Annotated in this window: 104 protein-coding genes and 4 pseudogenes (2 of these 108 only partly in view); 65 read left to right on the forward strand and 43 right to left on the reverse strand. The window is 58.7% G+C overall.

Annotated features, from left to right (window positions below; all coding sequences use genetic code 11):
• Positions 1 to 2,666: the 5' portion of a PAS domain S-box protein gene (locus DV709_RS10720; RefSeq protein ID WP_117594442.1), read on the reverse strand. It extends 277 nt beyond the left edge of the window; 2,666 of the gene's 2,943 nt are visible here — the first part of the coding sequence; its start codon is at positions 2,664 to 2,666; its stop codon lies beyond the left edge, outside the window.
• Between the two features lie 597 nt (positions 2,667 to 3,263).
• Here DV709_RS10720 and DV709_RS10725 point away from each other — a divergent pair.
• Complete coding sequence (locus tag DV709_RS10725; RefSeq protein ID WP_117594443.1) at positions 3,264 to 3,992, forward strand: hypothetical protein; 729 nt, start codon at positions 3,264 to 3,266, stop codon at positions 3,990 to 3,992.
• A 177-nt stretch (positions 3,993 to 4,169) separates the two neighbouring features.
• On the opposite strand, the gene DV709_RS10730 is transcribed toward DV709_RS10725, so the two are convergent.
• From DV709_RS10730 to DV709_RS10740, 3 genes are all read right to left on the reverse strand, one after another.
• Positions 4,170 to 5,402 (reverse strand): MFS transporter, encoded by a 1,233-nt coding sequence (locus DV709_RS10730; RefSeq protein ID WP_117594444.1) that lies wholly within the window; start codon positions 5,400 to 5,402, stop codon positions 4,170 to 4,172.
• A 179-nt stretch (positions 5,403 to 5,581) separates the two neighbouring features.
• Positions 5,582 to 6,913: a Cdc6/Cdc18 family protein gene (locus DV709_RS10735; RefSeq protein WP_117594445.1), complete on the reverse strand. Its 1,332-nt coding sequence runs from the start codon at positions 6,911 to 6,913 to the stop codon at positions 5,582 to 5,584.
• Between the two features lie 598 nt (positions 6,914 to 7,511).
• Positions 7,512 to 8,276: a YihY/virulence factor BrkB family protein gene (locus DV709_RS10740; protein ID WP_117594446.1), complete on the reverse strand. Its 765-nt coding sequence runs from the start codon at positions 8,274 to 8,276 to the stop codon at positions 7,512 to 7,514.
• Positions 8,277 to 8,417: 141 nt separating this feature from the next.
• On the opposite strand from DV709_RS10740, the gene DV709_RS10745 reads away from it, so the two are divergent.
• The 3 genes from DV709_RS10745 to DV709_RS18195 all read left to right on the forward strand — a co-directional run bounded on the left by DV709_RS10745 (position 8,418) and on the right by DV709_RS18195 (position 11,564).
• A complete protein-coding gene (locus DV709_RS10745; RefSeq protein ID WP_117594447.1) occupies positions 8,418 to 10,463 on the forward strand; it encodes an ATP-binding protein in 2,046 nt (681 codons plus the stop codon).
• On the forward strand, positions 10,453 to 10,914 hold the full coding sequence (locus DV709_RS10750; RefSeq protein ID WP_117594448.1) for a response regulator: 462 nt from the start codon (positions 10,453 to 10,455) through the stop codon (positions 10,912 to 10,914). Before DV709_RS10745 ends, DV709_RS10750 begins: the two co-directional genes overlap by 11 nt.
• A 434-nt stretch (positions 10,915 to 11,348) precedes the next feature.
• Positions 11,349 to 11,564: a hypothetical protein gene (locus DV709_RS18195; protein WP_232819725.1), complete on the forward strand. Its 216-nt coding sequence runs from the start codon at positions 11,349 to 11,351 to the stop codon at positions 11,562 to 11,564.
• Between the two features lie 1,239 nt (positions 11,565 to 12,803).
• Here DV709_RS18195 and DV709_RS10760 read toward each other — a convergent pair.
• Positions 12,804 to 13,085 carry a PadR family transcriptional regulator gene (locus tag DV709_RS10760; protein WP_117594450.1) on the reverse strand — a complete coding sequence of 94 codons (282 nt, stop codon included), beginning with the start codon at positions 13,083 to 13,085 and terminating at the stop codon, positions 12,804 to 12,806.
• 1,096 nt (positions 13,086 to 14,181) lie between these two features.
• Here DV709_RS10760 and solA point away from each other — a divergent pair.
• Positions 14,182 to 15,333: an N-methyl-L-tryptophan oxidase gene (gene solA / locus DV709_RS10765; RefSeq protein WP_117594451.1), complete on the forward strand. Its 1,152-nt coding sequence runs from the start codon at positions 14,182 to 14,184 to the stop codon at positions 15,331 to 15,333.
• Positions 15,334 to 15,617: 284 nt separating this feature from the next.
• On the opposite strand, the gene DV709_RS10770 is transcribed toward solA, so the two are convergent.
• Positions 15,618 to 19,268: an ATP-binding protein gene (locus DV709_RS10770; RefSeq protein ID WP_117594452.1), complete on the reverse strand. Its 3,651-nt coding sequence runs from the start codon at positions 19,266 to 19,268 to the stop codon at positions 15,618 to 15,620.
• Between the two features lie 262 nt (positions 19,269 to 19,530).
• Between DV709_RS10770 and DV709_RS10775 the strand changes: the two are divergent.
• From DV709_RS10775 to DV709_RS10795, 5 genes and pseudogenes are all read left to right on the forward strand, one after another.
• Positions 19,531 to 20,783 (forward strand): annotated as a pseudogene (locus tag DV709_RS10775) (RNA-guided endonuclease InsQ/TnpB family protein).
• Between the two features lie 625 nt (positions 20,784 to 21,408).
• Positions 21,409 to 22,332: a winged helix-turn-helix domain-containing protein gene (locus tag DV709_RS10780; protein ID WP_117594453.1), complete on the forward strand. Its 924-nt coding sequence runs from the start codon at positions 21,409 to 21,411 to the stop codon at positions 22,330 to 22,332.
• The gene (locus tag DV709_RS10785; RefSeq protein ID WP_117594454.1) at positions 22,329 to 23,141 is read left to right on the forward strand and encodes a DUF6036 family nucleotidyltransferase; all 813 of its coding nucleotides are present in this window, start codon (positions 22,329 to 22,331) and stop codon (positions 23,139 to 23,141) included. The genes DV709_RS10780 and DV709_RS10785 overlap by 4 nt, the downstream gene beginning before the upstream one ends.
• A gap of 389 nt (positions 23,142 to 23,530) precedes the next feature.
• Positions 23,531 to 23,767, forward strand: coding sequence for a hypothetical protein (locus DV709_RS10790; protein ID WP_117594455.1), 237 nt, complete (start codon positions 23,531 to 23,533; stop codon positions 23,765 to 23,767).
• Positions 23,764 to 24,114, forward strand: a complete 351-nt coding sequence (locus DV709_RS10795; protein WP_117594456.1) for a type II toxin-antitoxin system PemK/MazF family toxin — start codon at positions 23,764 to 23,766, stop codon at positions 24,112 to 24,114. Before DV709_RS10790 ends, DV709_RS10795 begins: the two co-directional genes overlap by 4 nt.
• Before the next feature lie 204 nt (positions 24,115 to 24,318).
• On the opposite strand, the gene DV709_RS10800 is transcribed toward DV709_RS10795, so the two are convergent.
• Complete coding sequence (locus tag DV709_RS10800; protein ID WP_117594457.1) at positions 24,319 to 24,750, reverse strand: HVO_A0114 family putative DNA-binding protein; 432 nt, start codon at positions 24,748 to 24,750, stop codon at positions 24,319 to 24,321.
• Positions 24,747 to 24,935, reverse strand: a pseudogene (locus tag DV709_RS18200) (toxin-antitoxin system TumE family protein); the annotation flags it as partial. The gene DV709_RS10800 and the pseudogene DV709_RS18200, both read right to left, overlap by 4 nt.
• A gap of 899 nt (positions 24,936 to 25,834) precedes the next feature.
• Between DV709_RS18200 and DV709_RS10810 the strand changes: the two are divergent.
• Positions 25,835 to 26,131 (forward strand): ribbon-helix-helix domain-containing protein, encoded by a 297-nt coding sequence (locus DV709_RS10810; protein WP_117594458.1) that lies wholly within the window; start codon positions 25,835 to 25,837, stop codon positions 26,129 to 26,131.
• Positions 26,132 to 26,141: 10 nt separating this feature from the next.
• A pseudogene (locus DV709_RS10815) lies at positions 26,142 to 26,405 on the forward strand (type II toxin-antitoxin system RelE family toxin); the annotation flags it as partial.
• A gap of 293 nt (positions 26,406 to 26,698) precedes the next feature.
• Here DV709_RS10815 and DV709_RS10820 read toward each other — a convergent pair.
• Both DV709_RS10820 and DV709_RS10825 read right to left on the reverse strand, forming a co-directional pair.
• The gene (locus DV709_RS10820; protein WP_117594459.1) at positions 26,699 to 27,130 is read right to left on the reverse strand and encodes an ArsR family transcriptional regulator; all 432 of its coding nucleotides are present in this window, start codon (positions 27,128 to 27,130) and stop codon (positions 26,699 to 26,701) included.
• 157 nt (positions 27,131 to 27,287) lie between these two features.
• On the reverse strand, positions 27,288 to 27,524 hold the full coding sequence (locus DV709_RS10825; protein WP_117595284.1) for an antitoxin VapB family protein: 237 nt from the start codon (positions 27,522 to 27,524) through the stop codon (positions 27,288 to 27,290).
• Positions 27,525 to 27,968: 444 nt separating this feature from the next.
• Here DV709_RS10825 and DV709_RS10830 point away from each other — a divergent pair, with 444 nt between their 5' ends.
• The 4 genes and pseudogenes from DV709_RS10830 (at position 27,969) to DV709_RS10845 (ending at position 30,698) form a co-directional block, all read left to right on the forward strand.
• Positions 27,969 to 28,862: a DNA-binding protein gene (locus DV709_RS10830; RefSeq protein ID WP_117594460.1), complete on the forward strand. Its 894-nt coding sequence runs from the start codon at positions 27,969 to 27,971 to the stop codon at positions 28,860 to 28,862.
• A gap of 462 nt (positions 28,863 to 29,324) precedes the next feature.
• Positions 29,325 to 29,756, forward strand: a complete 432-nt coding sequence (locus DV709_RS10835; protein ID WP_198665702.1) for a hypothetical protein — start codon at positions 29,325 to 29,327, stop codon at positions 29,754 to 29,756.
• A gap of 425 nt (positions 29,757 to 30,181) precedes the next feature.
• Positions 30,182 to 30,412 carry an AbrB/MazE/SpoVT family DNA-binding domain-containing protein gene (locus DV709_RS10840; RefSeq protein WP_117594461.1) on the forward strand — a complete coding sequence of 77 codons (231 nt, stop codon included), beginning with the start codon at positions 30,182 to 30,184 and terminating at the stop codon, positions 30,410 to 30,412.
• A pseudogene (locus DV709_RS10845) lies at positions 30,413 to 30,698 on the forward strand (hypothetical protein).
• On the opposite strand, the gene DV709_RS10850 reads toward DV709_RS10845, so the two are convergent.
• The gene (locus DV709_RS10850) at positions 30,695 to 31,906 is read right to left on the reverse strand and encodes an RNA-guided endonuclease InsQ/TnpB family protein (RefSeq protein ID WP_198665703.1); all 1,212 of its coding nucleotides are present in this window, start codon (positions 31,904 to 31,906) and stop codon (positions 30,695 to 30,697) included. The pseudogene DV709_RS10845 and the gene DV709_RS10850 overlap by 4 nt on opposite strands.
• A 335-nt stretch (positions 31,907 to 32,241) precedes the next feature.
• On the opposite strand from DV709_RS10850, the gene DV709_RS10855 reads away from it, so the two are divergent.
• Positions 32,242 to 32,760 (forward strand): monooxygenase family protein, encoded by a 519-nt coding sequence (locus DV709_RS10855; protein WP_198665704.1) that lies wholly within the window; start codon positions 32,242 to 32,244, stop codon positions 32,758 to 32,760.
• A 69-nt stretch (positions 32,761 to 32,829) separates the two neighbouring features.
• Entirely contained in the window at positions 32,830 to 33,246 is a 417-nt protein-coding gene (locus tag DV709_RS10860; RefSeq protein WP_117594462.1) for a DUF1428 domain-containing protein, read from the forward strand.
• A 211-nt stretch (positions 33,247 to 33,457) separates the two neighbouring features.
• Here the strand turns inward: DV709_RS10860 and DV709_RS10865 are convergent, their stop codons facing one another.
• Together DV709_RS10865 and DV709_RS10870 are read right to left on the reverse strand one after the other, a co-directional pair.
• The gene (locus DV709_RS10865) at positions 33,458 to 34,840 is read right to left on the reverse strand and encodes an ATP-binding protein (RefSeq protein ID WP_117594463.1); all 1,383 of its coding nucleotides are present in this window, start codon (positions 34,838 to 34,840) and stop codon (positions 33,458 to 33,460) included.
• A 178-nt stretch (positions 34,841 to 35,018) separates the two neighbouring features.
• Positions 35,019 to 36,659 (reverse strand): acyl-CoA synthetase, encoded by a 1,641-nt coding sequence (locus DV709_RS10870; protein WP_117594464.1) that lies wholly within the window; start codon positions 36,657 to 36,659, stop codon positions 35,019 to 35,021.
• Positions 36,660 to 36,770: 111 nt separating this feature from the next.
• On the opposite strand from DV709_RS10870, the gene DV709_RS10875 reads away from it, so the two are divergent.
• From DV709_RS10875 to DV709_RS10955, 20 genes are all read left to right on the forward strand, one after another.
• The gene (locus DV709_RS10875; RefSeq protein ID WP_117594465.1) at positions 36,771 to 37,190 is read left to right on the forward strand and encodes an SWIM zinc finger family protein; all 420 of its coding nucleotides are present in this window, start codon (positions 36,771 to 36,773) and stop codon (positions 37,188 to 37,190) included.
• Between the two features lie 106 nt (positions 37,191 to 37,296).
• Positions 37,297 to 38,271, forward strand: coding sequence for a transcription initiation factor IIB (locus DV709_RS10880; RefSeq protein WP_117594466.1), 975 nt, complete (start codon positions 37,297 to 37,299; stop codon positions 38,269 to 38,271).
• A 149-nt stretch (positions 38,272 to 38,420) separates the two neighbouring features.
• Entirely contained in the window at positions 38,421 to 38,954 is a 534-nt protein-coding gene (locus tag DV709_RS10885) for a DUF7342 family protein (RefSeq protein ID WP_117594467.1), read from the forward strand.
• An 8-nt stretch (positions 38,955 to 38,962) separates the two neighbouring features.
• Positions 38,963 to 39,397, forward strand: coding sequence for a hypothetical protein (locus tag DV709_RS18405; RefSeq protein ID WP_117594468.1), 435 nt, complete (start codon positions 38,963 to 38,965; stop codon positions 39,395 to 39,397).
• Positions 39,398 to 39,561: 164 nt separating this feature from the next.
• On the forward strand, positions 39,562 to 40,719 hold the full coding sequence (locus tag DV709_RS10895; protein ID WP_117595288.1) for a hypothetical protein: 1,158 nt from the start codon (positions 39,562 to 39,564) through the stop codon (positions 40,717 to 40,719).
• Positions 40,720 to 40,790: 71 nt separating this feature from the next.
• The gene (locus DV709_RS17740) at positions 40,791 to 41,969 is read left to right on the forward strand and encodes a transcriptional regulator FilR1 domain-containing protein (protein ID WP_157972713.1); all 1,179 of its coding nucleotides are present in this window, start codon (positions 40,791 to 40,793) and stop codon (positions 41,967 to 41,969) included.
• Between the two features lie 305 nt (positions 41,970 to 42,274).
• Complete coding sequence (locus DV709_RS10900; RefSeq protein ID WP_174786362.1) at positions 42,275 to 42,520, forward strand: hypothetical protein; 246 nt, start codon at positions 42,275 to 42,277, stop codon at positions 42,518 to 42,520.
• Positions 42,521 to 42,594: 74 nt separating this feature from the next.
• Complete coding sequence (locus DV709_RS10905; RefSeq protein WP_117594469.1) at positions 42,595 to 44,229, forward strand: hypothetical protein; 1,635 nt, start codon at positions 42,595 to 42,597, stop codon at positions 44,227 to 44,229.
• Positions 44,230 to 44,513: 284 nt separating this feature from the next.
• The gene (locus tag DV709_RS17745; RefSeq protein ID WP_157972714.1) at positions 44,514 to 45,077 is read left to right on the forward strand and encodes a hypothetical protein; all 564 of its coding nucleotides are present in this window, start codon (positions 44,514 to 44,516) and stop codon (positions 45,075 to 45,077) included.
• A complete protein-coding gene (locus DV709_RS10910) occupies positions 45,070 to 46,425 on the forward strand; it encodes a hypothetical protein (RefSeq protein WP_157972715.1) in 1,356 nt (451 codons plus the stop codon). The genes DV709_RS17745 and DV709_RS10910 overlap by 8 nt, the downstream gene beginning before the upstream one ends.
• A complete protein-coding gene (locus DV709_RS10915; RefSeq protein WP_117594471.1) occupies positions 46,422 to 47,435 on the forward strand; it encodes a hypothetical protein in 1,014 nt (337 codons plus the stop codon). The genes DV709_RS10910 and DV709_RS10915 overlap by 4 nt, the downstream gene beginning before the upstream one ends.
• Positions 47,432 to 49,507: a VirB4 family type IV secretion system protein gene (locus tag DV709_RS10920; RefSeq protein ID WP_198665705.1), complete on the forward strand. Its 2,076-nt coding sequence runs from the start codon at positions 47,432 to 47,434 to the stop codon at positions 49,505 to 49,507. The genes DV709_RS10915 and DV709_RS10920 overlap by 4 nt, the downstream gene beginning before the upstream one ends.
• Before the next feature lie 440 nt (positions 49,508 to 49,947).
• Entirely contained in the window at positions 49,948 to 50,400 is a 453-nt protein-coding gene (locus DV709_RS18410; RefSeq protein ID WP_394338694.1) for a phage NrS-1 polymerase family protein, read from the forward strand.
• 168 nt (positions 50,401 to 50,568) lie between these two features.
• Entirely contained in the window at positions 50,569 to 50,961 is a 393-nt protein-coding gene (locus DV709_RS10925; RefSeq protein WP_117594472.1) for a winged helix-turn-helix domain-containing protein, read from the forward strand.
• A 181-nt stretch (positions 50,962 to 51,142) separates the two neighbouring features.
• Positions 51,143 to 52,114: an aldo/keto reductase gene (locus DV709_RS10930; protein ID WP_117594473.1), complete on the forward strand. Its 972-nt coding sequence runs from the start codon at positions 51,143 to 51,145 to the stop codon at positions 52,112 to 52,114.
• A 110-nt stretch (positions 52,115 to 52,224) separates the two neighbouring features.
• On the forward strand, positions 52,225 to 52,959 hold the full coding sequence (locus DV709_RS10935; protein ID WP_117594474.1) for an MBL fold metallo-hydrolase: 735 nt from the start codon (positions 52,225 to 52,227) through the stop codon (positions 52,957 to 52,959).
• A gap of 103 nt (positions 52,960 to 53,062) precedes the next feature.
• Positions 53,063 to 53,506, forward strand: coding sequence for a MarR family transcriptional regulator (locus DV709_RS10940; RefSeq protein ID WP_232819729.1), 444 nt, complete (start codon positions 53,063 to 53,065; stop codon positions 53,504 to 53,506).
• A gap of 182 nt (positions 53,507 to 53,688) precedes the next feature.
• Positions 53,689 to 54,108 (forward strand): HVO_A0114 family putative DNA-binding protein, encoded by a 420-nt coding sequence (locus DV709_RS10945; RefSeq protein WP_117594475.1) that lies wholly within the window; start codon positions 53,689 to 53,691, stop codon positions 54,106 to 54,108.
• Between the two features lie 597 nt (positions 54,109 to 54,705).
• Positions 54,706 to 55,044: a hypothetical protein gene (locus DV709_RS17750; RefSeq protein ID WP_157972716.1), complete on the forward strand. Its 339-nt coding sequence runs from the start codon at positions 54,706 to 54,708 to the stop codon at positions 55,042 to 55,044.
• Positions 55,045 to 55,285: 241 nt separating this feature from the next.
• Positions 55,286 to 56,251 carry a hypothetical protein gene (locus DV709_RS10955; RefSeq protein WP_117594477.1) on the forward strand — a complete coding sequence of 322 codons (966 nt, stop codon included), beginning with the start codon at positions 55,286 to 55,288 and terminating at the stop codon, positions 56,249 to 56,251.
• Between the two features lie 245 nt (positions 56,252 to 56,496).
• On the opposite strand, the gene DV709_RS10960 is transcribed toward DV709_RS10955, so the two are convergent.
• Complete coding sequence (locus DV709_RS10960) at positions 56,497 to 56,778, reverse strand: PadR family transcriptional regulator (protein ID WP_117594478.1); 282 nt, start codon at positions 56,776 to 56,778, stop codon at positions 56,497 to 56,499.
• Positions 56,779 to 56,989: 211 nt separating this feature from the next.
• Here DV709_RS10960 and DV709_RS10965 point away from each other — a divergent pair, with 211 nt between their 5' ends.
• Together DV709_RS10965 and DV709_RS10970 are read left to right on the forward strand one after the other, a co-directional pair.
• On the forward strand, positions 56,990 to 58,432 hold the full coding sequence (locus DV709_RS10965) for a sugar transferase (protein WP_117594479.1): 1,443 nt from the start codon (positions 56,990 to 56,992) through the stop codon (positions 58,430 to 58,432).
• A 46-nt stretch (positions 58,433 to 58,478) separates the two neighbouring features.
• Positions 58,479 to 59,573: a glycosyltransferase family 4 protein gene (locus DV709_RS10970; RefSeq protein WP_117594480.1), complete on the forward strand. Its 1,095-nt coding sequence runs from the start codon at positions 58,479 to 58,481 to the stop codon at positions 59,571 to 59,573.
• An 11-nt stretch (positions 59,574 to 59,584) separates the two neighbouring features.
• On the opposite strand, the gene DV709_RS10975 is transcribed toward DV709_RS10970, so the two are convergent.
• On the reverse strand, positions 59,585 to 60,403 hold the full coding sequence (locus tag DV709_RS10975; protein WP_117594481.1) for an FkbM family methyltransferase: 819 nt from the start codon (positions 60,401 to 60,403) through the stop codon (positions 59,585 to 59,587).
• A gap of 174 nt (positions 60,404 to 60,577) precedes the next feature.
• Between DV709_RS10975 and DV709_RS10980 the strand changes: the two genes are divergently transcribed.
• Together DV709_RS10980 and DV709_RS10985 are read left to right on the forward strand one after the other, a co-directional pair.
• Positions 60,578 to 61,435, forward strand: a complete 858-nt coding sequence (locus tag DV709_RS10980) for a glycosyltransferase family 2 protein (RefSeq protein ID WP_157972718.1) — start codon at positions 60,578 to 60,580, stop codon at positions 61,433 to 61,435.
• Between the two features lie 164 nt (positions 61,436 to 61,599).
• Positions 61,600 to 62,721 carry a glycosyltransferase gene (locus DV709_RS10985; protein WP_117594483.1) on the forward strand — a complete coding sequence of 374 codons (1,122 nt, stop codon included), beginning with the start codon at positions 61,600 to 61,602 and terminating at the stop codon, positions 62,719 to 62,721.
• A 203-nt stretch (positions 62,722 to 62,924) separates the two neighbouring features.
• Here the strand turns inward: DV709_RS10985 and DV709_RS17760 are convergent, their stop codons facing one another.
• The 4 genes from DV709_RS17760 to DV709_RS11000 all read right to left on the reverse strand — a co-directional run bounded on the left by DV709_RS17760 (position 62,925) and on the right by DV709_RS11000 (position 68,523).
• Positions 62,925 to 64,043 (reverse strand): hypothetical protein, encoded by a 1,119-nt coding sequence (locus DV709_RS17760; RefSeq protein ID WP_157972719.1) that lies wholly within the window; start codon positions 64,041 to 64,043, stop codon positions 62,925 to 62,927.
• 237 nt (positions 64,044 to 64,280) lie between these two features.
• Positions 64,281 to 65,216 (reverse strand): glycosyltransferase family 2 protein, encoded by a 936-nt coding sequence (locus DV709_RS10990; protein ID WP_117594484.1) that lies wholly within the window; start codon positions 65,214 to 65,216, stop codon positions 64,281 to 64,283.
• Positions 65,217 to 65,351: 135 nt separating this feature from the next.
• Positions 65,352 to 66,881: an oligosaccharide flippase family protein gene (locus tag DV709_RS10995; protein WP_117594485.1), complete on the reverse strand. Its 1,530-nt coding sequence runs from the start codon at positions 66,879 to 66,881 to the stop codon at positions 65,352 to 65,354.
• A 4-nt stretch (positions 66,882 to 66,885) separates the two neighbouring features.
• A complete protein-coding gene (locus DV709_RS11000) occupies positions 66,886 to 68,523 on the reverse strand; it encodes an alkaline phosphatase family protein (RefSeq protein WP_117594486.1) in 1,638 nt (545 codons plus the stop codon).
• 83 nt (positions 68,524 to 68,606) lie between these two features.
• On the opposite strand from DV709_RS11000, the gene DV709_RS11005 reads away from it, so the two are divergent.
• From DV709_RS11005 to DV709_RS11015, 3 genes are read left to right on the forward strand one after another with little or no spacing between them, the layout of a single operon-like run.
• The gene (locus tag DV709_RS11005) at positions 68,607 to 69,071 is read left to right on the forward strand and encodes a dTDP-4-dehydrorhamnose 3,5-epimerase family protein (protein WP_117594487.1); all 465 of its coding nucleotides are present in this window, start codon (positions 68,607 to 68,609) and stop codon (positions 69,069 to 69,071) included.
• Positions 69,072 to 70,145: a glucose-1-phosphate thymidylyltransferase gene (locus tag DV709_RS11010; protein ID WP_117594488.1), complete on the forward strand. Its 1,074-nt coding sequence runs from the start codon at positions 69,072 to 69,074 to the stop codon at positions 70,143 to 70,145.
• A 1-nt stretch (position 70,146) separates the two neighbouring features.
• The gene (locus DV709_RS11015) at positions 70,147 to 70,329 is read left to right on the forward strand and encodes a hypothetical protein (RefSeq protein WP_117594489.1); all 183 of its coding nucleotides are present in this window, start codon (positions 70,147 to 70,149) and stop codon (positions 70,327 to 70,329) included.
• Positions 70,330 to 70,344: 15 nt separating this feature from the next.
• Here DV709_RS11015 and rfbD read toward each other — a convergent pair whose 3' ends face one another.
• Positions 70,345 to 71,223, reverse strand: coding sequence for a dTDP-4-dehydrorhamnose reductase (gene rfbD / locus DV709_RS11020; protein ID WP_117594490.1), 879 nt, complete (start codon positions 71,221 to 71,223; stop codon positions 70,345 to 70,347).
• Between the two features lie 57 nt (positions 71,224 to 71,280).
• On the opposite strand from rfbD, the gene rfbB reads away from it, so the two are divergent.
• The 5 genes from rfbB to DV709_RS18205 all read left to right on the forward strand — a co-directional run bounded on the left by rfbB (position 71,281) and on the right by DV709_RS18205 (position 75,088).
• Positions 71,281 to 72,201 carry a dTDP-glucose 4,6-dehydratase gene (gene rfbB / locus DV709_RS11025; RefSeq protein ID WP_117594491.1) on the forward strand — a complete coding sequence of 307 codons (921 nt, stop codon included), beginning with the start codon at positions 71,281 to 71,283 and terminating at the stop codon, positions 72,199 to 72,201.
• Between the two features lie 106 nt (positions 72,202 to 72,307).
• A complete protein-coding gene (locus DV709_RS11030; RefSeq protein ID WP_117594492.1) occupies positions 72,308 to 73,420 on the forward strand; it encodes a DUF4330 family protein in 1,113 nt (370 codons plus the stop codon).
• Positions 73,421 to 73,433: 13 nt separating this feature from the next.
• A complete protein-coding gene (locus tag DV709_RS11035; protein WP_117594493.1) occupies positions 73,434 to 73,931 on the forward strand; it encodes a hypothetical protein in 498 nt (165 codons plus the stop codon).
• A 173-nt stretch (positions 73,932 to 74,104) separates the two neighbouring features.
• On the forward strand, positions 74,105 to 74,626 hold the full coding sequence (locus tag DV709_RS11040; RefSeq protein ID WP_117594494.1) for a DUF7342 family protein: 522 nt from the start codon (positions 74,105 to 74,107) through the stop codon (positions 74,624 to 74,626).
• Between the two features lie 204 nt (positions 74,627 to 74,830).
• The gene (locus DV709_RS18205; RefSeq protein WP_232819731.1) at positions 74,831 to 75,088 is read left to right on the forward strand and encodes a hypothetical protein; all 258 of its coding nucleotides are present in this window, start codon (positions 74,831 to 74,833) and stop codon (positions 75,086 to 75,088) included.
• Between the two features lie 183 nt (positions 75,089 to 75,271).
• Here DV709_RS18205 and DV709_RS11050 read toward each other — a convergent pair whose 3' ends face one another.
• The 3 genes from DV709_RS11050 to aglF form a co-directional block, all read right to left on the reverse strand.
• The gene (locus DV709_RS11050; RefSeq protein WP_117594495.1) at positions 75,272 to 76,258 is read right to left on the reverse strand and encodes a GDP-mannose 4,6-dehydratase; all 987 of its coding nucleotides are present in this window, start codon (positions 76,256 to 76,258) and stop codon (positions 75,272 to 75,274) included.
• A gap of 55 nt (positions 76,259 to 76,313) precedes the next feature.
• Positions 76,314 to 79,328, reverse strand: coding sequence for a LamG-like jellyroll fold domain-containing protein (locus tag DV709_RS11055; protein WP_117594496.1), 3,015 nt, complete (start codon positions 79,326 to 79,328; stop codon positions 76,314 to 76,316).
• A gap of 62 nt (positions 79,329 to 79,390) precedes the next feature.
• On the reverse strand, positions 79,391 to 80,119 hold the full coding sequence (aglF, locus tag DV709_RS11060; RefSeq protein WP_117594497.1) for a UTP--glucose-1-phosphate uridylyltransferase AglF: 729 nt from the start codon (positions 80,117 to 80,119) through the stop codon (positions 79,391 to 79,393).
• A 301-nt stretch (positions 80,120 to 80,420) separates the two neighbouring features.
• Here aglF and DV709_RS11065 point away from each other — a divergent pair, with 301 nt between their 5' ends.
• Together DV709_RS11065 and DV709_RS11070 are read left to right on the forward strand one after the other, a co-directional pair.
• The gene (locus DV709_RS11065) at positions 80,421 to 81,029 is read left to right on the forward strand and encodes a hypothetical protein (RefSeq protein WP_117594498.1); all 609 of its coding nucleotides are present in this window, start codon (positions 80,421 to 80,423) and stop codon (positions 81,027 to 81,029) included.
• Between the two features lie 297 nt (positions 81,030 to 81,326).
• Entirely contained in the window at positions 81,327 to 81,659 is a 333-nt protein-coding gene (locus DV709_RS11070; RefSeq protein WP_117594499.1) for a DUF5789 family protein, read from the forward strand.
• A 247-nt stretch (positions 81,660 to 81,906) separates the two neighbouring features.
• On the opposite strand, the gene DV709_RS11075 is transcribed toward DV709_RS11070, so the two are convergent.
• Positions 81,907 to 83,865: a hypothetical protein gene (locus DV709_RS11075; protein ID WP_157972720.1), complete on the reverse strand. Its 1,959-nt coding sequence runs from the start codon at positions 83,863 to 83,865 to the stop codon at positions 81,907 to 81,909.
• Positions 83,866 to 83,885: 20 nt separating this feature from the next.
• Positions 83,886 to 84,410: a hypothetical protein gene (locus tag DV709_RS11080; RefSeq protein ID WP_117594501.1), complete on the reverse strand. Its 525-nt coding sequence runs from the start codon at positions 84,408 to 84,410 to the stop codon at positions 83,886 to 83,888.
• 286 nt (positions 84,411 to 84,696) lie between these two features.
• Between DV709_RS11080 and DV709_RS11085 the strand changes: the two genes are divergently transcribed.
• A complete protein-coding gene (locus tag DV709_RS11085; protein WP_117595291.1) occupies positions 84,697 to 86,772 on the forward strand; it encodes a hypothetical protein in 2,076 nt (691 codons plus the stop codon).
• Here the strand turns inward: DV709_RS11085 and DV709_RS18055 are convergent.
• Both DV709_RS18055 and DV709_RS11090 read right to left on the reverse strand, forming a co-directional pair.
• Positions 86,769 to 86,909 (reverse strand): DUF7503 family protein, encoded by a 141-nt coding sequence (locus DV709_RS18055; protein ID WP_198665707.1) that lies wholly within the window; start codon positions 86,907 to 86,909, stop codon positions 86,769 to 86,771. The two genes, DV709_RS11085 and DV709_RS18055, sit on opposite strands and share 4 nt — an antisense overlap.
• 234 nt (positions 86,910 to 87,143) lie before the next feature.
• The gene (locus tag DV709_RS11090; RefSeq protein WP_117594502.1) at positions 87,144 to 88,622 is read right to left on the reverse strand and encodes a carotenoid oxygenase family protein; all 1,479 of its coding nucleotides are present in this window, start codon (positions 88,620 to 88,622) and stop codon (positions 87,144 to 87,146) included.
• 180 nt (positions 88,623 to 88,802) lie between these two features.
• On the opposite strand from DV709_RS11090, the gene DV709_RS11095 reads away from it, so the two are divergent.
• Complete coding sequence (locus DV709_RS11095) at positions 88,803 to 90,188, forward strand: M28 family peptidase (protein WP_117594503.1); 1,386 nt, start codon at positions 88,803 to 88,805, stop codon at positions 90,186 to 90,188.
• A complete protein-coding gene (locus DV709_RS11100; RefSeq protein WP_117594504.1) occupies positions 90,185 to 90,826 on the forward strand; it encodes a pyroglutamyl-peptidase I family protein in 642 nt (213 codons plus the stop codon). The genes DV709_RS11095 and DV709_RS11100 overlap by 4 nt, the downstream gene beginning before the upstream one ends.
• A 327-nt stretch (positions 90,827 to 91,153) precedes the next feature.
• Here the strand turns inward: DV709_RS11100 and DV709_RS18210 are convergent, their stop codons facing one another.
• Positions 91,154 to 91,393, reverse strand: coding sequence for a type II toxin-antitoxin system VapC family toxin (locus DV709_RS18210; RefSeq protein ID WP_232819732.1), 240 nt, complete (start codon positions 91,391 to 91,393; stop codon positions 91,154 to 91,156).
• Positions 91,394 to 91,728: 335 nt separating this feature from the next.
• On the opposite strand from DV709_RS18210, the gene DV709_RS11110 reads away from it, so the two are divergent.
• Both DV709_RS11110 and DV709_RS11115 read left to right on the forward strand, forming a co-directional pair.
• On the forward strand, positions 91,729 to 92,205 hold the full coding sequence (locus DV709_RS11110; RefSeq protein WP_117594505.1) for a DUF6789 family protein: 477 nt from the start codon (positions 91,729 to 91,731) through the stop codon (positions 92,203 to 92,205).
• Positions 92,206 to 92,252: 47 nt separating this feature from the next.
• Positions 92,253 to 93,011, forward strand: coding sequence for a ZIP family metal transporter (locus DV709_RS11115; RefSeq protein ID WP_117594506.1), 759 nt, complete (start codon positions 92,253 to 92,255; stop codon positions 93,009 to 93,011).
• A 179-nt stretch (positions 93,012 to 93,190) separates the two neighbouring features.
• On the opposite strand, the gene DV709_RS11120 is transcribed toward DV709_RS11115, so the two are convergent.
• The 6 genes from DV709_RS11120 to DV709_RS11145 form a co-directional block, all read right to left on the reverse strand.
• Positions 93,191 to 94,240, reverse strand: a complete 1,050-nt coding sequence (locus DV709_RS11120; RefSeq protein ID WP_117594507.1) for an ABC transporter permease — start codon at positions 94,238 to 94,240, stop codon at positions 93,191 to 93,193.
• Positions 94,237 to 95,313: an ABC transporter permease gene (locus DV709_RS11125; RefSeq protein ID WP_117595292.1), complete on the reverse strand. Its 1,077-nt coding sequence runs from the start codon at positions 95,311 to 95,313 to the stop codon at positions 94,237 to 94,239. The genes DV709_RS11120 and DV709_RS11125 overlap by 4 nt, the downstream gene beginning before the upstream one ends.
• A gap of 53 nt (positions 95,314 to 95,366) precedes the next feature.
• On the reverse strand, positions 95,367 to 96,992 hold the full coding sequence (locus DV709_RS11130) for an ABC transporter ATP-binding protein (RefSeq protein ID WP_117594508.1): 1,626 nt from the start codon (positions 96,990 to 96,992) through the stop codon (positions 95,367 to 95,369).
• A gap of 74 nt (positions 96,993 to 97,066) precedes the next feature.
• Complete coding sequence (locus tag DV709_RS11135; RefSeq protein ID WP_232819734.1) at positions 97,067 to 98,065, reverse strand: BMP family lipoprotein; 999 nt, start codon at positions 98,063 to 98,065, stop codon at positions 97,067 to 97,069.
• A gap of 396 nt (positions 98,066 to 98,461) precedes the next feature.
• Positions 98,462 to 99,718 carry a Gfo/Idh/MocA family protein gene (locus tag DV709_RS11140; protein WP_117594510.1) on the reverse strand — a complete coding sequence of 419 codons (1,257 nt, stop codon included), beginning with the start codon at positions 99,716 to 99,718 and terminating at the stop codon, positions 98,462 to 98,464.
• A 180-nt stretch (positions 99,719 to 99,898) separates the two neighbouring features.
• Positions 99,899 to 101,857, reverse strand: a complete 1,959-nt coding sequence (locus DV709_RS11145) for an amylo-alpha-1,6-glucosidase (RefSeq protein WP_117594511.1) — start codon at positions 101,855 to 101,857, stop codon at positions 99,899 to 99,901.
• A gap of 104 nt (positions 101,858 to 101,961) precedes the next feature.
• On the opposite strand from DV709_RS11145, the gene DV709_RS11150 reads away from it, so the two are divergent.
• The 3 genes from DV709_RS11150 to DV709_RS11160 are packed head-to-tail and all read left to right on the forward strand — an operon-like array spanning position 101,962 to position 105,187.
• On the forward strand, positions 101,962 to 103,293 hold the full coding sequence (locus DV709_RS11150; protein ID WP_117594512.1) for an ABC transporter substrate-binding protein: 1,332 nt from the start codon (positions 101,962 to 101,964) through the stop codon (positions 103,291 to 103,293).
• Positions 103,294 to 103,295: 2 nt separating this feature from the next.
• Complete coding sequence (locus DV709_RS11155) at positions 103,296 to 104,321, forward strand: carbohydrate ABC transporter permease (RefSeq protein WP_117594513.1); 1,026 nt, start codon at positions 103,296 to 103,298, stop codon at positions 104,319 to 104,321.
• Entirely contained in the window at positions 104,321 to 105,187 is an 867-nt protein-coding gene (locus tag DV709_RS11160; protein WP_117594514.1) for a carbohydrate ABC transporter permease, read from the forward strand. The genes DV709_RS11155 and DV709_RS11160 overlap by 1 nt, the downstream gene beginning before the upstream one ends.
• Positions 105,188 to 105,682: 495 nt before the next feature.
• Here the strand turns inward: DV709_RS11160 and hepT are convergent, their stop codons facing one another.
• Both hepT and mntA read right to left on the reverse strand, forming a co-directional pair.
• The gene (hepT, locus tag DV709_RS11165; RefSeq protein ID WP_117594515.1) at positions 105,683 to 106,141 is read right to left on the reverse strand and encodes a type VII toxin-antitoxin system HepT family RNase toxin; all 459 of its coding nucleotides are present in this window, start codon (positions 106,139 to 106,141) and stop codon (positions 105,683 to 105,685) included.
• Complete coding sequence (mntA, locus tag DV709_RS11170; protein WP_117594516.1) at positions 106,138 to 106,626, reverse strand: type VII toxin-antitoxin system MntA family adenylyltransferase antitoxin; 489 nt, start codon at positions 106,624 to 106,626, stop codon at positions 106,138 to 106,140. The genes hepT and mntA overlap by 4 nt, the downstream gene beginning before the upstream one ends.
• Positions 106,627 to 106,797: 171 nt before the next feature.
• On the opposite strand from mntA, the gene DV709_RS11175 reads away from it, so the two are divergent.
• The 5 genes from DV709_RS11175 to DV709_RS11195 all read left to right on the forward strand — a co-directional run bounded on the left by DV709_RS11175 (position 106,798) and on the right by DV709_RS11195 (position 110,660).
• Positions 106,798 to 107,622 carry a helix-turn-helix transcriptional regulator gene (locus DV709_RS11175; RefSeq protein WP_117594517.1) on the forward strand — a complete coding sequence of 275 codons (825 nt, stop codon included), beginning with the start codon at positions 106,798 to 106,800 and terminating at the stop codon, positions 107,620 to 107,622.
• Between the two features lie 220 nt (positions 107,623 to 107,842).
• Positions 107,843 to 108,448 carry an OsmC family protein gene (locus DV709_RS11180; RefSeq protein WP_117594518.1) on the forward strand — a complete coding sequence of 202 codons (606 nt, stop codon included), beginning with the start codon at positions 107,843 to 107,845 and terminating at the stop codon, positions 108,446 to 108,448.
• Between the two features lie 208 nt (positions 108,449 to 108,656).
• Positions 108,657 to 109,352 carry a DUF2270 domain-containing protein gene (locus DV709_RS11185; RefSeq protein WP_117594519.1) on the forward strand — a complete coding sequence of 232 codons (696 nt, stop codon included), beginning with the start codon at positions 108,657 to 108,659 and terminating at the stop codon, positions 109,350 to 109,352.
• 108 nt (positions 109,353 to 109,460) lie between these two features.
• Positions 109,461 to 109,703, forward strand: a complete 243-nt coding sequence (locus DV709_RS11190) for a hypothetical protein (protein ID WP_137047124.1) — start codon at positions 109,461 to 109,463, stop codon at positions 109,701 to 109,703.
• Between the two features lie 135 nt (positions 109,704 to 109,838).
• Positions 109,839 to 110,660 carry a DUF7847 domain-containing protein gene (locus tag DV709_RS11195; protein ID WP_117594521.1) on the forward strand — a complete coding sequence of 274 codons (822 nt, stop codon included), beginning with the start codon at positions 109,839 to 109,841 and terminating at the stop codon, positions 110,658 to 110,660.
• A gap of 280 nt (positions 110,661 to 110,940) precedes the next feature.
• On the opposite strand, the gene DV709_RS11200 is transcribed toward DV709_RS11195, so the two are convergent.
• The 7 genes from DV709_RS11200 to DV709_RS11230 all read right to left on the reverse strand — a co-directional run.
• Complete coding sequence (locus DV709_RS11200) at positions 110,941 to 111,186, reverse strand: type II toxin-antitoxin system HicA family toxin (protein ID WP_117594522.1); 246 nt, start codon at positions 111,184 to 111,186, stop codon at positions 110,941 to 110,943.
• A gap of 1 nt (position 111,187) precedes the next feature.
• Positions 111,188 to 111,448 (reverse strand): type II toxin-antitoxin system HicB family antitoxin, encoded by a 261-nt coding sequence (locus DV709_RS11205; RefSeq protein ID WP_117594523.1) that lies wholly within the window; start codon positions 111,446 to 111,448, stop codon positions 111,188 to 111,190.
• Between the two features lie 82 nt (positions 111,449 to 111,530).
• Positions 111,531 to 112,610 carry a TrmB family transcriptional regulator gene (locus DV709_RS11210; RefSeq protein WP_117594524.1) on the reverse strand — a complete coding sequence of 360 codons (1,080 nt, stop codon included), beginning with the start codon at positions 112,608 to 112,610 and terminating at the stop codon, positions 111,531 to 111,533.
• Positions 112,611 to 112,670: 60 nt separating this feature from the next.
• A complete protein-coding gene (locus DV709_RS11215; RefSeq protein ID WP_117594525.1) occupies positions 112,671 to 113,552 on the reverse strand; it encodes a universal stress protein in 882 nt (293 codons plus the stop codon).
• A 29-nt stretch (positions 113,553 to 113,581) separates the two neighbouring features.
• Positions 113,582 to 113,869: an amphi-Trp domain-containing protein gene (locus DV709_RS11220; RefSeq protein ID WP_117594526.1), complete on the reverse strand. Its 288-nt coding sequence runs from the start codon at positions 113,867 to 113,869 to the stop codon at positions 113,582 to 113,584.
• A 168-nt stretch (positions 113,870 to 114,037) separates the two neighbouring features.
• Entirely contained in the window at positions 114,038 to 115,174 is a 1,137-nt protein-coding gene (locus tag DV709_RS11225; protein WP_117594527.1) for an ABC transporter ATP-binding protein, read from the reverse strand.
• Positions 115,175 to 115,256: 82 nt separating this feature from the next.
• Positions 115,257 to 115,343 carry the final stretch of a hypothetical protein gene (locus DV709_RS11230; RefSeq protein ID WP_117594528.1) on the reverse strand. Its footprint extends 363 nt past the window's final position, so 87 of the gene's 450 nt are visible here — the last part of the coding sequence; the start codon falls outside the window, past its right edge — the gene reads right to left on this strand; its stop codon occupies positions 115,257 to 115,259.

Below are 115,343 nucleotides of genomic sequence, written 5' to 3' on the forward strand. Positions count from 1 at the left end.
TATTCAATCGCGTTGTCGAGCAGGTTCTGGAACACCTGCCGGAGCTGGCTTGCGTCACCCTCGACTCGAGGGAGCGGGTCGGACGTCACGTCGGCGTCGCTTTCTTCGATCCGTAACTGCAGGTCTTCGAGGACCTCGTCGAGAACTGAATCGAGATCGGTCGGTTCGAGCGGGTCGCCCGACGTCTCGATGCGCGAGTACTGGAGCAACCCCTCGATCATCGCGCGCATGCGGTCGGCACCGTCGACGGCGAACGCGAGGAACTCCTCGGCGTCTTCGTCGAACGCGTCACCGTGGCGACGCTCGAGCAGTTGCAGGTAACTCGATACCATCCGGAGCGGTTCCTGGAGGTCGTGGGAGGCGGCGTAGGCGAACTGTTCGAGCCGCTCGTTGGACTCTTCGAGGTCGGCGACTAGCTGTTCGAGTTCCTGCTGGTACTGGCGGCGCTCGATCGCCTCCGCGAGAACGTTCGCGATACTCTGGACGAAGGTCACGTCCTCCTCGGAGTACTCCCGTTTCTCGGTGTCGTGGGTGCCGAGGATTCCCCACGGCTCGTCGAACGGGCCGATGACGGTGCTGAGACCGCTTCGGACGTCGTGGCTCCGCAGCAACTCGGGGCCGTCGAAGCGCGAGTCCGTCTCGAGGTCTTCGACGACTATCGGGTGATCGTTCGCCAGCGTGTACGCCGCCTGGGAGTCCGATTCGGTGGCTGATACCCTAGCCTCGCCGACGATGCCGTCGCGCCAGCCGACGCCTTGACGGAGCAACAGCTCTTCGGCGTGCGAGTCGAGGTCGAGCACCTTGCAGTACTCGTTGTCGAGAGCGTCCGCCACCTGGCGCGACGCTCGGTCCATGAGTTCGTCGAGGTCGTCGTTTTCGAGCGCGAACTGTCCGAGGTCGGCCACGGTCTGCTGCTGATTGGCGCGGCGTTCGAGTTCGCGTTCGCGCTCCTTGCGGTCGGTGACGTCGGTGATGACCCCCTCGATATCGACGAAGTTGCCGTTGTCGTCGAAGACGCCGCGCCCGAAGTCCCTGACCCACCGGCTCTCGCCGTTGGCTGTCTCGATTCGATAGGTCACGGAGAACGATTCGCCGTCGGCCGCGGCTTCGTGGATCTGCTCCCACAGATTCGGGTTCTCCGTCTGGTCCATGACGTCGTCCCCCCAGGAGACGGCATCGGATTCGAGCGTTTCGGCTTTGTACCCGGTTATCTCCCGACAGGCGTCGCTGACGAACTCCATCGGCCAACCCTGTTCGTTACGGCACCGATAGACCATCCCGGGGACGTTGTCGATCAACGTCGAGAACTGCCGTTCGCGCGTCTTCCGCTCCGTGATATCGTTCTGAACGGCGACGAATCGGTCGATCTCGCCGTGCTCGTCGGTCACGGGCGCGATCGTCTGCTCGGCGTAGTACAACGCTTCGTCCTTTCGCTGGTCGATAATCTCTTCTTCCCACACTTCGCCGGCCCGGACCGTCTTCCAGAGCCGTTCGTAGTAGTCGTCGGTGTGTTCGCCCGACTGGAGGATGCTCGGCGTCTCCCCCACCGCCTCCTCGGCCGCGTAGCCCGTGGTCTCTTCGAACGCCGGGTTGACGTACGTAATCTCGCCGCCGGGGCCGGTCATGTATATCGCGTGACCTGTAGCTTCGACCGCGCGCTCGAAGCGTGCGAGCTCCCGCTCGCGTTCTTTCTTCTGTGTGATGTCTCGGAAATAGACCGATAGGCCCGTATCCGATGGGTAGATGGCGTTGTAGAACCACCTGCCGGCCGGCTCGTAGTACTCCTCGAAAATCACGGAGTCCTGCGTTTCGAGGGCTTCGTACAGCGCGTCTTCGAGGGGGGCCGTGGAGACGGCTTCGTCGCGGATATCTGCACCGATGGCGGACTCGTCTACGCCCAGCGTCTCCATCGCCTGATCGTTCAGATACCTGAACCTCAACTCGTCGTCGAGCGCGTAGAACCCGTCCGAGATGCGCTCGAACACCTCGTCGAGTTCGGTTTCGAGTTCGTCGCGCTGGCGTTTGACACGCTCCGTCTGCGTCTCGAGGCGACGTTCGTACTCCCGTCGGTTGGTCATGTCCCGGGTGACTTTGGTGTACCCCTCGAGCGTGCCGTCGTCGTTTCGAATCGCGGAGATTGTCACGTTCGCCCAGAACGTCGACCCGTCGGCTCGGACCCGCCACCCCTCATCTTCTACCGAGCCGTCTCGTGCGGCCTTTTCGAGGTTCGCCTCCGGGACACCGGCCGCGCGCTCGTCGTCGGTGTAGAACGTCGAGAAGTGTTCGCCGACGATTTCGTCGGCCGTGTAGCCCTTGATCTGTTCGGCACCTGAGTTCCACGTCCGGACGCGTCCGTCCGGGTCGAGCATGAAGATAGCGTACTCCTCGGTCGCCTCGACGAGCGAGCGAAACTCGGCGTCCGATGTGTCCGATTCCGCCGTGGACGTTCGTTCGTCCGGGACCGGCTGCCACCAGACGCGTCCATTGCCGCCGACTTTCTTCGTTTCGAGTCGACCGCGATCGGCGAGGCGTTCGAGGCGCTCGTAGGCGCTCCGACGGCCGAGGCCGGTTCGGTCTGCGATCTCGGTCGTCGTCACGGGTGCCCCTCCCGCTTCGAAGAGAGCGAGGGTCTCTCGAAGTGCGTCGGTTAACTGTACGTCGCTCACTACTTTAGTTTCTCACGATACTGCCGGATAAATCCTCCGCAGTTGGAGGGTGTGTCGTCGGTCGAAGGGAGTGAACGGAATTCCATCGGACGATTTCGCGCGGCGTTCAGCAACCTCGCAGTAATGCACTCTCGGCCGCTAGCTCCTCAGCCGCCAACTCCCCGACCGACACTCCTCAACCGCCAGCTCTCCGACCGCCAACTTCCCGACCGATAGCTACGGGTGAGCGTACCCGAAAACGTGGCAAAGAGGAACACATTCGATCAGCTTTATATCGAACAGATGATTCCTCACGCACAGGAGGGTACAAACCCCCCCGAGAGAAGACGTAGGTTCTGACACACCACCGCGTTCTCTCTGATCTGACACACCACCTTTTGGGGTGCCTCATCGGCGAGCAGTTGCTGGGGGGCACTCGCCACTACTGCATAGTCGCTTTTCGAGTATCAGCGGTGTGGCTAATCTTTTAGGGACCATGAGTATCGTTAGAAAGACACATTCCGTTCGTGTACAAACGGCCTCGACGGATTCGGCAGTAGTCGATGTGTAGATTATCCAATACCTAGTATTTCACCCGATGCGACCGAGTACAGTGATATGAGGCTTCGACATCGGATTCGGTCAATCGAGTGGGAGGCCGTCGCGGGGTTGATCGCCGCCGTGCTCGCGCTCGTCCTTCACTTCCTGCACATCATCGAGGAGGGCGTACTGGTGATGATCACGCTGGTTCTCCTCTCGTTGCTGTTCATCCGGGACCTTCGGCGCGAAGAGCAGACCGAAGAGATCGCTACTTCGGTCGAACGGACCGAAAATCTCGTCCGCGACGTTCGGGGGGCGCTTCCCGCCCCGAGCGTCGAACTGATCGGCCCCGAGTCGCTCCGCTCGGAAAGTGCTCGGTTCGGACGGAACGCGAGCGGGGACATGGTCTGGTTTCACGTCTGCTTGCTGATGTTCCGACCGCAGAGTCTGTTCGATGCGCTGCTTCGACCCGCGATCGAGAACCCCAACGTGGACTCGATCCAGTTCGTCCTCGACGAGAGCGAGCGGGAGAACTGGAGGGCACACGTTGAACCCAAAGTAGCGGCGTGCGAGGGTCACGACACCGTCGAAGACCCGCTTTGGTACGACCTCGACGAGAGCGTCTCCTTCATCATCACCGATCACGTCTCCGGGGAGTCGCAGGCCCTCTTGAGTTTCTGGGGTGAACCCTTCATGGCCCGCACTACCGAGAGAGACGTCCCGCGATACATTTTCAGGGTGTACGAAGAATCCGGCTTGCTCTCACAGTTCCGAGAGATGGAACGGATGTACCGACTCCGAGGTTGATGCGTCGCTCTTGTGACTTCTCCCACTGTCCAGTCTACCCGATACGCGCGTTCCATACGACGTAGTCGCTGAATCCTTCATTGTCTCTGCCGAAAGCCGCGTGCTGAATGCAGCGGATGGAGCTCGAAAGCCACTGTCCCTTGTTCACGTGTGTACCGTCGGACGCAAACCGGAGAGTTACCCCCGTTTCTCGCCGATAGGTTCTTGCCAAAGGAGGATGGCGCCCGAGCCCCCGGCGAGTACGACGCCACCGACGGCGAGTGCGAACAGCGGCGAGACCGTATCAGAGATAACCCCACTCCCGAGTTGGAACGGGACGACCGCCAGCCCGCTGACCATCGCCATCGCGCTCAGCACGGTGGCGCGGCCGAGCGTCTCGATGCGGTCGTTGATGTACTGTCCGGCGAACGAGCGGGTGACGTCCGAGAGCCCTCGTATCAACAGGAACGTCGGAAGCGCCAGTAACGGGACGAAGTACATCCCGACCAACGCACCGCTGACGGCAAACGGCAGAACGAGAAACCACGTTCGCAGTCCCACGGTCCGCTCGATGGTACCGGTGTAGTAGCTGAGCACTGCGCCGACGATACTGTACGCCGCGTAGAACCACCCGAGCAGGCTCTCGACCTGTGACTGAGCGACCCCGAGGTCGAGAACGACAGTCTCGAAAATCGGCTGGAGGAAGACGAACACGAGGTACGTCACACCGGCGTACAGAACGTAGTAGTACAGGAGGAACGCCCGGAGTTGGCGGCGAGTGAGGACATCACGGACGATGCCGACCGTTTGGCGAAGACTCAGCGCCTCCGAGTTCGTCCGCTTGTACGTCTCCGGATCGTCGAGGGAGAGCAGTACGACGACCCCGATGCTCGTCACGCCGGCAGCGACGAACCACGGGTACGAGAGGTCGATGCTGCCGAGATACCCGCCGACCACGGCCGCACCGGCACCGACTGCCAGCGCGACCGACTCTCCGCGCCCTCTCACGCGAGCGAACTCGTCTTCCGAGAGGTCGTCGGTGAGCGTGTCGTAGAGCCACGCGTCTTCGCTGCCCGAACGAAAGTTGTAGCCCATCGACCAGCAGACGTAGAGGCCCGCCAGCGGGAGAAACGAATTCGAGAGGCCGATACCGAGAAGCGTCAGCGCGATGATCGACGTCCCGATGAGGAGACTGTTGCGCCGTCCGACTCGGTCACCGATGTACCCAGTCGGGATCTCCCCGAACAACGTCGTCAGATTGTACAGCGCCTCTAAAATCGCAATTTGGGTGAACGAGAGCCCCTGTGCCAGAAAGAAGAGGTACATGATGGGCCGGTAGAACTCGACTGCTTTCGTCGCCTTGTAGAGATAGTACTTCAGAATACTCACAGAGAGCGCCCACCGAGTCCCGATACCCGCACAGCCAGTCATATGTGTGTGCCGGCAACGGAGGGCTGCAAAGTATATCCTGTTATATTATTTTTATTCACGAAGTGGAGCTCTTCGAGTGGGCTGCCAGAGTCTGAAGTTCTCGTCAAAAATCAGTCGAGTTGTCTGTGAGTGTGTGAATTTTCTCATCTCAAAACGTGTAATCGTTGAGTATCGACCTATCACAGGAACTGTGTCGCGAGAGAGCGTGACTTCTCTCGGTCGATGCTGTCAAATGCATCGTCCTGCTCCAGTGTCTCGAGAACAGCCGGTACTGGCTCCTTGAACGTGAAGAGTAGGTGCACTCCTCGTTTGAACCCACCACTGGTGCGGTCACTCGAAACAACACCGTAAGTTGCTGCTTTGTTAATGTGACTGTTTACGGTTTCCTGTGTATACACATCACGACCAGAACTGTTGCAGATCACCTGGTAGAGTTGGTAGACGACCGGACTCGGTGCCTTTCCGTCGTTGACGTCCGCGATAACTGCAGCTGCGTACAACGCGAGTTTCTTGTGCAGCGACATTCCATCAACGATCTCTAATACGCGGTTTTTGACGAGCGAGTCGTTTGCAGAGCGAACATGTTTTTCGGTGACAACTGTGTCTCCGTTTTTGTTTGCGTCTTCACCAGCGTCTCTGAGCAGATCGATTGCCCGACGGGCGTCACCTTCGTTTTTCGCAGCGTGTGCTGCGACGAGGTTGATGACGCTTTCTTCGAGTGCGTCTTCTTTGAAAGCGTCACGCCGGCGATTGAGAATCTCGATGAGTTCATGGGCTTCGTAATCTGAGAAGTGGATGCCGGTCGGATTGTAGGAACTGTCCGTGCGACTGTCGAGGTTCTCACGGAACTTCGGATGGTTCGTGATAACAACCGTCGAAATGAGCGTGTTGACGTGCTGTTCGGCCATCGCACGACTCAGACTGTAGAGCAGTCGAGAGTACGCAGGTTCATCTTCACCCTTACTCCCAGTGAGTGCGTCGATCTCGTCGAGAATGAAGACAAGCGAGTCGAAATGATCTTCGACGATTTCGTAGAGTCGAACGTACTTTGCATCTGTTGATACGCCTTTTCGGGGGAGTTCCCATGCAACACCTGCTTTGTGAGCGGTTTGCTGGCCGAGTTTCCACACGGCACGATCGAGAGTGTGTGACTCCATGGCTTTGAAGTTCACCGACACGAAGTCGAAGCGGATACCGTTCGTTTCTGCGCGCTCTTTCACTTTCTCGGCGACCGCTTTGACTGTGAGGCTCTTTCCGGTACCGCTCGGTCCGTACAAGAGGAGGTCTGGAGGGCGTTCACCGTCGAGTGTATCGCGGAACGCTCTGGCTTCTGCGGCCAGTTGCTCGTCACGCCCGTAAATGCGTTCGTGGTCGACGATGGTGGTGGGGTCGACGAGTTGTTTGTTTTTGAAGACGGTAGTGCGTTTTCCGTCGAGAATACTCTCTACAACGGACTCTGTGGACTGGTCGGTGTCAGGGGAATTTGAGGTATCTTCGCCGGGAGTGTCCATTGATGGTGTGTTTGTTGACCGACCTGCATTAACCTCTTTCGAAATGAACGGGGCTGTGTCGAAATGAAGGGGCCACACTCGAAATGAAATCAGTACCATCGTCGAAATGTCGACACCGATGTCGAAATGAAGAGGCCGCACTCGAAATGAAACACCAACCAGCGTCGGAATGACCCTGTCAATCTCGAAATGAACACCCTATACTCGAAATGAACTCCCTATCGCCCCAAAACGACCCCCACCCACCAATCGAAATGAAATCGCTCACAAACACTCTTTCCACACGCACCCAGAGAACCATCTGTTTCCTCGAAATGAAATTCATACTGAAAACGCCGAAAGCCGTGTAAGCCTCGTCCACAGACCTCGAAACCCAAATACGACTAGATAGGCCTCCGATTCATTTCGAAGACGGTGTGTGAGACTCCCTTCTCTACTCTCTTTCTTGAGAGATTTCATTTCGAAATTCGGGAGTGTGACTTCCCTCTCACCACTCCACATTACTGTTGAGTTCGCCTCGCTGAAGGCAGCCATAGTTGACGCTATCTCAGTCTTCAACGTGCCTACAGCATCTCTCAACTTCGTGCACGAGAGGATATTATTCGCCTGCGAGCACCGCGTTGACGATGACGCCGACCATGAGCATCAACGCGGCGACGTAGAGGCTCGTGAGAATGATGATGATGCCGCTGAGAACGCCGTAAATCGCGTACCGGGTTGCGTTTATGGCGTACAGGTGGATGACTAACAGAAGCGCCGACCAGCCAACGGCGGCGGTGAGGGCCCCGGGAACTGCCCCCGACCACGACATCACGGCTCGGGAGGGGACGTAGTACATCGGGAGGAACGCCCCGGTGAGGACGACGAGCAGAACGACAGACCCGACGACCCCGAGCAGAGGCGTAGCCGGCAGTAGTGCGAACACCGCGCTCGTGACGACGATCATCGTGAGCGCGAGGCTGAACGAGACGAGCGTAGTTACCGCATCGCGAAGTTGCACGCGAAGCGACCGCTCGGCGGCGTTCTCGATGCGTTCGACGACAGCCAGAAACCCGGTTGCAATGTTCGCCCCGCCCCAGGCGAGGACGACGATCGCGAACACTCCTGCGCCGGTCCGTCCCGAGACTTCGGTCATCGCGTCGTACATCAACCCCTGGGCTTCGACTGTGAGAAACTGCGGTGTCGTCGTATATAACTGGAGTGCGAGCCTCTCGCCGATGATTGCGAACACTAACACTGAGAGCGGAACGAACGAGACGAACGCATAGTAGGCCAGTGCGCCGGCCGGATACTTGATTTCCTCCTCGTACGCCGCCCGAGCCACAGCTACGGTGACATCGAGTACGCGCGCCAACCCTCCCATACAGGAGTAAGTGTACCTACAGACAAAGAGGTTGCACCGGAGCTCGTCACGCGGATTCGGAGCGAAAGTTCACGGCTCCAGCCGCGGAGCTACCCTCGGGTATCTGTACAACTATATGGGTTGCGCTACGGAGTTGGGTCAATGAGTTCGAGGAACTGGACCTCTGCTGATGTTGCCGGACGGAAACTCATCGTCACCCTCGGTGGGGTTTTCGTCGCACTCGTCGTCAGCTATCCGTTTCTCCCGCTCGTCGACGACACGTCGTCGGATCTCTGGGCCGTACTCGGTATTCTCGTTGGTATCCCCAGCCTTGTCCTGTTGTACGGCGGCTACCGGCTGCCCCGAACCGATATCCGGCCCGAACTCTATTCTACCATCGGGATATGGTGTCTACGCGGTATAGCGGTTAGTCTCGCCATCTTGGTTCCTATCGTTCTCGCAAACGACGACCCAAATATCGTCGCAAATACACTCCTGCTCACGGCACTGGGCAGTCTCGCGGGCTTCGGTGCGGGAAGCTACGACGCGCGGGCCAAAACACGGCAACTCGAACTCGAAGAGACGGTCGACCAGCTGGAAACCTCGAACGAGCGCTTAGCACGACACCAGCAGTACACCGACGACGTTCTCGACGCGATCCACGACGTGTTCTACGTCATAGACGAAAATGGCTCTCTCGAGCGGTGGAACCAAAGCCTCACGGAGGTGTCCGGCTACACGGACGAGGAGATCTCGTCGATGGCCGCGGCCGACTTCTTCGAGGGCAACCGTGATGCAGCCGTGGCTGCGATCCGCAGCGGCTTCGAGAGCGGTTCAGTGACTGCCGCGTTCGAGCTACGCACCAAGGACGGTGACGACGTCCCCTTCGAGTTCGTTGCCTCCACGCTTGAGGACACGTCGGCTGACGCTGTTTTAGCGGGCATCGGACGTGACGTTACGGGCCGCATCGAGCGCGAACAGCAGCTCCAGCGACGGGCTCGACAGCAACAATCAGTGGCCGAGCTGGGCCAGTTCGCGCTCGAAAACGACGACCTCGACGAACTCATGTCCGAAGCGTCTCGTCGGGTAGCGGACGTCCTCGACAACGAGTACTGCAAGGTGCTCGACCTCGACTCGAACGACGAGCTTCTGCTCCGCCAGGGCGTCGGTTGGCGCAACGGAGTCGTCGGCGAAGCTAGGGTATCCGCAATCGAAGCGAAGTCCCAGGCAGCGTACACGCTGGCGAACGACGATCCGATAGTCGTCGAAGACCTCGAGACGGACCCGCGCTTCGACGGCCCCGGGTTGTTGCGGAGCCACGCCGTCCGAAGCGGCATCAGCACCGTCATCGGTCCGTACGACGAGCCGTGGGGGATATTGGGTACCCACGACGCGGAGCCGCAGACGTTCACCGACGAGGACGTCAACTTCGTCCAGAGCGTCGCCAACGTGCTCGCGGAAGCCATCGAACGCCACAGATACAAAGTGGAACTCGAGCAGCTAGTCGCCGACCTCGAAGAGTCCAACGAGCGGCTTGAACAGTTCGCCTACGCCGCCTCTCACGACCTTCAAGAACCGCTCCGGATGGTGTCGAGCTATCTGCAGTTGATCGAGGATCGAGCCGACGAAGAACTAACCGAGGAGACCGAAGAGTTCCTCGAATTCGCCGTCGACGGCGCCGACCGCATGCGTGATATGATACACGGGTTACTGGCGTACTCGCGCGTGGAGGGCCAGGGGAACACACTCGAACCGGTTGACCTCAACGAAGTGGTCGGAGACGTGCGCGACGACCTCGACGTGTGTATAACCGAGAGTGATGCCGACGTAGCCGTCGCGGAACTGCCTCGCGTGATGGGAGACGAACGTCAGTTGCGTCAGGTGTTTCAGAACTTGTTGAACAACGCTCTCGAGTACAGCGGGGACGAGCGGCCACGGGTGCGTATCTCTGCCGACCGGAACCGTTCGATGTGGGAGATATCGGTTCGCGACGAGGGAATCGGCATCGGGCCGGACGAGCAGGACCGTGTCTTCGAGGTGTTCCAGCGGCTCCACCCCCAGAACGACCACGGGGGGTCGGGCATCGGCCTGGCGCTGTGCGAGCGGATCGTCGAACGCCACGGCGGCGATATCTGGGTCGAGTCCGAGCCGGGTGAGGGAACGGTGTTCTCATTTACTCTTCCTGCAGAGGACGAGTATGACGAGTAACCAGGGACGCGGCGAGCCGGTCGACATACTCCTCGTCGAGGATAATCCCGGCGACATCCGTCTCACGAAGGAAGCGTTCAAAGAGGGGAGAATCGCGAACACCCTCCACGTGGTCAAAGACGGCGTCGATGCTCTCGACTTCCTCTTTCAACGAAACGACTACGCCGACGCACCGCGGCCCGCCCTCGTGCTGTTGGATCTCAACCTCCCCCGGAAGAACGGGGACGAGGTGCTCGAAGAACTGCACGCGGACCCTACCCGTCGTCGCATTCCGGTTATCGTCCTCACGAGTTCGGAGGCCGAAACGGACGTCGTCAAGTCCTACGAACTCTGTGCGAGCGGATATCTGACGAAGCCGGTCGACCCCTTCGAGTTTATCGAGATGCTTCAGGAGCTAGAGCGGTTTTGGCTCTCGATTATGCGGTTGCCGACCGATACAAGCCTCGACTGAAACCACTGCGTATTCAGCGCGTCTCGAAGAGCACATCTCGTGTAGAAGCCTTCCCGAACCGAAACCCCACATCGACGCAAGCGCCTCCAGAATACCCGGATTTGCGGGACAGATACACGCCGTCGGTACCGCGGCGACGGAACGAGATACCGGCCCAGTACCAATCAGTTAGCGAACCATACATTAATTACAATTTATGAGAACATCTTACGAGAAAACGTATGCAGGAGCGAAAACACGAGGGGCGAGAGGACATCGGGAAGTTCGATCCTGCGGTATCTGACGAGCAGTGTACCGTTTGCGGTACGACTGAGCAGATACGAGTCCACCACATCGATGGCGTAGAGGCGAACACGGAGGCAGAGAACTGCGTTCCGATGTGTGAGGTCTGTCACCAGCGAATTCACACCGATTCTCGGGGTTCGGAGACGTGGATGCAATACGACGTTGCCGTTCCTGACGACGTTGCCGCCTCGGTCGACCGAGAGTTCGTCCGTCTCGTCTGCGAGTGCAACCAGGTACTCGGATGGCGTCCGGACAAACATCGGCATTACCTTCCGCTCGTCGTCGTCGACGGAGTTTCGGGCGTCGAACAAATGGACGCAGACGACTTCTACGAGCGTCTCGACGAGCGTGGTCTCCTACAGTGACTGAACTCGACTATCTAAATTCAGAATAGTCAGAGAGCTACTCACGACTTCGGATTGGAGCAGCGCACCGTCTCCGAGGGACTTTCAGAGACAGTACACTCGTCTTCGTCCGGAAACAGCACTGCAAATCCTGTGTGTACGTCTGTAGATGGTCTATAGCATCCGCCCGTCGAGTGCGAAGGAATCTCTTGCATGTGCGTACGGCTATTTCTGGCCTCGAACGGCTCTACATCGGTTTTCAAAGCTCCTCGGGAGTACTCCCGTTCGCCGTCGTCGTCGACCACAGACACCGATACTCTCAAAACAGAATTTTCCATACGTTCGGGCTCTCGACGTCGATTTCATGGAAGAACGGCTATCCTGGATTCGTAGCGTCGACGACGGTTTATTAACATCTAAACGCCCTTCTCAGTCGCACTCTAGCGCAGAATCGATGATGGACACAGTCTAAAGAGTCGAACAACAGGAGATTCTATCACTAATGCTAGAATGCAATATAGGCGTACAAATCCATCACGTCTGTCGATTTCGACCGTAATCAATCTACCACTCCGAGGACCTGATTCGGTTATTAACTGTCGCGCTATATCGCGCGGAGAGCCGCCCTCACGTGGGAGTAGCGGTTTTCGGGTTTACTGCCCCCCGTCTACGCACGATGGCTTCACTACGAGTCCGATATACATTCGAAAAGTCGGGGACTGATTGCGGATTTTCTTCACCTGTACGGATGGTAGTATCTCGATGACTACCCCTTTTAGAGCCTTCTTTTGGCGTTTTCGCCATGATTGGTGCAGTGTATCGGCCGATATCGAGTACCGAGTTGAGGAGACACCTCGTGAGAGACAACGGGGAGGTGTTTGCCAAACTGAGACTCAAACAGCATAGATGGTAAATCAGCGCTCCGTATCGGGATTTGCATCGAATATTGCGCTCTAGTCCACTACAGTGAACACGCCAGCGTATTCGGGAACTCGAAAGCAAAACGGATATGCTAGAAAGCGCAATTTTCCTCAAAAATGAGTCCGCTCTATATCGCCTCCCTCATCGCCCTCTGGGTATCGACGCTCTCGTTCATGTGGCTGGTTTCCTACCTCTGGATGCACAAAGCACCGGTCGTTCGCTGAGAAGGAGTTAATCTACGAGCGTATGCTCTGCTATGGATCTATAGCTGTAGTGGCAAGGATCTCGAAGGCTCGCCGGTCTCAGAAGGGAGCGCGCCCCCAGTTGTGCACTCTCTAGTTACGCTTCGACCATCCGGTGTCGGTCTTCCCACGAACGCCGCTCGCGAATCGCCTCTCTACCTTTCTCGGTAACCGCGTAGTAGTTCGTTCGACGATCTATCGGCCCTTTCTCCACGTACCCCTTGTTGACGAGGGTGTCGAGGTTCGGGTAGAGTCGCCCGTGGTTGATCTCACCGTCGACGTACTGTTCTAGCTCTTTTTTGACCTCTTGTCCTGACGGTTTGTCGAACCCAGAAATCACGTACATGAGGTCTCTCTGGAAGCCACTCAAGTCGTGCATATGATATACTCCACAAATTTGCATATAATGGTTCGCAGTGTCACTTATGCTGACAACTCTGAACGAACTCTCGGCGTCTGGACGGTCGACATTATCGTCGGTCGGTGAATCGAAAGCACGAGATCGGCGGGCAGACGTTCGTCGAACGCTACTCGGCGCTCGAATACAGCCACGGGTGAGACGTCTCGGCTCACTCGTTTAAGGAGCGTTCTCATAATCGGACATCGTGTGCTTCGTGCGCTCTATTTGTCGTTTTCGCGGATCACTCGTTGTCTATTGCCGTTCATACTCAGTCATGTTCACCGCAAGAGGACAGACGGTGGTGACGAGAATTCTCTCTAGGAGGTATCGAGAAGGAAACGTAGAATGGGTCAAAATGAACCCATGCGCCCGAAAGTGGCTTGTAGAGTCGATATAAGCCGTGTTTAGATAAGAGAAAGAGAATGAGGTCTCTGGGGATTCGTCTAGTAATCACTTTCAATTCTCATAATCGGTCGCCGTCTATCGGTTTTGTATCTTAGAGGTTGTGGTTCGTTCGAGAACGGGCCAGCTCGAACACGAAAACTGCTGTGAGGGGCTCCGAAACACCGATTCGTGGCGAATGGACACACATCTTGTCTGCTCATCGCTGGCTTCATACTCTCACCTCGAACGGTGGATAGACGGTCTCTTGCGGGTTGTGAGGCCGATTATGAAACTTCGATTGATTCGTTTCGCTGCTCGAGAGGTGGTGTGGACTGTTCTAACCGGATGGGACTGATTATGAATCGAGGTGTTCAAATCCGCTGACTCGTTCACCTGTTTCACACAGATGCAAGGAGGAAGCCCACGACTTCAGTCGTGGGTCACTGACCCGCTCGGGACGTTACTTGCATATTGTTTCAGCCGCCATACACTCATCGTCAGAGACGACTGAGTAGCAAACTCAGAACCCACTTCGATTGCTCTGTTGAAACCCTCGGAACGTGACAGGAATAACGTGCTGAATACAGAGCGCAAATGCACCAACTCCGACCCCTTTGCCGAGACGCTGGTGAAAATTGAAAATGGATTGTCACACCGCAGATTTCAAGCGAACGTTCTTGAATGCAGTATCATGAACAAACTGGACTCGGAAAGCAAGTTCGATTACGACGTACTCGTCGTCGGTGTTGGAGGGATGGGAAGCGCCGCAACGCACCACCTCGCCGCACGAGGGGTTGACGTCCTCGGGCTCGAACGATACGACATTCCACACACGATGGGGTCGTCACACGGTGTGACCCGAATCATCCGAAAAGCGTACCACGAGCATCCTGACTATGTACCGCTACTCAACCGGGCATACGAACTCTGGGACGATCTCGAAGCACAACACGACCAAGCATTGCTCTACACACATGGGTCACTCGCTCTCGGCCGGCCCGATTCAGAGACCGTCACTGGTGCCCAAGAGGCCTGCCAGACCCACAGTCTCGAATACGAACGGTTGGATGCAGCCCAAATCAACGAGCGATTCTCGGGATTCGACCTTCCAGATGATTTCGTGGGAGTCTACCAACCGGAGGGTGGCTTTCTGTGGTCAGAGCAGTGCATCGTCGCTCAAGTCAACGCGACCCATCGCGAGGGCGGGACAATCCACGCTCGCGAGCGAGTGACTGAGTGGGAAGCCACCGATGAGTCGGTACGCGTCGTAACGGACCGAGATACCTACACAGCCGAGAAGTTGGTTATTGCTGCAGGAGCGTGGGCGGCAAAAGTGCTGCCTGAACTCGCTAACGTACTTCAGCCACAGCGGCAAGTGCTGGGCTGGTTCCAGCCAGCGGCTCCCGTAAACTTCCGGCCCGAGTCGATGCCAGTCTACGTCGTCGAACACGACGAGGATGACCTCTATTACGGCTTCCCGCAGTTCAACGTACCAGGCGTAAAAGTCGGGAAACACTATCACTTCAGAGAAGACGTCGACCCAGACGAGATGGCACGCGAGCCTCGAAACGAGGACGAAGTCGTCCTCCGAGAGTGGTTGGATCACGGCCTTCCGACTGCAAATGGGCCACCGATGGCGCTGTCGACCTGCTTGTACACGAACACGCCCGATAAGGAATTCATAATCGACCACCACCCTACGTATGACAACGTCGTCATAGCCTGTGGGTTCAGTGGACACGGATTCAAATTCTCGAGTGTTGTCGGAGAGATTCTTGCCGACTTAGCAATCAACGGCGAGACCGACCATCCGATAGAGCGCTTCGCGGCCGACCGATTTTGAACCAAGTATCCAGACAGATTGCTTAGGATTAGTCAGCTCATTCTGACAGCAAACGAGGTGGTGGTAGTGTGCGCTTGCTGCATACACCCTCTGGGCCTTGTTTAGACGCGGTGCAGTTCGTCCTCTACGACCTTTTGTTAACCAACAAAATAGGGGTGAGCGTCACTCACAAATGGATTCCGTTCACCCAACAGAGCCACCAACTGCCGCTATCTAGGGCGTCTAAACCAGGCTCACCCTCTGTATTCAACACGCCCTCAACAAACTATCACTGATTGAGGATTTCAACAGAACCTACTTCGATTGCTCTCTGGTAACTGGTCGCGCAACCACTCGACCGGATACATCGCTGTCAACCCGGGTGTCTCGATGCGGAACTGCTGTGGTGGGGTCGTATTCGCATAGGTTTTCTCGACGCGCGGGTCGCCCTCGAGCGGGTCGTTGAGCGCTTGCAGTACTGCGTGGCCTGCAGATTGAGTCATGACGACCCAGATGGCGTCGTCAACGTTGCAGTCGGCGATCTTATCGAAATCTTCGGGGACGGCACGGCGAATGTCGTGATTCACCCGCTCGGCTTCGACGGCAACGACGATAGTGCCATCAGCATCGAGGCCTGCGATGTCGAGACGACGGCGGTCATCGATATCGTAGTACGGAATCACGTCGACGACCGGCGACTCTGGGTCTTCGAGGTACGCTTCGACGAGGTACTGTCGGGCCACCTCGATGGCGAGGACGTGCTGGCTCGACTCTTCGAGGTCACCTGCACCGTGGCCGTAGTCGACGCCTTGACGGTAGCTTTCCCCAATTTCGCTTCGACCATCGGGCGTTACCGAGTAGAGACGGTGTGGGTGGTCGGTATCGTGTCGAAGCAGTCCGTCGTCGATGAGACTCTCGACGGCCGCTGACTCGATTCCAACGTATTCCTGTAAGCGGAGCATCGAATCGTGTAACAGATTGTATTCGAGTGGGGTATATCGAAGTTGCTGGGCATTATACACAGCCTGGAGGAACAGCAGCTGTGTATCCGTATACCCTGAGACAGCCCGCTCTTCAGGAGTGAGCTTGAGGTTTATCTCGCAGATCGGCACGTCATCGCGGTCGATGTCTCGAAGTGAGAAACAGCACGCAATGGCGCGCTGCATGCCCTCGATGGTCGGGTCGTAGCGATTGTAACAGTCCGTACAGAAAAGCGCATGAATGGAGTCACTGTAGCGAACCGTCGGCGGCATCCGATTTGTGTACGGAAGCGCAGAGTCGACTCGCTGCTGTGGGAGCGATGAGTCATCATCTGAGGCAGCTGTCTCTGTCTTTGTATCTGAGTCTATATCCGTCTCATTCGATGTCTCCGCACCGCCTTCATCGGATGTGGCCGTACTCGGGAGGGTAAGCGTCAGTCCGTAGTCGGCTATCGTTCGTTCACGACATCGTGTCAGTGCACCTTCGAACGCCTCCTGTTGGGCGGCCGTAAAGGGGTGGTCGCCTGACGGATCACCGGGCGGCAACGCAGCTGATTTGACGAGAAATGGACGCGGCTCCGGATGGTCGAAACCAGCCGGGAGGCGGACGAGCCACTGTCCACGGCGGAGTGCTCGTAACCGATTGCCGATTGCCTGCGCATCCATATCGTCGGTGGCGAGTCTCTCAGCGAGACGGCGGTCAACGGGGACGTTGCCCGTGATGAACGTCGAAATATTGTTCAACACCTCGTCGTAGACGTCGTCGCCGTACGCACGGAGTTGGGCGGGAAATTGCATCGACAGCGTTAGCGAACAGCCGAAGCTACGAGATTGGGCGAGTAACTGTTTGAGCAAGTCGGAGACGGCGACGCTCGCAGCCTCCTCGATATAGACGTTGACGAGCGGGAGTTCACCATCCGGTGTGCGCTTCGAGCGACGACGAAGCGCAGTCCACAGATTCGAGAGGATGACGAGTGTGAGGACGCGCTGTGCCTCACTGCGGAGGTCGCCCGTATCGAAGATGATGACGACGTCGTCGTTCAAATAGCGAGCGAGGTCGAAAACGGGCGTGTCTGGGTCGTCTACGGCAACGTGATTGAAGATGCGCGCGAGACGCCGGTCAAGCGGGATTTTCTCGATTCGATTCGCCACGCCTTGCATAATCTCGTCGAACGACCGTGCGCGATTCGCAACGACGCCCGCGAGCATCCGTTCGAGATCGGCGTCGGAGACCGCAGGAGCCACTTGGCGTTCGTGCATCTGTCGGACTGCCGTGTGGAGGTCGCGGTGTGAAAAAGCGTCGTGCCCACTGACGGGATCGAACATCGCCTTTGTGAGATAGCGGATGATATCGGGCGAGCGAACGGCTTGCTCGAAGCGGTCTGTTCCCATGATTTGAGAGAGAATTTCGATGTAGTGGTCGACCGTATCCTCGACGGCCGTCGTCCGAGAGACGCCTGCGTCGACTTCATCGCGAATGTCGAAAAATGAGAACGCAGGCAGTACCTCCGCGCAATCGAAGTAGATGACGTTATCGAGCGTGCCGAATCTCGCGAAATGTGCTGTCAGGTAATCGACTGCCATCCCGTCGCCTTTCGGTTCGATGATGATGTCTGCGCCTGACGTGGCGGTGTGATTGTGCAAGATGGCGTTGTTCGCACTCGTCGTCTTGCCTGCGCCAGTTTTGCCGAACCACCCAACGTGTAACGACTGCAGACTCGGTGGGAGCGTGAGCGGTTCGGTCGCTTTATTCCCATCCTGGGTAAGTGGCGTTCCGAGAAGCAAACCCTGTCCGCGATAGCGTGCGAGCAGCTCTTTCGGTGGCTGTGCCAACGGCGTCCGTTCGCCAGGCGTCGGGGCAACAGCACGCACCCCGGCTGCGGTGAGCGCGTTGGCATCGACGGCGAAGAAGTTCGCAACCTCCGTTGCGTCGGCGACGATTGCCCGACTCTGTGGGGTGCGCCACGGGAGGCGATTCGAGAACTGTGTGTACGTCGGTGCGTAGAACGTCCGCTCACAGATTGCGGTCAGCAGGTGGCTGGCTTCGTGGCCACGTCGAACACGTCCTGTGAGTTCATACGACGTTCGACCGACGGGCGCAAACGCCGAGGCGAGTTCGTGAGCAATCGCCGTGGCCGCAGTACCTGTGTCTTCACCGTGAGCGAGAATGGCGATGCGGGCGTTCACGTCGAACGAGCGATGTGTTTCACGGACCGCGAGTTCGTCGAGTCTCGCTTCGTCACTGTGTGGAATCGGAAGGTCGTCGTCGGGTGGGCCGAATACGGCAGTCGAGAGTTTGCCACCGAGGGTGTCCTGACTCGTCTCGAGTGCTTTTCGTCGGACGTCGGCTGCAGCCGTCCAATCCGGTTTCGGGCGTAACAGTGTCTGGTAGATAATCGAGCAGTCGCTGGCTGCCATCGTCTCGATGATGGCTGCAAGCGGGATTCGTGTGTGCGTCTTACTCTGGCTCTGGCTCTGGTTACTCTCGCTGGCTTCGAACTCGCTGAAGGGCGTCAGTCGTGTTTGCCAATCTTGGGGTCGTTCGACACAACCCTCGTACTCGACAGCAGCGATGGTATCGGACGCATCGTTTGTTTCATCCGTTGAGCCTGGGTTGAACTCTCGTGCTCGGATTTCCTCGGTAGTTCGGGTTGTCCGTGTGAGTTCGTACGAGTCGGGAAACAACCCTCTGAGGACGCGTTCGAGTGTATCGGTCGCTTCGGGTTCGTCGACACCGAACAGATACGTGAGACTCGCCTCATCGGCTCCTTCAGAGATGAGCAGACACTCGATTGTTGGCGGTGAGGGGCGATTGAAGAGTTTGATCCCTGCTGAGTGGCGCTGTTGTGGGAGTTGGTGGAGACGGCGTACGTGTGTCGCAACGGTCTCTGGGTTCAGCGATTCGTCTGCTGGCCGGACGCGAATGTAGGTTCGTGCCTGTTCGAGCGGTACTGGGAGGTCGGTATCATCAGCCATCTAGTAGCGTCGGCTTCTTCAGATTCTCGTGAGTATGCATGGGCCGCACTCGTGTGGCTGCGTCTGCAACAGAATGTGAATCCAAGAGACAAACGGCGGACAGCTGAGCAGTTCAATACGATTTGAGATAGCATTCACACCCTCAAGCAACGAAAGAAGCGAGCGAGTAAGCCGAGGGGGAGCCGAAACGGGATGCGACTACCCTCGCTCAATAGCAGACCGATGTCTGAATTTAAAAAGCATTACGGATACATCCCCGGTCATGGAGGTCCGACGTACCGCACCCGTTAAAATTGTTGTTCCTGACGGACGACGTAGCGACCTCCACGAAACCGCTCGACAGTTCTTGTACTGTGCCAATCGTGCCAGTGAGTACTGTTGGGACGACACCTCGTACAAAAATTGCGTCACGTCAAACACGAAAGCCCGTAGTGCGCTCTATTACGAACTTCATGAGGAAACCGACCTCGTGGCAAACCTCGTACAAAAAGCAATTCGACGCGCCGTCCAAGCCACAAAAGGGTGCGTCGAACCTGGAAGAACGGGCGACGAGTAAGCCAACCAGAGTTCACGTCGTGGAGCATTGTCTACGATAAACGGAGTGCAACGTTTTACCGAAATAAAGTATCTCTCTCGACTGTCAATGGACGCGTTGAGTGCGACTTCGAGCTCCCCGCAGAGAGTCCAACACCTTATGAACAGTACGTACTGTCAGAGAAATTTGAATTCCGAACAAGCACACTCCAGTACGACGCAGTAGATGACGAGTTTTACTTCCACATCAGCACACGAAGATACGACAGCGACGGCGAAGACGATTCTGAGGTTCCGGCAGATACTGAGCACCAAACAGTCCTCGGTATCGACCTCGGCGTCAACTCGCTTGCTGTCGCTTCAACAGGGAGGTTCTGGCAGGGCAACGACTACGATCACTGGTGCCGCGAATTCGAAAAACGGCGTGCTAAGATGCAACAGCGCGGGACGCAGGCCGCTCACAATGCATTGCTTCGACTCGGAAAACGTGAGGAAGGGTGGCGGAAGCAGTACATCCATACCATAGCGAACGAAATCGTCAAAGAAGCGGTTGAAACTGGTTGTACCCAGATTGTCTTCGAGAAGCTTGATGGTATCCGGGAACGCCTTCGATTCGCTAAATGGCATCATCTGTGGGCGTTTCGACGGATCGTTGAGTACGTTGAGTATAAGGCAGCACAGCAGAGCGTCGCTGTTGAGAGAGTAAAACCCAATTTCACGTCTCAACGCTGTTCTCGGACGGACTGTGGATTCACCCACGAGGGTAACCGTCACGGAGAACACTTTGAGTGCTTGAAATGCGGATACAAGGTGAACGCGGATTACAACGCGGCCAAGAACATTGGTATGAGGTACGTTCAGAAGCGACAACACAGACTGCACTCCTCGCCTATGTCGGAGAGTGTAGACGCATCAGTAAACATGCGTATAAATGGTGGACTGATGAACGGCGACGGGTATCAGCCTCTTGCTGAGACCTGATTGCTGGGAGTTCACATCAAAACAATGGAGGGCCTGACCTTTCGCAGTCTCACCGGGATTCTGTTCCGTCGATGGCCCCAACCCCAATAAAGCGAGGCGCGTCAGCGCCGAGCGAGTAGGGTTGTGTAGTTTACACGAAATGTACTCTCAGACTCGGTGCTCCCGTTAAGGAGACAGTGTGAAGACAGACGAAACGTCCTCTCTTTCCCGAAATGCGTTCGCTGAATTCGCGTCTGTGAGGACGTTTGCACCGCTGGCTACGTCTCAGAGTTTCTCATACTATAGGGTATGACCACTCGTGAGCGACCTGGACGGAAACCAGAAGAGAAGTGTAACTCTGTGATTCTGAAAGTCCGCGCCGTGTCGCTGGCTGCGACTCGCTGCGGTCCTTACGTCGTCATCAGAAACCGTCGGTTTCTGATTGGCTCGCAAGACGTACACGTCTTGCGAACGTCTCGCTCAGGCGACACGGCGGCCCCTTTCGATCCCACCACGTGATTTGAGAGATGCTTAAAACTACATAACGGGTTGGGAGTCCGATTTCCTATCTTTGTCTCGACTGAGTCTGTCTGGCGTTGCAAAATACCGAAGTCATTTATATATTGGTTCGTTAGTATGCAACAGTATGCTCACAGAAGGCGAGGTTCGCACCCTCACTGCTCTCCATGGTGAGCAGACAGTCTCTGAACTCGCGACGAATCTCGATCGGAGTCTCAGCTACACCTCAGAACTCGTCGAACGGCTCGAAACGGCTGGCCTCGTCGAGACACGTCGACAGGGGAAAACAAAGCAGATTCGACTATCGGACGCGAAGGCACTCGAGTTACTCACGGACCTTACGCAGCAGTATTCACATATCGACTGGCCGGAGCTGTTGTCAGGGGCAGCCCTCCGTGTGTGCTACTTCCTCGATACCCCACGGACCGCGACTGAGCTCGCATGCCGCGCCGACATCCACAGAAGCACAGTCCACCGTGCGCTTGCCCCGTTTCAGCACCGCGGAGTCATCTACCAGACCGACGACGGGGCGTACGCACTGAACGACGGCTTCGAACAGTTGAGTGCATTCGCTCGTGAGCTTGCCCATCACGCCCACCGCCAGACTGTCGAAGAACAGACCGACACCTACACGATTCTCTGGGAGTCTCTAGACGAGTTCCTTGTGCAGACGGGGACTGAGGTCAGCGACGAACACTTCATCCCGACAGGGCCAGACCAATTTCAGCGATATGGTCTTCCACTCTTGGCACGTGACCGTCGGTATTACCTCTATTCGAAGGCGACGAGCGAGCTCTCCCCGGAGATGTTGTGCTGTCACATGCTCGTGATCGATTCGGGCGCACGGACCCGGTCATACTGCCTACTCTTGCTCAGTCACGTCGACGTCGACCGCGACGAACTCCGAACCCAAGCCACCAAGTACGGCGTCGACCACGTCGTCGACGAACTCTGCACGTATCTCGACACCAGCGGTGACCAGCGAACGTCTCGACTTCCCGAGTGGGAGGACTTCCAGGAACTCACTGAGGAGTACGGGGTGACGCCATGAGGGCGCGATTCGATAGCTCATACATCCGCTCAGAACTCGAGCGCATCGGCCAGCAGCTGGACAATCCACTCACCGTCTTCTTGATTGGCGGTGGGTCGATGGCGTTTCGCGGACTCAAAGAGACGACCAAAGATATCGACCTCATCGTCTCCTCCGGCGACGATCTGAGTCAGCTACAGGCGGTGCTCCTCGAACTGGGATATGATATCGTCCGGGAACCGGACGAAGAGTACGAAGAACTCGGTGCCCAGCGCATCCTCGAGAACGATGATGGGTGTCGCATCGACGTCTTCAACCAGCAAGTGATTGGCAAGCTGATTCTCTCTCCAGGGATTCGTGAGCGGAGCGAACGGTATCTCGACCCAGGGAATCTCGTGGTCGAACTCGTGAGTCCAGAAGACATCTTTCTGTTCAAAGCGGTCGCAGGTCGGGCAGACGACATCGAGGATATGTTTTCGTTGATGCAGACCGGCCTCGAGTTCGACGTCGTCGAAGCGGAACTCGAGACGCAGGTCGAACTCTTGGAGCAAGAACTGTTCGTGACGTACGTGAACGGAGCGTTGACTGATCTCACCGAGCAACACAACGTGACGACACCGTTGCATGATCCTGTCGCGGAGGTCACCGAACGCGTCTACGAGGAACTCGAAGTGCTGCACGCGCTCGAGGAACCGAAATCGGTGGCTGACCTGCACCAGGAACTCGACTGGCCCGCAGCGGACGTACAGGAGATTGTGAGACGTCTGGAAGAGAAAGACGCAGTCGCGGTAACCGATAGGCACGTAGAACGTCGCTCAACGACGATTTAATCGCGAGGGAGTAGAACGTGAGGCTGTGATTACCACTCCATCATCCTGTATCTGCACACTCCCAGCGGCTGATTCGCGCGCTGTATTCAGCACTCTCTCAAAATCTCCCATCGACTAGATATTTCTGCCGGGTCGGTATCGTTCGTGGTAACATTGGAAACGGTTCTGCAAGGAGTTTCGCCGCTTACGCTAACAACTGAGTAGCAAACTCAAAAAGCGAGAATATGGAGTGTTCGGTTCTCGATACAAGTCCGAGAACAGTCACCGCGTTAAACGCTCGTTGTACAGCGTTTGTTAGATAGCGCGGTTCCTTCAGAAGAGATACTCGTCGCTGCCGTGGGCAATAGTGGGCAAGCGTCATCAGATCGTGGGTCATAGTGGGTAACGAGATGAAAGTAGACGCTCAGGATCTCCGAACCAGCGACACCGATGACCGAGGTCGGATTTACCTCGGGACGGAGTACGCGAACAAGCGTGTGACCGTCGCGGTGGTGGAAGTCGAAAACGACCAACCAGACGAAGACGAACTCGCAACTGCCTATCGGGACGCATCCGAAAGTGCAGAATCACTAGCCGAGGAGTGGGATAACACGTCTGACGAGGCGTGGAGCGGACTGACTGAATGAGTGAGAAGACGAACGTCCGACGTGGCGACGTCGTTATTATCCGGTTGGGCCCCGCCGAAGGCCACGAGATGAAGACCCGCCCGGCGGTCGTCGTCCAGAACGACGTCGGGAACGCGAATTCGAGTACGACTCTCGTCGCACCCGCGACTGGCACGTATCGAGGCTACCCGTTCGAGGTACCGGTCGAAGCGGATGACTCGCCGTTCGAGAAGGACTCCTCAGTTCGGCTCGACCAGATTCGAGTCGTCTCCATCGAGAAGCGGATTCATTCGGTCGTTGGGAATCTGGACGCAGGAACGATGAGTCAGGTAGACGACGCACTGAAACTGAGCCTCGGACTCGACTGAGCGATTCGACGCAGACGACGTGGGGGAGCGCAGTAAGCTGATTTAATCGACTTGTGGGCTGTATCCAGCAAAGCTTCCAAGAACTATCGTCGATTGAGGGTGTGCCCGAGCCCGATTGTCAGCGGCTATTCTAAAGAAAACAGCGAGAGTTCCACGGGTCACCCGACCCGTGGTCATTTACGCAAGTCTTGACAGTGTTGTTGCTCACGCTGAGGTCTCTTGACGAGAATTGGAATTTGACGTGTTGGTATCGATGGGGAACGTGATTGAGAGATCAATCGCCTCGGTTCCATCGCGGAGTATCGGGCGCTTGCTGTTACCATCTGTGGTGAACTCAATGACGCCGAGCGTTTCGAGTTCCTTGAGATTTCGATGAACCTCTCTGTAATCACGATTGGCAAGTCGAGCAGTCTCACGGATACTCTCTGGATGCTCACTGGTGATGACGTCCAAGAGCTGGAGGCTCAACCGACGCATGAGTCGTTCGACGTCGTCGAGCTCCTCGAGATTCAGCACGAACGCGGCTTCCTGTTCTTCGAACGCTTCTCCAGATTCCGCCCGACGGAGTCGCTCGCGAGCGGCTCGCTGGCTATTCTCGCGCTGGCCGTACGTAATTTTGAGTGTGTTTGCAGTCATGGCAGGTCCTGGATTTCGTTTAAGAATCGGTCACGGAGTTCTATCATTCCGGGGAACTCGATTTCTTCGATGCCATCAGGTGTGTGTGGTTCGTGGCGTCCGGGAGTTCGGTTCTCATTGTCGTAGCGGAGGATGACGCCCTGGCCATCGAGAAAGCCGTAGTGAAACGCGTATCGGTACCCGTTCGATCAGAAACCGGCGACACGGTAGCCGTAGCACCGTAGTACAGCGACCTAGAAAGCCCCCGCCGTGTCGCTGGCTGCGACTCGCTGCGGTCCTCACTCCGTTGCGGTCCTTACGTCGTCATCAGAAACCGTTGGTTTCTGATTGGCTCGCAAGACGCACACGTCTTACGGACGTCTCGCTCAAGCGACACGGCGGCCCCTTTCGACCCCACCCTGTGGTTTGCGTTGGTTCCTCTTGCTCGGTGTTTTGGCGTTCGCAGCGCGTTCTCGTGATACTCATCGTTGCACCAAGGACTCACCGCGATACGCCTGCCAATTTTATCACACCCCTGACGGGTGCAGGTGTTACTCAGTGCACCAACCAACGTTCCGACGACAGATCGGTGTTCGACTTCGAACGATTGTCTCTCGATTCAGGGGCAGAAAACATCCAGCACTGTCCAATCCTCAGTGTGCGCATCCAGGAGGCGACCGGTCGCTGTACCTCATCGGTTCTGAATCACTGCAGTGCTGTGAGTTCTGTGGTGCGGTGTTGATGCGGAGAGCGCTTCCAGAGTCCGCAGGGACGACGTATCTCGTTGATGAGCCGACCGATGAAGGTCGATCAGAGGGGGCGATATGAATTCGCATCGTTTCACCATCGAGTTCCGAACACGTGACGGCCAGAGACATCGCGTCGTGTATCGGGCAGATATACACGGCGTGCAGTGGTCGCGTCTCGAAGAACTGTATGAGGATGGCCGCTGGCGACAGTGTGGCGAAGAACAGATTTCTGCACCGATATTTGAAGTACGACCGACAGGTGTGGGCTTCTTTCTGGGGCCGTGAGAGCCGTGTGATTGGTATCGCGACGAAGTTGCAAGAAAGCCTTATGCTACACAGACGTATAGCAATTGTATATGTCTGATGCTGATACTGGGACCGGCGACAACGGACCGGAGATGGTACAAATCAATCTTCGACTGAGCAAAGCCTTCCTCGAAGACATCGACGCAACGTGGGAAGAACAGGGGTTCAATTCCCGAAGCGAGTTCCTTCGTTACGCGGCTCGTGACGCCATCAAGCATCCCGAGTTCTCACGAGAAGGGTGGAAGCAGATTGCGGCGAGCGAACACGACCTCCGGTCGGGCGATGCGGAGTTAGTCTCACGAGATGAGGTTCTTGAGATGATGGATCGGGACGCGGATGACGAGTGAGGGGGATTAGACATGGAAGTTCGCACCGCGTGCTGCGACCCAATTCGACGGACTCGAGACACACGTCCAGGACCGTATCGTCTCGAAGCTTGACGAAATCATCGACTCAGAGTGGCGAGAGCCGGACGACTTCGTTGAGCCCTTGACGGGCGGCCCGTTCTCGAAACTCCGCATCGGACAGTACCGTCTTGCTTGCATCGTCGACTACGACGAGTCCGTTCTCGAAGTCCATCGAATCGAGCACCGAAGTGGTGCATACACCGCTGACGATTGAGATTCGTCAGTTACCCATGACTACAGTCGTGGGCTTCCACCTCGTATCTGTGTGAATCGCCTCGGGATCAAGCCCCGAGGCTTCCCGTTTTCACGACGCGCTTTGTAAACTACGCAGGCAATTCTCTCAACCCATAACGAACCAGCATCTCACACCACCGAAGTGCTTGTATGCATTATAGCGAAAGTATATTGTCGGGTGTGGCTTTTTGCCGGCGAACTACCCCGGTCAAGTCCCACAGCACTCGGCCTGCCTCGTCTATAGAATGAACGGAGAAAGCGTCACTCTCCTCGTCAATTATCGGGGCGCGGCATCGATTCTAGCTCTTTGATTCGACTCGTCTTCTCGACAGCGGCGTACTGTCGTTTCCATGCGTCTTCTGGGAAGAGGCCATTGCGATCGAACAGGTCGCGTGCTTCGGCAGTGAGCTCGAAGAACTGGTAGGGGTACCCCCGGATACGATTCCCGGTCTCGAACTCGCGTACCTGGATAACACCGACGTCTGCGAGGGTGTTGAGGTGGCGACGGATCGAGTCGTCGCTGAGTGGCGGATTCATGTAGTCGAGTTCTTCGACGCTGGGTGCGCCCACTGGATGACCGACGATATCTGCGATTATGTCTGCACGCTTTTTGTCAGTTGCTCGCTGGAGTGCACGCCATGTATCGGACGTTGTATCACCCACGTTGGTTTCGTCTTTAGGTACCGGCTCTGTCTCCGGTCTCATATCTCTATCTTGGGGTGAGGCTCTCATAATGCTAATCGCTGCATCATACTCTCCATTCACCGATTCTGAGAGAATGTGTCTTTAGCACTGAAGTTAGGAGAATATACTATAGAAAAACTGATTGTAAGAGAGAGTTGACGCCGTAGCAAGTAACATTTCAGGACTCTTGTATTTCCTTTGCAACTCCTTCGAGATCGTCGTGACGGCGAAAGCGGCGTTCTTCGATTGCGTCTTCGAAGGCGTCAGCCTGCTCGTCCGAAAGAACTCCAGCAAGTTCGAAAAGAGAGCGCTCGACAGCGAGAGGAAGCACGACATCCGAGAACGATTCATCGTCCTCTTTGTGGGCTACAAGTCTATTGTAGGCTTCCTCAGACAGGCGAATGCTCTTGGACATCTGCATACGGATGTATGCAGCTTCTGAATTTGTATGTGGGGTCTGTTTCGAGACGAAGAGACACGTCAATCGCTTCTTTTCGGCTGTTTCAGAACCCCGGTCTTGTCTCTCAGCCGTGGCACGCCCCGCTCGCCGCCTGTTCCGCCCTCCGTTCGCTCGTCCAGTTGGACGCCAGCGGGTTAGCCCGTCGGTCCGTGCGCTCCGTGGGTGCGCCGGACCGCCACGCTAACTCCGCTGGCCGCTCACTGCGGGCGGGGCGGCGCGCGTAGCTGGTTGGCTGGTTCTTTCGGCACGCGCCGCTTCGCGCCCCGGGCGCGAAGCGAAGGCGCAAAGCGGCGCGTGCAGACGTCTCTGTCGAGAAACAGTCGGTGTGGTCGTGTAGAAAACCGCGAGTGGAGTCGCGGTTGTCGGGCGTCGTGAAACGCCTTCGGGAATGGAATCCCAATGGCAAGTAAGAACGCAATCGGTAATGAAGTTGCGGGACAGCGCGGTGAACATGGTCAGTTCGAGAATGCGGGCGTTTTCGACGAAGACGGCTTCGAGGTCGTCGACGAGGTTGCAGAACGCGAACGGAACCTCAGAGCGACCGTGGAGATGGAGATTCGGGCGAGAATCGACACCGACCACTACGAGACGCGGCGGCGTGGACTGACGCTCGAACAGGAAGAACGGATCGAGGCGAGAGAGTGGGAGCTCAGACAGACGAGAGTGCGGTTCGACAGACAACAGGAGTCGGACCGGGAAGCGCGGACGCGACGGGTGGCAGTGCGTGGAAGCGTCGAACGTCGACGTGCGTTCTGTAAGCGAGCGGCGAGCGTAGACCTATGGGCGGACCCGGATGTGGTAGATCCTCGTGAGCAGCTATCGCGTGACGAATTGGGTGCTGTGAACCGGGAAGCAGCGCGATTGGCAGGGAAGCTACCGGGGTGGTCGCAGGCAGCGATCAGTCGACGAGTAGCCGAGCGCGTCGTCGACGGATGTGAGTTGATGAGCGCAGTCATCGGGGTATTCGAGGAGTTTCGGACCGACCCCGGTCGAGTGGTTCCAATCGAAGCACTCGGGGAGGTACAAAGCCACGAGGTGAATATCTCTGGGACGATAACCCAGTTGTGGGAGCCACGGAGCAGAGCGATTCAGCAGGTTGGGCTCATCGAAGACGAGAGCGGGCGAACGAAGTTCACGGTATGGGAGAAGTCGAACGTGCCGATGATGGCAGAAGGCGACCAGGTGGTGTTGCGGAACGTAGCGCGAAACTGGTATCAGGGTCGGTGCTCGGTTGCACTGACGGGCTGGTCGTCAATCTCATTCTCTGAAGGTGAGCGATGGTGGAGTAAGTAGCTCAGCTCGGCCATTCTTTTTTCGGCTCTGTTAAAACCCAATCGGTGATCGGTTTCGGAAGTCGTGCTGCATACAGGGCGCATATTCATCAGGTGACTACCATGTCACCGTCTGCACGGACGTCACCGCCTGCCGAAACGGCAATAAGTAGCTATCTAACGGCTCATCTCGTACCTCTTTTCGAGGAGGTGACAAAACCTGATGCCAGCCCACCGATACGACTGTGGGAATGGAGTTACTGACTGTCGGTTCGTCGGCAGTCCGAAAACAAAGGGGAGGCTCTCATACGGAGTCAGGCCAGGAACAACGGCAAGTACGCAAACTGCGTATCGTACAGAATCGTGACCGGTCCACCGAATCGAAACCGCTGAAGAATAGGTGATCAAAATGGCAGAAACAGCAACCGCAGAACTGAGCGAACATATCGAACACGGAGCTAATCTCCGGCGAGGTTCCGTATTGATGGCAATCGCGGGGGTTGCATTCATCGGCTACGGTCTCGTCTTTCTCGCCTTGAATTTCGTCGGGAGCGGCTTTGAGCTCGGGGTCAGTCAACTCGATGGACTGACTCCTGCAGATTTGAACCCGACCGTCGCGTACTACATTAGCCACCTGCACGTCGCCACCGCAGCGTTCATCATCTCGACAGGGATCGCTGTCACAGCCCTGTCGTGGTACGGGGTGCGCCAGCGGCTTACGTGGGCGTGGGCGACCGCCGTCGTCGCCGCCGTCGTCGGCTTGGCGCTCGCGTTACCGATGCACTACACTGCGGATGCATTCGCCCACGACTGGGTGACGCATCTCGGGCCAATCTACCTAGCGACAGTCATCTTCGTCGTCGGGGCCGTGCTGGCGTACCGCGGTTTACAGGCCTCGTTACCGGTGACAGACTGACAATCACCTCACATGCTCTCGGAAACAGTGATCGTATTGCACGTGGGTTACGGCCAGGAAGTAACCATCTTAGAGTATCTATATCGCGTCGTGCTCTATTTGGTGGCCTTCGGGGTGATCGCGCTCCTCGTTTACTGGGGGATGAATGCGATTGAGACTATCCGTCCACGTGTGTAATCAAGGCTGAGAGGTGTAGGTGGATACAACCTCTGTATCTTGCACGATACTTCGATCACTAACTGGGGGTTCCAACAGAGCCTTTTCTGGACGCCAGCTTCCTCCCCAGCCGTCGTCCTCGCTTCGCTCGGACACCCTCACACGTAAGAGTGCTCATCAATCGCCCACTGCAGAAGAACCGAATAGGCGCGTGGGCAGAAGTTGATTTATGGGGAACATGCTTGTTTCTACCCACCAAACTGATACCTATGTCCGAGGCAACACTCGATGGGCGTGGCCGTCTCACACTCCCGAAAGAAGTTCGGGAGCGATACGGCGAGCACTACCATATCGTCCAACTCCCCGATGGTGTCAAGTTAATCCCCATTGCAGATGACCCGCTTGACGCTCTCCGTTCGGAGTTTGCAGACGTCGACAAGAGTGCCACAGAACTTCGCGAAGAGGCGCGTGAGGAAGCCTTAGACCAGGCTGGACGGTAAATGTACGCAGAAACTGATTTCCTCTTGGCGCTGATCAAGGACGAAGACTGGCTTGGTGACGCCGCAGAGACGATTGGACGTCCGTGGTGACGTGGACACAGTCGTTACTGCAGTAACTTACGTCGAGGATTATGGATTCACGCCCTTTGACGCACTTCACCTCGTCGAATCTGACGGGGCGACCATCGTATCGAGTGATGAGACGTACGAATCTTTTGCACCACGACTCGATGTCAACAACCCCGCGCACGGTGGCGCGGGGCTTGTCAGTGTTCTCGGCCTCTAACTCACAACGGAGTACGGGATGAATCCCCGCTTCGGCGTCACTGTTCCTGACTTCAGGGCAAGTTGACTGTTGCCCGTCCGTCGTGAGTCGTTTAGCCCACGACGGACAAACCGCCACCCGATGTTCTTCGCCGCATTATAATCCGCGTGAAGCGTCTTCTCACACTTCTCGCACTCGAAGTGTGCTTGCACAGGTCGATTCCCACGGCTCGTGTGACCACACTCACTACAGCGTTGACTCGTGTACGCTGCGTCCACGAACTCAATGCGAATACCGAGTGCTTCGGCTTTGTACGTCACGAACTGGATAAGTTTTCGGTGTGCCCACTGATGGAACCTCTTCGCGTTCGCCATCCGGTCGCGGATGTACGACAAGTCCTCAAACACGATGTGCGAACATTCGTGTTCGACGGCCTCTTCGATAATTGCGTTTGAGACTCGGTGCAGTTTGTCCCGAGAGTAGCGTTCTTCGCGGTCGTCTCGCCCCACGATGGTTCGGTGAGCCGACTGAGTGCCTGTCTGTTGGAGGCCACCGCGAACCTGCTCGAATTGGTCGTGGTCGTGAACCAGTTTCTTTCCTGACGCGAAGTGTGCAGTGCTGGTGACGGCGAGGTTTTCGATTCCGAGGTCAACTCCGAGAACTGTTCTGTCCTCGGCAGGGGACCCGGTTTCATCGAACGGGTTCGGTTTTCGGAACCCGAGGTGTAAGAAGTACTCACCGTCCCGAGCGGTGAGCGTGCTTTCTGTGACGCTCCACTCGTCATCGTTCAGGAACTGGTACTGGTAGCCGTCGTCGTCTTCTGGGAGGACGAGTTCGCATCGAACCCGACTCTCAACGGTGGAGAGCGAGACTGTGTTGTCGTCAAAGAGCGTCAGCGTGTTCGCATCGTATTTGATGGTCGGACTCGTGAACTCTGGGCAAGAGACGTTCCGCCCTTTATCTTTGAGTTCGTTGACGCCTGTGAGTGCGCTTGCGGCTTGGTGAGTGGCGAGTATCGCGTGTTGACTTCCGAGACGCGTTTCCTCGCGTACGTCGTCGTAGGCGAGTTGTTGGAGGCCGTATTTGGAGTCCTCGTTCTTTCTCCAACCGATTTGGGAGGCGTGGGTGGCTCCATGTTGCCAGTCGCTAATCGTGGCTTCGAGTAAGTCGGCTTGCTCGTCGCTCACGATGATTCGAGTAATGGCTGTACGTCTCAGGTAGTCGTCCACTCTACCTTCAAAGAAGGAGTTGGGCTATTTAATAGTTTTATTCTGGCTATTGTCGGCTTCCTCCCCGGGCACGGTGGCCCGGGGAATCCGCCTTGCTACCAGTTTAAAAACGATGCAAGACGATTGAAGCCGTTTCGAAAATTCGACTTAGCCTCCAGTTTTCTGAGAGCCGGTTTCCTCCCCAGCCGTCGTCCTCGCTTCGCTCGGACGCCCCTCGCGCGCGGTCGTGGCCGGGGCCACGCCTCGCACGCGCCACGTACATTCATTCCTTATTCCAGCCTTTGTGACTCCGCTCTACCTGTCTGGTTTATGCTCTGCAGTAGCGTAGAGTACTAATGGCAGAGATATTCCGAGAGCGGATGGCTGCGGAGATGGACGATGGCGTCGTGATCTACATCAACGGGATACGGCTCAACAAGTTAAGCGCGCTCCCGCACTGGCTACTGGCGAACTGGAAGGTCGCGAGGATGTTCAAGGAGCTGGAGGCGGACCCCAAAAGCGGGTTCCTCGGGTACACACCGATCTTCCTTGGGCTCCGGAAAGGGGCTGCCATGCAGTACTGGCGGTCGCTCGAAGACCTCCAGCGATTCGCGACCGAGCAAAACGGCCCTCACGTCTCAGCTTGGAAGTGGTACAACGAGAAAGTCGACCCGGACGGAGGACTTGGGTTCTGGGCGGAACTCTACGTCGTCGACGGCGACTCGTTCGAGACGTTCTTCCGCAACGTCCCGCCTATCGGAATTGGGAAGTACGCGAAGATGGTTCCGATGCGCGAACACAAGCGACGACTCGGGCTCTCACCCGACGGGAGCGCCCGGAAAGCAACGTCAGCCGAGGAACCCATCGAGAGTTAGACACCACAACCTCGAATCGCCGGCAAACGATTTCTCCTCAGGCGACCAATAGAACTCAGTGAACAGTTCATGAGCCAATACGTCGATGGATACGTGCTGCCGGTCCCGAGTGACAAGGTCGAAGAGTACCGGGAAATGGCGGCGGAGGCGGGAAAGAGCTGGATCGATCACGGCGCGCTTCAGTACTTCGAGTGTGTCGGAGACGACCTCGCTCCGGACATGGGGGACGTTGAGTTAGCAACGTTCCCCGACCTCGTGGCTGCGGACCAGAACGAGACGGTGATATTTGCGTTCGTCGTCTACGAGTCCCGAGAACACCGCGACGAGGTCAACGCCGCGGTGCACGAGGAGATGGAGGCGATAGAGGGAGCAGACGAGATCGAGATGCCGTTCGACGTTGCCCGAATGGCCTATGGCGGCTTCGAGGCTCTCGTCGAGCACCAGGCGGAAGCGTCGGACGAAGAGCCAATCGAAACGAGCGGGTAGATCTCGGAGTCGATCCCTTTGCCGACAGCAATGGATGTATGCTCTGTATCCTGTACGATGCTTCGATCACTAACTGGGGGTTCCAACAGGGCCTTTTTCTGGACGCCAGCTTCCTCCCCAGTCGTCGTCCTCGCTTCGCTCGGACGCCCCCTCGCGCGCGGTCGTGGCCGGGGCCACGCCTCGCACGCGCCGTGTCAAACATCGGGCTTTCCTAAAGAGCGTTCACAACATCTTCAGCAGTGAATAACGAGACGTCATCACGTTCGGTAGCGATCTCTCTCAGCGAGTTTGTGAACCCACTTTTCGAGAACACAGCATACTCACATTTGCGCTCACCACCTTGTTCTGGGTTCCAACGAAGCTCTGATTCGTGACTTTCGAGCGTACTCAATACATCGTACCCGACCGGCGAATTCTGGAACTTGCACTCTCCGACGAGCAATACATCGCTGTTAGTGATCCCGACGACGTCGATCTCATGGTTTTGGTACCACCATCGTCCGGTTCGAGTGATAGTATATGAGGGGTAGAGCTCCCGAAGGGCATGTTGGGCAAGCGTCTCGAACGTCCCGCTAGCGAAGTCGTTCATCTTGGGTTCCACAACTGTGTCATATGCACCTGGCGTAAGCTGGTCGTACTGAATAGGCGTTCCATAGAGGAACCGGAACCAGAACTCGAACATCGAATCTACGATACGGTATTGGCCTCTCCGGGACTTCTCAGGCCGCTCCGTAATTGGGACCTCTCGTTCGACAAGACGAAGCCGCTTGAGGCGGTCGATATACCGAGAGATTTGATCTGAGTCGACTCCACTTGCCTGTGCGATTTCGTTGAGAGAGGTGTTTCCACCGGCGATGGCTTCTAGAATAGAGAAGTAGCGTGTCGGTTCGCTGAGTTCCATCCGGAGTACATAGTCGGGATCGTTGTGAAGAGCTGAATGTGATGAAAGGAGTGTTTGTTCGATTGCGTCGCTAATGGTGTTGTACGTGGCTGCTTCTTCGATGTAATAGGGAGTGCCTCCGAATACAGCCCACAGCAGAATTTGCTCGCTGGGGCTGTAGCTGTCGGGATAGAGGCTCATCGCCGCGTTGAACGGCAGCTCGGTGATATCGAGTTTTTCAGAGCATCGACCATACAGCGGACTGTTTCCTAACAGTGCTGCGTCTTCCATCATGCTGATTGACGAGCCGACTAACACGAGTGTCAGTGCGGACTCGTCCACACCATAGTCATACAGTTCTTGAATGACTGAGGGGAGGCTGGGTTCTTCTTCGATGAGATACGGGAATTCGTCCAACACTACGATGGCGTCTTGGTCTGCTAGATATCCAATCAATGAGTCCCAGTTTTCGCGGATACGCGAGATACCAGGGAAGGACTCTTCGGCCGTATCGATGAACTCTCGAATCTGGAGTTCCTTCGTCTTCTGTTTTGCTTGGAACAGAATGGCGTCCTCGTAGTCAGTGAGAGATTGGCGTACGAGGGCCGTCTTTCCTAATCGGCGACGACCATAAATCACCGCTAACTCTGCTTGATCAGAGTTGTATAGCTTGGTGAGCCGGCTAAGTTCTGCATTCCGGTCGACGAACTCCATGCTGAGATATTTGTGTGCTACAGCAAAAACGTACTGCTAAGGTAATTCAGAATACGGTATTTGAAAGTACCCTAATTCAGAGTTCCGTATTTGTTGTGTGTAAACTGCCTCAGGGCGTGATACAGAATCGAACGCACACCCCGTCTTCGGGCGTGAAAAGAGGTCAATTCGATGCTGTTTACTTCTCAGATTCTTCGCGCAAGTCGAGTCGACGAATCTTCCCCGTCGACGTCGTTGGTAACTCGTCGACGAACTCGATGTGTCGGGGATACTCGTACGCAGCGAGTCGGTCGCGAACCAAGTCCTCGATCTCCGTTCGAAGCGTCTCCTCGTCGAACGCGTCGCTCGTCGGTTGGACGTACGCCTGGATCGCTTCGCCTCGCGTCTCGTCGGGGATACCGACGACGCCCGCTTGCTCGACGTTCGGATGTCGGAGAATCGCCTTCTCGACCTCCATCGGGCCGACGCGATAGCCGCTCGTGAGAATGACGTCGTCGGCGCGCGAGACGAACCACAGGTAGCCCTCGTCGTCCTGCATGACGATGTCGTCGGTCAGGAACCAGTCACCGTCGAGTCGCTTGTTGGCCGTTTTCTCGGGTAAGCCCCAGTATTCGTCGAAGAACACGCGGTCGTCGTCCGGACGGACGGCCAACTCGCCGGGTTCGCCCGTCGGGAGTCTCTCGCGGGTTTCTTGGTCGACGACGGCCACGTCGTAGCCGGGAAGCGGCTTGCCCATGCTGCCGGGCTGTGCCTCGAACCAGTTCGAGCTGTTGCCGACGACGAGATTGAGCTCCGTCTGTCCGTAGAACTCGTTCACCGGCACGTCGTCGAACGTCTCGTCGACCCAGTCGAGAATCTCGGGTGTGAGCGGTTCGCCGACCGCCGCGAGCGTCTCCAGAGCGAGGTCGTATTTCTCGGTGGGGTTCTCGACGGACATCAACATCCGCAGCGCCGTCGGCGGCATGAACGCCTTCGTGACCCCGTGGCGAGCCATGAAATCGAACACGTCCTCGGGGTCGAAATCCTCCCGCGGCCACCCGACGATAGTACAGCCGTGGTGCAGCGCTGCGAACAGCGTTCCACCGAGCGCAGCGCCCCACGCCCAGTCGGCGGGCGTCCACAGCGTCGCGTCGTGGAGTCCCTGGTCGAAGTAGTTGTAGGCGGCCGCAGCGCGTCCAAGCCAGAGTGCGTGACTGTGGAGGACGCCCTTCGGCGGACCGGTGCTCCCGCTCGTGTACATGATGGCGCTCGGCGTCTCCGGCGTCGAGTCGTACACGTCGATGCCAGGCTTCTCGGATGCGACGAGGTCGTCGAAGGCGTGTGCGTCTCCCTCGACGTTCGACCCGAGCTCGACGACGTGTTCGAGGTCGGGACACGCATCACTGATTGCGTCGATTTCGTCGCGGACCGCGGGGTCGACGACGACCGCTTTGGCCTCGCTGTCGACGAGTCGGTATTCGAGCGCGTCTCGACCGAAGAGGACGGTCAACGGGACGGACACCGCCCCGAGTTTCCAGTTTGCGAGATGCGTGACCGGGTTCTCGGGCTTCTGGGGGACGACGACGCCGACACGGTCGCCTGCCTCGATACCTAGCGCTGCGAGGGCGGCGGCAAGGCGGTCAGAGCGGTCGTCGAGGTCACGAAACGTGAGGTTCGCCGACGGGCCGTCCGGGTTCTCGTACCGAAGCGCGACGCGCTCTGGGTCGTCGTGCTTTCGGAGGAAGTCCGTCGCGGGGTTGTAGCGGTCGGGAAGCGCCCACTCGAACTCCCGTCGGGCCTGTTCGTAGCTCTCGAACCGTGGCATGATTTGCCAAGTCATACCATAACTCAGTGGTCTCAGACTTCAGTGTTCGCGACGCGGTAACCAAAGAGAGTTTATCCACCCCTCAGGGGTGCGGGGCGCTCACTCCGAGCGCGTCGCTGAAACCCAATGACCGAACATCTACTGTCGAAATTGACACCGTCTGGTCGCGTTCTCGATCGAGCACAGTACGAACCGTTGTGCTTCTCACTTCTCGATGGTGACGTCCTCGTTCGCAACGAGCGTTATACCGACCCAGAGAACCACGAGTACCGAGTCCAGATCGAAAACGGCGTTCCTATCGCCTGTGAGTGCCCTGCAGACGAAAAATATCCCGGGGCGTGCAAACATCGAGTTGCCGTTGCAATCCGTAGCGTCGTCGTAGATGCAGCCGTGGAGATGCAGACTCTCGCCGACGGTGGTTCTATTCGAGCATCTACGAGGAACGAGACAGATGAGTCATCGTGCGACTGCGAACACCTCTCCAATGGATTTCCGTGTTGGGAGTGTGTTCGTACAGGACGACGCGGACTTCCCTTACAGGAGTGAACTTGACCTCTCAACAGGAGGTGAACTCTCACTTAGAGTTCAAGAGAATTTTATCTGCCCCTGACGGGTGCGGGGCGATTCGGAACTAATCGCCTCAAAGTGAACTATGTCGCTGAGAGACATCTACGAGAGTGGCTTCGACGAAGAGAGTGGCAAAACAACGACTGCGACGACCTGTCCGGAGTGTTCGGGTACACTTGTGACCGAAGGTGGCGAGAGTAGCTGTACCGAGTGTGGGCTCATCGTCGACGAACATCGACTCGACCACGGCCCCGAGTGGCGCTCGTTTTCCGACGATGAAACGAATTCTGAACGGACGGGTGCACCATTGACGCCTGCGCGTCACGACCGGGGGCTCTCTTCTGAGATTGGATTTGGGAAGGACGGAAAGGGCAATATCCTCTCTGGGCGGAAGCGTCGACACATCTCTCGACTCCGTCACCAACACGGCCGAGCACGCTGGCGAACGAAAGCAGAACAGAATCTCGCTCACGCCTGTGGCGAAATCACCCGAATAACCGCTGCACTCGAGTTGCCACGAACGGTCTGTGAGGAGGCGTGTACCATCTATCGTGCTGCCCAGAAAGAAAACCTCATTCGCGGACGTTCGATCGAGACGATGACCGCAGGGAGTGTGTATGCGGCGTGTCGATGCCGAGGGTCGCTTCGGACAATCAGTGAGGTGGCTGAGGTCGCACTGTGTACCCGACAGAAGGTCCGGTTGGGGTATCGGGTATTGAACGCCGAACTTGGGTTACAGATTCCAGCAGTCGACATTCGAGATTTGATTCTTCGATTCGCGTCTGAGTGTGAGGTCTCAGACGAGGTTCGGTATCGAGCTTTGGGACTCGCGAGAATAGCCGAAGAGCGAGGGTTCACCAACGGACGCAATCCATCAGGCGTTGCTGCGGGGTGTCTGTATCTCGCCTGTCGTGAATTCGGCACTGATTGTACGCAGACACAGATCGCTCGGTTAACTGGCGTAGCGACTACGACAGTACGAGAACGTTACTGTGAGCTCAGGGAGGAGCGTGGCAACTGTAACCCAAACACCGAGAGCACACCTGAATCAAAATTCTAATTCTCAGTGAGTATTTTAACCAAGACCAATTGAAGAGGCTTCGCTTTTGTTGGTTAACAGGCTACTACCCACCGAGTTTGCTCTTTCGCACTATCCGGGAATAATATCCCTGAAGCAAGAATTATATCCGTAGCTGTGCAAGAATGAGTATGTCCAATAGCGAGTCTCCAGATGAGCCTCCGTCCTTCGACGACGCGTTTCGCGGTGACGATGTTGAGCAACGTGTCTACGGGACTATCCTCCAGACTCGCGAGCCGACCGCAGCGAGCGCCATCGCCAAACGAGCAGATTGTGACCCAAAGACCGCTCGGAAGTACTTGGGCTGGTTTAGCGAACTAGGCGTCGTCACACGCCACGATGGTCATCCAGTCACCTACGAGCGCAACGACGCCTACTTCGAGTGGCGGCAAGTCAATCAACTCGCAGTCACCCACTCTATCGAGGAACTTCAAGAGCGTGTCCGAGAGCTAACCTCGCGTATCGACGAGTACGAAGATTCGTACGATGCCACGACGCCAGCGGCTGTCGACGCCGTCGACGCTGCAGAGGCACGCGACGGCCGGACTATCGACGACGTCTATAGCGACCTCGGCGACTGGGCGACCGCTCGCGAGGAGCGCACACGCTATGAACGTGCACGCCAGCAACGCACCAGTGGCGGGACCGAGCAGGCATCTGGGTAGCCACATCGATGGCACCGCCCACAGGAGACGGACGTAGCCCCGCGCCTATCGACCGCCCAATACTCGAATTTCTTCAGACACGTCTCCAAGCGACGGCTCAGGTCGCACAGGCAACGATCACGGATACAAATGGCCACCTCGAACTCCAGGTCACACTCGCATCATCGTACTATCCCGAACTCGTCGAGGAGGCGACTTTGACCGTTCGCTGGTATACGAATGATGGCTTCAAAATTCACTATCGAGAAGTGCATCCTAACCGCGCCTGGGAGTGTCGGTGGGATCGCCATCCAAATCCCCACAATACACGTGACCATTTCCATCCCCCACCAGCTGCCCCTACCCCTGGCAACGACGCTTCATGGCCGACCGACTATCGCGACGTGCTTCGACTCGTCCTCGACGAAATCGAAGACCGAATAGCGTCCCTGTGGGACAAGTGAGGACGGTCTCCCAAAGGTGAAACCAGGTCGCGAACGGTTGTCTCACTAATCTCTCAGTGATTGAGGGTTCCAACAGAGCCAAATGAGCGACTGAAATCTGAGAGAGTTTTTACGCGCCCGCAACGGGTGCGGGCGCATCAATTCGAGTGCCCGTGGAAATCGAAATGAGAACCCCAGAAACAACAACTGTCTTCGCAGGTGTCGACGGCCGAACAGATTTTGAGCTTCCTGCGTGGTATGCGCGAGAGACGACAATCGACAACCCGGTCTCATTCGCTGAGGCGATTCGAAATCTCCCACGAGCGATTACTAGCGACGTTGCGTACAAGAACCCATACACCGACGAGTGGGTTCAGACGGAGCGACACAACGCGATTGTCGAACCAACTCGACTGGCTTCGCAAGCCAGTGATGAGACACCGTCTGACCCGCTCTTTTACATTCCAACGGACAGCTACTCAGTCATCAATCCGACCGACGTGTACGCCCCACTGACGGATGTACTTCGAGAACAGACTCTTGGCGAACACCCGCTAGCCGACGTCGTCTTCGGTGAGATACGACAGTACCGTGGAGGCGGCGAAGTCCACATGGATATTCTGTTCGACGGCCTCTCCGTCGAACTCCCTGGGCGAAACGACCCGATTACGATGGGCGTCACGTCGGGCTACGATTATTTCGGCGGCCACGCGGTGTACGTCGAGGGCTTTGCCCGCGACAACTACTGTGCGAATTCGATTCGCCGACTGACTGACCGCAAGACGGTCAAACACGTCGGCGAGGTTGGTGACTTCTACGCGTGGTGGGTGATCATCATGGAACAACTCGGATTCGTCGCGAACGATCTTCTCGCGTTCATCGAAGATGCGACCGAGATCACCGTTGATTTCACCGCGATGCCGTTCGACGTGGTGGAGTTCTACGAACTGCTAGACTTACCGGAGTACTTGGCCAAGCACGCAGCCAGCGATGCACGAAGTGAAGCCGCTGACCCACTCGACATCGATATGTGGACGCTACATTCGGGAACGACCTATGCCTTGACGCACTTTTTCAGCGGGAAAGAGGGTGCGTCGCTTGACCGGTACGTCCGCACGGCCAACGATATTCTGTTCAATCCTGAGGCGACCATAGACACCGTAGAGCAGACATTCAAACAGCAGGCTGAGGCCGACACCGATCAAAACGGCCAAACCGGATTGGAGAGCCAAGTCGCGCTCGCTCAAATCGGACGCGTTGGACAAGATGTGCGTGAAAAGGCTGAACAGTTCGAGCACCGAGAAGCGCTGTTACGCGATCGATTCGTATCTGTCTCTGAGTAATGTTTTCGGCGTAAACCATCTTGTCGTCAGCAAAAGGACTTATTCGTCGGAGTCTCCCTGCGACTCTCACGATGGCTGTGTCCGACCACGACATACTGGCACATCTGGCTGGTGCGCAATCGATAGGGGATGTTATCCCGTACGTGGTTCTTACTCGACTCAGCGAAGAGCCGGCAAGTTTTGAGACACTCGCAGACGAGTTCGATGTCGACCGAACCACGATTTACCGATTACTTGACCCAGTTCGTGAATGGCACTTCATCTCGAACGACGGTACCGACTATGATGGATACGAAGTAACGGGGTTCGGGGCGGTCGTACTGCATCACATCGACGCGGCAACTACTGCTGACGAATTTGGCGATTCTGATTCGGGTCTCTCGTATCTTTTGCGGTCGATTCTACGGCCGACACTGCTCAGACGACTTCGAACGAATCCTGCAAGAAAAGCTGACCTCGCCCGTGGGTCTGCGAATCCGTCACGGTCGACGGTACATCGGACAATCGCTGGGTTTCTCGACCATGGGTTAGTCACGCGAGATCGTTCAACTGGTCAGTATACCCTCACAACCGCTGGGAGAGACGTGCTCGCTACGTACGACTCACTGATGAGCGGCGTCCGCATCGCTCGTCGACATACAATCTTCTTTTGCTGTTGTGACGACCGAATCGCCGATTTCCCACTTGAGTCGCTCACAACAGCCGAGCAAATTATCGATGAACCAGTTGCCCCTGATCGGACGATGGTTGCGCTTCAAAAGGTCGTGGCTGCCGGTGTCGACGACATTCGGAGTCTTCGTTCGTGTAGCTCGGCTCAACGTGCAGCCATTTTCTATCCAGTCATCAAATCCGGCGTCCCCTACGAGCTACTCATAACGGGACCTGTGCTCTATACCCGCCCGAAGAAAGATCGGTATCGAGATATCGTGCATCGCGCTATCCGTGCTACCAACGTACGTCTACTCGTCGTTCCCGAAGTCGACGAATTTCCCGTCGAACTCGATATTATCAACGGCGATACTGTTGTAGTCGCGCCATCCAACCCAAGAGATTCCGTAGATTTTGGAGATGGACTTCAATCGGAGATGATCATTGGGAGTGATGCGGACTTGATCGCGTGGGCAGAGGCGCACTACCAGAGGTACCGAGAGGTGTCCGTCCCACCGCTTCGGTATCTCATATCCAATCTACTCAACCACAGTAAAATACCCGACACAAAAGGCGGAGGGAAAGAACGGTCAAAAGGATGAGTGTCTTATAACGGCTTTTCCAGCGGCTACCACTGCGTTGCGACAGGTGAGTACATCGACCCGTCGTTTCGAATTTGGGTATGATGTTTGGTAGATCTCTCTCCAACAGTATCTGCAGTGGTGAACACCCGTTGTCCGTGACCGGACATCGATTCGAAGGTCTACGAAGGTACAGCGCCTCCGTTCTCCAAAATCACGTCTCGATTTCCGTTGCCCGTACGGTGAGCGCTTTCGCGCTTGTCGTACTAATCGGGTCACAACCTGTCCTCGCACAGGAGACGGGAGCTGCCTTCTGCGATACGGACATGGCACAAACAATCAAGAATCTCTTTACCCTCATCCAGTTTGGTGGGCCACTCGTCGGTGGCGTAATCGCACTCGGTACGACGGTCGCGCTTCCGACTGTACGGCGGGCTGACTTCAAGCAAGAACTCAAAGAAGCTCGCAACCAAGCCGTCATCTGGGGAGTCATCGTCGCCCCGCTCGGAACGGCGATCATCGGCTTCCTTCTCACCGAAGTCGTCTCTGGAGGCGCAAGTTGCGCGTTCTAAGACCTACGCCGCTTGGAAGCATCCTCGTCTTCACACTGGCTGTATTTGCACTCACGTTGGCGACGACTCCGTCGATGTCAGTTGCCCATCCATCCAACAAATCCGACCACGGACTCAACGAGACGACCTACTGTACGCTGTGGGCAGGTGATGAGGATGTCTCGAACGTCAGTGCTTTCGAAGATCTCTCGAACGAGTCGTCAGCAGAACTGTGTACACTCGCTGCGGGAACGGACATCCCACTTGACACGCCACCTGAAGCGGTCGAGCAGTGGAATCGTGGGGACTTACAGGACTTCCCACAGACCGACGCAACTCAGTCGATCTATCCACCGAATGCGACGCTCAGTAATGGACGCTTCGTCAAAGACGCATACACCGAGATATTTGCAGTCCAGCCCTCAACGCGGGCGCGACTATCACCGTCTGACCAACCGCTGTACGTCGCCTCGAATGGAACGCTCCTTGGAACCGTTGATTATCGCGTGGCTGTGCCAGCGAACACGACACATGGTGATCGACGGACGAACTGGGAGGTAGTCGACCATGAAATCGTCGAGACACGACTGCTCGTCAATGGCGAAGTTGAATCTACGACATCCGGGACTCACACGCCTGAGCTACCCTACTCGCTAGCTAGTCAGACAGACGAACCCCACTCACTCACACTCGTCGCAGAAATCGCAGTCACAGTAGAAAGACGCGTGTCTGTCTGTACTGCTCGCGATGCACGAGGGGCCTGTCTCGAATGGGACATTCAGCGTGAACGCCGGACGGAGACGCAGGTCGTCCGTGACAGTATCGATGTGGTCGCATACGACCTCACTATCTCGGGCTATCGAGCGGTGTATCCAAACGGCGATTTGGGTCTCGTCGTCTACAAAAATCAGCCGTGGCTTGGCTATTCGCTGCCAAATGGTGACGTCCGTGGTGTGTGGCGCTTTTACTCCGCACGAGACCCAGAGTGGGATACACTCGTCACGAGCACGGATGAGGGTCAGACGGTCGAACATTCTTCGCTGCATCCGTTGCAAGTGAACGCCTTTCCAATCGAGACCGGTCCAACACCCTCTCCACGTCGGACAGTGACGATTCTGGAAACCTACGGTATAGAGACACAGCCACCGACCGTACCCAAGACGGTCCTGTTGGACACTATCGACGAACCGTATACCGCAAGCTACGGAATTGCGACTCGAACAACGACCACAGAGCATAATCTCACGTCAGTGACGGCGTACGGCCTCGTCCGCGGTGTCGAAGTCGATGCGAGCGAATCGTCTTTTGCGACAGTCCCAATCAATGAAAGCGAACTCACGCTGGAGGTCCTGAACACGACTGAGGATTCCGTTACCGTTCGTGTGCGTCTTCGAGATGCACAGACGGGCGAGCCGATTAACACGCTCAGTCGAGAGGGCTACGTCGTTCTAGAAGACCAGCGTGTGAACACGAGTAACAACGGAACAGTGACGACGACGCTCTCACACTCGGCAGGCGGCGTTTCTGCGCGGTACGAACCGGGTCACTGGTGGCGGTCGGTGCCTGGGTATGTGGGTGACTCTGATGTAGTGTACGTCCGGGGGCCGATGCAGTCGATGCTCTCAGTGCTTTATGAAGTCGCGGTATCGGTGTCGCTCTTCTTGCTGGGTGTGTTCTTCATCGACCGAATCACGGGCTGGCATGTGTGGCCTCCCTGGAGGCGGTTGTGATGCAGGCCCACTGTGTGTCTCGTCGAACACTGCTCAAAGCAGGCGTTCTCGGTATTACTGCCCTTGCTGGGTGTACCCAAGATAGCGACACCGCAGATGGGGCGACGCCTACGAGCGTACCTGAGGATTCGGTCTTTCGTGACATCTCCTTTGAGGGTCCGTATTTGGTTGTTCGATTGCAAGATGACCATACGGTCACGAGACTCAATCTGATTGGGCCAGACGGGAGTCTGTTCGCACAAACAGGTGTTGCGACGGGGGCCACAAGAGCGAGGATCGAACTGTTGGATATCACCACCGAGAAGCACTACAATCCAGGGCAATACAGGTTAGTCGCGGTTACTCCTGACAGCGACACTACTTCGATGTCCTTAGACCTCACGCCACAGCTCAAAATCGTTGACGTGAGACAGTATTTGTCTGGTCGACCAACGCCAGGAAACCGAGGGAATGTGGTTACGACAGTTGTGAACAGAGGAACTGGCCCAACCTGGGTATTCAATATTGTCTATGAGAATGCTCCGTACGACTTAGCTACCACTATAGATGCTTCACCGAGTCTTCCGACCGCTAATCTAGCTCTACCGAAGACTGAAGCCGAGGTAATTCTCCATCCGAATGAGTCCCAGGAGTATATGGGGTCTGTTCCCCCATTTGTCATCCCGAATTCCAAGTCCTGTGATGGTTGGTCCTCAGAAACCGTTGTTGTCGTACAGGCAGCCAGAAATAGCAATACCAAACAGTTGGTTCGGGCATCCCACTCTGGGGAACTCTTGAGCGCAAATTTCCGGAATAGCTGTAACGAGATCTCGATTGAGATGATCGGGAAGGAGGCCGATGATGCATAACCGGACGAAATGTGCACTCTTGGTTGGGCTTCTCATTTTGGTCGTGGACCCCGTTGCAGCGCAATCAGGGGAAAATGGCGGTGGCGCGCTCGGTGACGTAATTGTGGCCGCTATCCAAGAAGCTCTCAAAACTCTATTTGCCCCAATTGAGGGGATTATCGAAGAGCATGCGGGTAACCTCGTAGAAACTGTTGTTGATACACCTGCACCTGATGCAGTCTTTGACGAACCCACTAACGGTCCTTGGCCTGGTCTCTATGACTACTACTGGAATGCGATTATTCCACTCTCATTGTTTCTTTGGGGACTCTCTATTGGTCTGGTCATCTTCTTTGAGACAACGAGCAATCTATTCAGCGGTTATCACCGCTCGAAGCTCAAGAAGCGGGCATTCACTGGACTCTTGGGGATTCTCTCTTGGTGGTGGATTGACGCCATTTCTCGGCAGCTAATCCAGAACTTGTCGGTCTATCTTATCCCAGACCTCTCTAATGTGTCACTTTTTCAGACACTGTCATTCAGCGCGATGGGAGTTCTCGGACTTGTTGTTACCCTATCGACGGATTTTGTCCTATTCGTACTTATCGCTCTAATTTACTTCATCCGACACGTTACTCTCTACCTCTTTACTTTGTTCATGCCGATTCTCATCGCGTTCTGGATTCCGGGTGTCGGGCCGTTTTCGCTCGTCTCTGGCTTCATGAAGCGACTGGCAGGATTCTACGTGCCGTTTCTCTTCATGACCGTTCCAGTCGCGCTGTTGTTCCGCATTGGTGAGATCATGGGTTCGAGCTTCGAGCTCTCGATGGGTGGTATCGGTGCGTGGCTCACCGCACTCGTCATCCCCATCGTCGCGGTTGTCTCGCCATTCGTGCTCTTCTGGCAGGCCGGTGCGCTGTTCTTCATGACCGACAGGATGGCACAACGCGTCTCGACGCAGCGCGCTCGAACGCGCGTGAACCAAACCATTCAGACGGGGCGAGGCGGCGCACAGGGCGGACAGAACTTCATGCGCGGTGCACGCGGTCGACCTGCGATACGAGCAGACGGCCAGACCATGCTCAACTCTGGTCACTCGCGCGCCCACGCGACCGGATCGCGGCTCAGCGCATCAGGGTCACAACTTCGTAGACGCCTTAGCGGAGCCAGCGACAGGAATTCCGAAGCGTCTCCCACGCGGTCGAAACGAACCAGTCGCTCTGACTCTCCATCCGGAGACGGTCGAGGTGGACGATTCGAGAACCGGCGCAAGTCGAAGCGGCGGACATCTTCTCGCTCACCTGAATCGAGCGAGGCTGAGAATCGAAAGCAGAGACGTCCCGATGACAGACCAGACGAGAAACCATGAACCAGAACGACCCAACCAAACGCATTCCAAAATCGCTCGGTACTGACGCAAAATTATTCGGCACGTACACGCTGACGGACCTCGCAGTCGCGTTATTCCCGGGGGTGCTCGTCATCTTGTTCACGCAGGTCGTGCTCTCACCGTCGACGGCGATTGCAGGCTACCGATTACAGACATTCACCCTTCCCGTCGCAGGAGGTGCGATTGCCCTCGGGGCATTGTTCGTCTACCTCACGCCAACGTACACGACAAGTCTCGATTGGTTCGCGACGTTCATTGGATTTCACCGAGGTTCGAAAGAACTCACCCACGAAGACGCCAAACAATACACGCAAATCGAGCGTGTCCATCCCGACCGAGGCGCTATCGAGCGAACTGATGGGGCTTTGTTTGGGCTTGTCCACGTCACGCCACCGACGATGGCGTTGGCGACGGATGCTGAATGGGCAACGAAAGCGAGAGCGTTCGAAGACTTCTGCAACACTGTCGTCGAATTCCCGATTCAACTCTATTCGACGACGCAGCCGTTTCCCACAGACGAGTATCTCGCCCAGTACGAATCCAGGCTCACCGATCCGGACGTGAAAGAGAATCCAAAGCTTGCCGCACTCATCGAACACTACACCTCGTGGTACGCAGCAGATCTCGACGAGCGGCGGATGACGATTCGCGACCACTACGTCGTCGTCTCTGTGACACCCGCCGAAGTTCGCTTCGAGCGTGAGAGTCTCACAGAGAAACTCGCAGCCGTGCCTCTTCTGGGTCTATTCGTCCGAGCGCGATTGGCCCCCCGAATCGAAGCACAACGTGAGGCGATGTTCGATGCACTGGACGAACGACTGCGACGAATCGAAGGCGGACTCCGTGGGATAGACGGCTGTCGTGCTTACCGTGTCGATGCCGAGGAGGCGACGCAACTCATCTGTGAGTTCTGGGCAGGCGAACAACGCGACTATCAGGATATCACTCGCGTCTTGCGGACGCGACCACTCGTCGGAGGTCGAAAATGAACTGGAAGCGACTGCGGTTTTGGCGTCGCGCTGAAGATGATGCCGAAGACCCTGGCGAGCATGGTGAGTCTGAAGCTGTCGCTGTCGACTACGAGCCAGAATACAGCCGTCTCACGACCGCCTCAGACAGCCATCAGACGATTATCACGCCATCCAATATCGAGCGGACACCGAATGCAGTTCGAACGGGTGAACAGTGGGCACGGACGCTCTGGATTGGCGAGTATCCTGATGCACCCGCTGATGGATTGTTCGAGACGCTGTATTCGAGTCCAGAGACGCGAACGACAGATATCTCGATTCATCTCACGCCACGGGATACACACCGGACACTCGACTCGCTGGAGAATCGCCTCGAAGACCTCGAAGCCGACTACGAATATCTCGAAGAAAAGCGACGGGCGGGCGCTCGCGGCATCCAAAAAGACCTCGAAGATTACCGCGAGATGTACGACGTCTTGCGGAATACGTCGATGAAGGCATTCGATACGTCGATGTATCTCTCGGTCCGTGGACCGACGCCCGAAGAAATTGATTCGGATGCAGTCGCGAACACAGCACGACGCTCGCCTGCGAATCTCACGCCGATTGCACCTCGATGGGCGCAACTCGACTCACTCGTCGCCACGAGTCCAGTTAGCGTCGACCGACTGAACGAGTCGATGCAAACGAAGACTCCCATGTTGGGCGGGGCGGTCGGTGCGATGTTTCCCTTCGTTGCAGGCGCGTTTGCCGAACCCGGAATCGAGTACGGGACCTACGCACTCAACGAGAGCCCGCTCATCTTGGACCGATTCAATCGTGAAACGGGCTACTGTACGATGGTCATCGGGAAACTCGGTGCGGGGAAATCCTTCTCGACGAAACTGCAGCTCGTTCGTCGAGCGATGTATGACCCCGAGACGATTCTCATCATGCTCGATCCACTCCAGGGCTTTGCAGGCGTGAACGCTGCACTCGGTGGCGAGCGTGTGACAGTCGGGGGGACGCGTGGATTCAACCCACTCGAACTCAAGGCGACGCCTGAACATGTTCTCGCAGACGTTCCCGACCTCGACCCGTGGTCAGAGCAAATCTCGTGGGTGCTGGCGTTCTTCGAGACGTTCTTTACCCACGTTGCGACCCATCCGCTCGGTGACCGAAAGCAGACGCTTCGACGGGCGATTCAGGAGGCCTACGAACGCAACGGAATCACCCGCGACCCAAAGACGCACAGCCGTGAGTCACCCACCGTCCGAGACGTCATTGCCGTTCTCGAAGATTTGCTTGAGGACCCGACCGCGTTTGGCTATGCAACCACGGGCGAACAGCGAAGCGTCGCTGACGACGCGCAGTCGCTGTTGAAGGACCTTCGGCCGTCGTTTCACGAAGGCGGTGACCTCGCCAATCTCGCGAAACCAACGGAGTTCGACCTCGATTCACACGTTGTCTACCTTGACCTCCACCAAGAGGAGGGGACGCGCGGGCGGACAGAGACGAGTCTGATGATGCAGGTGTTGTTCAACGCCGTCTACGAGCGTGCGAAAGGCACTGAGAAACGCGTCGTATTTGCGATTGACGAAGCCCACTATCTGATGAACGATACGACCTCGCTTGAGTTCTTAGAGACGGCAGTCAGACACAGTCGACACTACGACCTCTCGTTACAGTTCATCACACAGACGGGCGGGGAGTTCGCTCTCACACCGGAGGCGCGGACGATTGCGAATCTCTGTTCGATGACGCTCATCCATCGCGTCCAAGAAGAAGCTGAGACGCTTGCCGAGTGGTTCGGATTGAGCGAACGTGAGGTGAATTGGGTGCAGACGGCAAAGGCCGGTAACGACGAGGACGGCTACTCAGAAGCACTCCTCAATATCGATGAGGAAGGCTGGTTCCCGCTTCGAGTTCGAGCGAGTCCGTTCGAGGCAGACGTCATCGCGAATGGAGTCTCACAGAGAGATTTACGAGATTCATCGGCGACTCCCGCACAAGACCTCCAGACGGAGACCGAAAGGAATGGCCAGCCCTACTCTGTCTCTCAGTATGGCGGCGAGGGGAAACTCCACCGACCAGGAGAGACATTGAGGTGAGGTCTCTGAATCCGAACGCGCTCCCGATCGAACTTCGCCATCGCCCGCAGTGGGTCTGCTGGGGATCTATAGAGCGAGACGGCAAGCAGACGAAGGTTCCGCTCAACCCTACGAGTGGGACGTACGCTTCGACTGCCGATGCGGCTACGTGGGGAACCTTTGAGGAAGCGTTGGCTCGTGCGACCCAGAATGGGATCTCGGGCATCGGCTTCGTCTTCACCAGTGACGACCCGTATGTCGGTGTCGACCTCGATGACTGTCGTGACCCTGATGCGGTGACGTTGAATAGAGAGGCCGTCGAGATTGTCAGACGTCTTCGGTCGTATACTGAAGTCTCGCCATCAGGAACGGGAGTACATATCATCGCTCGGGGGACCCTCCCCAGTGGCGCACGTCGACGCGGGATGGTCGAGATGTACGACGACGGCCGATTCTTCACGATGACTGGCAATCATGTGCTCACAACGCCCGAACAGATCCGTGAGCGTTCGCGTGCGATTCGAAGCGTTCACTCTGACTTCGTTGCCGACTCAGGGTCGACTCGCTCGGGGAGACGACCTACCACACAATCCCGTGAGCTGTCGTTCACCTCGAAATTGGATGATGAAGAGATACTCCAACGTGCCCAATCAGCGGCAAACAGTGAGAAGTTCTCTCGACTTTGGAACGGCGATATCAGTGGATACGACAGCCACTCCGAGGCTGATATGGCGCTCTGCTGTTTGCTTGCGTTTTGGGCGGGTGGTGATTCCTCACAAGTCGATCGGCTGTTTCGACAGTCTGGATTGGTTCGTGAGAAGTGGGATGAGGTTCACTACGCTGACGGTGCGACCTATGGTGAGATGACTGTTGAGCGGGCGTGTACTCGTGTTACCGACGGATATTCCAGTTGACTCCGTTCCGTTGATTCTGTAGTGAACGCTTGAGGGACAATCTCCGGGATTCGTCTCCAAATTCAGACCATCTGTTTGAATTTCATCCATAATTATTCTCATTCTTGTGAAGATTCTACTAGAGAATAACTAAGTACGTAGCAAAACAACTCCCAATCGAGGCAATTCATGGCCGAAACCGACCGTCGCCCTACAGACGAGGTTCGTCAACCAGAGCCACCGCTTCCCGAAGAGAGCGGGTTGACGCTCGAAGAGTACCTCGCAATGCAACAGGCGATCGGCCACCCAACGCGGTTTCGCATCCTGCGAACGCTCGTCGCCAACAACGAACTGAGCGCTGCTAAACTCAAGTCTGCAGTTGGCGTTGAACCCCACAATTTCCACTACCACCTCGACGAGTTGGTTGACGTTGGTCTCGTCGACAAACGCCAACGCCGAACCGCCGACAGCCAAGGCTTCTACACGTACTACCGGCCGACAGCAATGGGATGTGGAATCCTCGAGCACGGTGTCGAGGAGCTGATGCGTCGAGAACGTGAGTTCAACGACGCCTACTCGTAGTCAGATTTCACAGAATCGGGTGACTTTCGGCACTTCCTGAGAACTTCGGTGGTATCGGTCAAACTCGAACACTTGGCGTGTCTTTCCACCGGTAATTGGGAAGAATCGAGAGCGGGACCGTGTTCCGGCAGGGCAGACGTTCCTACCGTATCTTTTTGCGGCTTCTCTGTATCGTCTCGGCATGGAGTACACCACCTTTGGTCGGACCGGAACAACGGTGAGCAAGATCTGTCTCGGCTGCATGAGTTTCGGAACGAACTGGGATGAGTGGACACTCGACAGAGAAGAGAGCCGCGAACTCATCGAACGAGCTATCGACCTCGGAATCAACTTCTTCGACACAGCGAACGTCTACTCTTACGGCGAGAGCGAAGAGATTCTTGGCGAAGTGCTCTCGGAGTACGACCGCGACGAGTTCGTCGTCGCAACCAAAGTCTATGGGCAGATGGACGAGGACGACCCCAACTCCGGCGGCCTCTCACGGAAGAGTATCGAGCAGGAATTGGAAAATTCGCTCAACCGATTGGACATGGATACGGTTGACCTCTACCAGATTCATCGCTTCGATTACGACACGCCCATCGAGACGACGCTTCGCGCACTGGACGACGCGGTTCGTCGCGGGAAGGTGCGCCACATCGGTGCGTCGTCGATGTGGGCACACCAGTTCGCCGAGGCCCTCCATACGTCCAATAGTCTCGGTCTAGAGCGGTTCGTCTCGATGCAGAACCTCTACAACCTCGCTTATCGAGAGGAGGAGCGAGAGATGCTGCCGCTCTGTGAGAAAGAGGACATCGCGGTGATGCCGTGGAGTCCGCTGGCGGCGGGCTTTCTCACACGTCCCTACGGAGAGTTCGACGCGACGACGCGCGGTGAACACGAGTCCTCGCTCGGGCGTGGCTACACCAAGGGCGGCGGTCCCGAGATAAATCAGCGTGTGCAGGAACTCGCCGACGAAAAGGGCGTGAAGATGGCACAGATTGCGCTCGCATGGCAGTTCCACAAAGAATGGGTGACGACGCCCATCGTCGGAACGTCGAGTATCGAACATCTCGAAGACGCTGTGGAAGCGCTCGACATCTCCCTGTCGGATTCCGACATTGAGTACCTCGAAGAGCCATACGAGCCGATTCCGGTGTCAGGACACGAGTGAACCTGGTTTGGTCACCCAGAGCACCGGCTCTGTTGAAGTGATCACTCTCTGATAGTTGTTTTTGAAATATGGATAGATGATAACTAGCTGCCTGTCGAAGGTTCTCTCGCATGTCGACCAGCTCAGACCTCAGTGTTCGTCTCGTACGGAATGCGACTGTCCTCGTGACCGTGAGCGAGACGACGTTCCTCGTCGATCCTTTGTTTGCGGCTCCCGGTGATTTGCCGCCCATACAGAATACGCCGAACGACCGTGCGAATCCGCTTGTCCCATTGCCAGACATCGAACTGTCCTACGACGCCGTGGTCGTCACTCACCGTCACCCGGACCACTTCGACGAGGCGGCAACGGAGGAACTCGATGCTGACGTCCCGTTGTTCTGTCAGCCTGTGGAAGCAGACGCCTTCGTAGACGATGGGTTCACCGATGTCCGACCGGTCGACGACGAGGTCTCGTTTGACGGGGTTACACTCTATCGAACGCCTGGCCGTCACGGACACGGACAGCTAGCCGAAGAGATGGGGCCTGTCTCCGGATTCATCTTTGAAGCCGACAAGACGCTGTACCTCGCTGGTGACACGGTCTGGTACGATGCGGTCGAACAGACACTTGACCGGTTTGAACCTGATGTCGTTGTCCTCAACGGTGGCGAAGCACGGTTCAATCACGGCGAACCGATTACGATGGGGGTAGAGGACATCGTCGCCGTCCGCGACGCCACTGATGGCATCGTCGGTGTCGTTCACATGGAGGCAATCAACCACTGCCTTCTCACCCGCGACGAATTGCGATCGAAAACGGAGAACGTCCACGTTCCCGAAGACGGAGCACAGATCTCGTTTTGACATCCACCCACGACTGAAGTCGTAGGCTTCTGTCCCGCATCTATGTGACATCAATCAGACTCGAACACGTGGAGTGTATTTTTAGCGATTCGAGCAATCTGATATGCGATACACGATACATAATACTGAGCGATACGATTTTGTTTCCCGGAAGCTAGACATAGACGGAAAAGCGACCATGCCCATCAGTAGACGCCGATTCGACGCGATCAACGACGACGACGAAGTGTCTCCTCAGACGTTGGCAGAGCGGATTGTAGGGTTCCTCCACGATCGTCGTGATCAGGCGTTCCGACTGACGGAAATCCGCGATGAAACCAGGATCAAGCACGGGAGTATTTGTCCCACGCTGAGCCGCCTCAAAGAGCGAGGAATCGTGGAGCACCGGGCAAACTATTGGACGCTTTCAGATTCCTATATGGCGTCCGAGGAAGCGGCAGTATACACGAACCAAGTAGCTGCACAGTACGATGATGATAAACAGTTCAATGTGTCTGCCTGGGCTGACCAGTCTGAAGATCCGAACGCTCGACAGTATCGCGATTAAATGAGGCACACACGGCAGGATTTGGTGTTCGCACCGGATCCGTTTAAGTCAGGAACAAATCCTTGACCTGGGCTAATCATTTCTGACGACGAAATGCCCTTCCCAGGAGACATGCTGTGCGTTGCCTGTACCCGGTCGGAGTATCCCATCTCGCTCAAGTTACAATCCCAACCAAGACCACCATGACGACACTTCACATCACCGTCGGCGACCGAGCACAGCTCCGTGAGAACTCCCTGCAGTTCATCCAAAACGCAGAAGCTGATGAGGGGACGGTAGAGGATGACCGAGCAATTCTTCAGTTTGGATCCTACGACGACCTCGTCGATAGCCTCACTCCGCTGCGTCTCGAACTTATTCAAGCAATCGCGACAAAACGCCCCTCGAGTATGCGTGAGGCGGCCCGACTAGTCGACCGCGACATCTCCGATGTCCACGCAGACTTAAAACATCTAGAGGTACTGGGCATCCTTGAACTCAAAGAAGGCGGCCCTGATGGGGCGATTCAACCAGCTGTTCCATTCGACAAAATCGAGATGCACATTGACTACCCGCTCCTCGACGACGTCGACGCAGACAGTACTCCTGCTAGCGCTAACTAGTTTGAGAACCTGAAGAGGAGAGGAAAAGAATGGCCACGTTCAAAAGCCAGTGAGTCTCATCGGGATCAGAATGACTCATCTGTAGAACGTAATCCAGTGAGTCGACACAGGTCCCTCATGACGACGATGCGCTGAACTCTCAGTTCTGTCGCTCTGTCTCGCTATTCTCTTCTCGTGGGTCACTCACGAACGCGAATAACCGAGTTGGTCCATGCAGGAGCTTGATGTGATTGTGGCCCTCGAGTACCTCCAGACGGTTGTATATGCTATTGCGCGAAAATTCGGTTTGTTCCACTAAATAGCCCTTTGTCGCAATCCCCCATGGTTCATCGCCATCCCTCCCCTCTTTGAGCACATCAAGGATGGCTTGGTCGGTCCGAGTCAGGTCGGACGCCTTCATGCAATCCACTGCGACAGCCATGAGCAATATAGAACAGCATACGCAATAAGCGTTGTACTCCAGACATGGTTAGCTGACTGTGCAAATTGCACATCTATAAGTTGGTCCACAGCGTAGTGACTTCCGTCGAAAGCAGGGTGTTGCCGAGAAATCGGCCGGCGGTGCAACGCCGACCACGCTTTCGAGCGAGCGAAAGCATGTCAACAAACGCAACCAACAGTGAAAACTGCACCGACAGTCGAACGGCAGGCGAAGCAATCACCAACATTCGAGACCTCCGTCGTGGAGATCAGGTACTCTTCGGCGACCGGTCGAAGCCAGTCACCGTTGTCGACCTAGGTACCCGCGAGTTTCCTGTCGTCAACGGCGAAGACCAATTCATTCACCTCGTCAAAGTCCATGGTGACTGGGCGAACGCCAAAACCTACATTCTCGGTGCCCAGCGAAGCGTCTGGACAGGAGAGGCCGAAGGAATCATCTGCGAACAGACTGGTCCCGTCCAGGCTCTCTGGCGTGCCTCGGAGGCCACAGCATGAGTGCCTTCGACAATCAGCGCGAGACAGAGTTCTGCTATGGCTGTCAACGCAAACGGCTCGACTGTAACCACTCACAGGATGGCGGCGACTCAGAGACGGAACTGACGACGTGTGAGGTCTGTGGTGTAGTCGAGCTCCCCGAACGCATCCGCGAGCACAGCTGCCGGACGTTCCTCGACGAACCCTCGCAGAAGACCACGGTTGGACGTGACTCTGTTATCGCTTCCTCGGAGGGAGATCGATGAGCAGCGGTGTCGACACCGTCGCTTCCAGCGAGGAGGCGATCGAGGCGCTCACTTCCCGGCTTGACTCTTTAGAGGAAGAACTTGAGCGTCGACCAACACGCGAAGAGGTTGGTCAGTTACGTGCAGAACTCACGGACGTCCGCGAAGAGAATGCACGACTCCGTCGACAGTTAGACAACCACCGTGACGAGCAGAGCTTTGTCGAAATCCGAGGCGAACTCACCGATGAAGGACATGCGAAAGATCCCAAGGACATCTACATCGGTGGCGTCCCAATCGGCTCAGCGTTGTCGACGACGAAATCACTAGTTCGAGACCTCAAAGAGTACGTCGAGACAGGAGAACGTACAGCCACGCGCAAAGAACTCATGCGCGATTCGTTGGTGCCGCTGCACAAACTCCATCAGGACTTCCGCGACGGCGACGCCGAATACCTCCGCGAAGAAAAGCACGCAAGCACTCGCAGGGCAGTCCGCTTATTCCGGGATGTAATCGAACGCGGACAACGCTCTGGCGACGAGTATCAGTACAGCTCAAAGCAGGCCAAACGTTGTCTCCGCAACGCAGGAGATATGACGCGGAGTGGACAGTCGACGACTGTTCGACGTGCCTTCCTCGCATTCGAGGACTTCACCCGGAAAGGGGGACGAGAGCCTCTCTTCGAGTTCCGCGGCAAGGACAAACCGAACAAGGAGAATTCCTTAGTCGCAGATGTAGGTCGACTCACAGACTACATGGACGGTCTCGAAGACGCAATGGAGGAAATCGAGACTAGAAACTTCGAGGATGAGACCGTGGGCCTGGAGACGACCATTGATAGTTACGAGCAGTCGGCAGTAGAAGACGCTCGTACGGAAGCAGATACTTTGTTCGAATCGATACAGCAAGCCACTAGACGTGACTCTGGAAACGCCTCTCACACAAACCAATCAGTGACTGACGCCGCTGTAAGCACGAGGTGAGAAACAAGCGTAAGTCAACATCCAGGGTGAGAACCCGAACCTCTCTCAGCAGATACACGTCTGATTGGGCTCAGACAAACGCAGTGTGTATACAACACTTCGCTACTGCAGAGTCTACTTTGTGAGCGGACGTGAAGCGGACGCGAATCGAGTTTACCTGAGACTTTTCGAGGGGCTTTGAGCTTACGCAACTGTCTCGGACGCGCTTACAGCGGCGTCAGGAAGCTTTCAGGCACCGTGTCGAATCACGCTTCGACCGATCGGTATTGATCTTCCCACGACCGCCGCTTGCGGATCGCTTCTTTCCCGTTCTCCGTAATTGCATAGTAGTTCGTTCGACGGTCTATCGGACCTTTCTCGACGTATGATTTGTTGACGAGGGTGTCGAGGTTCGGGTAGAGCTGTCCGTGGTTGATTTCGCCGTCGACGTACGATTCGAGTTCGTCTTTGACTTGCTGTCCCGAAGGTTGATCGAGTCCAGAAATCACGTACAGGAGATCTCGTTGGAAACCACTCAAGTTGTGCATATGACACAACCAACGAACTCGTGTATAACGTTTCACAGTGTCACTTTCACCGACAGTTTGTGAGTGGACTGTAGATTGCGAGCGTGGATACCTGAGCCACTCACCGTAGAATCGGCCGACTCGAAATTGTTAGTACACGTATTTTTGATTCCGAGCTGCATCTTTGGCCTAATCATAGCGTTTATCTGCTGCCGATTTATTCCATGATACGATGCTTACAGGGTGGCGGTACCGGGTCGTCAGCGTCGTCGGCGCTGCCAGTCTCACGGCCCTCGCGGTGTACTTCGCCAACCATCCGCTTCCGCAGTGGCTGTTTACGACGTACGTTCCGCTGTTCGACCGCCTCGACGCACACGTTCTCGAAGGGACCTCGCTCAGCCGTGCGGTCTGGACGGCGGTTCTCGCCGTGCTCGCGAGCTTAGTGCCGCTGTACAAGCCGCGCCCGCGTCGGATTCTCGACGTCGTCGCGCTCACGCAGAAACTCGTCCTCGTCGCCGGTCTCGCGCTCGCGACGTTCGGTTACTTCGAGTGGTCGCACAGACTCCCGCGCGCGACGCTCGTGATGGTCGTCGGTCTGTTGCTGGTCGCGCTGCCGGCGTGGTTCGTCTGGATTCGCCGCCGACCGCCCGCGGAGTCCGGGCGGACGATCATCGTCGGCGACGACCCGACGCTCATCGAGCGCATTGCTCAGGAGGTGTCGTTGTCCGTATTGGGCTACGTCTGCCCGACGAGCGCGCTGCCGCGCACCCGACGGCGTGCAGTCGTCGACGACGACACGGCGGCGACCGACGCGAGAGCCGACGGCGGCAACGTGCTCCCGGAACTCGCGCACCTCGGCGGGTTCTCCCGGCTGGACGACGTACTCGTCGAGCAGCACGTCGACACCGTCGTGCTGGCGTTCATGCGCCCCGACCGCGCGGAGTTCTTCGGCGCGATCGACGCGTGTCACGAACACGGTGTCGAGGTGAAGGTGCACCGCGACTACGCCGATTCGGTGTTGACCGCCGAATCGAGCGTGGGGACGCTGGTCGACGTGGACGTCGAACCGTGGGATATGCAGGATTACATGTTGAAGCGTGCGTTCGATGTGGTGTTCGCGGCGATGGGGTTGTTGGTGCTCTCGCCGCTCCTGTTGTTGGTCGCGATTGCGATCAAACTCGACAGCGACGGGCCGGTGTTGTACGAACAGGAGCGGACAGCCGTCTTCGGCGAGACGTTCAGCGTCTACAAGTTCCGGAGCATGGTGCAGGACGCCGAGGCCGAGACGGGGGCAGTGGTGAGCGAAGAAGACGCCGGTGGAGTCGACCCCCGGGTGACTCGCGTCGGGAAGGTTTTGCGGCGTACGCACATCGACGAGATTCCGCAGTTGTGGGCGATTTTGGTGGGACAGATGAGCGTCGTCGGCCCTCGTCCGGAGCGTCCTGAGTTGGACTCGGATATTCAGTCGGGTGTGGTGGACTGGCAGAAACGCTGGTTCATCAAACCAGGGCTGACCGGGCTGGCGCAGGTCAACCAGGCAACGGGCCACGAACCGGACGAGAAGATTCGCTACGACATCGAGTACGTTCGGCGGCAATCGCTTGGGTACGACGCGAAGATTGTCGTGCGGCAGCTGTGGTTGGTTCTCGAAGATATCGTGGAGTATCTTCGGTGAGGCCGAACCGAACAAACCATACTGCTCGTTCTACAAGCGCTGCGTAATGCGAATTCTCCGCGTTGCGCAGACGCTGTATCCGGAGGTGAAGGGCGGCGGCGCGTACCACGTCCACGCGATGAGTCGCGACCAGGCGGCGATGGGTCACGACGTGACGGTACTGACGCTCTCTCGCAGTGTCGACGAACCGCATCGAGAGCGACGAAATGGATACGATATCGTTCGGTATCCGGTGACGGCGAGCGCTCTTGGAAACGATATCTCGCTTGGCGTCGCGTCGTTTCTTCAGGATGCGCACTCGTTCGACGTCATTCATGCGCACTCGCATCTGTATTTCTCGACGAATCTCGCGGCGCTGAAGCGACGGTTAGGAGATATTCCGCTGGCGATTACGAATCACGGATTGTACTCGCAGAACGCACCGAAGTGGCTGTTCGACTTGTATCTGCGGAGTATTGGGCAGTGGACGTTCAATCAGGCTGATGTGGTGTTCTGTTATACCGAAACGGAGAAAAAACGAATTGGTTCTTTCGGCGTTGATACACAGATAAGCGTCATTGCAAATGGTGTAGACACTGAACGTTTCTCTCCAGAGGGGACAGAAAGTAAACTTATTGACGCAGATGGACCAGTCGTACTGTTTGTCGGACGGCTCGTTAGCGGTAAGCGACCAGTAGTTGCGGTCAAAGCATTTGCCGAAGTGTTAAAAGAGTATCCTAATGCTCAACTCTACTTTTGCGGTGAAGGACCTCTACGTGACGAAGCCAAAGCAATGACTATCAACTTAGGAATCGACACCTCTGTAACCTTTCTGAAACAAGTTCCCTACGACGAGATGCCTGCAGTGTATCGTAGCGGAGATGTCTTAGTATTGCCAAGTAGCGCCGAGGGAGTTCCACGGACGATTTTAGAGGCACTCTCGACAAATGTATCCGTTGTAAGTTCAGAGTTACCGCAAATCCGCTCAGTGTTTGGTGACATTATTAGATACGCACCAATAGATGATGTAGATAGATTTGCCACACAACTCATCGAAACACTCACACAAGAGAAAATGTCGGGAGTACATCCAGGGTTCTGTTGGAGTCAAACAGTTGCTAAAACAACTGTAGCAATAGAATCATTGGTTGAAAATGGCTAATCATCGGAGATTCATCGTCGTACCGCTCGAAGAAAGAACTCCTCGCCGCGCTCATGTATTTTCTCGTACTCTAGACCGGCAGCAGCAATATGAGTCTTGATTTCATCCACGCTCCCACCGTATTCGGACACTTTTGATGGGTGAACTTCCAGATAAAGGCATTTGACTTCTTTGAGTGTGGTTTCCATGCCTCGTAGAACTCGAAGCTCTGCCCCTTCAACGTCTATTTTCACATGATCTGGCTGTGGGACAATCCCTCGGTTGACAAGATTATCTGCATCTGTTGTTGGCACCTGGAGTCCCTCTTGACTCTCTGTTAATGAGTACTGTCCATCGCTGTCATTCTCTGAGAACAGGCCCATCTGCCCTATCGTCTCGTCAAGCGCCTCTTGGCGAATTGTTGCAGTGATATTGTTGAGTTCTATATTGTTACGGAGTCTTACTCTGTTCTTTGGCGCTGGTTCGAATGCGACAACCGAGACATCATCTTGAGCCCGTCCGGCCAGACATGTGTATGATCCCATGTTCGCGCCAACGTCCCATACAGTATCTCCAGCTGTTATTTCCTTAACAAACTGCTTCATCACGGGTATTTCTCCCGTGAACGAACGTTGGCGCTCCCAATCTGAATAATTAGATATTTTATACTTTGCGGTGATTCCCGCAATCTTGTGTGTCTGTATATCACTGACGAACAGAGTAATCACTTCTCCGTAAGCATGACGAGCAAAATCGTGAAGTCCAGTCTTAATTGCAGCACTTCTCACTGGCCCCCGGTACAAGGACTTGACTTTCTTGTGAACGGACTCTACGGGTGAATCAGTCAACATAATAGTGCTCAACCGTCCTCATTACTTAACTTTGCATATAAGTTATACAGAACACTCACTTCAGCCTTAATCCCTGAAATATAATCACTATTTGTGTAAATAGCATCAAGAAAAGAGATTGCATAGATGAGAAATATACTCCGAGCAGTTTTAAGGTGAGCTAATCTAAATGATGTGGTATCTAATAGAATGCTCTCAAATGAACTAGTGAAGGTATCTGTAGCTATCACGACGTATAACGAAGAAGATCATATCGAGGATGCTTTAGAATCCTTAATAAATCAGTCATACTCTAGTTTCGAGATTGTAGTAGTTGACGATGGATCAGAGGATAGAACAGGGGAAATATTGGCTGATTATGAGGATAGCGAGAGAATTAGAGTAATCTACTCGAACCATATTGGCCGATCCGGTGCGTTGAATACTGCTATTGACAAAGCAAGAGGCGAGTACATTGCAATCGTTGATCCAGACGATATCTCTGAGGAAAATCGCTTAGAATTACAAGCAGAGTACCTTGATCAACACCCTGATGTCGGAATTGTAGGGTCGGCGTATGTGGCACAGAATAAAATTAGGTCTGAATCCTACGTTCGAGAATATCCCACTGACGACACTGATATCCGGCATGCCATGGCGAAGTATATCCCAATTCCACATAGTTCGATGATGGCAAGAAGAACAGCGTTAGTCAGATCCGGACTATACGACGGTACGAGGCAAGCAATCGTAGATTTGGATTTGATGATACGTGTTGCCGCAAACTATAAGCTAGCGAATCTCTCTGAACCACTAATCACGCGTTCTATCCGAGAAGAGAGTAATTTCCATGCTATCTTCGAACCGAACAAACGACATCTCCAGCTATGTAGGTTACATCTCAAAGCCGTTCATGTCTTAGGATTGCCACAGCACTACTATCTCTATGCTTTAGGCCATTTACTATATTATTATCTTCCAAACTCGGTCAAAAAGCAGGTTAGACGGTCTTTTGCTGGCTTCACTGAGAGAAAGACAACGGAAGAGCAATAAGAAACCTCCACGCTCGCTTTTTCGTATTGGATATGTGTGACAGAGGATGGGCTACTGCGAAACTTGATTAAATAGCTCTCCTCGTTGAAAAAGAGAGTCAAAAATGTCTTCTCACACTTTGACTACATACAAAAATTGATATCCTTCAGCTAGAATCTCATAGTATGAGTGTAAAGAGAGTATTATTCTTTAGTACTACAATGGGCTTAGGCGGAGCAGATAAACAAGTTGGTCTGCTTGCTAAAAATTTGTCCTCACGTGAATACGATGTTCGCGTTATTTGTTTACGTCCTAGCGGTGATATGGCTGATGAATTAGAAGAAATGGGTCTTCACGTGAAGAGTCTTGATGTGAATTCTGTTGTTGAGCTTCCTACTGCGATGGTTCGACTCTGGCGGGAGATAAGGGAATTTAAACCCGATGTCGTTCACTCTCATATGTTCCACTCAATAATCCTATCGCGGATTATACGCCCTTTTGTTTCTCCAGATACGGTGATCTCGACAACACACAACATATTTGGAGCAGCGAAAAGCAAACGGACGAAACTATTTCGTTCAATAATCTACAGACTGACTGATTCTTTTTCTAATTTGCTAACAAATGTTTCTGAAAAAGGGATGGAATCATATATTAAATCAAAATCAGTTCCAAGAGATAAAACCCGAGTCGTTCACAATGGCATTGACACTCATGAGTTCCGCCATCGCCGTGCAGAAGGACATGAGCTTAGAGAAAAATATGGTCTGAGTAAACCTTTTGTTTGGATAGCTGTCGGACGATTAACCGAAGAAAAGGATTATTCCACCTTGATAACTGCCTTTGATTTTCTCTCGGACGACGTAGCACTTTGGATTGTTGGAACAGGAGATCTCAAAGACAAATTACAGGGCCTCGTTAAAGCCTACGGCTTAGATGATCAAATCCGATTTTTCGGCGCATTACAACCAGACGAAATCTGTTCCCATCTAAATGCAGCAGATGCATTCGTCTTATCATCGAAACAAGAAGGGTTTGGGATCGCCATTGTAGAAGCTATGGCTTGCCAGCTTCCGGTTGTTACAACGAAAAGCGGCGGTCCTCAAGATATTGTTACTGAAGCGTCTGGGAAAATCGTTCAGACGCAATCGCCAAAACAGTTGGCAAGAGCAATGGATGAGGTGATGAACAAAACACCTTCGAAACGGGATAAAATGGGGGTAGCTGCGAGAGAACGGGTTGTTGACGAATTTTCTATTGAGTCGATTACTAACGATTGGGTTAATGTCTATAACGAATTCGAATAAGAGACAACATTGGGGTTACACAATATTTAATGGCGGCAGGCCTTTTTGCACCACCGACGATAGGCGTGGTACGTAGCAATTATCCTCTCTGGTCCTTATTTGCTCAACTCGGTTGTCAGTCCGTTCATTGAATATTGACTAGAAGTTGTATCTCGGCACAGATTCAGAAAACAGTATGCTCATTTAAAACCGGGTGGCAGTTCCTATCTGACTTCATTTTGAGCCGCCCACGCTAAGGCGAAGTGGACCCACCAGATACGGTGGACTGGTGGCGGCTGGAAGAAGGCGATACAAAGATATGCTGCAAACACGGCGACAAAAGCGATATCATACGAATGCCAGCTTGAGGGCGAGCGATAGACCGAGATGAAGACTGTCCGTACCCAATCTCCAACAATAATGAGAAACGCTAGCACACCAAGTAACCCGATCTCAAAGAAAAAGTGAAACACAAAATTGTGAATTGTTGGTGGGATCTCTGGAGGGAGTCCGTACTGATGCATTAGCATTTGTGATGAATGGATGCCGTTCCCCAATGGAATACCGTTAATACCTCCCCGAAATGCAATTTTGTACATCTCAAGGCGGCTCCCCAGTGACCCCATTTGGTAGATAGTCGACCACTTCAAAGCAACTACCACAATTCCAACGGTTGCCAGTACGCATGACATGACGCTGAAATACCATAGATAGTTATGGCCCCGTCTTAGTGCATGCCAGCTGAGGACGAGCCAAATCCCAACGCCATATGCGAGCATCGCACTAAGTGTGATTCCACCAAATATGAAAGGCGTCGCTGAGAGAAGGTAGATAATAGAAGCGAATTTTATATTTTCATGTATGTCATCAAGTAGGAATGCGACAGCGTAGATTGCACCAACGGCGAGGAGCCATCGGAATTGAGTGTAACTTTCAAACACGCTGCTGAACTTCGGTATATCTTGGATAAATATCGAAGCAAATATAGATACAATTGCGACTATTAGTAGAGCTCCCCAGATGATTAATGCAGCGTGGTAGCGAAACTGATGCGAATCTGCAACTGTTAGAACAATTGGTATTACGACGACAAAGATGTAAAAATATTGCACGAAATCAAGTACCCCCGCCCATATACTTGGGGTGAACGTTAATGAAACTAGAGCAACCGCGAGAAAAGTAAGAGTAGCGACAGCAGAGAGTTTTGACATTGCAAACCTGAGTTTGCCAGTAACGAGGAGAATACTCCCGGCAGCCAACAAGAGCAGATCTCCAAGACCAATGTTGACTCTAGCAACCGTTGTATTCCAGAAGAGAAAGAATGGAAACGCGAGTAGTGTCACTCTTTGTGCCCAATGCTTGTAATTGAAAGAAGAGACTGAGGGAATTGGCCGAGATTGGGGTAACACACTGAGACTGGTCATGGTATAATTAAAAATCTATCCACTACGATGAGACGACCTTTGGCCTCGAAAGTTAAACGAGACGACACCGTCTGGCTAAGGCAGGTCGAGAAGCATCCTACAGGAATGCCTCTAAATGAGAGTAACACTTGTACTGCATGATGGGTTTTCGAAACTCTACTCGTCGAAGTAATTGGGTTTTTTAAATCTATTCTGATTTAGGTGGTCGTATACCGCTAGAAAAGTCGATGTGATAAGTCGAATTTCTCTACAAACTATCCATTGTAAAAATCTCACAAGTCGCGACAATACAAAAAAGGTATAAAAGAACAGGCGTCGTCCTCTTGATAAATGGTCTGAGGCAAATGTGAGTCTGTTCCGTGTACTGTGATAATAACGAAATGGATTTTTGCTTCCTGACGACGAGCCGATGCTGTGTTGGATTTGCGAGTTACTATTCACGAGAACCCTCCAGTTATTCTTTTTCGCCCGTAGGCAGATCTCCATATCTTCCATGGCGAAAAAGTATGATTCATCTAGAAGCCCACACTGATCGAAGAATTCTCTCGAAAACAGCATCATCGCTCCGCTAATATAATCTACATCATATTCTACTCCTTTAATTTCCGTTATTGACGTCGGTCTAAGCAGATTTAGCGAAAAATCCATTCCTGCCGAATGAATTTTATCAGGAAAATGAGTGTATATCACTCCGCTTACAATTGCCGCTCTGTCATTCTTCTCAGCGCTCCTTACTAGTGGTTGTAAAAAACAATCCAAAACAACTGTGTCATTGTTTAAAAGGAGAACATAATCGTAGCCTTCTCGCATCGCCTTCTCAATGCCTCGGTTGTTCCCCGCTGCAAAGCCGAGATTATCTTCATTGTACATTACCTGACACTCCTCGAAATTAGATTCTAGCCGTTCTCCAGAGTCGTCAGTGGATCCATTATCGACCACTATGACATGGTAATTGGGATAATCAATTGACTGAAGAGAATGGAGACATGCCGCAGTGTCTTCGTAGTTGTTCCAATTTAGGACGATAATTGCAACAGTGGGCCAGTCCGTAACATTATTATACAGACTAGTAGACGATTCTGTACTTACCATTCCTCTTGAGGATGGAGCAAACCAAACTTCAATATTTCTCTCCTTCCTTCTGATATAGATTCCTACAGATTCAATCCAGAATTTCTATAATTTTGATATTTATCCACGCGGATGTTCTCCAATATATAAACTAAGTCAATTATTTTGAGTAAGTATGATAGATGAGATAATGGGATAACCGAGATAAGACTCAATTTGTAATACGATTTCCATATCCTCCTCGCTGAATCCGTTAACAGTCCGGAGTCCGACAACATAGGAACAAACAACTACAGAGGGTAAAAGAACGGCAGTTTGTACCTCACCAATTTGTAGTTTAATAACGAAGAGCCCACTAACCACTGGGAGAATGGCTGCAGCCCAGACCCGAAGTAACCTCCAGTCGTAAGGACGGATGGATCGAATTCCGTAAATCTCCACGACTCCCAACAAGCCAGCCACTGCGAGTGCAGTTCCCGTCGCGATTCCTGCACCAACGATACCGAGGCGAGAGACGAGGAAGATATCTAAAATAGCATTGACACTGACTAGCATGAACGTGTTGAGTAGCGTAAGTCGAGTGTGACCAAGTCCTTCAAGCACCATTCCTTCCGGGCCGAAAGAGGCATTGAGTAGATAGCCCACAGCGAGGGCAGCGACTGCAGCTCCTGCTGTAGCATACTCCTCGGTGAACAGCAACGAGAGGTATACTTCCGGGGCCACGACTAAAGTAATGGCAGGCGGAATCGTCAGCATCGTCACCCAACGGGTTGAGAGTCGATACCTCCCTTCGAGGAGTGCATTATCGTCACGAACCTCGGCAATCATTGGCTTGAATACTGGCGTAATAGCAGTAAGAACGATGAGGAGATTCGAGGCAAGGAGATACGCGACTTGGTATCGACCGACTTCGGCGGAGTCGAGGAAGTAGCCGATGACGAAGTAGTCGATCTGCCCAACGAGCGAATAGATGACGCCTGCGAGCACTAGCGGAAGAGAATAAGACAGGAGGGCGCGGTTTGAGACTGTCTCCGAAGCAGTTTCTCGAAGCCAGTCAACTCGATAAAATAACAGTCCAAAACCACAGACGACTGCGGTGAATACTCCGAAGAGATACCCTCCCACGAGCCCCAAAACACCACCACCCACCGAAACGAGCAGCACGACACATAAAATCCGAGTAAGCGGATTCAGAAGGTCGCGGATAGTGATTCTGAATTTCATGTTTTTCACGCTATTGAACGAGGTCAACAACGACTGATACACTGTCTGAAGCGGAATCAAGAGCACGAAATATGGCAAGATCTCGGCCAGTGAGGGCTCGTTGAGGAGTGCCGCAATTTCATCTCTAAAGGCAAAAACGGCAACTGCGCCGAGAGACGACGTGGCAGTCCCAATTGAAAAGACGTTTAGCAACGTCTTTTTCGCGCGACCGTACTCTGACCGGTCCAAGAATTGAGGAACGAAGTAATCTATCGATCGATAGACGTTCAAACTGGCAAATCCTTGTGCGAACAGAACGACCGACAACCCCAACGTAAACACGCCGTACTCTGATGGGGATACTAGCCGCGTAGCAATTACGACAAACAAAAACCCCAGGAATTTACCGAGAATATTCCCGAGGAGAGTAATGCTCCCCTGAGCTGCTAGGGTGGCAATTCCACCATCACTCTGATCACTCATTGCCCTATCCGAGATACCCCATATCGCTCAGTCGCTTTTCGAGCTCTACTTCCTCCTCCGCGTTCCACTCTCGTCCCTCACTCTCCGAGCGACCGTACTTCTCGGTCTCTCTGACGGCTCTTTCGTCGAACATCTCCTCGAAGAAGAGTTCTCTCGACAGAGAACCGTCCATCACCGTCGGTATCGGACAGCCTTGAAGGTAGAGTAGAATCGGCGCGATATCGAGAACGCTCGCGTCTTCGACTCTCCCCGTCCGAAACGACGGACCGCTCGCGATCAAGATCCCATCGCTTCTGTGGTCGCCCGAGCGGTCGTGAGCGTTCTGTGCGGACGACTGCAGAAGCGACTCGGAGAACCCACCTTTAAGCGTGTGATCTGGAACGGTACGAACGATGAGGTCAGGGCCGGTTTCCGTCGCTGGCCCCTCGAACACTTCGTCGCTACGCACGACCGCTTCGACGAGCGATTCACCCGTCTCCGGATGCCTAATTGAGAGTAGTGACTCTCGTATCTCCTCGATTACTTCATCGTACTCATGCTGCGGAACTGCTCCCTCACTGAACGAACCTTCGGTGTTAACGTAGAGTGCCTGCCCCGACAGGGTGGTGAAGAAGGCCTGAGTCTCGGTCCAAACGACATCCCGATGTGGTTTGTCTTGTAGGCTTTTCCCAAAGTCAAACCACGACGATGGTACGACCGACTTCACCTTCCCGTGGAGATTCGCGCTCTTTAGCGTCTCCCACGCGGCTTTCACCGTCGCACCGAGAACATCGTCGGTTTTTGTCTTCGCAGAGGACTGCTCCCGTCGTGCGAGAAAGCCCTCCTTCTCCAACCACTCGTCGATATAGATGTCGTGTGTGAGCGGTCCAAACCCGTGGTCGGAGAGAACGACGACATCACAGTCATCGTCCACAACGTCCAACATACGCCCGATTCCGCGGTCGACCGTCTCGTAGTACTCTTCGATCGCTCCGACGAGGCTTGAGTCAGGCTCGTAACGTGGATGCGTCTCGTCGAAGTACTTCCAGAAGAAGTGCTGGACACGATCGGACCCGTCGTAGACAGTCATCGAGAGGTCGGTGTCGTACTCTTCGAGCAATTCGAGGAAGAGATCGGTCTGACGTTCGGCGACCCGGATTAGATTTCGTTTGAAGCCCTCATAATCACCCGCTCGCTGTAACGACCAGTCCTCGAAAAGTTCCTCTACAGGCCCCACTTGCTCCGTTAGCGAAGGAGGTACAGCGAAATCGTCGACCGTGTTTGCGGTCGGGAACCCAGTTACCATGAATCCGGAGACATCGTCTGGCGGATAGGTGAACGGAACTTTGAATAGCCCAGTCGTCACCCCCTCATCGTTCATTATTCGCCAAAACGGGACCGCACAGCGGTCTGATGAGTTTATCGACCGGCGGTTGTAGTTCTCATCGAAGGTTCCGAAGTCGAAGATACCGTGCTTGCCTGGATTCGTTCCAGTATGGATCGAGTTCCACGCGGGAGGGGACACAGGCGGCGTAATCGATTCGAGTGGTCCGGAGACACCCTCCTCTTTGAGCCGAGCAATGTTCGGTAACTTCCCTTCCTCGATTAGGGGGTTAACGACATCCCACTCCCCACCATCGAGACCAATAACGAGGGTATCCATGTGTTCGCGTCCTCTCTTTCGCCTCTTATGAATGCTTAGATAAACATCGAAAATCAGTAGTTCTTCGTTGAGAGTGTCGAAGTATGATTCACGGCGTCGAACTACGCGACCTCCAAGTAAACGCGGACGAGCGCGGCCACCTCGTCGAAATCTTCCGCGACGACTGGGAGATTTACGACCCCGAACCGGCGATGTCCTACTACTCCCTCTCCTATCCAGGCGTCATCCGAGCGTGGCACCGTCACACCCGCGGACAGATCGACCACTTCGTCTGCCCCCAAGGCAGAATCAAAGTCGGCATCTACGACGACCGGGAGGACTCCCCCACTCAGGGTGAACTGAACACGTTCGTCATCGGTGAGCACAACCAGCAAGTCGTCAGGATTCCGGGCGACTGCTGGCACGGCTTCAAAGTCGTCGGAAACGAGCAAGCGATGCTCGTAAACTTCCCGACCAACCGCTACGACTACGACGACCCCGACGAGGAACGACTCCCGCACGACACCGACCGAATCCCGCTCGACTGGGATTCCGACCCTCACGAATAGATGAAAGGAATCGTACTCGCCGGCGGAACGGGCTCCCGCCTCCGACCCATCACTCACACTGGCCCGAAACAGCTAGTTCCGGTAGCCAACAAGCCGGTACTCCAGTACGGAATCGAGGACCTCCGAGACGCAGGAATCACTGAAATCGGCGTTGTCCTCGGAGAGAAGGGTCGTGACGAGATTCAGGCGTTCCTCGGCGACGGGAGCGAATTCGGCGTCGACGTCACCTACATCGTGCAGGGCGAACCGCTCGGACTAGCCCACGCTGCAGGCTGCGCCCGCGAGTTCGTCGGCGACGACGACTTCGTGATGTACCTCGGCGACAACATCCTCAAGCAAGGCATCGGCGAGCTCGTCGCGCGTTACGAGTCGAACGACGCTGCGGCCGGCATCGCTCTCCAGCACGTCGACAACCCCGGACAGTTCGGCATCGCCGACGTGGACGAATCGGGAGCCGTCCGCCAACTCGTCGAGAAACCCGACGACCCGCCGAGCAACCTCGCACTCATCGGCATCTACGTCTTCTCGCCGAAGATCTTCGACGCCATCGCCGACTTAGAACCCTCCTGGCGGGGGGAACTGGAGATCACCGACGCGATCCAGGCGCTACTCGACGACGGGGAGTCGATCGATTCGCACGTAGTCGAGGGGTGGTGGAAGGACACCGGCAAACCGGAGGACATCCTCGACGCGAATCGACTGGTACTCGAAGGACAACCTGGGGCGACTGCAGGGACGATTGCGGACGGCGCGAACGTGATCGGTCACGTCGATCTCCACGAGACAGCGACGATTCGCGAGGGCGCGACCGTACGAGGCCCGGTGAGCATAGCGGCGGACACGGTGATTCGCTCCAACACCTACGTCGGCCCGTACACCTCCATCGGCCCGAACTGTATCGTCGACAGCACGCACGTCGAGAATAGCGTCGTCGTCGGCGAGAGTCGGCTGACGGCGAACGGCCGCATCGTGGATAGCCTCATCGGTCGCGGCGCGATGGTCGAAAGCGCCGACGACCTGCTTCCCGAAGGCCGGCGACTCGTTGTCGGCGAGAACTCACAGCTCAAACTCTAACATGCGTATCGAAACCACCTCGTGTCCCGACTGCGGGACGATCATCGCGGCGAACGTACTCGAATCAGAACGCACGCTGAAGTGTCCCGGACTCGGCTGCGGGCGAGTCCACCGCTTCACGGACCTCTCGGCAGACGTCCAGAGGCACTACGAGGCGAATCACGACCGGTATCAGATGGAATAGAGAGTAGCGATTGGACTAAAGAATCGCTCGGAGATCTTCTTCGAGGGTCGGTTGAGGACGGTCGAGGAGCGACTCGACTTTCTTGACATCTAGGCAGGTGTGTCGAGGACGCTCGGCGTCTCGCTCGACATCGGCCAATGCACTTTTCGATATCTTCTCCGTCGACTCGCCGACTATATCTGCCATTGTCAGTCCGATTTCGTACGGGCTGACACAGGAACTGGACGCAACATGGACGACGCCGGATGCGTCGAGGCTGAGTAGATCGAAGATGGTTTCGGCGACGTGTCCAGCACGGCTCGGAGTCACGTGCTGATCGGCAAACAGGGGAAGTGAATCGCCCGCATCCAGTTGCTCGCGGACCCAACTGGGAAAGCCTTCCAGCCTTCCGGAGTCCCCACGTTGGCCGTAGACGAACGAGAGACGCACGACGAGCGCCTCGGAGTGACTCTCTTGCACTCGCTGTTCGCCGAGACGCTTTGACCGTCCATACGCCTGAATCGGGTTCGTGCCCGACGCTTCCTCGTACGACTGCGACGCCCGTCCGTTGAAGACGTAGTCGGTCGAAACGTGAACGAAGTCCACGTCGTGATCGGCAGCGCACTCGGCGAGTCGGCCGGGCGCACGGCCGTTGACCTCGCGGGCGCGCTCGGGACGCGCTTCGCATCCGTCGACGTCGGTCATCGCCGCGCAGTTGACGACGACATCAGGTTCGTACTCTACCAGCAGACCGATGAAGTCCTCGGTGTCTGTTACATCGTACTGAACCAGTTCCGTCTCGAACTCCGGTGCTTGGCTGTGGAACGCGGCGACGACTGCTCGTCCTCTATCCATTGCCTCGGCGGTGACACTACTTCCGAGCAAGCCGCCAGCGCCCAGCACTAATACGGTCACTGTACGCTGACCGACGCCGAGCGTAAACTAAATCCCCACCGGTTGAATGCATCCGCTATGCAACTTCTCGTAACCGGCGCTGCGGGCTTTATCGGCTCGAATTATGTCCGTCACGTCCTCGACGAAACTGATGCTGACGTGACGACGCTCGACGCACTCACGTATGCGGGCAACAGGAGAAATCTCGACGGTGTGGACGAGAGCCGCCATACGTTCGTCGAGGGCGACATCACCGACCGCAAACTGGTCGACGACCTCGTCGCAGACGCCGATATCGTAGTGAATTTCGCGGCTGAGTCACACGTCGACCGCTCGATCGAAGGTGCGAGACAGTTCGTCGACACTAATGTCGCCGGCACGCAAACACTTCTCGAAGCGGCACAAGAGCACGGAGTCGACCGATTCGTTCAGATTTCGACCGACGAGGTGTACGGCGAGATCGCCGATGGTACCTTCGATGAACACGACCGCCTCGACCCGCGAAATCCCTACGCGGCGACGAAGGCGAGCGCTGACCACCTAGCGCTGTCGTACTACGAGACACACGACGTCCCAGTGGTCATCACGCGTTCATCGAACAACTTCGGTCCGAGACAGCATCCGGAGAAACTGATTCCGAAACTGATTCGGCGAGCGACGCGCGGCGAAGCACTTCCAATCTACGGCGACGGCTCGAACGTCCGCGAGTGGACCTACGTAACTGATAACTGCCGCGCCGTCGATCTCGTTCGCCAAAGGGGCACTCTCGGAGAAATATACAACATCGGGAGCGGCGACGAGCGGACGAATCTAGATGTCGCCCGTGCTGTCGTCGACGCGGTCGACGCAGACGACGAGCTCATCGAATTCGTGGAGGACCGGCCCGGTCACGACCGACGGTATGCGCTCGATTCTTCGAAGGTCCGAAGCCTCGGCTGGCGTCCGGAGGTGTCGTTCACAGAGGGGCTCGAACGAGCCGTAGAGTTTTATTCCGAGTAGCCTCGGCCGCCTCCTGTGCTTATGTGTGGATGCGGAATCCGAAGACGGAACGCTTTACCCAGAGGCGTAAATCCATACTGCCAATGTTCCAATCGGGTGATTCTCCGTGCAACTAATCGACGACGAAGGCGACCTCTTCGGCCTCCTCAACGTCGTCGACGCCCTCGCAATCCTCCTCGTCATCGCAGTCGTCGCCGCCGGCAGCGCCTTCGTCCTCGCAGACGAGCCCGAACAAGCCTCCGAACCCAACACCGAGACCCGGTACGCCACCCTTGACCTCGGCACACAGCCAAGCTACGTAGCCGAGCTGCTCTCCGAGGGTGACACCACCGCGCTCTCCGAGACCGACGAACTCTCGATAACCGACGTCTACGCCATCGAAAGCAACTCCACCGACCAGCAACGCGTCTTCGTCCGCGTCGGACTCGTGGGCGAACCTACCGACGACGGCAGCATCACCTACGACGGCGACCTCCCGCGTGTCGGCCGCGGACTCTCTATCGTGACGGACGACTACCAGACGACCGGCACGATTACCGCCGTCGGCGAGGAGAACCCCGAGCTCCCGATCGTGGACACTCCGGTCCTCCTGCGCGCGACCGTCGCGACCGACACCGCCGAAGCCATCGAACCCGGCGACGAGTACGAAGTCGACGGCCGGACCGTCGGCACCGTCGAATCCGTCGCCGCCTACGGTACCGACGATCCCGAGCGCAAGCGCGTCTACGTCGGCGTTACCTACCGCGCGCTGCGGTTGAGCGACGACCTGCACGTAGGCGGGACGCGTCTACACGAGAACGCTCCCCTCTCGTTCGAAACCGACGCGTACGACTTCGACGGCACCGTCGCTCGCGTAGGGGCAACCGAACAGCGCGGCGAGTCCGCTACTCGGACCGTCCGGCTCGAGATGGAAAACGTGGATCCGGCCCTTGCCGACAGCCTCGACGCGGGTATGACGGAGCGCGTGCGCGGGGAGACCGTCGCCGAACTGACACGCGTCAACGTCGAGCCGGCGGCGGTCGTCGTTACCGGCGAAGACGGCCAGATCTACCAACGTGAACACCCAGTCGAGAAGGACGTCTCGATGACTGCCCGACTAGCGGTCCAAGAGAGTTCTACCGGTATCACGTTCAAGGGTGAGCGCCTCCGGCAGGGCGAGGAGACCGTCCTCGACCTCGGGACCGTAACCGTCCGCGTGACTGTCGTCCAGGTCGAGTGACGAGGTGACTGAGATGACCGAATCTACCGAATCCGAGTCGAACTCCTCGTTCGGCACGGCGCTGTCGGGATCCCGCATCGTCCGCGCCGCCCGAAGCGCGGCGGACCGACTCGGTGTAATCGCCGACCGCGCTCGACCCCTCGTGATGAACTCCTATCTCTACCGCTGGCTCACCGCCGAACCCGATCCAGAGGTAATCGTCATCGACCTTCGGGAGACGTACACCGTCGGGCCGTTCGTTCGATTGCTCGACCGACTCGCCCCTCCTATCCGGCGCGCGTTCGAGTACTCCGCCGTCGGCAGGCTTGCAGTCGCGGTGAGTAGTCGTCTCGTTACCGGGGGTGAGCGCGTCGCCGAGACGCGTCTCGGCAAACTGGTCGTCGCGGCTTTGGAACCACCAAAACACCCCCGAGAGCGAGTACCACGAACGCAGACGGCTAATGAGAACGATGTAGAGACGAGCCAGTCCGATATAACGCGCTCATCGGAGCACACATCGCAACGAGAGTAGAGTGAACACGAAACGTACGCGAACCGTTCGCGAACTGCGTCACGGAACCGACCCGACCGAGGTGGTACTATCGTTCGAAATCCGACCTCCAAACCGAACTCAGCCGTGACCCACCAGCCTCAGTAATTTTACCCAGAGGTAGATTTATTGCGACTAGGCCGCTACAGGAGGACATGTCTCACTCCGACCCCGGCGTCGACGCCTGGAAGGAGCACACGAGCGCCTTCGACAGAGTCCGGTCCGTCGCACAGACGGTCTCGGAACCCCGACCGGCGTCGTGGATCGCCGACGAAGCCGCGGTTTCGGAGAACACTGCTCGCGGACACCTGCGACGGCTCGTCGAGATGAACGTCCTCCTCGCGTTCGATCGTGACGGCGGCACCACGTACGCTCCCGACCCCCTCCACACCCGACATCAGACGCTTCGCGAACTCCTCGACGAGTACGACCACGAGGGTCTGATCGCTCTGAAGGAGTCTCTCCAGACCCATATCGAAACGTGGCGCGACGAATACGGTGTCGCCTCACCCGAAGAACTCCGCACGCTGGCCGCCGACACCGAAACCGCCGAGGAGACAGCGACTGTTCGTCGGACGGCCAACGACTGGGCACTCACCGAATACCGACTCGATATCGTCGAGGAGGCGATCAACAATTACGCGACGTACAGCCGTCGCGGGACGGCCTCCGCGTAGTTCATGGACGAGGGAGGCCCAACAGATCCGACGTACAATCCCGCAGCGGCGTCTCACCGAGCGCTCCGTGAGATTAGACGTGAACTCGAACGCCATCCGGCCGTCGCGCACGCTCAGGGCTTCCCTCCGGACTCGCACGCTCGGGTCGAAGCTCGGCTCGATCCGGCTCTGTTCGGCGTCGACATCGACTCTGCCACGCTCACCGTGCGTTGGTTCGCCGGCGAAACGTCCGACGACCCTCCCGAGTTCTCCATCCACTACAGCGACGAGAGAGGAGTCGACTTCGGGTGGCACCACGAGCCGAACCCCCATGTCGAGGGGTGGGGTCACTACCAAGAGCGGACCGATTCGACGGCGGAGTACGTCTACGAACCCCATCTCTTCTCGACGTTCGTTCCGTCGCGGGTCATCTGGGAGACGCTGTCCCTCCTCGAAGATGTCGTCTCTACCGTGGATCGCTGAGAGAGCGATCGCCTGTTGTTGCCGGGGTTCACTGACTCTCTTTCGACAACCGAGCGTCAGCCGTTGAACGAAAAGTCTGCGACCATTTCTCTCGACGACGTGCTTCCGCAGCCCGAGACACCCGAGCGCGTCTGACCCCTACACCGACCGACCACCAGCGACCGACTGGCCGAGACTGGACAGTTACGACGACTGCACGAGCGGCTCGTACCACTCTCGATTCGCGTCGTACCACTCGATGAACTCCTCGACACCCTCCTCGATCGACCGCGACGGTGCGTAGCCGAGTAACTCTCGCGCCTTCTCGACGGACGCATGAGTGTGCTCCGCGTCGGCCTGGCGAGCGTCCTCGTAGACGATGTCCAGTTCGGGTGCGAGTCGATTTCGAACGGTCTCCGCCAACTCCCGAATCGAGATATTGTCACTGCTACCGACGTTCAACACGTCACCGTCCGCGGCGTCGGTCGTCAAGAGCAACCGATTCGCGTCCACGATATCTTCGACGTAGGTGAAGTCTCGCGTCTGGGTTCCGTCGCCGTAGATAACCGGTGGCTCCCCGTTGTAGCAGCGGGAGACGAAGTTAGAGATGGCCATGTTCGGCCGCATCCGCGGTCCGTAGACCGTGAAATAGCGGAGACACACTGTCGGCAAATCGTGTAGCTCGTCGTAGACGCGAGCGTAGTGCTCGCCCGCCAGCTTCGATACTCCATAGGGGCTCACCGGTTCTGTCGGATGTTCTTCGGTGTAGGGAAGCGACTGCGGTTTCCCGTAGACCGACGACGAACTCGCCAGGATGACGCGGCGTGTTTCGCTTTGCGCAGCCGACTCCAGCACGTTTACCAATCCCCCGAGATTGATGTCGGTCACCTTACGCGGTTCGTCGACGCTGGTCCGGACCCCGGCTTGCGCCGCCTGGTGGACGACGACCTCGGCGTCGGCGACGAGATCCGAGACGAGTTCGGCATCGCGTACGTCACCCTCGACCAATTCGTAGGTTCCCTCGCAATCGGCGACGGCCGTTCGGCACCGCTCGACCGTTTGCCGCTTAATCCCGAGATCGTAAAACGGCTCGAAGTTGTCGAGAGTAGTGACGTTGTGGCCGTCCTCGACAAAGGCTTCCGCCAAATGGCCACCGATAAACCCAGCGCCACCAGTGACGAGTATTCGCATCGCTCGGGGCGAATACCTCAATTGCTATAAGGACTCCGAGACACAAACGAATGGATTAGCTCGTGAAGCGTTCGTACATTTGAGTAACCACTTCCGACGTGATCGCTCGCTGCTGAATCTCAGCCTGATCAAGACGGCCCTTGAACTGTCGAACGCCGTTCGATGAGGATCCGATTGCGACTCGGTTCGGCGGTGTAACTTGCCCTGTGAACTCTCTCTGCTGGACAATGTCGGCGTCAACGTGCAATCGTACTTCTTCCCCATTCCAGACAACCACGATATGATGCCATTTGGCGTCGTCAATAGTCGGTCCCGCAACTGTAGTGACGTCCGATCCATTACCGAGCGCCGCAACGACCTTTCCTCGTCCAAGCGCTAGTTGGTAACCCTCAGTGTCATTGTACGCGCTATTGTTTGCGTTCGCAACAAGTCGCGGGAACTCCAACTTCTCTCGATAGTCAACTTCCTCATCCGTCCGAACCCACACTGACACAGTAAGCCCATTTTCACCATTCAACGCCTCTGCATTCGGAATCGTCACCGACCCACTGCCGTCGAACTCCAGCGCGTACCCGTCGACACCCTCGGTCCACGATACACCGTCAGCGTACCCGTGATGGCCACCCTCCGAATCGAACACGTACTGCCCACGTCCTTCTTCGAACGACCACACCGCACGCGGACCCTTCTCCGACGAGAATCCACCAGACTGCACCACTTCCTCCGAAACCTGGTACCGCTCCCCAGCCAGTGAATACTCACCAGCATGCGGCACTCGAACCGCACACCACCCGTTCTCCGTCGGCTGTACCGACCGCTCGTACGTGACCGACTCACTTCCGACGTCCACCTCCGTCGTCACGGTCTGACTGTCTCCGTCGCCACGTCCGACGAGTATCGCACCGGGAACGAGACCGAACACCTTCTTCGAACCATCGGCACTCGAATACAGGGCCTTGTAGTGGCCGATACCGGGCACTGACCCATCGCCGCCTCCGTACCGACCGTGCAACCGCGACTGCAGCGTCGCGCCGCCGCCATCACCGTCGCCACTGCCAGCGACACTAACTCCGTCCTCGGTCACGACGAACCCCACTCGATCTCGCAACCGCTCGTACCACTCCTCGCCATCGCTCGATCCGAGGAACTCGCGATAATTACTAAACGCGAAGCCGTACGAATCCGAGTTCCCATTCACCAGATAGTTGTACGCCCGATTCCAGCTCCACTCGCTGAACACGTAATTCTCGGGATACTCCCACCCTTGCTCTTCCGAATACTCACGCATCCACATCGCTGCGTCGTACAATCCATCAGAAACAAGCAACTGCCCCGTCTTCACCGGAATCTGGACGAAACTGAAGCTCCCGGCAAACAGCCCGAGTCCCAGAAGCGACATCGCCTCGCGACGCTCCGGACGCTCTAACCTCACCGTTTCGTTCGCCTTTTCACGCCCGTGCCGCCCTGACTCCACCTCGGCGAACGGCTTCGGCATCCGAACCGCGTCGATCTTCGCCGCCAGATGGATGAATCCCAAGCCAGCAAAGATCGCGACGAACACCGACAGCTCGCCGGCAAAGCGTAGCTGAATCAGCGCCAGCGCGAGGAAGTACCACGCGTACGTCGCCATTGCAAGCCACTCTGGTTCGTACTCCCGAGCGGCCCGCAGCACCGCCCACCCGGCGTACGGCAGTCCCAGGAGAACCAACAGCCCGAACGACAACAGCGGCCCGACGAGCGAACCCTGGTCGGCACTGACGAGCGACTGCGTCTCGACGATTCCCTCCGTCTCGAAGAGGAACTGAATCCCGCTCTGCAGTTCGGCTCCCAACTGCGGCACCACAAATGGCAACACTCCGAAAACGACGACGCCCGCGACGACCTCTCCGCCGAGGAGCCTCTGTGCGGACCACTCCTGGCGCAGTGCCAGTTCGGCGACGCCCACCACAGCGACAGCGCCGACGAACAACCCCGCGGGCGCGAACGCGACGGTCTCTCCGTGCCACCCCAGTGCGAAGTGTGCACCGGCGGTCAGCACGGCGGCGAGCGCCAACCCGCCGACCACACCGCTCAGCTCACGAACCGGCGACACCCCCGCTCGAACCGCCGTGGTCGCCCAGCCGACGACAATCAACCCAAGCGGCAGAATCAGCAACGGCCCGGCCTCCCACGCGAGCGTCTGTCCGGCGACGGCGACGCCGAACATCGCACTCCAAAACGCCATCCCCGCATCACGGCCGCGACTCGACCGCACGGCCAACGACACCAGCGCTGCCGCGGTCAGCGCCAGCCAGAAGTAGTCGAACGCGTGGTGGTCGGCGAATCCGAGACTCGTCCGGTAGGCGTGCGCAGGCACCAGCGCCAGCGCCAACACCGCGGCAAGTCCGACTCGTCTGTCGTCGGTCAGCCGAAGCGTCGTCAGATACACCAGCGCGCCGGTCAGCACCGCGAAGACGACGGGATACACGGCGAGAACGACGCCCGAAGCACTCGCATCGCCGCCGAGCAACTCGGTCCAGAACCAGAGCGTAACGACCAACAGTGGCTCACCAGCGGTCACGCGCTGGGGCAACGACGCCAACGCGCCGAAGTCGAACGGCCCGCTCGTCTCCGCGGCCACCGTCTCGACGATGTACCGGTAGAAGTACGGGTCGTTCGCCGAGAGGACGATAGCCCCCTCGCGGAACACCGCCGAAATCGAGATGAGTCGAAGCAGCGCGAGAAAGGCGAGCGCCCCCGCGAGCGCGAGCGCAGCGGTCCGGTCGACGCGCACGTTCGAGAGCGAAGGCATCGACGGCGTCGAAATCGACCGTGAAGACGCCGTCTCCGTCGCCCCCTCGTCACCGTCGAGCGCCGCACGAACCGCTGTGGGGTCGCTGACCCGGTAGCCACCGTCTCGCTTCTCGACGATCTCCGCGGCGACGATCTCGCCGAACAGTCCCGAGTCGACGTCTACGTCGTCGAACGTCCACGTGCCGCGTTCGTCGGCGGCGAGGATGGAGCGAAGCGCCGACTCGGCGTTCGGCCGCTCCGCGAGGAGGGCGTTCGTCGCCTCGCGCGTTTCAGTCATTGCTGGCTACACGGTGAAAGAACGGTTAAAATCCTCCGAAGGGCGGTGACGACGGCTTCCAACTACACCGTCTCGACGACTCCTTCCTGCAACCGCCGTTCTGCTTCCTCTCTATCCTCGGGATAGCCGACGTCGACGCGCCAACCATCCAAACGAATCGCGTCGATGGTGCGCCCGCTCTGCAGTAGCAGGTTGATGGCGTCGGTAATCTCGTACTCGTCGCGGTCCGACGGCTGGACCAGATGGCAGGCGTGGAAGATGGCCGGCGAGAACGTGTAGAAGCCGGTCATCACGAGGTTCGACGGCGGTTCGTCGGGTTTCTCGACGACTTCGATTATCTCGCCGTAGTCGTTGGTGTCGCAGACGCCGTAGCGACTCGCTTCCTCCCACGGTACCTCCTCAACGAGGAACGCCGCGTCGGCGCGCTCTTCGCGCTGTCTCCGAACGATGTCGCCGAGATTCGCCTCGAAGACGTTGTCGCCGAGCATCAACACGAAGTCGTCGTCGATGTGCTCTTCAACCGTGAGCAGCGCGTGCGCCAACCCGTTTTGCTCGCGCTGGTGAGCGTAGGTGATGGGAACGCCCTGCACCTCGTCGCCGTAGTGGCTGATGACCTTCTCTTTCTTGTAGCCGACGACGACGATGAACTCGTCAGCGCCGAGTCGCGCCAGTTTCTCAAAACAGTGCGTCAGAATCGGCTTCCCATCGACTTCGACTAGACCCTTCGGTTTCTCGTCGGTGAGCGGCCGCAGGCGAGTTCCCTTTCCCGCCGCGAGCACGACTGCTTGCATACCACCCTCCGCGAACGCATCCAATATGTGTCTTTACACTGACGGTGAGTGTTCTCTATCTCTATATGAAATTCGTCACACCGGCTGAATTGTTATGAGCAGTTGGCGACGACCGGCGAAAGTGAACGGATTCGACGACCCGGACGTGGCGAGCGGGTTAGACAGCTGACCGAATCGAGTTTCATGGTCGACTCACCGCAAATGGGTTCTCGAAATCAAGGTCACTCGTTAAGCTCTGAGAACGCGTAATCTATCTGATTCGAACGCGGTACGCACGTACCACCCCCGAATCGGTGGAAGCATGGTTACATACGAGACGGAAGAGGTCGGACAGTACGGGAAGACGACGTCGACAGACGGTCGGTTCTGGCAGCTCAGCGCGCTCGCTGCGATTCTCGGCGGGCTGCTCGTCGTGGGGGTCGGTCTCGCACTGTTCACCGTGTTGAACGAGGCGGAGTTCGTCTACGCAGACCCGCTCGGCGCTGTCGGGTTCCTGCTGATTATGGTCGGACTCCCGGCGTTCTACCTGCACGAACGCGACTGGTTCGGGAGAGTTGCGAAGCTGACCTTCGCGATGGTCGCACTCGGAACCGTCGTGACCGCCGTCGCGTTGCCGATAGCCATCTACGGCCCGGGCATCGCCTTCCTCGGGTTCGTCCTGGGATTCCTCGTCACGGTCGTCGGTGCCTTCGGGTTCGGCGTTGCGAGGCTCCGTGCCGACGTCCGGCCGAAACTCGAAAGCTGGCTCTTCGTCGCCGCGCTGCCGGTCGGTCTCCCGCTCGCGTACGGCTTCACGACGTACGTGATGGGCGAGACGGCCGACCCGTGGGCGGGACCGATGGTGTTCTTCGGATTCGCGTGGGTCGTCTTCGGCCGCCAACAACTGAGACGAACTCGCGACGCTCGGTAAGCGCCCGACGCGACGCGCTCGCCATCCGTCGACGGCATCGACTCCGGAGATCCGACGCGGTGAACTCGCTCTCTCGGAATTTTATCAGAACCGTCGACGGTGTCAAATGTAACAAATCGGAAGTGTGTTCTGTAAACTGTTTTCGGAGCGAACCGACATCCCGCGGAATCTCCCGAGAGGCCGTCGTAACATCCGAGACACGGTCGAACCGAGCGAACGGGCCGACAGAGTCACTTGATTGAGCGCTTTACCGTGGACGGCCACAGCGTTTTATCGCTCACTCCCGTAGTGTAGAGGATGGCAGATACGAAAAAGAGTCGAGACAAGCAAGCCGACGATGCGGAGCGACGCCAACGAGAGCGGGAGATGCAGGAGGCGCGCGACCGCGCTGACGAGACCGAACCGGTGCCCGACGAACCCGAAGAGGGACTCGGCGAGTTGGACGACGCGCTCGAAACCCACGAGTATCCGGCGACGACGGACGAACTGATCGAGGCTTTCGGCGACCGCGAGGTCGAAACGCAGGGCGGTTGGAAGCCCGTCGACGAGGTGCTCGCTCCGGCCGACGACCGAACGTACACCTCCGCCGACGACGTCCGAAGCCAGATACAGGGACAGATACGGCGCTGAGAAAACGCTCCGCGCATCGAACTCGGTTCGTACCCGCTCCCCCGGAGTTCGACCGGGGTTCTTTGGAAAGTTGGTCCGCCGCGCTCCACTGTCGGACCGATACAGTCGGCTCGGCCGACCGCGACGGTGACGTCGACGCGACGTTCCCGGCGCTGTCGAGTTCTTCGACGGTCGCGCTATTCCCGCACACCGCAACGGCACCGAGTACGAGGAGCCGACACGGTGTGCGCGCTCACCCGACTGCTCGTTAGAACAGCGGCAGCGCCCGCGACAGCGCCCGAATCGCCGGCAGCGCGAACTCGCCCGCGTACCCGAAGTACTCCCAGCCCGACAGCAGCAGAAACACCGTCGTCGACCCGCAGGCGATGCCCACCAGTACGGCACCGACGCGCGGATGCGTCTCGTCACGACGCGCAGCGAACAGAACCCACAGCGCCAGCGCCGTCGCGGCCGCGAGATGGACCAGCGCGTGCAACTGGATCGCCTCGCCCAACTGGACGCCGTCGAGCAGCAGTGCGAGCAACAGCAACTGACCGCCGACAGCGACCGTTCCTACGTAGCTCCATCCGAGCGTCGACCACTCACCGAGTGCGTCACGGACGCTTTCGAGACGAACCACCGCGTAGACCAGTATCGGAACCAGGGGCACGAGATACCGAACCGTCACCATCGCGTGCAACGGCAGTCGGTGCAGGTAGATGAGCGAGAACGTCGAGAAGCTCGTTACGGCCAGCAGGTCCGTCGCGCGCGTCGGCGACTGGAGCGTCGTACGGAACCGGAAGGGGCGTTCGCGGAGTGACTCTCGACTCGATGGTGTCCCCGCTCGCTCGCGTACCCGGCGAACCGCGAGCGGGACCATCCCGACGAGCGCACCGAGGACGGGCGCGGACTCGACGAGCGCCATGTTGACCGCTTCGCCGCCGTCGTCGCCGGCGACGCCGGCGAGATAGCCGCTGCGGACGAAGATGCGGTAGAGTCGGACGGGTTCGACGCTCGCGTGCAGTCCCCGGCTGACGAACTCGCCGAACAGCGCCGCTCGGTCGAGGGCGCTGACGAGGAGTACGCCGACGGATGCGACGAAGCCGGCGTTCGAGGCGTCACCGCCGTTTCCGCTCACGTCTCCTCCGCCGCCGGTTCCGATGTCGACAGTCTCGTTACCAACAGTCTCGCTGCCGCCGGCCTCGCTACCAACGCTCTCGCTACCGGTTCCGCTCGTCGGGTCCACCGCGAGCGCCTGCTCACCGGTAAACCGAGGCCACAGACGCGGCGGCGACAGCGGATTTCCAGTCACGGCCGCGTTTGTCGCTAGAAACGGGAGCAGCGAGAGCGCGAACGCGACGGCGACGACGCCGAGCGTGCGCCAGTCGGTGCGCCGCGCGGTCAGTAGGTCGACCGGTGCGAGCGCGACGAACAGCGTCAGTGCCTCGGCGGGTTGCACCCACGTCGAGAGGCCGACCGTCGCGTACGCTGTTGCCCGAAAGCCGAGCGCGCGTCGAGGGTCGCTTTCGGCGCATTCTCGACTCCGATAGAACGTGTACAGCACCACGACGACGACGAGCGCCATCGTCGCGTGTCGCTTCGGCAACGACGCCCAGAAGCCCACGGGCGTCGCCACGGTCAGTATCGCCCCCGCGGCGAGTCCCGCTCTCCTGTCGGCGACGCGCGCGAGCAACCGATACGTGACGACGCCCGCGAGCGCCGCCGCGAGCATCGACGCCAACTGCAGCGCCATCAACGGGAACCACTTCGGGTCGAGCGGGGTCGCAAACGGGAGATTCGCCGCGAACAGTCCCACGGCGGCGACGGAGCCGACAACGTCGCCCACCGCTGGACGACCGGCGACCCGTCCAGCGACGACACACGCGCCCAGGACAGTGAGACTCCACAGGCCGACGACGACGAGTCGGGGGTCCGCGACGAGCGCGCTCAGTTCGAGCGCCCACAGTATCGGGAGCGCGAGCGCCATCTGTCCGTAGTTTCGACCGTACAGCCGGCCGTCGACGACGTTCATTCCCGGCGTCGCGCCGTCGGCCGGGCCGTATCGGAGTTCGTCGACGTAGAGGTGACCGTCGGCGACGCCGACGAACGCGTTGGCGACGGTGTAGGTGTCGTTGACGAACACGCCGACGCGCCAGAACAGCCCGAAGAAGGCGAGAGAGAAGAGAAACAGCGCGAGACCCGCTCTATCGCCGAAAACTGCGGTCACGAAACGTCGCTTCGAGTCGCTCACTCCTCGACCTCCACGGTGACCGAGAGCTGCCGAAGCGTCCGACTCCCCGACTCCGTCCGCAACAGCACCGACAGCTCCGCCTCGTAACTCGACTCGGTCACCCGCTCGGGGTCGACGGGGTCGTCGTCGACTGTCAACGCGAGCGTCGTCGCCCCGGCTTCGGTGTACGACTCGTTCAGAAACACGGCCGAACTCCGTTCGAGACCGAGCGCGGGAACCCGGATCTTGTAGCTGAGCATCGGACGACCGGTCACCGACCGGAGCCGGACCGTCGCATCCGGGACCCGGAGGTAGTACGCCTTCGAACCGTAGTCACCCCGCTCGAGTCGGACTCCCGCTGCATCGAGAGAAACGTCGGTGACCGTCGCGTTCCCGGCTCCGAGCGCACCCTCGGACCCGCTCTCGCCGGTCGTGTCCCCCGCGGACGTGAAGTCGACGCCGCCGACGAGCGGGCCGCTCGCTATCGAGAGTGCCGCGATTAGCAGAACCGAGAGCCACACGACGGTGCCCGACGTTCGCATGCTACCTGCGAACGACAGAGAGACTGGATAAATGCGTCGGAACTGAAATACGTGTGATTTGACGTTATCGGCGGGAAAACCGATGTTCGACGGCCGGTTTCGCCAGACTGCGGCGTCTTCTCCTCCTGCAAGAAGTGCATCTGCCGCGGCCAGATGCGACTTCTGGCCCCGGTTGAAGACATTTCGTCGAACCTTCGGCGACGCCGACACATTGTTATACTTTCAGCCAAATTCAATGGGCAATGACTACTCACCCAACCGTGGCCTCTACCCGGAGGTGGTCTCGATGACCGTACGGTTCGGGTGCAACGACGGCGGCGACGGCATCGAAGTCGTCGACCCCGTCGAGCGCCACCGATACGAACTCGGGACGCCGAATCCGGTCGACCCCGAACCCGTCGACACCGACGAGTTTCGGTTCCCCGTCGACGCCGCCGTCTCGTTCCGAACGTCGTCGCTGACGCTGCCGACGGTCGTCCCGATCTACGTCCGCGACACCGACGGGACGATGCTCGCACACGTCACTCCCTCGGACTCGCTCACGCTCCCCGACGGCGAGTACGCCGTCGAACTCTGTACGCCAATCAAGATGTACCTGCGCGTGTCGAGCGGGCTCACCGTCGACCGCACGCAGCAGCGTCTCGACTTCGGCGCGGAGACGACGGTATCGCTGGGCGGGCGCTCGCACCACGAGCACCCGGCCGGAACCATCACCGTCGGCGACTCGGTCGAGGACGTGATGCGCGCCGTCTCGCTGTTCGGGTCGGCGATGAAGACGACGACGCCGGAGCGGTCCTACCCGACGCTCCGCGGTCACCCGCCGACGGTCGAACTCGGCGAGACGTTCGATGCACCGGACGACGTCGTCGCCCCCGAGACGGGCATCCGCATCGAACTCCCGCGCGAACGCTCGTACGTCCACACGGCCGCACCGCTCGCGTACTACCTCGGTGCACGCGTCGAACCCGGTCCAGTGGCTCGCCTCGTGACCGACTCGGGCTTCGAGCACCGACTCGACACCTGCGAGGGCGTCGAGAAAGAACTCGAGCGCGTCTTACGTCACGTGTTCTTCCTCGACTGCCTCTGTCGGACCGAGGGACTATACAAAGTCGACCTCCACGAGCGTCGCGCGGTCGAATCGACCGCCGACATCGACTTCGAACGGCTCTACGAGTTACCCTCCGACGAGCGACTCGAAGCGTACCTCTCGATTCCGTGCGAGACGCTGGAACCGCACCAACCGGAGTGGAAACTCGTCAGCCACGTCGCGCCGACGGCCCAGAGCGCAGAGCTACTGCCGTTTCTCGTCGACGACCTCGCAATCGTGCGCACGCCCACGAAAACTGAGGCGTCGACCGCGCCGAAGATACAGGTCGACGCCGTTCAGGAGTTCCTCCGCGACAGTGACGAGTTCACCCGGAGTACGGCGGCACAGCCGTCGTCGATGGAGTTCGTCGAACCCGAGTCGGCCGACTCCGTCGAGCAAGCGTGGGTCGGCGACGGAGCGCCCGTCGGCGCGAACAAGGCCACCATCGAAGCGTATCGCAACCGACTCAGTCGGACGGTGGCCGACGACGACGACATCGACATCGTCGTCGTCTGCAACGACGCCCAGATGAGCGAGGAGCGTGACGACATCGACCGGGTGTACGGGTCGCGCGACGAACTCCCGTTCGACGTCCGCATCCACCGATCACTCACCACCGACGAGTTGGCCGAGGTGCTCCGCGAGGAGACGGAGTTCCTCCACTACATCGGCCACATCGACGACGGCGGCTTCGAGTGCACCGACGGCCGCCTCGACGCGCGCGAACTCGACGACGTGGGTGTCGACGCGTTCCTGTTGAACGGCTGTACGTCGTACGAACAGGGACTGTCGCTCATCGAGGCCGGAGCCATCGGCGGTATCGTCACGCTCTCGGACGTCATCAACAGCGGCGCAGTGCGCATCGGTTCGACGCTGGCGCGCCTGCTCAACGGGGGCTTCCCGCTGTCGGTCGCGCTCGAGATCGCTCGCGGCGAGAGCATCGTCGGCAATCAGTACGTCGTCGTCGGTGATGGTGGCCTCGCCATCGCGCAGGCCGAGAGCGGGACGCCGCTGCTGTGCGTTGTCGAAGAGTGCGAGGATAGTGAGCGCTATACGGTCCAAATTCGAGGATATCCCACTGACCGGTCGGGAATGGGTGGGCTCATCCTCCCGTATGTCTCTTCTAACGAAGAGTACACGCTCAACTCGAACAGCCAACTTTCGTTCGAGGTATCTAAATCGGAGTTGGCGGAGTTGCTACAGCTCGAAGAGATGCCCGTCCGCCTCCGTCACGAACTCCGGTGGAGCAACAAGATTCCGCTGTACGAGCTTTAGGGTCCGGCGACCGTTCCCGCTGCCGCCGCCGCGGCGTTTCCTGCCTGTGAGAGAAGCAGCATCATCGTGAAGACGACGCCGACCATCCGGGGGTTGTTTTTGAGGTAGTTCGCCATCGCAGAGTCGTTCTGGCTCATACTACAGACGACACCCCCCGAGATAATGAGTATATTTAAACACTTCCCACAGATAATTCAATAATATAATATCAGCATCTAGACGGAATAACGCATTTATCAACTGTCACGACAGCCGCCGAGTTATCCTTTCTCACGGGGGGTATGTGGTTCTTCCGCCTACTCTCGGCCGCTGTCGTTTTTGGGTCGTCGCGGCCGGCACGCCGTCTCTCGACGGTCTCTTCGGCAGATTCGCTACGCCATCGAACGGGTCGGTCGCTCGCCACTGCGGTAGAACTGGCCGTGAAAGTCGAAGGGAATCGGCGCGTCGAACACCGCCCGAGCGCGCTCGGTCATCGTCGCCGCGTCGAGCACGAGGAGAAACGACCGCTCGGCGTCGGCGTCGAGAACGATAGAGAGGAGCACGCCGTCGTCCTCCGCGGCGGTCTCCTCGCCGTTTCCGTCCGTCTCGGGCGAGACCCGCGGGACGAAGAGCGGCTCGCCCGGGTAGACGTTCGGCTCGGTCCACCTTCTCGACGCCTGGTAGCGACCGGCTCGCTCGCCGAGGTCGATTTTCACGATTCGGTCGGCGTAGCTCTCGGGCGAGCGCTCGGCGGTTCCGACGCCGTAGACGTAGCGGTAGGGCTGGGTGTTGTAGCGCGCGTAATGGGTGGTCGGAAACTCCACGTGACCCGGATGTAACGTCCGCGTGACGACGTGCCCGGTTTCGGGGTCGACCTGCAGGCGACGGAGTTCCGCGCCCGGCGGCGCGAACTCGGGCGAGTCGAAGCTGTCGAGAGAGAACGCGTCGACGACGCTCGCGTCCTCGAACGCCGCCACGTCGAAGTGGAGCGCACCGTCTCGCTCGAAGGCGTTGACGTGGTGGAAGACGAAACACGGCGCGGTCCGCGTATCGACGACGAGTTCGCCGTTCTCTCTGTCGACGACGAGGACGCGCGTCCCTCGTTCGGGCTCCCAGCGGTAACTCTCGACGAACGGGCGGTCCCGGAGCAACGCGAGCGGCGAGGTCCGAAACGGCGGGACGAGCACGGCGACGTAGTTCGGCGTCAGCGCGAAACTGTGGAGGTAGCCGGGGCGGCGAATCGGAATCCGCGCGACCACCTCGCGCCGCTCTTTCCCGTCGGGGACGCGGTAGACGACGTACTCGCTCCGGAGGCCGAAGCGCGTCGCGACGCCCACAATCTCCTCTCGAAACGGGTCGTAGTGGACGTGCGCGAGCGGGCCCGCCCGTCCGACCTCGTCGTCGAACTCCCGTTCCCCCCGCGTCCGGAGCGTTTCGGGGTCGTAGACGGTCCACCGCGGCGTCTCCGTCGCCGCGAGATGGCGACCGCCGAGGTAGACCACGTCGACGGGCGCGTTGTCCGTCGCCGCACCGGTCCCGAACCGCCGGAGGTGACCGAGGCCGCGCCACTGCGGGTCCGTACCGAACTCGCGGAGGCGGAGGCGTCCGTGCTCGCGGACGTGGCGGAACTGTCGACTCCGCAGGAACCGGTTACTGTACCGGACCTCGCCGTCGCCGATGCGGAAGCGGCGCAGCATCGCAAGTCCGTCGAACCAGTGGTTGACTCGGCGGTCGCCCACGGCGAACGACCCCGGGCCGTTGCGGACGAGCGTCCCCTCCAGCCACGGTGGAATCTCACCCTCGATTCGGAGCGGTTCGTCGGTGTACTCGGTCGTCGCGGGTCGCAAGCCGAGTCGGTGGTCGCCGCTCATCGGTGCGTCACCTCGACTATCGCTACCGCTTCGACTGCGGCTCCGCAGTCCATACCGAGGAGTCAGTCGCCAGCCGAATGGTGTTTGTCCTGGTCGTTCCGTCCCCTCCGCGTCCGGAGTGCAGTTCGAGTAGCTGACCGCTTCCCCGACACTCTTGTCGTCCCCGACGAACGCTCTCGCATGACACGACTTCCCGACGACGTCGTCGGCGACGCACAGACCAGCACCTTCGGGTGGGAGACGCTCCGGTCGCTCGTCGACGTCGGCAACCGGATGGCCGGACAGGAGGGCGAGAAGGCGGGCGCGGCGGTCGTCGCCGACGCCTTCGAGGAGGCGGGCCTGCGCGAGGTCGAGATAGACGAGTTCGACATCCCCGGCTGGTGGCGCGGCAGCTCCGCTATCGAACTCCGCGGGTCGCATCCGCGTCGCCACGAGAGTCAACACGACGTGCTGGCGCTGCCGGGGTCGCCGTCGGGGACGGTGTCGGGGCCGGTCGTCGACGTCGGCGACGGTACCTACGAGGAGTTCGACGAGGTCGGCGACGACCTGCAGGGCGCAATCGCGCTCGTCTCCAGCGACACCCCGGAGAACACCGACCGGTGGCTCCACCGCATGGAGAAGTACGTCAACGCCGCCGACCACGGCGCGACCGGGTTCCTCTTCCGAAACCACATCGAGGGGTCGCTGCCGCCGACCGGCGAGGTCGGCTACCACAACCGACCGGGGCCGATTCCGGCCGTCGGCGTCTCCAAGGAAGTCGGCGAGCGACTCGCGCGCTACGCCGACGAACAGGAGGGGTTCGTCGTCGAACTCGACGTCGACTGCCGAAACGAACCGACGAAATCGAGAAACGTCGAGGGCGTCCTCGGCCCCGCCGACGCCGACGAAGAGGTGCTCGTGACCGCGCACGTCGACGCCCACGACATCGCCGACGGCGCGAACGACAACGGTGCGGGGTCGGCGCTCGTCGCCGAAATCGGCCGACTGCTCGCGCAGGTCGAATCGGACCTCGACTCCCGCGTTCGGTTCGTCACGTTCGGCTCCGAGGAGATCGGCCTCTGGGGCGCCTACCACTTCGCGGAGAGCCGCGACCTCGACTCGGTGAAATGCGTCCTGAACGTCGACGGCCCGGCGAACTCCCGGAACGTCCGCGTCGGCACCAACGGCTTCGACGAGATGGGCGAGGCGTTCGAGGCGGTGGGCGAGGAACTCGACGTCCCCATCCAGTCGGGCGACACCATCTCGCCGCACGGCGACCAGTGGGCGTTCGTCCAGGAGGGCGTCCCCGCGGTGATGGCCTCCTCGACCTCCGACCAGAGCGGCCGCGGCTGGGGACACACCCACGCCGACACGCTCGACAAACTCGACCCGCGCGACCTGCGCGACGTGGCGACGATTCTCGCGAGCACTGCCTATCATCTCGCGAGCGACGAGGTGGAGACGCCGCACAAGACGCGCCGCGAGATTCGAGACAGCATCGACGCCGGCTACGTCACCGAACTGAAGATGGGCGGACGCTGGCCGTACGACGACGACGCTCGAAGCGGGGCGAACGAGAGCCGATGACGCTGGTTCTCACCGGCTACGAACCGTTCGGCGACGACGACGAGAACCCGACGCAGACGCTCGCGGAGGAACTCGACGGCGGGACCGTCGCCGGTCACGAGATCGTCGGCCGCGTGCTGCCGGTCGAGTACGCCGTCGCCGCCGACGAGATGGCGACGCTCGTCGCCGACTACGACCCCGACGTAATCGTCTCGACCGGACTCGCGGCCGGCCGTTCCGCCGTCTCCGTCGAACGAATCGGCGTCAACGTCAACGACTGCGGCGGCGTCGCCGACAACGCGGATGCGGAACCGCGAAACGAATTCATCGACGCCGACGGCGCGGACGCGTACTTCTCGACGCTTCCGGTGGTGTCGGTCGTCGAGTCGCTGTTGGACGCCGGTATCCCCGCGCGCGTCTCGAACACGGCGGGAACGCACCTCTGCAACAACGTGCTGTACAGTACGCGGGCGCTCTTGGAGCGCGAAGGGCTGGAGACGCCGATGGGGTTCGTCCACATGCCGTTGACGCCGGAGATGGCCGCCGAGAAAGCGAGCGAGGACGAAGCGACGGCGGGCGGCGCGGTGGAGGCGAGCCTCCCGCTCGAACTGCAGAAACGGGCGGTCGAGTTGGCGTTCGAGACGGCGCTTGGCGGCTGAGTCGGCTGTCTCTGGTTGACTCTCCTTTGATCGTCCTCCACCGATCTTCGTACTGGATTGGATGTCACACTTAAACGACGGTTCTCACGGGAATCGAACGAGTGCACCGGGCCCGAGGAAGGAACGCGGCCTGTTATCAAAAAACCACGATAGCAGGTTCTTGCTCGGGTCGAACTAGTCAATCAACTCTTTTGGTGCGACACCACCGTGGTCGAGAATCTCTCCATCGAAAGTAGTCAACGTCGCGTTCACGTCGTCCGCCAATGCGAGAAGGACGCAATCCATCGTATAGAGGAGGTTGTCCCGCTGTAATTCATACGCCGTGATTTAGTCACTGATTTCGGGTGCGTATATGTCCACAGTACTGTAAATATCAGATAATACCGCTTCGACTCGGTCTTGCTCAACGCGCTTCTTCTTGGTCATCACTGACCGAATCTCCATGAGATTTAGAATAGATGTACAGAACTCGTAGTCTTTATTGAGTAACTGCGTCGCAACCTCGCCGCGGCCCGGTTCGTCGGTCAGACTGGCAATGAAGACGTTCGTATCGATGAAGACCTTCATTCCTACTTTCGTTCGTTACGGACTGCTTCGACGGAATCGAGGTCTACATCTGCAAATCGGCCCGAAAGAAGATCGCCCAGTCGCGGTCGAGGTTCGTTGTCGTCGGACGATTCGTCAGCCCGATTCGGCGGCGTTGCGTAGCTACCCATTACCAGTAATTGCAGGCGTGCCTGTAAATCGCTTTCTCTGTTCGAGAGTTCCGCTCTGTCGAACCGATTTGCTTCGTCCCGTCGAATCGGCGTTGCTCGACTCCTCGCTCTCGGACGGTTCCGCAGAGTCGTTCGCAACTCCGGAATCAAGCCTACAGTTTTGTGTAACGGAGTCAATACTATCCTATGGGTCCGATCCGAAGTAGCCTCGGAGCGGGAGTCGTAGCGACAGTCGTACTTCTCGTGTTTCTCTTCGCTGCGGACGTGTTGCTCCCCGGAACAGAACCCTTCGTGTTCGCCACCTTCACGAGTCTCTGTGCCGTCGGCGGACCTCCCTACTGCGGACTCGGGACGCTCACCGCGACGCTGCTGACGTACCTCTGGTTCGGACTCATCTTCGCGGTGGCCTGGCCGCTCCTCTTCGGCGGGTTCACGTGGGGACTCCCGGGCGAGTCGGGGGTCGCCCACGGCGCGGTGTTCGGACTCATCCTCTGGTCCGGATACGTCGTCGGCGCTCTGTTGGGCGTCTTCGTCGGAACCGAAACGGTCGCCGAGGACCTCCCGCTGCTGGCCGTGACGCTGGTGTCGTACCTGATATACGGACTCGTTCTCGGCGGCGGGTACGACTACCTCGCGGACCACCGCACGTTCCTCAGCGACTGACGGGCCGCCTAGATGATTTATACGCTCGCCGACACGATACTGGATAGATGAGCCCGCTCGGGTGGATCGTCGTCACGACCGTCGGCGTCAGTCTCACCGCGTGGGTCGGCGTTCTCACGTTGTTTCTGCGCGACGAGTTGACCGACAGGATACTGTTGGGCCTCGTCGCCTTCGCTGCGGGGAGTCTCATCGGGGGTGCGTTCCTCCATCTCCTCCCCCGGGCGGTCGCCGAAACGGAATCCGCGGACACGCTGCCGCTGTTTCTGACGGTCATCGGCGGGTTCTGTCTGTTCTACGTGCTCGAACAGTTCCTTCGGTGGCACCACCACCACGCTACGACCCACGAACACGAACCCGTCTCCTACCTCGTCTTAGTCTCCGATACGCTCCACAACTTCATCGACGGACTCGTCATCGCCGGGGCGTTCCTCGTGAGCGTGCCGCTCGGCCTGGTCACGACGTTGGCGATCGCGTTCCACGAAGTCCCGCAGGAGATTGGAGATTTCGGCGTTCTCGTCTACGGCGGGTTCGACCGACGCCGGGCGCTCGTCCTCAACTATCTCACGCAGTCGACCGTCATCCTCGGCGGTGTCGTCGGCTTCTACCTCGACAACGTCTTCGCCGACCTCTCGACGTTCCTGCTTCCGTTCGCGGCGGGTAACTTCATCTACATCGCCAGTTCGGACTTGATTCCGGAGATAAAGCGGGAAGACGACACGCTCCGCTCCGGGCGCTACTTTCTCGTCTTCCTCGTCGGCATCGTTCTCATGCTCGGAATCAGACTGTTTGGTGGAGTAACCGGGTGAGGAGAATCCGTCGAATGGGAGTACAGAGAGTGTATCTGTGGGCTTCGAACCCGGAACTTGCGGTCTCGATCCAGTCGCGACGAGTTCGCGACCGACCGGCTAACGAGGGAGCGAAGTGAACGCCGCAGGCGTGGCTTCTGCCCGGTTTTTTGCGGTTCAAGAAACGTCGCGGGAGGTAGTCAGTCCTCCGACTCGTACGGCTCGCCGACAGATGCGGGAACCCGCGTCTTCCCCCACCCGCTGAGAACGACGATAACGACGACGTACGGGAGCAGCTCCAGCAACTTGGCGGAGAGATCGATGTTCAGCGTTTGGAGCTGTCCCTGCAGCATATCGACCCCTCCGAAGAGAAGTGCCGCTACGGCCGCACCGAGCGGATTGTAGTTCCCGAACAGATAGGCGACGATGCCGAGCCATCCGCGACCGTCGACCATGGTCTGGCCGGTGCCGACGAACGACGAACTGTGGGCGAGTAACACGGCACCGCCGAGGCCCGCCATCGCCCCCGAGAATATCACCGCCGCGTAGCGAACGCGGTTGACGTCGACACCGGCCGTATCGAGCGCCTCCGGATTCTCGCCCGCCGCCTGAATCCAGTAGCCGTAGTTCGTTCGGTAGAGGAACACCCACGAACCGACCACGACGAGAGCGGTGAGCCACACGAGCGGCGACTGGTCGAAGACGATTCGCCCGAGATACGGTATCTCGTTGAGGCCCGGCACGGTCAGTCGCCCGACGGAAGGGATTCGGGGGCTGTTTCTGGACCCCCAGATGACGGACGCCGCAAACGGAGCGAGACCGAGACCGATGAACCAGACGCCGAGACCGGCGACGATTTGGTCGGCCTTGTACCGAATCAACAGAACGGCGAACAGCGACGCCAGTACCGTCGTGAGCGCCGTCGCGAACGCGATTCCGGCCCACGCGTGGACGGGCCCGCTACCGCCCGCGAAGTACGTCCCGACCGCCGCGAAGAACGCGCCGAATATCATGAACCCCTCGAGTCCGATGTTGAACACGCCGCTCTTCTCGGCGTACAGGCCGCCAATCGCCGCGAGCGTGATGGGTGCCGCCAACTCCATCGACCGGGCGACGTATCCGGGCGTGAAGATGCTTTCGAGCGGGACGTCGAACGCGACGGTCGCCACCACCCCGACGGCGAGCGCCGCGACGACGGCGAGGCTGACCAGCCTGACTCGTTTACGACCGGCGTACTCGACGACGCTCATTCGTCTTCACCTCCGAACTCGGCCCGGTGTGCGGCCATGCGGAACAGCTCCGGAACGGCCACGAAGAGGATGACGATTCCGACGATACCGTCGATGAGTTGGACGGGGACGTCGCTGTAGATCTGAATGTACGACGTCGCCGAATTGAGGCCGCCGAACAGCAGCGCCGCCGGGACGACGCCGAGCGGGTTGTTCGCCGCGAGCAGACTCACCGCGATCGCGTCGTAGCCGTACGTGTGGATGCTCGCCGGTTCGAGGAACCGCCCCTGGTACATGATGACGAAGAGCGCGCTCGCGAGTCCGGCGACCGCACCGGAGAACGTCATCGTCGCGACGACGTTTCGCTTCGCGTCCACGCCGGAGTACACCGCGGCCGACGCCTGGTAGCCGCTCGTCATCATGTCGTAGCCGAAGCGAGTTCGCGCCATGACGATGGCGACGACCGCGACGAGCGCGAGCGTGAGGACGAGTCCGACGACCGAGAACCCCGACTCGCCGAAGACGACCGGCGGGAGTCCGACGCTGGCCGGGAGCGGTTCGGTCTGGACGTTCGTCGACCCCGCCTCCCGGAACGGGTTCGTGATCAGCCAACTGACGACGCCGATCGCGATGAAGTTCAGCATTATCGTCGTGATTATCTCGTTCGCGTCGGCGTACGCCTTCAACACGCCGGGGAGCGCGCCGTACAAGCCGCCGCTGACGGCGGCGGCGACGGTTCCGATGAGCATCAGACCGACCCCGCCGAGCCCCCCGCTGGGCAGGTACGGGGCCGCCCAGAGAATGGACATGGCGCAGGCGAGTCCACCGACAACGAACTGACCTTGGACGCCGATGTTGAACACGCCCGCTCTGAACGCGATGGCGACGGCGACGCCGGTTACGATGAAGAACGTCGATATCCGTAGCGTTCGCGCCAGCATTCGCTCGCTCCCGATCGCGCCGACGATCAAGTTGTTCAGGAAGACTATCGGATTGTACCCCGCGGCGGCGACCATGAGGAGGCCGAGGAGAATCGCGGTGAGTATCGACACGAGCGCGATGCCGAGGCGTTCCAGCACCGTGGCGTCGAACAGTCGGTCGCCGACGCGGTCCAGAAGCGACCGAGCGCCGGGTTCGTCGGTCGAACTCACGTCTCGACCCCGCTACTCGATTCGTCCCCGGACGTCCCGCTCGGAGACACCTCGCCCTCTGGCACTCCGTCCTCGGACGCGTCGCCCTCGTCGTCGAGGCGCTGTCCGGCCATCAGGAGGCCGAGTTCCGCTTCGGTCACGTCGCCCGGGTCCACCGTGTCGATGAACTCGCCTTCGTACATGACCGCGATTCGGTCCGAGAGCGCCTGAATCTCCTCCAACTTCGAGGAGACGACGACAATCGCGAGTCCCTCGTCGCGGAGTTCGGTCAGCCGTTCGTGAATGAACTCTATCGCCCCGATATCCACGCCGCGAGTCGGGTGGGAGGCGACCAACACGTCCGGCTCGTGGCCGAGTTCCCGACCGACGATGAACTTCTGTTGGTTTCCGCCCGACAGGGACTCCGCTTCGCTGTCGGGGTTCGGCGGTTGCACGTCGAACTCCTCGATGATCTCCTCGGTGTGTTCGCGGACGGCCCCCCAATCGAGGAAGCCGCCGTTCGCGAACGGCGCTATCGTCTGATTTCCGAGCAGTCCGTTTTCGACCAGGTCGTACTCCATCACCAACCCCTCGACGTGGCGGTCTTCGGGAACGTAGGCGATACCCGCCTCGATTCGGTCGCGCCTCGACGCCGCCGAGATGTCGTCGCCGTCGAATCGGACGACGCCCGAACTGAGGGTTCGGAGACCGGTGAGGGCTTCGACCAACTCGGTCTGCCCGTTCCCCTGAACCCCCGCGATGCCGAGAATTTCGCCCTCTCTCACCGAGAGACTCACATCCGAGACTTTCTCCAGGCCGCGATCTCCGGCGACCCGGAGGTTCTCGGCTTCGAGAATTGGTTCACCGACCGTCGTCTCGCGGGCGTCGCTTTCGAACAGGACGTTCCGACCGACCATCATGCGGGCGAGTTCCGCCTCGGACGTCTCGGACGCGGACACCGTCCCGACCGCGTTGCCGTCGCGGAGAACGGTGATATCGTCGGCGACCGCCAACGCCTCGTCGAGTTTGTGCGAGATGAAGATGAGAGAGCGGCCGTCCGCTCTGAGGTCCTCCATGAGGTCGATCAGTCCGTCCACTTCCTGCGGCGTGAGGACGGCCGTCGGTTCGTCGAGAACGAGAATTTCGGCCCCGCGGTAGAGGCTCTTGACGATTTCGACGCGCTGTCTCGTCCCGAGGTCGAGTTCCCTGACCGGGGTGTCGAGATGTTCGACGACGTCGAACCCGTAGCGGGTGCTGATGGCTTCGATCTCTTCTCGCGCGCGCTCTTCGTCGACGAACCCGTTTTTCACCGGCTCGTGGCCGAGAACGACGTTCTGCAGGACGGTCATCGGCATCACGAGCTGGAAGTGCTGGTGAATCATACCGACTCCCGCGTTCATCGCGTCCCGGGGGGTGTCGAACGACCGTTCCTCGCCATCGACGTGTATCGTCCCCTCGTTCTGATCGTAGAGACCGTAGAGAATGCTCATCAGCGTGGTCTTTCCGGACCCGTTCTCGCCGATGAGCGCGTGAATCGACCCCGCCTCGAGGGTGAAATCGACGCTGTCGTTCGCGACGACGTCGCCGAACCGTTTGGTGATTCCCGCTAATCTCACGGCCGGGGGTGTGCTATTCGTAGTCATAGTGCGCTCGTGTTAGTCATGATACGCTCTTTTGGAGGGGAATAAAATATCGGCCGAAAAGCTTCGCTCTCGGCTCAACACCCGGTCGGACCGCACTCGAAGTCGATCTCGCCGTTGACGATGGCGTCCTTCGCGTCCTGGATGTTCTGGTCGAGCGAGTCGGGCATGTTGCCGTCGAACGCCTGGCCGGTCACCCAGTCGATCTGTCCGCCCTCCGTGGAGAGGTTCTGTTCTCCCTGGACGCTGTCCCATTCGTCGTTGACGACGGCCCCCGCGACCTCGTACGTCGCCTCGTTGAGCGCTTTGATGGCGGAACCGAGGATGACGTCCTGATAGCTGTCGAACGCGACCGACTGGTCGCTGTCGACGCCGATCGCGAACCGATTGTTGTCGTCCGCGGCCTGGAACGCCCCTTCGCCCGCGGCCGACGCCGCGTGCCAGACGATGTCGGCCCCGCTGTCGAACTGCGAGACGGCCTGGTCGTTCACGCCCGACGGGTCGCTGAAACTGCCGCCGTAGCCGGTGAGTACCTCGATGCTGTCGTCCACCCACTCGACGCCCTGTCTGTACGACACCTCGAACGCCTCGATGAGGGGAATCTCCTCACCGCCGACGAAGCCGACGGTGCTCTCGTCGGGGTTCGTCGAACTCCCCTCGTGTTCGATCTCTTCCTGCGTCAGCGTCCCGGCGCCGACACCGGCGAGAAACGACATCTCGTGGTTCATCTCGATCCACCCCGAGACGTTGGGTTCCTCGACGACGTTGTTGATGAGCATCCAGTTGACGTCGGGGTACTCGGGAGCGTTCTCCTGCAGCGGGTCCGTGTGCTGGTCGGCGACCAGCACGATGAGGTCGGGGCCGGCTTCGGCGGCGTCGGCCTGCCGCTCGGCGTACGCGCCTTGGTTCGTCTCCTCGACCTGATTGACGTCGATGTCCCACTCCTCGGCCGCGTCTTCGAGTCCCGAAAGCGCGTTGTCGTTGAACGCCTGGTCGTCGAAGCCCGCCGGACTCGAAATAATCGTCATCTGGTACTCGGCGCCGCCGCCTCCGCCGCCTCCGCCGCCTCCGCTCATACAACCGGCCAGCGACAGTCCGCCGACCGCCGCTGCTCCTGCCGCTCCCGACCGGAGAAACGACCGGCGGTCGACCGATGATATCTCGCTGTCCGAGTCTTTGCGGCTACACCCATCTTTCCTGTGAGGCATCATACAACTACCAACCGTAATTCGAGTATATGATTCTATGCACTACCAACAATGTTGCCGCATAGTTGACATCTATTCACCGAAACTGCCACCGAGAAGTAGGTCTGCCCTCTCCCGAATGCTCGACATAATCCACGGATTCCAACAAATTAGTTAAGACATTTTCGAATAGCAAACAACCTCGGGCCGCTCCGGCCATTATCAACGCGTTCGTCGTCTCATCGGTGAGAGTAGTGACACCCCCGATTGTCGGTCGCGCGACCGCTACGGTCGGTCACCCGTCGATTCGGCCGGGTACGGATCGAACTCTCCGCGTGCGGGCGCGGGAATGTACCCCTCTAGGTCGACATCGGCAAATTCGACACGTTCTCCGCGTTCGGCAGCGAGGTACGAGGCCATACAGAGTTCGACGACCTCCAGTCCGTCGTGGAGGTCCTCTCGAGCGTTCTCGCCCGCACGGAACGCGGAAACGACGTGACGGTTCTGGTCCAGATACCCGTACGTCGTCACCTCGTCGGGGATGACGGCCATCTCTCCTTGCGTCGCCTGCTGTTTCTCGACCACGTAGCCCGCGTCGTCCTCGTTATCGGACGAGACGAAGATACCGACGCCGGATTCGAGCGTGTTGATGTTCCCCGAGTACTCCGGGCCGAGCAGTTCGATGGTTATCCGGAGTCCGGAACCGACGAAACACCACGAGTTCGTGGACTCCGCGACGACGACTTCCCCGTCGTCGGTTTCGTAGAACACCGTCGCGTGTGCGTAATCCTCGGTCGGCTTCGACTGGAAATCGACGTCGAAATCCGCCGCAAGCCGGTCTGCGTACTCCTCACGCGCCCACTTCAGCGTCGAGAGGTCGCAGGTGACCGCGAGCGGCGTCAGGTCGTCACCCGTCGTCGATTCGAGCAGGTGTTTGTTGACCTTGTGGGAGTGACACATCATGTCGTTCAGAACGCCTCCGCCCTGTTTCTCCCCGTCCCAGAACCACGCCGAGTGCGGTCCCGCGTGCTCCTCGGCCGACCGCGCGAGGTAGGGACGACCCGCCGCCTTGGCGCTCTCCCACAGCAACGCTTTGACCCTCTCCACGCCGGGCATGTAGACTTGATTCTCGAGATACGCGTGGGCGACATCGATCGACTCGATCAGTTCGACGACTCGCCTGGCCTCCGTGAGATTGCGTGCGAGTGGCTTTTCGATGGCGATTCCGTCGAGGTTGGCACCGTCTTCGACCGCACTGACGATCTCTTCGACCGTTTCGAGACGGGTGAAGTTCGGACTGGTGATCCAGAGCGCGTCCACATCCGGATCTTCGGTGAGGTCGCCGACCGACTCGTGGACCGTCGCGTCGCCGCACTCGTACTCCTCGAGTTTCTCGGCGACGGCCTCGGCCTTGCTCCGGGTGGGGTTCATCACACCGGCCGCGTGGGCGTGGCGAATCCCGCGAAGCGTCTCGGAGTGAAACGTATCCGTGATGAATCCGGCACCGACGAACCCGATTCCTAGTGAATCGTTCGCTGACATGTACTCGATGAGCAATCGCCGTCGGCAATATAAATAGCTTGACACGCCGCTCGCCCTCTCTCCGTGCAGTGTCGTACTGTACTCGCCACGGCCGAGACGAACAGCGTCACCAGCGTCGTATTCCCGGGGCGACCGCGCAGCGCATCGCCGTCCCAAACGGAGCCTCGCGGTTGTCAGCGCCTACGAACTCGGCGTCGGCGCGTCCCGCGAGTCCGGTTCGTCGGGGACCTCCGCGACGCTTCCGGCGACGGCCTGCAGGAACGCCAGCGGGGCAGCGGCGGCCCACGCCTGCGGTTCGCACGCTTCGCCGTAGGAGACCGGCACTTCGGTCTCCTCGCGCTCGAAGCCCGCGAACAGTTCGGGCAGGCGGTCGTTGCCGCGCTTTTCCGCGGCGGCGACCAGCCCCTCCGCGACCCGTCGGGCGGCGTCGACGCGGCCGTAACGGGCCATCCCGAGGACGACCAGCGAATTGTCGTGCGGCCAGACGCTGCCGAGGTGGTAGCTCTGCGGGTTGTAGACGCCGTGGCTCGCCGCGAGCGTCCGGAGGCCCCAGCCGGTGAACATGTCGTCGGCGACGAGGCGGTCGACGAGCGCGTCCGCCCGCGCCTCGGGGACGATGCCGCTCCACAGGCAGTGACCCGCGTTCGTCGTCACCGACGCGACCCGCTCTTTCCCGCCGTCGAGCGCGACGGCGTAGCAGTTCTCCTCGGGGAGCCAGAACGCCTCGTCGAACGCCTCCTTGAGGGCGGCGGCCTCGCGCTCCAGTTCGGTCGCGCGCGCCTCGTCGCCGGCGTGGCGTGCGAGGTCGGCGGCGCGGCGCTTGGCGTCGTACGCGTAGCCCTGCACCTCGGCGACCGCGAGCGGTCCCTCGGGATGCTCGCCGTCGGGGTGCATGATGCCGTCACCGCTGTCCTTCCACGCCTGATGGGTGAGGCTGCCGTCGCCGCCGTCGGTCGGGTACTCGAGGAAGCCGTCGCCGTCGCGGTCGCCGTACTCGTCGAGCCAGCCGAGTGCGCGTTCGACGTGCGGGCGCATCTCTTCGGCGAAGGCGTCGTCGCCGGTGCGCCTCCACGTCTCGTGGACGAGCACGACGAACAGCGCCGTCGCGTCGACGGTGCCGTAGTACGGCGAGTGCGGCACCTCGCCGCGGGCGGCGAGTTCGCCGTAACGGACCTCGTGGAGAATCTTGCCCGGTTCGGCGTCGCGGAACTCGTCTTCCGCCTCGGCTTGGTGGGCGGCGAGGTAGCGACAGGTGCCCTTCGCCAACTCGGTCGAGAGGCCGAGCGACTGGTAGGCGGCGATGAGCGAGTCGCGGCCGAACGCGGTCGCGAACCACGGCATCCCCGCGGCGAGCATCGGTCCATACTCGGTGTCGAGACGGAGCTCCAACAGGTTCTCGCGGCTCTCTTCGAGCACCGACTCCCAGCCTGCGGGCGCGTCCTCCAGCGTCGTCGCTTCGGCCCACTCGCGTTCGCGCTCGCGGACCTCGTCGCGGGCCGCGTCGACGGCCGCCCGCACGTTCGAGGTCGGCCCGTCGGTCGTCACCGCCAGCGAGAGCTGCTGTGACTCCTGCGGGTCGAATTCCAGCGGCACCGACAGCGTCGCGTCGACCCGGTCGCCCGCGGTCTCGACGCCGACCTCGACGTCGCGATTCGCGATCACGGAGACCGACGCGTCGAATTCAACGTCGTCGGGGTCGTACGTGAACGTCACGCCGTTTTCGCGCGTCTCCACGTCGATATCTCGGTCGCGGAGCGCGTTGCCGTCGAAGCCGCGCACCTCGAACAGGTCGTCGAACCGGGTGCCGACGGCGAGTTCGAGCGTCTCCGTGTGGGGGTCGCGCGTGAGGTTCGTGACGGTCACCGACTCGTAGAGGCCGTCGGTGACGAACTGGCGGCGACTCAGTTGCAGCGCTCGCGCGCCGCGCTCCAGCGGCGTCGCGAGGTGGACGAGTCGCTCGGCGGGGCGGACGTCGACCAGTTCGAGCGGTTCGAGCGTTCTCCCGCTCGCCCCGAGTCGGTACCGGTCGAGACGCCTCGTGTCTCGGTGGTAGAACCCGTCGTGGCTACGCGTCGGCGCGCCGTCCTCGTCGGTCACGAGGAAGGTCGACCCGTTCGCCACGGTGCTGTCTGTCTTCATCTGTCGTGTGTTGCGGTCGGCCCCCAGTTATACGTCCCGGTTCACACTACTCCAGTAGTGAGAAATCCCGAATGTTTATTAATCGGTGTACATATGTCCTGAACATGGCAGACGATAGCACGCGGTTCGGCGGGATGACACGACGACGATTCGTGCACGCGGCCGGTGCGACCGGCGCTGCGGGGTTGCTCGCCGGCTGTTCGAACGACTCCGGAAACGGCGGCTCCGGGGGCTCCGGCGGGTCGAACGGTTCCGGCAGCGGCGGGTCCGGCGACGTGTCGGGCGACCTGACGCTCTCGGGGTGGGCCGCCGACGACACCGAGTCGGAGCTCGTCAAGGAGCTGCTCTCGGAGTTCGAGTCCGACAACGAGGGCGTCAGCGTCGAGTACAACGCGGTGCAGTCGGAGTACAAACAGAAGATGAAGACGCAGCTCGGCGCGGGCAACGCGCCGGACGTCTTCTACCTCGACGGGAGCTACTTCAGCTCCTTCGCCTCCGAGGACGTGCTGTTGGAGATGGACTCGCTCGGCGAGGCCGACGACTACAACCTCGACGACTTCATCGAACCGGTGCTCGACGCGTTCCGGTACGACGGGACGCTGTACGGCATCCCGAAGGACTTCTCGACGCTCGGGCTGTTCCACAACACCGCGATGTTCGAGGAGGCGGGCGCGGAGGTGCCCGAGACGTGGAGCGACCTGCGCTCGGCGCTCGAAACCATCGACAGCAATCTGGACGTCGACGCGCCGATGATCGAGTTCCCGAACGCCCGCATCTGGCACGCGATGATCTACCAGAACGGCGGCCAGATTCTCGAAGACGACGGCAGCGGCGTCGCACTCGCGTCCGACGCGGGCGTCGAGGCGCTGCAGTTCCTCACCGACCTCAAGAAAGACGGGCTGCTCGCGGTGCCGAGCGACATCGGCGCGGACTGGCACGGCGCGGCCATCGGCAACGAACAGGTCGCCGTCGCCGGTATCGGCGCGTGGGCGTTCCCGTACCTCGAAGAGGACGCGCCCGACGTCGACGAGAACGTCGACGTGGCGCACCTGCCGACGCCGCAGGGCGGCCAGAAGGCGACGACGGCGTTCCCCGTCTCCTACAGCGTCTCGACGGGAACCGACTCCCCCGAGGCGGCCAAGATGCTCGTCCGGGAACTGACCAGCGACGAGGGGATGGCTCGATGGGCCGAGAAGGGGCTCGCGCTGTCGGCGCGGAAGTCCCACGCCGATCTCGACTACTACGAGCAGAACCCGCGCAAGCAGAAGATGCTCGAAGCCGGCGAGTGGTCGCACCCGTTCGCCTACGGGCCGAACAGCGAGGCCATCGTCAACCGCCTCGACCCCGAACTGGAGGGGGCGATGCTCGGCGAGCAGTCCGCCCGTGAAGCGCTCGAAAACGCCCAGCAGAAGATCAACTCGGAAGTCTTCAACTGACGATGGCGCTCGAAGAAGGTGACGCCGGCGGCGACGACTCCTTCGGGAGCGCCGCCCGCGACTACCTCGGGCGAGGACGAACCGCCGCCGGGAGACGCGTGGGCGTCACCGAAGACCAGGACAACCTGATGGGGTGGCTGTTCGTCGCGCCCAACGTCCTCGTCTTCTCGATGTTCCTGCTCGGCCCGGTGCTGTTCGCGTTCTACGTCTCCTTTCAGGAGTGGAGCATCCTCCGCAACGCGGGCGAGTTCGTCGGACTGGAGAACTACCTGACCGTGCTTCAACCGCTGCCGGTGACCTCCGAGGGGCTCAACCTGCGCGTGTTCACGAACCCGACCGAGAACCTCTTCTGGTACTCGCTGAAGAACACCGTCGTCTACGCCGTCGGCACCGTCCCCCTGCAGATTCTGGGCGGCCTCGCCGTCGCGCTGATGCTCGACAAACGGGTGCGCGCGAAGAAAGCCTACCGCGCGGCCTACTTCATGCCGGTCATGCTGAGCGGCGCGGCCAGCGCCGTCATGTGGCGCTGGTTCCTCTCGGCGGACGGCGTCATCAACAACTTTCTTCGACCGATTGGCCTGGCGCACAACTGGGCGGGTGACCCGGCCACCGCGCTCGGCGGCGTGATGCTCATGGCCGTCTGGGGCGGCATCGGTTCGAACATGATCTTCTTCCTCGCGGGGTTGCAGAACATCCCCGAGGAACTGTACGAGGCCGCCCGCATCGACGGCGCGAGTCGCTGGCACCTGTTTCGGCACGTCACGTGGCCGAACCTCGGGAACACCAACTTCTTCGTCATCGTGATGGCGGTCATCAGCGCGTTCCAGGTGTTCGGCATCGCGCTCGTCTTCTCCGAAGGTGGGCCGTACTACGCGACGACGACGACGGTGCTTCTCATCTACCAGCGCGCCTTCGACGAGGGAGCGATGGGTGAGGGTGCGGCGATGGCGTTCATCCTCTTTCTCATCATCTTCGCCTTCTCGTACTACCAGTACAAACACCAGCAGTCCGGGGAGGTGGAGTACTGATGGCGCGCTCCAGCTACGAGTACCCCGGCTACGAGCGCTCGGGCGTCGGCTACTGGTCGAAGACGGCGCTGCTGTACGTCGTCGTCACCGCGGGCGCGCTGTGGATGACGCTCCCCTTCTGGTGGACCATCACCACGTCGCTGTCGGCGAACCCGCAGGCCTCGGAGGTGTCGTTCATCCCGGCGGCGGTGACGCTGCAGAACTTCGTCCAGCTGTGGGAGCGCCCCGACATCCTGCTCGTTCGCTGGTTCGTTAACACCGTCATCTTCGCGGGCGCGGTGACGCTGTTCAACCTCACGTTCGACAGCCTCGCGGGCTACGCACTGGCGAAGCTCGACTTCTGGGGTCGAGACAAGCTCTTCTTGGGCTTCATCTCGACGATGATGATTCCGGGCATGGTGACGCTCATCCCCGTCTACCTCATCCTCGTCGAACTCGACTGGACGAACACCTACCAGGGGCTCATCGCGCCGCTGATAGCGGGGCCGTTCGGCATCTTCCTCCTGCGGCAGCACTTCAAGAGCCTCCCGACGAGCCTCGGCGAGGCGGCGAAGATAGACGGCTGCAACGAGTTCCAGACGTTCTACAAGATCTACCTGCCGCTGGCGAAACCCGCGCTGGCGACGCTCGCCATCTTCACGTTCATGGGCGCGTGGAACAACTTCCAGTGGCCGCTCATCATCGCCAACGAGAACGAGATGTACACGCTGCCGGTGGCGCTGTTCGCCGTCAGAAACCAGTACTTCGCCGAGTGGGGGCTGATGATGGCCGCGGCGCTCATCATCGTCGCGCCCGTGCTCGTCGCGTTCCTCGCGGCGCAGAACTACTTCATCCGCGGGATGAGCCTCAGCGGCATGAAGGGGTAGGTTCGGCTCCGCGTACCGTTCCGTTCTGTTCTACTCGGCTGAACCACTTCGCCCACGAGAGAAGTCAGTGTGAATCCAGCGGACGCATCCATCACCGAGGATGAACCGGGCCGAAAAGACGCGAGCCTGTTCTTTAATCGACGAGTTCGAATTCTGCGTTTCCACAGTTACACGACCCGTCTGTTCCGACCGGACGGAAATTCCCGTTCGTCTTCTCCTGTGCGGGATAGATGTTCGCACAATCGGTGCATCGTGCGAACACAGTCGGGTCGTTTCCATTGTGTAGATGTTTCTCAGTCATGTGCTTCGAGGCCGACAGTACGCCGGTATCTCCTGCTCCTCAGAGGCTCATAGCCGGTAAATAGCTTTCTAACCGATTTCCGATAGGTTTGCGAGCGCCGTTAGTGGTCGGTCGTGGCTTCCGACGAGTACAGTCGTGGGTTCTCTCCTTGAGTTCGGCAACTAGGTGTTGATTTACTCGCTTCTCCGACGAAGTCAGTCGTCAAGCGCGCCGATGGAATCGAGGTAGTCGCGAACCGCTTGGACAAACAGTCGATAGCGCTCCAGATCTTGGAGCGCGTTGTAGACGACATCGTGATCGATGATTCGTCCATATGTATGCGACAACACGTTGCGGAATCGAGCCCCCTGTGCCATCTCCTCGGCCAGCGTTGGTGAAAGCACTCCAATCTCACCGAGCGCTCGCATCGACTCTGGATTGCTAGCTGGTGGGTGCCCACGTTCGTGCTTGACGAGTTCTTCACCGATGTCAATCGAGGCTTCAGTCATCTTTACGAACCGGCGCTCGACGATATCACGAGTATCCGAATCAGACTTGTATTCGTCGCGACTGAGACGCTGCTTCCGGGCGAGTACACCGAGGCTCTCCTCAATGGTTTCGACAGCAGTCAGAATCCTGTTGAGACGGTCCGCTGGAAAGCTATCAGTCGTCATCCGTCATTCTCCGACTCGCCGGATACAGGCGCCCTAGCATCACCGCTATCGAGATGGGCGTCAATTCTGGCCAGCGCTGCGTCGAGCCGTTCGCGAGGTGACTGCGTCTCGGTATCAGCCGCCGTTATCTGCTGACGAAGCTCGGCGGCGCGTTCTTGCTCGCCGAGGAGGAGTACACCATTTTCGAAGACCGCCTCCGCGAGTGCTGGTGAGGCTGCATGAAGATCGACGAGATCCACGTCATCGGTCCCGAGTGTATCACTCAGATCGGCACTCAATCCAAGGAAAGTATCGTTGTAGTTCGAATCTGACGGGCGTTCAGCGTCGAATTCGACCGCGAGATCGATATCGCTTGCTGAGTGCGTCGTCTCGGTCGCGTGTGAGCCGAAGAGAATCGCAAGCCGGACCGGATGCTCCCGAAGAACGCCGAGGAGGGCGTCGAGATCAACGGACGCATTGACAGCGGTCGACTCGACGGTTCTCATTGTCCGAAATCAGGGTTTCCGGCCATATAAAAACGCAGGTGCCCCTCGGACACTGTTCCTTGTAGATGTCTCACCTGTGATATTAACTCGGAGATGTCCCGACGGGCGTGCTGCATACAGAGCGCGTACTCCGCCCCAAATAGTTATCTCGGCCGTTTGCTAAAGAGTAACATGGGACTAAATGGCACGAACACTGTCGACACGGACTCAGCGATCGGTGATATCGCGTATCTCGCACGGTCAGCGCACCGCATCCCGACGCTCGTCGCGCTGACGGAGCGTCCCCGGAGTCGCTCCGAACTCTGTGAGCAAACCGGCGTGTCGCCGTCGACGATTCGGCGAACGTTGCGCCAGTTCGAGTACCGTTCCTGGGTCCGAAAGGAGGGGTACCGGTACGTGGCGACGCGGCTCGGAGAGGCTATCGCGGCCGGGATGGAGGACCTGACGAGCCTCGTCGAAACCGAACGGAAGTTGCGCGACGTCTGGCACTGGCTTCCGGACGAGGTGACCGAGTTCCCGACCGAGACCTGGGCCGAACTGACCGTTACGCTCCCGGAACCCGACTCGCCGTACCGTCCCGTGAGACGGTTCGAGTCGCTCCTCCGGCAGACAAACGAGGTCCGGTATCTCCGACCCGAGGTCGCGCTGATGGAGCCCTGCTTCGACTCGCTGTTCTCTCTCATCGACGCCGGAGTCGAGATCACGTTGATCGACCGACCGAGTTGCCACGCGTACTTCGTCGCGACGTATCCGCAGCGCAGCTCGGAGATGCAGAGGCGGGACAACTTCACCGTCCTCGAACACGACGAACTCCCCGAGTGCGGAGTCGGCCTCCTCGACGATCGAGTCACGATCAGCTGTTACGAACGGGACAGCGGGTCGGTCCGGGCGTTGGTCGAGGCCGACGCGCCGGTCATCCGCGAGTGGGCGGAGCTGACGTACGCCTCGTTCGAGGCCGACGCGCGGCCGGTCGAACCCGAAGCCTACGTGCAGTGAGGCTCCAACCGTGTCGCTTTCGACATCGTCCGGCGCTCGGCGTCTTCGCCTCCGCGTTGCCGGACGAGCCAGGCGGGCCATCGGTTTCTCGACGAGTTCGGTAAGCGGCTGTTGACGCGCGGTCAGTAGCTGAAACGATGTCAGGACCTGCCGAGACGGCACGAAATAGCTACAACGTCTCTGAGGTCGTTCTTCCGGCTGTCGGAGGCGACACGAAACTATGACTGACGACCAGCAAATCGTGCACGGCGTAGACCTGAACAAACTCGAAGGGTTCGCCGAATACGCGGCCGAGAACCCCGACGCGGTGCAGCTCGGGCTCGGCGCGCGTTCGACCTACGAGGGAACGTGCGCGCACAGTTTGGCGAAGGTGGACAGCTACACGCTCGGCGGCGAGACGATTTCGCGCGAGACCCGAGAGTACACCATTCCCTACGGGGCGTGGAAGGAAGTGATGGACGCGGGCGGGTGGGTCGGCGGAACCGACCGACTGGAACCCATCGAAGCCGCGCTGTCGGCGCTCGCGTCGTGTATCAACGTGGGCATCAGCGTCAACGCCGTCGCCAACGGCGTCGACATCGAGAAACTGCAGACGCGCGTCCGGACCGACTTCGACCCGAGCGTCCTCTTCGGCCTCGCCGACCTCGACGAAGCCGACGGCGTCTTCGATAACCTCACCGCCGAGGTGGAGATCGAAGCAGAGGGCATCTACGAGGAGACGATAGACGAGTGGACGCGGCGCGCGCCGGTGTTCGCGTTCGTCTCGCTCGCCCAGGACGTCGACATCGCCGTCGAGACGACCACGGCGATGCACGCCGACGACTGAGCGCACGAACGACGACGCCGCCCGTCTCCCGACGACGGCGGGACGAAGGGAGGGAGTTTCGGCGGCGTCGCCGCGGACCGCTCGTCGACTCGACGCGAGCGACGAAGCGGATACGTCCCGCGAGCGACGGAACGGATACGTCCCACGAGCGTACTGTCTCGGGCTCCCGACAGCGACGATTTGCCGGACGGGTGCCACTAGAGAGCGTATGACAACCCACGATTCCCTCGAGAGAGAAGACCAAGAGGTGGCCGGCGAGATCGCCCACGACGCAGACGCGCTCCTGTCGACGATTCCGCACTACTACCGCGGCGAGGTCAGCCAGACGAACAACGCCCAGAACCGCATCGACCAGACGACCAACTGGGTCGTCACGATCATCGCCGCGCTTCTCTCGGTCGTGTTGGCCGACCCGAGCATATCTCCGAACCTACTACTGGTCGGTGTCGTGGTTTTGGGGATTTTCCTCAGCTACGAGGCGCGGCGCTACCGCTTCTACGACCTGTACCGGAGCCGAGTGCGCTTCGTCCAGCAGAACGTCTTCGCGAACGCACTCGACCCCAAAGGCGTCGAACACTCGCAGTGGCGCGAGGAACTGGGTGACGACCTTCGGTATCCGAAGTTCAAAGTGACGCTGCTCGAAGCGCTCTCGCGGCGGATTCGTCGGATTTACGGCCTCCTGTTCGTCATCGTCGGCCTCACCTGGGTCGTCAAAATCACCATCCTCACGCCCGAGACGGCGTGGTCTGACGCCGCATCGCTGTCGGGAGTTCCGGGCGAGGCTGTCGCGGGCGTGCTTTCGGTCGTCTACCTCTGTATCGCGGTCGTCGCCTTCTGGCCGAGCAGCCGCGAAGCGACGGGGGAGATACACGGCGAAGAGCCGGGGAAGTGGAAGCGAGAGTGAGATGTTCATCGACGTGCGCTCCGTATCCAACGCGGACGAGTGTGAGCGGTGAGGTCGTGACACTCGGTCGTCGATATGTATTTCACGCACATTGGATAATGAGACCGCATGCCAGAAATGAAGGTTCGAGAGGAGAATCGACCCTCGGTCGGTAAGTACGTCGTCTTCGCGACGGTCGGGGTGCTTCTGGTCACGTGGCTTACGACGGCGGTTCTGGAAGGTGGAGCCACTCCTACCGGCGAGCTTTTGATGCTGTTTCTCGCCGGCGTCGCGAATCTTACTATCGTCTTTCTGCTGGTCAACTCCCTCGTCGAACAGTGGTTCGCGGCCGCGGAAATCGTCGACGAGTGAGATGTCCGACGAGCTCTGCGGTGAACGGACGCTCTCCACCCCCGTCAGTCTCTTCTCGACGACCCGTTGGTACGTTCGTCTAAAGTAGTCAACTCACCATAATGACTATCTGGTGTTACGTTAGAACCCTAAGAGATGGCTGTCCTGAATGCCCTCCGGAAAGTGCCTGGTGCGTTGGCCCGGAGTCCGATTCTCGTCGCGGTAATCGGACTGTTCGGTCTCCTCCAGGCACCGCAGTTGCTCGCACAGTACGTCAGTCCGATACTCTCGCTCGTCGTTTCGGGCCTGCTGTTCGTCGTGTACGTCTTCGGCACCCCGTTCGTCCAAGGCGGGATGATCGGCATGGCCGACGAAGCGCTCAGAACGAAGACGAAACTCGAGACGTTCGTCCAGGCCGGCAAGCGGAACTACGTCTCGCTGCTCGCCGCGTACCTCCTGGTTACGGGAGTCGTCCTGGTGCTGATGTTCGTCGTCTTCGCCGGCGTCTTCGCCGGCGTCTTCTCCGCTGCGAGCGGCAGCCAGACCGGACTGTTCGTCGGTCTCGGCGTCGGTCTCCTCGTCGGCCTCGTCTACCTCGTGTTCGCGTTCTTCATCCAGTTCTACAGTCACGAAATCGTCTTGAACGACGCAAGCGCCGTCTCGGGTCTCAAAGGGAGCGTCGGCCTCGTGCGCCGGAACCTCCTGAGCACCGTCGGTTACTTCGTGGTCACGATGGTCGGCGTGTTCGCGGTCGCCGGCGTTATCGGCGTCGCGCAGTTCCTCTTGCTGCCCCAGTCGGGCGCGGGAGCTGCGGCGGCCGCCCCCGCACAGCTCCCGCTGACGAGCGCGCTCGCACAGATCGTGCTCACAACCGTCGTCACGGCGGTCGTCGGCAGCGTGGGCGCGCTGTACTCGGTCGCGTTCTACGAGGAGATTCGAGAGCGAAAAACCGGCGTCGACTCGACCCCGAATCTCTGAACCGTCGGCTCTCGGCAGAACGGAGCGATTTCGAGCTACTACGCACGAACTCAAGGAGTGTGTGGTGACGTTGTAGCGGGCTGTCGGTACGATTCGGCACTACTCCTACGACTCTGGTATCCGAGGATGGTTTTCGCAGTTCGGTGATGGGGACCAGAGGAACGAAAGGCGCTCGATGGCGAAGCGTCGACGAGCACCTCAGTAATCGACTCAACACCTTCCTCGCTCTAAAGGGCGATGCTCTCTCCACACTTCTGCAGCTTACTGTTGGGGCCACATCTTAACAGTGCTCGTCGACCCACTCACAGAACGACTGAAAGTCCTCAGCACCGCACTGCTTGGCGATGCTTCCGAGCGTCCCCCGGGGGATCTCACCGTGAATCGGAACTGTCGGTCGTCGTACCTCGCCGGTGTCTGGGTTGACGTACTCCAGTGTGAGGTGACTCCCGGTCCGTGACTTCGGTTCGTAGCTAAACTTCATCAACACTTTGGCGACCTCCCGTCCCGTGAACGTCGTCCGGCCCACGCTAGGCGTCCCACGGCGGACGGCCTTCGCTCCCGACCTCGTCCTCGTCGAGGCCGAACTCCGTGGCCAGCGTCTCCGTTTCTACGGACTCGCCTTCTCCGTAGTAGGCGTCGAGGGCGTCTGCGAGCATTCGTAGCGCCTCTGCGCGGGTCTCTCCGAAGGATGCGACGCCCGTCTCGATATCCCTCGCGGTGACCTGTCCGTCGTTCTCGTGGACGAACTCAACCCCCCCGTCGTCGTTTTTTCGAGTCGTACTGGCCATCCCTACCGAAACCAGGTCCACTGCTCCAATAAGCGTTCGGACGGTCCCCTTTGGGATTTCGAGCCGACCGTCGCGAACATCGTCAATTGATTTTCTCCACCACGAACCGCTGGCCTTCGATATCCTCGACGAGCGCACCCCAGCCGCCGACGCTGACCACCTCGTCGCCGGTGTCGAGTTCGAGCGTCGCCGCCTCGACGAAACTCGACAGCAGCGGCCCGGCGTCGCCCTCGCTGGCGACGTAGTTCACGTCGACGACGCGACCGGTGAGTTCCCGTTTCTCGCGTCCGGTCCGGTTCTGTCCGATGACGGTGAGCGTCACCTCGCGGCCCGCCTCGACGTCCTCGTAGACGTCGCGGATGCACTCGCGGATGTTCGTGTACGTCGCCGGCAGCGACCCGTCGCGCGCGGAGTACAGCGTCTCCCACGTCTCCCAGAACGCCGTCTGGAAGTGGGCGTCGAAGATGCGCGACAGCGAGTAGTCGTTGACGAGCACGCCGTACTCGTGGTTGGGGTGCAGCGGCGCTTCGGGCGCGAAGCAGACGTGCGTTCGGTCGGCGAGGACGAGAAACGGCGTCGGCAGCGTCCGGAGTCGGACCTCGGTGGCGACGCCCGCGAAGTCGAACACGCGGTCGTCGACGGTGGCGTCGGCGGACTGTTCGGGCGTCAGGACGAGTTTGACGACGACGCCGCGGTCGACCGCCGCCGCGAGCGCGTCGCGGAAGCGGTCGTACTGCGGGGGCGTCACCGCCAACTGGAGTTCGTTCTCGGCAGCTTCGATGGCCTCGTGCGCGCGGTCGAAGATGGACGAGAGGGGTTTGAGCACGCTCACGCGATGGTTCTCGACGGTCGGGCGCTCCCACCTGTCGCGTATCTCGGCGGCGGCGCTCGTCACCGTCTCCGCGTACGCCTGCAGGTCGTCGACGACCGCGGCGGGGTCGTGCGCGCGGGCGTGGAGGCTCCCCTGTTGGTACGTCTCGATGTAGCCGTCGCTCTCTAAGTTGCGAAGCACGTCGTAGATGCGCGCCTGCGGCACGCCGGAGGCGTCGGCTATCTCGGTCGCGGGGGCGCTGCCGAGTTCGACCGTCGCGATGTAGGCTTCGGCTTCGTACTGCGTGAGTCCGGTCCGCTCCAGCGTCGAGCGGAGTTGGTCGGTGTCCATGCTCGGATACCGAATAGAGGGAGGGCGGACGGTTTCGGTGTTGCGGTGTGAAAACGGAATTCACGCGGCGTCGTCCGACTCGGGCTCGCGGACCCACATCATCGGAATCGGCGACGTTCTGACCAGCTTCGCGCTGACGCCGCCCATCACGTAGCGGTTGAACTCCGTCACGCCCTGCGTCCCGAGGACGGCGAGGTCGACGTCGTTCTCGTCGATGTAGGTGCGAATCTGTCTGGCCGGAGAGCCGTACTCGACTTCGGTCTCGATCGTCTCGACGGACGCCGTCTCGGCGGTCTCGACCGCGTCCGCGACGATCGAGTTCGCCCTCTCGGTCAGTTCATCCTCCTTCAGGATGGAACGGGCGTCGAGGCCGAGACTCCCCGTGTCGACGACGTGCAGCAGGTGAAGCGCCGCGCCGGTCGCGTTCGCCACCGCGACTCCCTCGGCCAGCGCGAGTTGCGCGCCACGGCTCCCGTCTACCGGGACGAGGAGGGTCTCACACGGGTAAGTGCGTGGGCGGTCTCCGTCGGGGTTGACCGACACGACGGGCGCTTCGGCGGTGTTGATGACGCGTTCGGTGACGCTCCCGAGGAGGAACTGCTTCAGTCGGCGACGGCCGTGCGTCGGCATCACGACGAGGTCGACGTTGAACTGTTTCGCGTACTCGACGATTGCCGTCGACGGAGCGCCCCGACGGACCTCCGAGACGACGGCGACACCGCTGTCTGTCGCACGCTGTGCCGCCTCGTCGACGATCTCTTCCCCTTCTCGCTCCAACTCGGGGACGGCCTCCTGTCTCTGCGTGAGGCTATCCCGACCGGTGTCTGCGACGTTGAGGACGTGTATCGTCGCCTCGTGTGCGCTCGCGATTTCGAGCGCGTAGTCGAACACCGATTCTGCGGGCTCGCTCCCGTCCGTCGGGTACAAGATGCGGTCGTACATGGTGTCTACAGTCTGCGGGGTCGGTGAAATCACCTACCCTCGGTCGTGATATCCAGCGTACCTTCTTCCGCTGTCTGGGCTTCACGCCACCAGACCAACTCGAACTCGATGCTCTGTTTGGCCTCGGTGTCGCCCTCGGACCAATCCGACTCGCCTTCGAGTTTGAACGTCACCGGATTCACCGGATTCAGTCGCACGTGCTGACCGCCGAGTTCGAGCGTGACGTCCCCGTCACCGTCTAACTGGTCGGCTAACTCGCGGAGGTACGACGCGACCTCGGACCGCGTTTTCTCGGATTCGGTTTCGAGCTCTCCCATACTGTCTGGTAGACCACACGACCGCATAAGCGAGAGGCAGGTTGTCGAACGTCGAGAACCATCCGCGGGTTCTACAAGACGGCGCAGGCCGAGTCCTCGGGGCTCGCCTCCGAGGCAGTTCACGAAGCTACAGCTGAGCTCAAATCGTCTCCGAACGCTGCCGGAACGCTACAGCTTCACGCCGTCCGGCAGCGACTCGGTCTGTCGCGAACGGTTGAACAGCGTCTCGCCGGAACCGGCGTCGAAGGCGTGGATGCGGTCGCGGGGGAACTGCAGACGCACGCGGTCGCCGATGTCGATGTCGTAGTCGCCCGACACCGACGCGGTCACCTCGTCGCCGCCGACGTCGAGGTGCAGGAGGTGTTCGCGGCCCATCGGTTCGACGACTTCGACGGTCGCCTCGACGGTGTCGGGACCGGACTCCCCCGCGAGTTCGACGTCTTCGGGGCGGATACCGAGCGTCACCCGCCCTCGGCTCCCGAGAACGCTCGTCTGCTCGTCGGTGAACTGGTAGGTGACGCCGTCGGTCAGCCCCCGACCGGCGGTCGGGTCGTACTCCATCTCGACGAAGTTCATCGAGGGCGACCCGATGAAGCCCGCGACGAAGCGGTTCGCGGGCTCGTGGTAGCACTCCAGCGGCGTGCCGAGCTGCTGGAGCTGCCCGTCGTCGAGGACGGCGATACGGTCGCCCATCGTCATCGCCTCCGTCTGGTCGTGCGTCACGTAGACGGTGGCGACGCCCAGCTTGTCGTGTAACTGCTGGAGTTCGGTGCGCATCTCGGTGCGGAGTTTGGCGTCGAGGTTCGACAGCGGCTCGTCCATCAGAAACACCGTGGGCTCGCGGACGATGGCGCGACCGAGCGCGACGCGCTGTTTCTGTCCACCCGAGAGCGCCTTCGGACGACGGTCCAGGAGCTCCGAGATGGAGAGCATCTCCGCGGCCTCCTCGACGCGCGTCTGAATCTCGCTGTCGGCGAGTTCGGTCGTCATCTCCAGGCCGAACGCCATGTTTTCGCGCACGGTCTTGTGCGGGTAGAGCGCGTAGTTCTGGAACACCATCGCGATGTCGCGGTCCTTCGGTTTCTCGTCGTTGACGACCTCGCCGGTGATGCGTATCTCGCCGTCGGAGATGGTCTCCAGCCCCGCGAGCAGTCGCAGCGTCGTCGACTTGCCGCAGCCCGACGGACCGACGAGGACGAGGAACTCACCCTCCTCGACTGTCAGAGAGAGGTCCTCGACGGCGACGACTTCGTCCTCACCGGAGTCGAACACTTTGTAGACGTCGTCGTACTCGGCGCTTGCCATGGTCTATCACGAACAATCCGTCCCGGGCGTATATGTGTTACTACTGGAGTAGTGTCACACGAATGGGCGAGTTGCGGTCGACTCAAACGCCGGCCAACCACGGCAGAAACGCCGCGGCGAGGTAGCCGTACCACTGAATCGCCCACGAGATACCGAGCCAGAGCAGCCC

It is taken from the genome of Haloprofundus halophilus, assembly GCF_003439925.1.
Taxonomy (GTDB): Archaea; Halobacteriota; Halobacteria; order Halobacteriales; family Haloferacaceae; genus Haloprofundus; species Haloprofundus halophilus.

Bases quoted from the DNA above. Each gene is read 5' to 3' on its own strand.
- DV709_RS10725 (WP_117594443.1), top strand. From the start codon at position 3,264: ATGAGGCTTCGACATCGGATTCGGTCAATCGAGTGGGAGGCCGTCGCG.
- DV709_RS10730 (WP_117594444.1), bottom strand. From the start codon at position 5,402: ATGACTGGCTGTGCGGGTATCGGGACTCGGTGGGCGCTCTCTGTGAGT.
- DV709_RS10735 (WP_117594445.1), bottom strand. From the start codon at position 6,913: ATGGACACTCCCGGCGAAGATACCTCAAATTCCCCTGACACCGACCAG.
- DV709_RS10740 (WP_117594446.1), bottom strand. From the start codon at position 8,276: ATGGGAGGGTTGGCGCGCGTACTCGATGTCACCGTAGCTGTGGCTCGG.
- DV709_RS10745 (WP_117594447.1), top strand. From the start codon at position 8,418: ATGAGTTCGAGGAACTGGACCTCTGCTGATGTTGCCGGACGGAAACTC.
- DV709_RS10750 (WP_117594448.1), top strand. From the start codon at position 10,453: ATGACGAGTAACCAGGGACGCGGCGAGCCGGTCGACATACTCCTCGTC.
- DV709_RS18195 (WP_232819725.1), top strand. From the start codon at position 11,349: ATGCAATACGACGTTGCCGTTCCTGACGACGTTGCCGCCTCGGTCGAC.
- DV709_RS10760 (WP_117594450.1), bottom strand. From the start codon at position 13,085: ATGCACGACTTGAGTGGCTTCCAGAGAGACCTCATGTACGTGATTTCT.
- solA (WP_117594451.1), top strand. From the start codon at position 14,182: ATGAACAAACTGGACTCGGAAAGCAAGTTCGATTACGACGTACTCGTC.
- DV709_RS10770 (WP_117594452.1), bottom strand. From the start codon at position 19,268: ATGGCTGATGATACCGACCTCCCAGTACCGCTCGAACAGGCACGAACC.
- DV709_RS10780 (WP_117594453.1), top strand. From the start codon at position 21,409: ATGCTCACAGAAGGCGAGGTTCGCACCCTCACTGCTCTCCATGGTGAG.
- DV709_RS10785 (WP_117594454.1), top strand. From the start codon at position 22,329: ATGAGGGCGCGATTCGATAGCTCATACATCCGCTCAGAACTCGAGCGC.
- DV709_RS10790 (WP_117594455.1), top strand. From the start codon at position 23,531: ATGAAAGTAGACGCTCAGGATCTCCGAACCAGCGACACCGATGACCGA.
- DV709_RS10795 (WP_117594456.1), top strand. From the start codon at position 23,764: ATGAGTGAGAAGACGAACGTCCGACGTGGCGACGTCGTTATTATCCGG.
- DV709_RS10800 (WP_117594457.1), bottom strand. From the start codon at position 24,750: ATGACTGCAAACACACTCAAAATTACGTACGGCCAGCGCGAGAATAGC.
- DV709_RS10810 (WP_117594458.1), top strand. From the start codon at position 25,835: ATGTCTGATGCTGATACTGGGACCGGCGACAACGGACCGGAGATGGTA.
- DV709_RS10820 (WP_117594459.1), bottom strand. From the start codon at position 27,130: ATGAGACCGGAGACAGAGCCGGTACCTAAAGACGAAACCAACGTGGGT.
- DV709_RS10825 (WP_117595284.1), bottom strand. From the start codon at position 27,524: ATGTCCAAGAGCATTCGCCTGTCTGAGGAAGCCTACAATAGACTTGTA.
- DV709_RS10830 (WP_117594460.1), top strand. From the start codon at position 27,969: ATGGCAAGTAAGAACGCAATCGGTAATGAAGTTGCGGGACAGCGCGGT.
- DV709_RS10835 (WP_198665702.1), top strand. From the start codon at position 29,325: ATGGCAATCGCGGGGGTTGCATTCATCGGCTACGGTCTCGTCTTTCTC.
- DV709_RS10840 (WP_117594461.1), top strand. From the start codon at position 30,182: ATGTCCGAGGCAACACTCGATGGGCGTGGCCGTCTCACACTCCCGAAA.
- DV709_RS10855 (WP_198665704.1), top strand. From the start codon at position 32,242: ATGGCAGAGATATTCCGAGAGCGGATGGCTGCGGAGATGGACGATGGC.
- DV709_RS10860 (WP_117594462.1), top strand. From the start codon at position 32,830: ATGAGCCAATACGTCGATGGATACGTGCTGCCGGTCCCGAGTGACAAG.
- DV709_RS10865 (WP_117594463.1), bottom strand. From the start codon at position 34,840: ATGGAGTTCGTCGACCGGAATGCAGAACTTAGCCGGCTCACCAAGCTA.
- DV709_RS10870 (WP_117594464.1), bottom strand. From the start codon at position 36,659: ATGACTTGGCAAATCATGCCACGGTTCGAGAGCTACGAACAGGCCCGA.
- DV709_RS10875 (WP_117594465.1), top strand. From the start codon at position 36,771: ATGACCGAACATCTACTGTCGAAATTGACACCGTCTGGTCGCGTTCTC.
- DV709_RS10880 (WP_117594466.1), top strand. From the start codon at position 37,297: ATGTCGCTGAGAGACATCTACGAGAGTGGCTTCGACGAAGAGAGTGGC.
- DV709_RS10885 (WP_117594467.1), top strand. From the start codon at position 38,421: ATGTCCAATAGCGAGTCTCCAGATGAGCCTCCGTCCTTCGACGACGCG.
- DV709_RS18405 (WP_117594468.1), top strand. From the start codon at position 38,963: ATGGCACCGCCCACAGGAGACGGACGTAGCCCCGCGCCTATCGACCGC.
- DV709_RS10895 (WP_117595288.1), top strand. From the start codon at position 39,562: ATGAGAACCCCAGAAACAACAACTGTCTTCGCAGGTGTCGACGGCCGA.
- DV709_RS17740 (WP_157972713.1), top strand. From the start codon at position 40,791: ATGGCTGTGTCCGACCACGACATACTGGCACATCTGGCTGGTGCGCAA.
- DV709_RS10900 (WP_174786362.1), top strand. From the start codon at position 42,275: ATGGCACAAACAATCAAGAATCTCTTTACCCTCATCCAGTTTGGTGGG.
- DV709_RS10905 (WP_117594469.1), top strand. From the start codon at position 42,595: ATGTCAGTTGCCCATCCATCCAACAAATCCGACCACGGACTCAACGAG.
- DV709_RS10910 (WP_157972715.1), top strand. From the start codon at position 45,070: ATGCATAACCGGACGAAATGTGCACTCTTGGTTGGGCTTCTCATTTTG.
- DV709_RS10915 (WP_117594471.1), top strand. From the start codon at position 46,422: ATGAACCAGAACGACCCAACCAAACGCATTCCAAAATCGCTCGGTACT.
- DV709_RS10920 (WP_198665705.1), top strand. From the start codon at position 47,432: ATGAACTGGAAGCGACTGCGGTTTTGGCGTCGCGCTGAAGATGATGCC.
- DV709_RS18410 (WP_394338694.1), top strand. From the start codon at position 49,948: ATGACTGGCAATCATGTGCTCACAACGCCCGAACAGATCCGTGAGCGT.
- DV709_RS10925 (WP_117594472.1), top strand. From the start codon at position 50,569: ATGGCCGAAACCGACCGTCGCCCTACAGACGAGGTTCGTCAACCAGAG.
- DV709_RS10930 (WP_117594473.1), top strand. From the start codon at position 51,143: ATGGAGTACACCACCTTTGGTCGGACCGGAACAACGGTGAGCAAGATC.
- DV709_RS10935 (WP_117594474.1), top strand. From the start codon at position 52,225: ATGTCGACCAGCTCAGACCTCAGTGTTCGTCTCGTACGGAATGCGACT.
- DV709_RS10940 (WP_232819729.1), top strand. From the start codon at position 53,063: ATGCGATACACGATACATAATACTGAGCGATACGATTTTGTTTCCCGG.
- DV709_RS10945 (WP_117594475.1), top strand. From the start codon at position 53,689: ATGACGACACTTCACATCACCGTCGGCGACCGAGCACAGCTCCGTGAG.
- DV709_RS17750 (WP_157972716.1), top strand. From the start codon at position 54,706: ATGTCAACAAACGCAACCAACAGTGAAAACTGCACCGACAGTCGAACG.
- DV709_RS10955 (WP_117594477.1), top strand. From the start codon at position 55,286: ATGAGCAGCGGTGTCGACACCGTCGCTTCCAGCGAGGAGGCGATCGAG.
- DV709_RS10960 (WP_117594478.1), bottom strand. From the start codon at position 56,778: ATGCACAACTTGAGTGGTTTCCAACGAGATCTCCTGTACGTGATTTCT.
- DV709_RS10965 (WP_117594479.1), top strand. From the start codon at position 56,990: ATGCTTACAGGGTGGCGGTACCGGGTCGTCAGCGTCGTCGGCGCTGCC.
- DV709_RS10970 (WP_117594480.1), top strand. From the start codon at position 58,479: ATGCGAATTCTCCGCGTTGCGCAGACGCTGTATCCGGAGGTGAAGGGC.
- DV709_RS10975 (WP_117594481.1), bottom strand. From the start codon at position 60,403: ATGTTGACTGATTCACCCGTAGAGTCCGTTCACAAGAAAGTCAAGTCC.
- DV709_RS10985 (WP_117594483.1), top strand. From the start codon at position 61,600: ATGAGTGTAAAGAGAGTATTATTCTTTAGTACTACAATGGGCTTAGGC.
- DV709_RS10990 (WP_117594484.1), bottom strand. From the start codon at position 65,216: ATGGTAAGTACAGAATCGTCTACTAGTCTGTATAATAATGTTACGGAC.
- DV709_RS10995 (WP_117594485.1), bottom strand. From the start codon at position 66,881: ATGAGTGATCAGAGTGATGGTGGAATTGCCACCCTAGCAGCTCAGGGG.
- DV709_RS11000 (WP_117594486.1), bottom strand. From the start codon at position 68,523: ATGGATACCCTCGTTATTGGTCTCGATGGTGGGGAGTGGGATGTCGTT.
- DV709_RS11005 (WP_117594487.1), top strand. From the start codon at position 68,607: ATGATTCACGGCGTCGAACTACGCGACCTCCAAGTAAACGCGGACGAG.
- DV709_RS11010 (WP_117594488.1), top strand. From the start codon at position 69,072: ATGAAAGGAATCGTACTCGCCGGCGGAACGGGCTCCCGCCTCCGACCC.
- DV709_RS11015 (WP_117594489.1), top strand. From the start codon at position 70,147: ATGCGTATCGAAACCACCTCGTGTCCCGACTGCGGGACGATCATCGCG.
- rfbB (WP_117594491.1), top strand. From the start codon at position 71,281: ATGCAACTTCTCGTAACCGGCGCTGCGGGCTTTATCGGCTCGAATTAT.
- DV709_RS11035 (WP_117594493.1), top strand. From the start codon at position 73,434: ATGACCGAATCTACCGAATCCGAGTCGAACTCCTCGTTCGGCACGGCG.
- DV709_RS11040 (WP_117594494.1), top strand. From the start codon at position 74,105: ATGTCTCACTCCGACCCCGGCGTCGACGCCTGGAAGGAGCACACGAGC.
- DV709_RS11050 (WP_117594495.1), bottom strand. From the start codon at position 76,258: ATGCGAATACTCGTCACTGGTGGCGCTGGGTTTATCGGTGGCCATTTG.
- DV709_RS11055 (WP_117594496.1), bottom strand. From the start codon at position 79,328: ATGACTGAAACGCGCGAGGCGACGAACGCCCTCCTCGCGGAGCGGCCG.
- aglF (WP_117594497.1), bottom strand. From the start codon at position 80,119: ATGCAAGCAGTCGTGCTCGCGGCGGGAAAGGGAACTCGCCTGCGGCCG.
- DV709_RS11065 (WP_117594498.1), top strand. From the start codon at position 80,421: ATGGTTACATACGAGACGGAAGAGGTCGGACAGTACGGGAAGACGACG.
- DV709_RS11070 (WP_117594499.1), top strand. From the start codon at position 81,327: ATGGCAGATACGAAAAAGAGTCGAGACAAGCAAGCCGACGATGCGGAG.
- DV709_RS11080 (WP_117594501.1), bottom strand. From the start codon at position 84,410: ATGCGAACGTCGGGCACCGTCGTGTGGCTCTCGGTTCTGCTAATCGCG.
- DV709_RS11085 (WP_117595291.1), top strand. From the start codon at position 84,697: ATGACCGTACGGTTCGGGTGCAACGACGGCGGCGACGGCATCGAAGTC.
- DV709_RS18055 (WP_198665707.1), bottom strand. From the start codon at position 86,909: ATGAGCCAGAACGACTCTGCGATGGCGAACTACCTCAAAAACAACCCC.
- DV709_RS11090 (WP_117594502.1), bottom strand. From the start codon at position 88,622: ATGAGCGGCGACCACCGACTCGGCTTGCGACCCGCGACGACCGAGTAC.
- DV709_RS11095 (WP_117594503.1), top strand. From the start codon at position 88,803: ATGACACGACTTCCCGACGACGTCGTCGGCGACGCACAGACCAGCACC.
- DV709_RS11100 (WP_117594504.1), top strand. From the start codon at position 90,185: ATGACGCTGGTTCTCACCGGCTACGAACCGTTCGGCGACGACGACGAG.
- DV709_RS18210 (WP_232819732.1), bottom strand. From the start codon at position 91,393: ATGAAGGTCTTCATCGATACGAACGTCTTCATTGCCAGTCTGACCGAC.
- DV709_RS11110 (WP_117594505.1), top strand. From the start codon at position 91,729: ATGGGTCCGATCCGAAGTAGCCTCGGAGCGGGAGTCGTAGCGACAGTC.
- DV709_RS11115 (WP_117594506.1), top strand. From the start codon at position 92,253: ATGAGCCCGCTCGGGTGGATCGTCGTCACGACCGTCGGCGTCAGTCTC.
- DV709_RS11120 (WP_117594507.1), bottom strand. From the start codon at position 94,240: ATGAGCGTCGTCGAGTACGCCGGTCGTAAACGAGTCAGGCTGGTCAGC.
- DV709_RS11130 (WP_117594508.1), bottom strand. From the start codon at position 96,992: ATGACTACGAATAGCACACCCCCGGCCGTGAGATTAGCGGGAATCACC.
- DV709_RS11135 (WP_232819734.1), bottom strand. From the start codon at position 98,065: ATGAGCGGAGGCGGCGGAGGCGGCGGAGGCGGCGGCGCCGAGTACCAG.
- DV709_RS11140 (WP_117594510.1), bottom strand. From the start codon at position 99,718: ATGTCAGCGAACGATTCACTAGGAATCGGGTTCGTCGGTGCCGGATTC.
- DV709_RS11145 (WP_117594511.1), bottom strand. From the start codon at position 101,857: ATGAAGACAGACAGCACCGTGGCGAACGGGTCGACCTTCCTCGTGACC.
- DV709_RS11150 (WP_117594512.1), top strand. From the start codon at position 101,962: ATGGCAGACGATAGCACGCGGTTCGGCGGGATGACACGACGACGATTC.
- DV709_RS11155 (WP_117594513.1), top strand. From the start codon at position 103,296: ATGGCGCTCGAAGAAGGTGACGCCGGCGGCGACGACTCCTTCGGGAGC.
- DV709_RS11160 (WP_117594514.1), top strand. From the start codon at position 104,321: ATGGCGCGCTCCAGCTACGAGTACCCCGGCTACGAGCGCTCGGGCGTC.
- hepT (WP_117594515.1), bottom strand. From the start codon at position 106,141: ATGACGACTGATAGCTTTCCAGCGGACCGTCTCAACAGGATTCTGACT.
- mntA (WP_117594516.1), bottom strand. From the start codon at position 106,626: ATGAGAACCGTCGAGTCGACCGCTGTCAATGCGTCCGTTGATCTCGAC.
- DV709_RS11175 (WP_117594517.1), top strand. From the start codon at position 106,798: ATGGGACTAAATGGCACGAACACTGTCGACACGGACTCAGCGATCGGT.
- DV709_RS11180 (WP_117594518.1), top strand. From the start codon at position 107,843: ATGACTGACGACCAGCAAATCGTGCACGGCGTAGACCTGAACAAACTC.
- DV709_RS11185 (WP_117594519.1), top strand. From the start codon at position 108,657: ATGACAACCCACGATTCCCTCGAGAGAGAAGACCAAGAGGTGGCCGGC.
- DV709_RS11190 (WP_137047124.1), top strand. From the start codon at position 109,461: ATGCCAGAAATGAAGGTTCGAGAGGAGAATCGACCCTCGGTCGGTAAG.
- DV709_RS11195 (WP_117594521.1), top strand. From the start codon at position 109,839: ATGGCTGTCCTGAATGCCCTCCGGAAAGTGCCTGGTGCGTTGGCCCGG.
- DV709_RS11205 (WP_117594523.1), bottom strand. From the start codon at position 111,448: ATGGCCAGTACGACTCGAAAAAACGACGACGGGGGGGTTGAGTTCGTC.
- DV709_RS11210 (WP_117594524.1), bottom strand. From the start codon at position 112,610: ATGGACACCGACCAACTCCGCTCGACGCTGGAGCGGACCGGACTCACG.
- DV709_RS11215 (WP_117594525.1), bottom strand. From the start codon at position 113,552: ATGTACGACCGCATCTTGTACCCGACGGACGGGAGCGAGCCCGCAGAA.
- DV709_RS11220 (WP_117594526.1), bottom strand. From the start codon at position 113,869: ATGGGAGAGCTCGAAACCGAATCCGAGAAAACGCGGTCCGAGGTCGCG.
- DV709_RS11225 (WP_117594527.1), bottom strand. From the start codon at position 115,174: ATGGCAAGCGCCGAGTACGACGACGTCTACAAAGTGTTCGACTCCGGT.